The organism is Nocardia cyriacigeorgica (genome assembly GCF_029868385.1).
GTDB classification, from domain to species: Bacteria; Actinomycetota; Actinomycetes; order Mycobacteriales; family Mycobacteriaceae; genus Nocardia; species Nocardia cyriacigeorgica_F.
This window is the reverse complement of the sequence record NZ_JARWNX010000058.1, coordinates 1-114,530: the sequence shown is the minus strand read 5'-3', so window position 1 is coordinate 114,530 and position 114,530 is coordinate 1. Positions and strand designations below refer to the sequence as shown.

At 67.6% G+C, this 114,530-nt stretch carries 113 protein-coding genes, 1 tRNA gene, 2 pseudogenes and 1 riboswitch (1 of these 117 running past the window's edge); of the genes and pseudogenes, 73 read left to right on the top strand and 43 right to left on the bottom strand.

The genetic code is table 11. The annotated features are described in order from the left end of the window. Both treY and glgX read right to left on the bottom strand, forming a co-directional pair. Positions 1-1,400 carry the 5' portion of a malto-oligosyltrehalose synthase gene (gene treY, locus QH168_RS19755; protein WP_280236255.1) on the bottom strand. 997 nt of this gene lie to the left of the window's left edge, so 1,400 of the gene's 2,397 nt are visible here — the first part of the coding sequence; the start codon lies at positions 1,398-1,400; its stop codon lies beyond the left edge, outside the window. A gap of 59 nt (positions 1,401-1,459) precedes the next feature. Continuing rightward, complete coding sequence (gene glgX / locus QH168_RS19750) at positions 1,460-3,577, bottom strand: glycogen debranching protein GlgX (RefSeq protein ID WP_280236213.1); 2,118 nt, start codon at positions 3,575-3,577, stop codon at positions 1,460-1,462. 489 nt (positions 3,578-4,066) lie between these two features. Here glgX and QH168_RS19745 point away from each other — a divergent pair, with 489 nt between their 5' ends. Continuing rightward, positions 4,067-5,335: an adenosylmethionine--8-amino-7-oxononanoate transaminase gene (locus QH168_RS19745; RefSeq protein WP_280236212.1), complete on the top strand. Its 1,269-nt coding sequence runs from the start codon at positions 4,067-4,069 to the stop codon at positions 5,333-5,335. Between the two features lie 137 nt (positions 5,336-5,472). Here the strand turns inward: QH168_RS19745 and QH168_RS19740 are convergent, their stop codons facing one another. Beyond that, positions 5,473-5,847, bottom strand: a complete 375-nt coding sequence (locus QH168_RS19740) for a cupin domain-containing protein (protein WP_280236211.1) — start codon at positions 5,845-5,847, stop codon at positions 5,473-5,475. A gap of 60 nt (positions 5,848-5,907) precedes the next feature. On the opposite strand from QH168_RS19740, the gene QH168_RS19735 reads away from it, so the two are divergent. The 5 genes from QH168_RS19735 to QH168_RS19715 all read left to right on the top strand — a co-directional run bounded on the left by QH168_RS19735 (position 5,908) and on the right by QH168_RS19715 (position 11,886). After that, positions 5,908-6,378 carry a MarR family winged helix-turn-helix transcriptional regulator gene (locus QH168_RS19735; RefSeq protein WP_280236210.1) on the top strand — a complete coding sequence of 157 codons (471 nt, stop codon included), beginning with the start codon at positions 5,908-5,910 and terminating at the stop codon, positions 6,376-6,378. A gap of 290 nt (positions 6,379-6,668) precedes the next feature. Next, complete coding sequence (locus QH168_RS19730; RefSeq protein WP_280236209.1) at positions 6,669-7,817, top strand: 8-amino-7-oxononanoate synthase; 1,149 nt, start codon at positions 6,669-6,671, stop codon at positions 7,815-7,817. Positions 7,818-7,896: 79 nt separating this feature from the next. After that, complete coding sequence (gene bioD / locus QH168_RS19725) at positions 7,897-8,577, top strand: dethiobiotin synthase (RefSeq protein WP_280236208.1); 681 nt, start codon at positions 7,897-7,899, stop codon at positions 8,575-8,577. A 470-nt stretch (positions 8,578-9,047) separates the two neighbouring features. Beyond that, positions 9,048-10,643, top strand: a complete 1,596-nt coding sequence (locus QH168_RS19720; protein WP_280236207.1) for a GMC oxidoreductase — start codon at positions 9,048-9,050, stop codon at positions 10,641-10,643. Positions 10,644-10,749: 106 nt separating this feature from the next. After that, entirely contained in the window at positions 10,750-11,886 is a 1,137-nt protein-coding gene (locus QH168_RS19715; RefSeq protein ID WP_280236206.1) for a phage tail tip lysozyme, read from the top strand. Between the two features lie 79 nt (positions 11,887-11,965). Here the strand turns inward: QH168_RS19715 and QH168_RS19710 are convergent, their stop codons facing one another. The 5 genes from QH168_RS19710 to QH168_RS19690 all read right to left on the bottom strand — a co-directional run bounded on the left by QH168_RS19710 (position 11,966) and on the right by QH168_RS19690 (position 17,219). Beyond that, positions 11,966-13,537, bottom strand: coding sequence for a DHA2 family efflux MFS transporter permease subunit (locus tag QH168_RS19710; protein WP_280236205.1), 1,572 nt, complete (start codon positions 13,535-13,537; stop codon positions 11,966-11,968). After that, positions 13,534-14,136 carry a MarR family winged helix-turn-helix transcriptional regulator gene (locus tag QH168_RS19705; RefSeq protein ID WP_280236204.1) on the bottom strand — a complete coding sequence of 201 codons (603 nt, stop codon included), beginning with the start codon at positions 14,134-14,136 and terminating at the stop codon, positions 13,534-13,536. The genes QH168_RS19710 and QH168_RS19705 overlap by 4 nt, the downstream gene beginning before the upstream one ends. 170 nt (positions 14,137-14,306) lie before the next feature. Further along, positions 14,307-15,317 carry an ABC transporter substrate-binding protein gene (locus QH168_RS19700; protein ID WP_280236254.1) on the bottom strand — a complete coding sequence of 337 codons (1,011 nt, stop codon included), beginning with the start codon at positions 15,315-15,317 and terminating at the stop codon, positions 14,307-14,309. A gap of 14 nt (positions 15,318-15,331) precedes the next feature. Further along, positions 15,332-16,135, bottom strand: coding sequence for an ABC transporter ATP-binding protein (locus QH168_RS19695; RefSeq protein ID WP_280236203.1), 804 nt, complete (start codon positions 16,133-16,135; stop codon positions 15,332-15,334). Positions 16,136-16,187: 52 nt separating this feature from the next. Next, positions 16,188-17,219 carry a FecCD family ABC transporter permease gene (locus QH168_RS19690; protein ID WP_280236202.1) on the bottom strand — a complete coding sequence of 344 codons (1,032 nt, stop codon included), beginning with the start codon at positions 17,217-17,219 and terminating at the stop codon, positions 16,188-16,190. Between the two features lie 49 nt (positions 17,220-17,268). After that, positions 17,269-17,380: riboswitch (cobalamin riboswitch) on the bottom strand. Positions 17,381-17,459: 79 nt separating this feature from the next. On the opposite strand from QH168_RS19690, the gene QH168_RS19685 reads away from it, so the two are divergent. From QH168_RS19685 to QH168_RS19660, 6 genes are all read left to right on the top strand, one after another. After that, positions 17,460-18,614 (top strand): alpha/beta fold hydrolase, encoded by a 1,155-nt coding sequence (locus QH168_RS19685; protein ID WP_280236201.1) that lies wholly within the window; start codon positions 17,460-17,462, stop codon positions 18,612-18,614. Positions 18,615-18,682: 68 nt separating this feature from the next. Beyond that, positions 18,683-19,774, top strand: coding sequence for an ABC transporter substrate-binding protein (locus QH168_RS19680; protein WP_280236200.1), 1,092 nt, complete (start codon positions 18,683-18,685; stop codon positions 19,772-19,774). Further along, complete coding sequence (locus tag QH168_RS19675) at positions 19,774-20,637, top strand: ABC transporter permease (RefSeq protein WP_280236199.1); 864 nt, start codon at positions 19,774-19,776, stop codon at positions 20,635-20,637. The genes QH168_RS19680 and QH168_RS19675 overlap by 1 nt, the downstream gene beginning before the upstream one ends. Beyond that, positions 20,613-21,359, top strand: coding sequence for an ABC transporter ATP-binding protein (locus tag QH168_RS19670; protein ID WP_280236198.1), 747 nt, complete (start codon positions 20,613-20,615; stop codon positions 21,357-21,359). The genes QH168_RS19675 and QH168_RS19670 overlap by 25 nt, the downstream gene beginning before the upstream one ends. Further along, positions 21,356-22,705 carry an LLM class flavin-dependent oxidoreductase gene (locus tag QH168_RS19665; protein WP_432421139.1) on the top strand — a complete coding sequence of 450 codons (1,350 nt, stop codon included), beginning with the start codon at positions 21,356-21,358 and terminating at the stop codon, positions 22,703-22,705. Before QH168_RS19670 ends, QH168_RS19665 begins: the two co-directional genes overlap by 4 nt. A 162-nt stretch (positions 22,706-22,867) precedes the next feature. Continuing rightward, a complete protein-coding gene (locus QH168_RS19660) occupies positions 22,868-24,085 on the top strand; it encodes an MFS transporter (protein WP_280236197.1) in 1,218 nt (405 codons plus the stop codon). Between the two features lie 13 nt (positions 24,086-24,098). Here QH168_RS19660 and QH168_RS19655 read toward each other — a convergent pair whose 3' ends face one another. Beyond that, complete coding sequence (locus QH168_RS19655; protein WP_280236196.1) at positions 24,099-24,689, bottom strand: TetR/AcrR family transcriptional regulator C-terminal domain-containing protein; 591 nt, start codon at positions 24,687-24,689, stop codon at positions 24,099-24,101. Positions 24,690-24,834: 145 nt separating this feature from the next. Between QH168_RS19655 and bioB the strand changes: the two genes are divergently transcribed. The 5 genes from bioB to QH168_RS19630 all read left to right on the top strand — a co-directional run bounded on the left by bioB (position 24,835) and on the right by QH168_RS19630 (position 27,900). Further along, the gene (bioB, locus tag QH168_RS19650; RefSeq protein ID WP_280236195.1) at positions 24,835-25,848 is read left to right on the top strand and encodes a biotin synthase BioB; all 1,014 of its coding nucleotides are present in this window, start codon (positions 24,835-24,837) and stop codon (positions 25,846-25,848) included. A gap of 22 nt (positions 25,849-25,870) precedes the next feature. Beyond that, positions 25,871-26,080: a hypothetical protein gene (locus QH168_RS19645; RefSeq protein ID WP_280236252.1), complete on the top strand. Its 210-nt coding sequence runs from the start codon at positions 25,871-25,873 to the stop codon at positions 26,078-26,080. Positions 26,081-26,115: 35 nt separating this feature from the next. Next, entirely contained in the window at positions 26,116-26,826 is a 711-nt protein-coding gene (locus tag QH168_RS19640; RefSeq protein ID WP_280236194.1) for a DUF2567 domain-containing protein, read from the top strand. A gap of 187 nt (positions 26,827-27,013) precedes the next feature. Then, positions 27,014-27,547, top strand: coding sequence for a DUF1353 domain-containing protein (locus QH168_RS19635; RefSeq protein ID WP_280236193.1), 534 nt, complete (start codon positions 27,014-27,016; stop codon positions 27,545-27,547). 146 nt (positions 27,548-27,693) lie between these two features. Then, entirely contained in the window at positions 27,694-27,900 is a 207-nt protein-coding gene (locus tag QH168_RS19630; RefSeq protein ID WP_280236192.1) for a hypothetical protein, read from the top strand. Between the two features lie 118 nt (positions 27,901-28,018). Here the strand turns inward: QH168_RS19630 and QH168_RS19625 are convergent, their stop codons facing one another. Further along, complete coding sequence (locus QH168_RS19625; protein ID WP_280236191.1) at positions 28,019-28,777, bottom strand: NUDIX hydrolase; 759 nt, start codon at positions 28,775-28,777, stop codon at positions 28,019-28,021. Positions 28,778-28,854: 77 nt separating this feature from the next. Here QH168_RS19625 and nadA point away from each other — a divergent pair, with 77 nt between their 5' ends. The 3 genes from nadA (at position 28,855) to nadC (ending at position 32,439) form a co-directional block, all read left to right on the top strand. After that, a complete protein-coding gene (gene nadA / locus QH168_RS19620; protein ID WP_280236190.1) occupies positions 28,855-29,898 on the top strand; it encodes a quinolinate synthase NadA in 1,044 nt (347 codons plus the stop codon). Then, on the top strand, positions 29,895-31,496 hold the full coding sequence (locus QH168_RS19615; protein WP_280236189.1) for an L-aspartate oxidase: 1,602 nt from the start codon (positions 29,895-29,897) through the stop codon (positions 31,494-31,496). The genes nadA and QH168_RS19615 overlap by 4 nt, the downstream gene beginning before the upstream one ends. Positions 31,497-31,590: 94 nt before the next feature. Further along, the gene (gene nadC / locus QH168_RS19610) at positions 31,591-32,439 is read left to right on the top strand and encodes a carboxylating nicotinate-nucleotide diphosphorylase (RefSeq protein WP_280236188.1); all 849 of its coding nucleotides are present in this window, start codon (positions 31,591-31,593) and stop codon (positions 32,437-32,439) included. A 69-nt stretch (positions 32,440-32,508) separates the two neighbouring features. On the opposite strand, the gene QH168_RS19605 is transcribed toward nadC, so the two are convergent. Beyond that, a complete protein-coding gene (locus QH168_RS19605) occupies positions 32,509-33,147 on the bottom strand; it encodes a GNAT family N-acetyltransferase (RefSeq protein ID WP_280236187.1) in 639 nt (212 codons plus the stop codon). Between the two features lie 168 nt (positions 33,148-33,315). On the opposite strand from QH168_RS19605, the gene QH168_RS19600 reads away from it, so the two are divergent. Further along, complete coding sequence (locus tag QH168_RS19600) at positions 33,316-34,164, top strand: hypothetical protein (protein ID WP_280236186.1); 849 nt, start codon at positions 33,316-33,318, stop codon at positions 34,162-34,164. Beyond that, positions 34,161-35,336 carry a S8 family peptidase gene (locus QH168_RS19595; RefSeq protein ID WP_280236185.1) on the top strand — a complete coding sequence of 392 codons (1,176 nt, stop codon included), beginning with the start codon at positions 34,161-34,163 and terminating at the stop codon, positions 35,334-35,336. The genes QH168_RS19600 and QH168_RS19595 overlap by 4 nt, the downstream gene beginning before the upstream one ends. 29 nt (positions 35,337-35,365) lie before the next feature. Here the strand turns inward: QH168_RS19595 and QH168_RS19590 are convergent, their stop codons facing one another. Next, entirely contained in the window at positions 35,366-36,544 is a 1,179-nt protein-coding gene (locus tag QH168_RS19590; RefSeq protein ID WP_280236184.1) for a winged helix DNA-binding domain-containing protein, read from the bottom strand. Positions 36,545-36,839: 295 nt separating this feature from the next. Here QH168_RS19590 and QH168_RS19585 point away from each other — a divergent pair, with 295 nt between their 5' ends. After that, entirely contained in the window at positions 36,840-37,238 is a 399-nt protein-coding gene (locus QH168_RS19585; RefSeq protein ID WP_280236183.1) for a PPOX class F420-dependent oxidoreductase, read from the top strand. A 58-nt stretch (positions 37,239-37,296) separates the two neighbouring features. Here the strand turns inward: QH168_RS19585 and QH168_RS19580 are convergent, their stop codons facing one another. After that, entirely contained in the window at positions 37,297-37,827 is a 531-nt protein-coding gene (locus QH168_RS19580) for a CAP family protein (RefSeq protein WP_280236182.1), read from the bottom strand. A 248-nt stretch (positions 37,828-38,075) separates the two neighbouring features. Between QH168_RS19580 and QH168_RS19575 the strand changes: the two genes are divergently transcribed. Then, the gene (locus tag QH168_RS19575; RefSeq protein ID WP_280236181.1) at positions 38,076-38,951 is read left to right on the top strand and encodes an LLM class F420-dependent oxidoreductase; all 876 of its coding nucleotides are present in this window, start codon (positions 38,076-38,078) and stop codon (positions 38,949-38,951) included. A gap of 53 nt (positions 38,952-39,004) precedes the next feature. Further along, on the top strand, positions 39,005-39,265 hold the full coding sequence (locus QH168_RS19570; protein WP_280236180.1) for a hypothetical protein: 261 nt from the start codon (positions 39,005-39,007) through the stop codon (positions 39,263-39,265). Here the strand turns inward: QH168_RS19570 and QH168_RS19565 are convergent. Together QH168_RS19565 and QH168_RS19560 are read right to left on the bottom strand one after the other, a co-directional pair. Then, complete coding sequence (locus tag QH168_RS19565) at positions 39,262-39,804, bottom strand: YaeQ family protein (protein ID WP_280236179.1); 543 nt, start codon at positions 39,802-39,804, stop codon at positions 39,262-39,264. The two genes, QH168_RS19570 and QH168_RS19565, sit on opposite strands and share 4 nt — an antisense overlap. Before the next feature lie 35 nt (positions 39,805-39,839). Beyond that, positions 39,840-40,193: a DoxX family protein gene (locus tag QH168_RS19560; RefSeq protein ID WP_280236178.1), complete on the bottom strand. Its 354-nt coding sequence runs from the start codon at positions 40,191-40,193 to the stop codon at positions 39,840-39,842. A gap of 91 nt (positions 40,194-40,284) precedes the next feature. Here QH168_RS19560 and QH168_RS19555 point away from each other — a divergent pair, with 91 nt between their 5' ends. The 4 genes from QH168_RS19555 (at position 40,285) to QH168_RS19540 (ending at position 43,962) form a co-directional block, all read left to right on the top strand. Further along, a complete protein-coding gene (locus QH168_RS19555) occupies positions 40,285-41,178 on the top strand; it encodes a LysR family transcriptional regulator (protein ID WP_280236177.1) in 894 nt (297 codons plus the stop codon). Positions 41,179-41,401: 223 nt separating this feature from the next. Next, the gene (locus tag QH168_RS19550) at positions 41,402-42,265 is read left to right on the top strand and encodes an SGNH/GDSL hydrolase family protein (RefSeq protein WP_280236176.1); all 864 of its coding nucleotides are present in this window, start codon (positions 41,402-41,404) and stop codon (positions 42,263-42,265) included. A gap of 32 nt (positions 42,266-42,297) precedes the next feature. After that, positions 42,298-43,260, top strand: a complete 963-nt coding sequence (locus QH168_RS19545) for an esterase/lipase family protein (RefSeq protein WP_280236175.1) — start codon at positions 42,298-42,300, stop codon at positions 43,258-43,260. A 294-nt stretch (positions 43,261-43,554) separates the two neighbouring features. Further along, positions 43,555-43,962: a DUF3224 domain-containing protein gene (locus QH168_RS19540; RefSeq protein ID WP_280236174.1), complete on the top strand. Its 408-nt coding sequence runs from the start codon at positions 43,555-43,557 to the stop codon at positions 43,960-43,962. A gap of 132 nt (positions 43,963-44,094) precedes the next feature. Here QH168_RS19540 and QH168_RS19535 read toward each other — a convergent pair whose 3' ends face one another. From QH168_RS19535 to QH168_RS19525, 3 genes are read right to left on the bottom strand one after another with little or no spacing between them, the layout of a single operon-like run. Further along, positions 44,095-44,406, bottom strand: a complete 312-nt coding sequence (locus tag QH168_RS19535; RefSeq protein ID WP_280236172.1) for a helix-turn-helix domain-containing protein — start codon at positions 44,404-44,406, stop codon at positions 44,095-44,097. Then, the gene (locus QH168_RS19530; RefSeq protein WP_280236170.1) at positions 44,406-44,747 is read right to left on the bottom strand and encodes a type II toxin-antitoxin system RelE/ParE family toxin; all 342 of its coding nucleotides are present in this window, start codon (positions 44,745-44,747) and stop codon (positions 44,406-44,408) included. The genes QH168_RS19535 and QH168_RS19530 overlap by 1 nt, the downstream gene beginning before the upstream one ends. 58 nt (positions 44,748-44,805) lie before the next feature. After that, positions 44,806-45,579: an NAD(P)-dependent oxidoreductase gene (locus QH168_RS19525; protein WP_280236169.1), complete on the bottom strand. Its 774-nt coding sequence runs from the start codon at positions 45,577-45,579 to the stop codon at positions 44,806-44,808. Between the two features lie 91 nt (positions 45,580-45,670). Between QH168_RS19525 and QH168_RS19520 the strand changes: the two genes are divergently transcribed. Next, positions 45,671-46,354 carry a TetR/AcrR family transcriptional regulator gene (locus QH168_RS19520; RefSeq protein WP_280236168.1) on the top strand — a complete coding sequence of 228 codons (684 nt, stop codon included), beginning with the start codon at positions 45,671-45,673 and terminating at the stop codon, positions 46,352-46,354. A gap of 317 nt (positions 46,355-46,671) precedes the next feature. Further along, the gene (locus QH168_RS19515) at positions 46,672-47,655 is read left to right on the top strand and encodes an alpha/beta hydrolase family protein (RefSeq protein WP_280236167.1); all 984 of its coding nucleotides are present in this window, start codon (positions 46,672-46,674) and stop codon (positions 47,653-47,655) included. 254 nt (positions 47,656-47,909) lie between these two features. On the opposite strand, the gene QH168_RS19510 is transcribed toward QH168_RS19515, so the two are convergent. After that, entirely contained in the window at positions 47,910-48,200 is a 291-nt protein-coding gene (locus QH168_RS19510; RefSeq protein WP_280236166.1) for a hypothetical protein, read from the bottom strand. Positions 48,201-48,425: 225 nt separating this feature from the next. On the opposite strand from QH168_RS19510, the pseudogene QH168_RS27740 reads away from it, so the two are divergent. The 14 genes and pseudogenes from QH168_RS27740 to hisI all read left to right on the top strand — a co-directional run. Beyond that, positions 48,426-48,500 (top strand): annotated as a pseudogene (locus QH168_RS27740) (VOC family protein); the annotation flags it as partial. Between the two features lie 10 nt (positions 48,501-48,510). Next, positions 48,511-48,873, top strand: a complete 363-nt coding sequence (locus QH168_RS19500; protein WP_280236257.1) for a VOC family protein — start codon at positions 48,511-48,513, stop codon at positions 48,871-48,873. Positions 48,874-48,984: 111 nt separating this feature from the next. Continuing rightward, positions 48,985-50,754: a penicillin-binding transpeptidase domain-containing protein gene (locus QH168_RS19495; RefSeq protein WP_280236164.1), complete on the top strand. Its 1,770-nt coding sequence runs from the start codon at positions 48,985-48,987 to the stop codon at positions 50,752-50,754. Positions 50,755-51,322: 568 nt separating this feature from the next. Beyond that, a complete protein-coding gene (locus QH168_RS19490; RefSeq protein ID WP_432421138.1) occupies positions 51,323-52,855 on the top strand; it encodes a serine/threonine-protein kinase in 1,533 nt (510 codons plus the stop codon). Positions 52,856-53,242: 387 nt separating this feature from the next. After that, on the top strand, positions 53,243-53,842 hold the full coding sequence (locus QH168_RS19485; protein ID WP_280236162.1) for a maleylpyruvate isomerase family mycothiol-dependent enzyme: 600 nt from the start codon (positions 53,243-53,245) through the stop codon (positions 53,840-53,842). 199 nt (positions 53,843-54,041) lie between these two features. Further along, positions 54,042-55,379: a histidinol dehydrogenase gene (hisD, locus tag QH168_RS19480; RefSeq protein WP_280236161.1), complete on the top strand. Its 1,338-nt coding sequence runs from the start codon at positions 54,042-54,044 to the stop codon at positions 55,377-55,379. Continuing rightward, positions 55,376-56,518, top strand: a complete 1,143-nt coding sequence (locus QH168_RS19475) for a histidinol-phosphate transaminase (RefSeq protein ID WP_280236160.1) — start codon at positions 55,376-55,378, stop codon at positions 56,516-56,518. Before hisD ends, QH168_RS19475 begins: the two co-directional genes overlap by 4 nt. 88 nt (positions 56,519-56,606) lie before the next feature. After that, positions 56,607-57,239, top strand: a complete 633-nt coding sequence (gene hisB / locus QH168_RS19470; protein WP_280236159.1) for an imidazoleglycerol-phosphate dehydratase HisB — start codon at positions 56,607-56,609, stop codon at positions 57,237-57,239. Next, complete coding sequence (hisH, locus tag QH168_RS19465) at positions 57,236-57,868, top strand: imidazole glycerol phosphate synthase subunit HisH (RefSeq protein WP_280236158.1); 633 nt, start codon at positions 57,236-57,238, stop codon at positions 57,866-57,868. Before hisB ends, hisH begins: the two co-directional genes overlap by 4 nt. A 251-nt stretch (positions 57,869-58,119) precedes the next feature. After that, positions 58,120-58,851 carry a bifunctional 1-(5-phosphoribosyl)-5-((5-phosphoribosylamino)methylideneamino)imidazole-4-carboxamide isomerase/phosphoribosylanthranilate isomerase PriA gene (gene priA / locus QH168_RS19460; protein ID WP_280236157.1) on the top strand — a complete coding sequence of 244 codons (732 nt, stop codon included), beginning with the start codon at positions 58,120-58,122 and terminating at the stop codon, positions 58,849-58,851. A 10-nt stretch (positions 58,852-58,861) separates the two neighbouring features. Further along, entirely contained in the window at positions 58,862-59,704 is an 843-nt protein-coding gene (locus QH168_RS19455; protein ID WP_280236156.1) for an inositol monophosphatase family protein, read from the top strand. Between the two features lie 4 nt (positions 59,705-59,708). Beyond that, positions 59,709-60,482, top strand: coding sequence for an imidazole glycerol phosphate synthase subunit HisF (hisF, locus tag QH168_RS19450; RefSeq protein ID WP_280236155.1), 774 nt, complete (start codon positions 59,709-59,711; stop codon positions 60,480-60,482). Positions 60,483-60,587: 105 nt separating this feature from the next. Continuing rightward, the gene (locus QH168_RS19445) at positions 60,588-61,523 is read left to right on the top strand and encodes a TIGR03564 family F420-dependent LLM class oxidoreductase (RefSeq protein WP_432421137.1); all 936 of its coding nucleotides are present in this window, start codon (positions 60,588-60,590) and stop codon (positions 61,521-61,523) included. 42 nt (positions 61,524-61,565) lie between these two features. Continuing rightward, the gene (hisI, locus tag QH168_RS19440) at positions 61,566-61,913 is read left to right on the top strand and encodes a phosphoribosyl-AMP cyclohydrolase (RefSeq protein WP_280236153.1); all 348 of its coding nucleotides are present in this window, start codon (positions 61,566-61,568) and stop codon (positions 61,911-61,913) included. On the opposite strand, the gene QH168_RS19435 is transcribed toward hisI, so the two are convergent. The 3 genes from QH168_RS19435 to QH168_RS19425 all read right to left on the bottom strand — a co-directional run bounded on the left by QH168_RS19435 (position 61,914) and on the right by QH168_RS19425 (position 63,782). Continuing rightward, positions 61,914-62,348, bottom strand: coding sequence for a MarR family winged helix-turn-helix transcriptional regulator (locus QH168_RS19435; RefSeq protein WP_280236152.1), 435 nt, complete (start codon positions 62,346-62,348; stop codon positions 61,914-61,916). It abuts the gene before it with no gap. Between the two features lie 172 nt (positions 62,349-62,520). Next, positions 62,521-63,144, bottom strand: a complete 624-nt coding sequence (locus tag QH168_RS19430) for a permease (RefSeq protein ID WP_280236151.1) — start codon at positions 63,142-63,144, stop codon at positions 62,521-62,523. Between the two features lie 176 nt (positions 63,145-63,320). Further along, positions 63,321-63,782: a peroxiredoxin gene (locus tag QH168_RS19425; RefSeq protein ID WP_280236150.1), complete on the bottom strand. Its 462-nt coding sequence runs from the start codon at positions 63,780-63,782 to the stop codon at positions 63,321-63,323. A 62-nt stretch (positions 63,783-63,844) separates the two neighbouring features. Here QH168_RS19425 and QH168_RS19420 point away from each other — a divergent pair, with 62 nt between their 5' ends. From QH168_RS19420 to QH168_RS19380, 9 genes are all read left to right on the top strand, one after another. Further along, on the top strand, positions 63,845-65,413 hold the full coding sequence (locus QH168_RS19420) for an anthranilate synthase component I (RefSeq protein ID WP_280236149.1): 1,569 nt from the start codon (positions 63,845-63,847) through the stop codon (positions 65,411-65,413). Continuing rightward, positions 65,410-66,159: a TIGR02234 family membrane protein gene (locus tag QH168_RS19415; RefSeq protein ID WP_280236148.1), complete on the top strand. Its 750-nt coding sequence runs from the start codon at positions 65,410-65,412 to the stop codon at positions 66,157-66,159. Before QH168_RS19420 ends, QH168_RS19415 begins: the two co-directional genes overlap by 4 nt. Before the next feature lie 174 nt (positions 66,160-66,333). Beyond that, entirely contained in the window at positions 66,334-67,152 is an 819-nt protein-coding gene (trpC, locus tag QH168_RS19410) for an indole-3-glycerol phosphate synthase TrpC (protein WP_280236147.1), read from the top strand. Continuing rightward, the gene (gene trpB / locus QH168_RS19405; RefSeq protein ID WP_280236146.1) at positions 67,152-68,426 is read left to right on the top strand and encodes a tryptophan synthase subunit beta; all 1,275 of its coding nucleotides are present in this window, start codon (positions 67,152-67,154) and stop codon (positions 68,424-68,426) included. The genes trpC and trpB overlap by 1 nt, the downstream gene beginning before the upstream one ends. Further along, positions 68,423-69,223, top strand: a complete 801-nt coding sequence (gene trpA / locus QH168_RS19400; RefSeq protein ID WP_280236145.1) for a tryptophan synthase subunit alpha — start codon at positions 68,423-68,425, stop codon at positions 69,221-69,223. Before trpB ends, trpA begins: the two co-directional genes overlap by 4 nt. A gap of 310 nt (positions 69,224-69,533) precedes the next feature. Continuing rightward, on the top strand, positions 69,534-70,730 hold the full coding sequence (lgt, locus tag QH168_RS19395) for a prolipoprotein diacylglyceryl transferase (protein ID WP_280236251.1): 1,197 nt from the start codon (positions 69,534-69,536) through the stop codon (positions 70,728-70,730). Positions 70,731-70,975: 245 nt separating this feature from the next. After that, entirely contained in the window at positions 70,976-71,590 is a 615-nt protein-coding gene (locus QH168_RS19390) for a hypothetical protein (protein ID WP_280236144.1), read from the top strand. Positions 71,591-71,666: 76 nt separating this feature from the next. Continuing rightward, on the top strand, positions 71,667-73,085 hold the full coding sequence (pyk, locus tag QH168_RS19385) for a pyruvate kinase (protein ID WP_280236143.1): 1,419 nt from the start codon (positions 71,667-71,669) through the stop codon (positions 73,083-73,085). Between the two features lie 40 nt (positions 73,086-73,125). After that, positions 73,126-73,995 carry an acyl-CoA thioesterase gene (locus tag QH168_RS19380; RefSeq protein ID WP_280236250.1) on the top strand — a complete coding sequence of 290 codons (870 nt, stop codon included), beginning with the start codon at positions 73,126-73,128 and terminating at the stop codon, positions 73,993-73,995. 184 nt (positions 73,996-74,179) lie between these two features. Here QH168_RS19380 and QH168_RS19375 read toward each other — a convergent pair whose 3' ends face one another. The 4 genes from QH168_RS19375 to QH168_RS19360 all read right to left on the bottom strand — a co-directional run bounded on the left by QH168_RS19375 (position 74,180) and on the right by QH168_RS19360 (position 76,938). Continuing rightward, positions 74,180-74,587, bottom strand: coding sequence for a hypothetical protein (locus QH168_RS19375; protein ID WP_280236142.1), 408 nt, complete (start codon positions 74,585-74,587; stop codon positions 74,180-74,182). 96 nt (positions 74,588-74,683) lie between these two features. Then, positions 74,684-75,307, bottom strand: coding sequence for a low molecular weight phosphatase family protein (locus QH168_RS19370; RefSeq protein ID WP_280236141.1), 624 nt, complete (start codon positions 75,305-75,307; stop codon positions 74,684-74,686). A gap of 158 nt (positions 75,308-75,465) precedes the next feature. Further along, complete coding sequence (locus QH168_RS19365) at positions 75,466-75,981, bottom strand: phenylacetaldoxime dehydratase family protein (RefSeq protein ID WP_280236140.1); 516 nt, start codon at positions 75,979-75,981, stop codon at positions 75,466-75,468. 210 nt (positions 75,982-76,191) lie between these two features. Continuing rightward, a complete protein-coding gene (locus tag QH168_RS19360) occupies positions 76,192-76,938 on the bottom strand; it encodes an SDR family NAD(P)-dependent oxidoreductase (RefSeq protein WP_280236139.1) in 747 nt (248 codons plus the stop codon). A gap of 135 nt (positions 76,939-77,073) precedes the next feature. On the opposite strand from QH168_RS19360, the gene QH168_RS19355 reads away from it, so the two are divergent. From QH168_RS19355 to QH168_RS19330, 6 genes are all read left to right on the top strand, one after another. Further along, on the top strand, positions 77,074-77,577 hold the full coding sequence (locus QH168_RS19355) for a MarR family winged helix-turn-helix transcriptional regulator (protein ID WP_280236138.1): 504 nt from the start codon (positions 77,074-77,076) through the stop codon (positions 77,575-77,577). A 152-nt stretch (positions 77,578-77,729) separates the two neighbouring features. Further along, positions 77,730-78,413, top strand: a complete 684-nt coding sequence (locus QH168_RS19350) for a hypothetical protein (protein WP_280236137.1) — start codon at positions 77,730-77,732, stop codon at positions 78,411-78,413. Between the two features lie 8 nt (positions 78,414-78,421). Beyond that, positions 78,422-79,180, top strand: a complete 759-nt coding sequence (locus QH168_RS19345) for a hypothetical protein (RefSeq protein ID WP_280236136.1) — start codon at positions 78,422-78,424, stop codon at positions 79,178-79,180. 51 nt (positions 79,181-79,231) lie between these two features. Continuing rightward, complete coding sequence (locus tag QH168_RS19340; RefSeq protein WP_280236135.1) at positions 79,232-80,299, top strand: Lrp/AsnC family transcriptional regulator; 1,068 nt, start codon at positions 79,232-79,234, stop codon at positions 80,297-80,299. Positions 80,300-80,590: 291 nt separating this feature from the next. Next, positions 80,591-82,222, top strand: a complete 1,632-nt coding sequence (locus QH168_RS19335; RefSeq protein WP_280236134.1) for an amidohydrolase — start codon at positions 80,591-80,593, stop codon at positions 82,220-82,222. Positions 82,223-82,283: 61 nt separating this feature from the next. Then, positions 82,284-82,877, top strand: coding sequence for a TetR/AcrR family transcriptional regulator (locus tag QH168_RS19330; protein ID WP_280236133.1), 594 nt, complete (start codon positions 82,284-82,286; stop codon positions 82,875-82,877). Positions 82,878-83,135: 258 nt separating this feature from the next. Here QH168_RS19330 and QH168_RS19320 read toward each other — a convergent pair whose 3' ends face one another. Further along, a complete protein-coding gene (locus QH168_RS19320; RefSeq protein WP_280236132.1) occupies positions 83,136-83,960 on the bottom strand; it encodes an NmrA family NAD(P)-binding protein in 825 nt (274 codons plus the stop codon). A gap of 230 nt (positions 83,961-84,190) precedes the next feature. Here QH168_RS19320 and QH168_RS19315 point away from each other — a divergent pair, with 230 nt between their 5' ends. Continuing rightward, on the top strand, positions 84,191-85,072 hold the full coding sequence (locus QH168_RS19315) for a LysR family transcriptional regulator (protein ID WP_280236131.1): 882 nt from the start codon (positions 84,191-84,193) through the stop codon (positions 85,070-85,072). A gap of 293 nt (positions 85,073-85,365) precedes the next feature. Here QH168_RS19315 and QH168_RS19310 read toward each other — a convergent pair whose 3' ends face one another. Further along, complete coding sequence (locus tag QH168_RS19310; RefSeq protein WP_280236130.1) at positions 85,366-85,569, bottom strand: hypothetical protein; 204 nt, start codon at positions 85,567-85,569, stop codon at positions 85,366-85,368. 898 nt (positions 85,570-86,467) lie between these two features. Here QH168_RS19310 and QH168_RS19305 point away from each other — a divergent pair. Together QH168_RS19305 and QH168_RS19300 are read left to right on the top strand one after the other, a co-directional pair. Further along, positions 86,468-86,881: a hypothetical protein gene (locus QH168_RS19305; RefSeq protein WP_280236129.1), complete on the top strand. Its 414-nt coding sequence runs from the start codon at positions 86,468-86,470 to the stop codon at positions 86,879-86,881. Then, positions 86,878-88,434: an AMP-dependent synthetase/ligase gene (locus tag QH168_RS19300; protein WP_280236128.1), complete on the top strand. Its 1,557-nt coding sequence runs from the start codon at positions 86,878-86,880 to the stop codon at positions 88,432-88,434. Before QH168_RS19305 ends, QH168_RS19300 begins: the two co-directional genes overlap by 4 nt. Before the next feature lie 29 nt (positions 88,435-88,463). Here QH168_RS19300 and QH168_RS19295 read toward each other — a convergent pair whose 3' ends face one another. The 13 genes from QH168_RS19295 to QH168_RS19235 form a co-directional block, all read right to left on the bottom strand. Then, positions 88,464-89,117: a CoA transferase subunit B gene (locus tag QH168_RS19295; protein ID WP_280236127.1), complete on the bottom strand. Its 654-nt coding sequence runs from the start codon at positions 89,115-89,117 to the stop codon at positions 88,464-88,466. Positions 89,118-89,172: 55 nt separating this feature from the next. Beyond that, entirely contained in the window at positions 89,173-89,919 is a 747-nt protein-coding gene (locus tag QH168_RS19290; RefSeq protein ID WP_280236249.1) for a CoA transferase subunit A, read from the bottom strand. Positions 89,920-90,010: 91 nt separating this feature from the next. After that, positions 90,011-91,468, bottom strand: coding sequence for an aldehyde dehydrogenase family protein (locus QH168_RS19285; RefSeq protein ID WP_280236126.1), 1,458 nt, complete (start codon positions 91,466-91,468; stop codon positions 90,011-90,013). After that, entirely contained in the window at positions 91,465-92,664 is a 1,200-nt protein-coding gene (gene fahA, locus QH168_RS19280) for a fumarylacetoacetase (protein ID WP_280236124.1), read from the bottom strand. Before fahA ends, QH168_RS19285 begins: the two co-directional genes overlap by 4 nt. Further along, positions 92,661-93,533, bottom strand: coding sequence for a hypothetical protein (locus QH168_RS19275; protein WP_280236123.1), 873 nt, complete (start codon positions 93,531-93,533; stop codon positions 92,661-92,663). Before QH168_RS19275 ends, fahA begins: the two co-directional genes overlap by 4 nt. Continuing rightward, positions 93,530-94,726, bottom strand: a complete 1,197-nt coding sequence (locus QH168_RS19270; protein ID WP_280236122.1) for a homogentisate 1,2-dioxygenase — start codon at positions 94,724-94,726, stop codon at positions 93,530-93,532. Before QH168_RS19270 ends, QH168_RS19275 begins: the two co-directional genes overlap by 4 nt. A 92-nt stretch (positions 94,727-94,818) precedes the next feature. Next, entirely contained in the window at positions 94,819-95,325 is a 507-nt protein-coding gene (locus QH168_RS19265) for a MarR family winged helix-turn-helix transcriptional regulator (RefSeq protein WP_280236248.1), read from the bottom strand. A 142-nt stretch (positions 95,326-95,467) separates the two neighbouring features. Next, the gene (locus QH168_RS19260) at positions 95,468-96,628 is read right to left on the bottom strand and encodes an FAD-dependent monooxygenase (RefSeq protein ID WP_280236121.1); all 1,161 of its coding nucleotides are present in this window, start codon (positions 96,626-96,628) and stop codon (positions 95,468-95,470) included. A 72-nt stretch (positions 96,629-96,700) separates the two neighbouring features. Then, positions 96,701-97,525: an SDR family NAD(P)-dependent oxidoreductase gene (locus QH168_RS19255; RefSeq protein WP_280236120.1), complete on the bottom strand. Its 825-nt coding sequence runs from the start codon at positions 97,523-97,525 to the stop codon at positions 96,701-96,703. A 90-nt stretch (positions 97,526-97,615) separates the two neighbouring features. Further along, on the bottom strand, positions 97,616-98,350 hold the full coding sequence (locus tag QH168_RS19250) for a hypothetical protein (protein WP_280236119.1): 735 nt from the start codon (positions 98,348-98,350) through the stop codon (positions 97,616-97,618). A gap of 308 nt (positions 98,351-98,658) precedes the next feature. Then, positions 98,659-99,189, bottom strand: a complete 531-nt coding sequence (locus QH168_RS19245; RefSeq protein ID WP_280236118.1) for an ester cyclase — start codon at positions 99,187-99,189, stop codon at positions 98,659-98,661. 100 nt (positions 99,190-99,289) lie between these two features. Next, positions 99,290-99,664, bottom strand: coding sequence for a DoxX family protein (locus QH168_RS19240; protein ID WP_280236117.1), 375 nt, complete (start codon positions 99,662-99,664; stop codon positions 99,290-99,292). 190 nt (positions 99,665-99,854) lie between these two features. Then, the gene (locus QH168_RS19235) at positions 99,855-100,517 is read right to left on the bottom strand and encodes a TetR/AcrR family transcriptional regulator (protein WP_280236116.1); all 663 of its coding nucleotides are present in this window, start codon (positions 100,515-100,517) and stop codon (positions 99,855-99,857) included. 141 nt (positions 100,518-100,658) lie between these two features. On the opposite strand from QH168_RS19235, the gene QH168_RS19230 reads away from it, so the two are divergent. Next, the gene (locus tag QH168_RS19230) at positions 100,659-101,906 is read left to right on the top strand and encodes an oxygenase MpaB family protein (RefSeq protein ID WP_280236115.1); all 1,248 of its coding nucleotides are present in this window, start codon (positions 100,659-100,661) and stop codon (positions 101,904-101,906) included. 254 nt (positions 101,907-102,160) lie between these two features. After that, positions 102,161-102,361, top strand: a complete 201-nt coding sequence (locus QH168_RS19225; protein ID WP_280236114.1) for a hypothetical protein — start codon at positions 102,161-102,163, stop codon at positions 102,359-102,361. Positions 102,362-102,589: 228 nt separating this feature from the next. Here the strand turns inward: QH168_RS19225 and QH168_RS19220 are convergent, their stop codons facing one another. Next, on the bottom strand, positions 102,590-103,699 hold the full coding sequence (locus QH168_RS19220) for a lipocalin-like domain-containing protein (RefSeq protein WP_280236113.1): 1,110 nt from the start codon (positions 103,697-103,699) through the stop codon (positions 102,590-102,592). 758 nt (positions 103,700-104,457) lie between these two features. Here QH168_RS19220 and QH168_RS27735 point away from each other — a divergent pair. Next, a pseudogene (locus QH168_RS27735) lies at positions 104,458-104,844 on the top strand (tyrosine-type recombinase/integrase); the annotation flags it as partial. A 133-nt stretch (positions 104,845-104,977) separates the two neighbouring features. On the opposite strand, the gene QH168_RS19215 reads toward QH168_RS27735, so the two are convergent. Next, positions 104,978-105,064, bottom strand: a tRNA-Leu gene (locus tag QH168_RS19215). Between the two features lie 155 nt (positions 105,065-105,219). Between QH168_RS19215 and QH168_RS19210 the strand changes: the two genes are divergently transcribed. The 7 genes from QH168_RS19210 to polA all read left to right on the top strand — a co-directional run bounded on the left by QH168_RS19210 (position 105,220) and on the right by polA (position 114,340). Continuing rightward, positions 105,220-105,834 carry an ANTAR domain-containing response regulator gene (locus tag QH168_RS19210; protein ID WP_280236112.1) on the top strand — a complete coding sequence of 205 codons (615 nt, stop codon included), beginning with the start codon at positions 105,220-105,222 and terminating at the stop codon, positions 105,832-105,834. Positions 105,835-106,061: 227 nt separating this feature from the next. After that, positions 106,062-107,261, top strand: coding sequence for a branched-chain amino acid ABC transporter substrate-binding protein (locus tag QH168_RS19205; protein WP_280236111.1), 1,200 nt, complete (start codon positions 106,062-106,064; stop codon positions 107,259-107,261). Between the two features lie 93 nt (positions 107,262-107,354). Beyond that, positions 107,355-108,392: a branched-chain amino acid ABC transporter permease gene (locus QH168_RS19200; protein ID WP_280236109.1), complete on the top strand. Its 1,038-nt coding sequence runs from the start codon at positions 107,355-107,357 to the stop codon at positions 108,390-108,392. Then, positions 108,389-109,816 carry a branched-chain amino acid ABC transporter permease gene (locus tag QH168_RS19195; RefSeq protein WP_280236108.1) on the top strand — a complete coding sequence of 476 codons (1,428 nt, stop codon included), beginning with the start codon at positions 108,389-108,391 and terminating at the stop codon, positions 109,814-109,816. The genes QH168_RS19200 and QH168_RS19195 overlap by 4 nt, the downstream gene beginning before the upstream one ends. Then, positions 109,813-110,793, top strand: a complete 981-nt coding sequence (locus QH168_RS19190; RefSeq protein WP_280236107.1) for an ABC transporter ATP-binding protein — start codon at positions 109,813-109,815, stop codon at positions 110,791-110,793. The genes QH168_RS19195 and QH168_RS19190 overlap by 4 nt, the downstream gene beginning before the upstream one ends. Continuing rightward, the gene (locus QH168_RS19185; protein WP_280236106.1) at positions 110,780-111,511 is read left to right on the top strand and encodes an ABC transporter ATP-binding protein; all 732 of its coding nucleotides are present in this window, start codon (positions 110,780-110,782) and stop codon (positions 111,509-111,511) included. The genes QH168_RS19190 and QH168_RS19185 overlap by 14 nt, the downstream gene beginning before the upstream one ends. Before the next feature lie 60 nt (positions 111,512-111,571). Next, positions 111,572-114,340, top strand: coding sequence for a DNA polymerase I (gene polA / locus QH168_RS19180; RefSeq protein ID WP_432421136.1), 2,769 nt, complete (start codon positions 111,572-111,574; stop codon positions 114,338-114,340). Positions 114,341-114,530: the final 190 nt, after the last annotated feature.

Below are 114,530 nucleotides of genomic sequence, written 5' to 3'. Positions count from 1 at the left end.
ACCTCCTGGAGCGACACCAGCCGCGCCGCCCGATAGAACATGGTGTCCTCGACGGCCTTCGCGGTGATCGCACCACCCACCTGGCTGAACCGCACCGCCGCCTCACCACCGGTGGCCAGCGCCGCCACCAGCACCGACAGCGGTGCGGTGAGTTCACTGTTGCGTTTTTCCACATCGGCGACCACGGCACCGGTCATCCCGGCCAGCGGGGCGTAATCCACCCGGTACACCGGCATGAACGCCAGCACCTCGATGGTCGCGTTGGTCAACGCCATATCGCTGATCCCGGAGGCGTCGAATCCGTTCACACCCGCATCGCGTTTGATCGCCGCCACCAACCGCCGGATCTCCGGGGCCAGAATGCTCTCGGCGACAGCGCGTTTGATGCGATGCTGCTTCTCGCCGATCCAGGCGCGGTCGCTGCCGTGTCCGGCGAAATGCTGGGACAGCTCGGTCAGCGTCTGCTCACCCTCCGGATCGATCAGCACCCCGCCCACATCGGCGAGCGCGTCGTAGCCGGTGGTGCCGTCGATGGGCAGCGTCGCGTCCAGCGGTTCCCGGTTGGCCAGGATCTTCTCCACCAGCAGCAGCCGATGCGGCCCGATCAGACTGCGCAGCCGCGACAGATACGCCGCGGGATAGGACAGGCCGTCGGGATGATCCACCCGCACACCGTCGATCAACTCGTGCTCACACCACGCCGCCAGCTCACGATGGGTGGCCTCGAAAACCTCCCGATCCTCCTGCCGCAGCGCCGCCAACCCACTCACCGCGAAGAACCGGCGATAGCTGCACAGCCCGGACTTCCAGCTGACCAGCCGATAATGCTGTTTGTCGTGGATGCGCAGCGCATTGTCGCCATCGGTGTCCGGGGCGATGGGGAAACGCAGATCGTGCAGGGCCAGCATCGGCTCCGGGCCGGACCGGTCGACGGTCAGCGCCGCCGGATCGTTCTCGCTCTGCAATACCGGCAGCGCCAGCCGCCCGCCCGTGCCGTTGACCGGGCTCCAATCGATATCGAAATAGTGCGCGTACTGCGATTCCGGACCGTATCGCAGCACATCCCACCACCACGCGTTCTGCCGCGGATCGCCCACACCCACATGGTTGGGGACCAGATCGATGATCAACCCCATCCCGCGGCTGCGCACCTCGTCCGAGAGCGCCTTGAGTCCGCCGGGCCCACCGAGCGCGGCCGACACCGTGGTCGGGTCGGTGACGTCGTAGCCGTGGGTCGACCCGTGCGCGGCGGTCATCACCGGCGACAGATACAGATGTGAGATGCCCAGTTGCTGTAGGTATTCGGCGATGACGGCGGCGTCGGCGAAGGTCAGCGCGTCCGGACGGAGTTGCAGCCGGTAGGTGCTGCGGATCGGCGTCGCCCGAGCCGGGCGGCGCATGGACTGTGGATCGGTGAGATGCGTGGCGGTCAGGTTCTTCTCGGTCATGTTCGTATCGGTCAGGCGGTGCGGCGGAGGACGAGCAGACAACGGGCGGTGACGGTGACGGTGCTCGCCGCGGCATAGCTGGCCTCGGTGCGTCCGTCGGGTGCTGAACAATCCAGGGCGACCGACCATTCGGCGCCGAAATCGTGGGCGGGGAGGGTGAAATCGAGTGCGCTGTCGTGGGCGTTGAAACACAGCAGGAACGAATCGTCGGTGATGCGTTCGCCGCGCGGGCCCGGCTCCTGGATGCCCGCACCGTCGAGGAACACCGCCAGCGACCGGCCGAAACCGCTGTCCCAGTCGGCGTCGGTCATCTCCGCGCCCGTGGGCGTGAGCCAGGCGATATCGCGCGGATGGCCGGTGTCGCGGCTCGGGCCGCCCGCCAGGAACCGGCGTCGGCGGAACACCGGATGTGTGGTACGCAACGCGATCGCGGTGCGGGTGAAGTCGAGCAGATCGGCGTTCTTGTGCGCCAGCGACCAATCCATCCACGCCAGTTCCGAATCCTGGCAGTAGACATTGTTATTGCCGGACTGGGTGCGGCCCATCTCGTCACCGTGTGCGAGCATCGGTGTGCCCTGGCTCAGGATCAGGGTGGCGAGCAGATTGCGTGACTGGCGTGCCCGCAGGGCGAGCACCTCAGGATCGTCGGTTGGGCCTTCCACACCGCAGTTCCAGGACCGGTTGTGGCTTTCGCCGTCGCGGTTGCCTTCGCCATTGGCCTCGTTGTGCTTGTCGTTGTAGGACACCAGATCGCGCAGGGTGAACCCGTCGTGCGCGGTGATGAAATTGATCGAGGCGCTCGGTCGGCGCCCGGTCGCCTCGTACAGATCCGAGGAGCCGGTGAACCGGGACGCGAACTCGCCGAGCGTCGCATGTTCACCGCGCCAATAGTCGCGGACGGTATCGCGGTATTTGCCGTTCCATTCGGTCCACAGACTCGGGAAATTGCCGACCTGATAGCCGCCCTCACCCACATCCCACGGTTCGGCGATGAGTTTGACCTGGCTGACCACCGGGTCCTGCTGCACCAGATCGAAGAACGTGGACAACCGGTCCACATCGTGCAGTTCGCGCGCCAGGGTGGCGGCCAGATCGAAGCGGAAACCGTCCACATGCATCTCCAGCACCCAGTAGCGCAGCGAATCCATGATCAGCTGCAAGGTGTGCGGATGGCGCACATTGAGGCTGTTGCCGGTGCCGGTGTAATCCATGTAGTGCGCGGGCTCGTCGTCCATCAGGCGGTAGTAGGCGGCATTGTCGATGCCACGGAAACCGATGGTCGGCCCGAAATGGTTCCCCTCCGCGGTGTGGTTGTACACCACGTCCAGGATCACCTCGATGCCCTCGGCGTGCAATGCGCGCACCATCGCCTTGAATTCGGTCACCGCCGCACCGGCCCGGCCGCCCGCCGCGTACTCGTGATGCGGGGCCAGATAGCCGACACTGTTGTAGCCCCAATAATTGCGCAGGCCCTGGTCGAGCAGGATACGGTCGTGCAGGAACTGGTGCACCGGCATCAGTTCGATCGCGGTGACGCCGAGTCCGCGCAGATGCTCGATGATCGCCGGATGCGCCAGGCCCGCGTAGGTGCCGCGCAGTTCCTCGGGGACGTCAGGGTGAGTGATGGTCATGCCCTTGACGTGCGCCTCGTAGATCACCGTCTCGTGATACGGCCGTTTCGGCGGACGATCGGAACCCCAGTCGAAGAACGGGTTGATCACCACACCGGTCATCGTGTGGCCCAGCGAATCCTGACCGAAGGTGTACAGCGACGGATGGTCGGCGAACGTGCCATCGAATGCCTTGCCGTACGGATCGAGTAGCAGTTTGCTCGGATCGCAGCGCAGGCCCCGCTGCGGATCGTAGGGCCCGTGCACCCGGAACCCGTACCGCTGACCCGGCCCGACACCCGGCAGATAGGCGTGCCAGACATGCCCGTCGACCTCGTCCAACCCGATGCGCGTCTCGTCGCCGTGTTTGTCGACCAGGCACAACTGCACCGCGTCGGCGACCTCGGTGAACACCGAGAAATTCGTCCCCGCCCCGTCGTAGGTCGCGCCCAGCGGATACGCGCTACCCGGCCAGACACCGAGCGGTGCCGCGGCGGAAGCGGAGTCGGGCGAAACCATGGCAACGACCCTAACCGGCGTTACTGTGCCGCCGCTGCGGCCCTGCGCGTTGAGTGGGCGGGCGGTGTGCGGTAGAGGCCCGCACTCGGCGGCGATACGCGAGGCGCTCGGTGCGCCTACCGGTAGGGGTGCGTGTTCGCGGTGGCGCCGGATGTGGCGTCGTCGTCGGTACGTCCAATGCAGGGGCTCGCGGACGGCGTGGGCTGGTGCGTGCAGCATGAAGGGCTGTGGTGGTGCGATCGTCGGCCGGGGTGCCGTAGTGCAGGACGACCTCCGGGGTCGTCGGCCGGGTGTTGTGGCGCGGCGCAGGGTGGGCGCGCACCGGGTCATCGGCATCGGTGTCGATCCCATTCGTGCAGACCCTGCGGGAGCCGGTCGCGGCGACGGCTCGTCCCGGCGTGGTGGCGTCCGCAGGTCCGATGCTAACTTGAACGGTGTTCAAGGCCGCCTGATCGGGGCGGTTCGTCCGCTGGGTGAAGGGTTGCTGTGATGTTGACGCCCGACGAGATCACCGCCATCGACGCGAAACATGTCTGGCACCCGTACGGGGGGTTTCCGGCGACGACCGAGCCGCTGGTGGTGGCGTCGGCGTCGGGGACCAGGCTGACATTGGCCGATGGGCGGGAGCTGGTCGACGGGATGAGTTCCTGGTGGGCGGCGGTGCACGGGTATCGGCATCCGGTGTTGGATTCGGCGCTGCTGATGCAGTCGCAGCGGATGAGTCATGTCATGTTCGGCGGGCTCACCCACGAACCGGCGGCACGGCTGACCGAACTGCTGGTGCGGCTCACTCCCACCGGGTTGGACAAGGTCTTCCTCTGTGACTCCGGGTCGGTGTCGGTGGAGGTCGCGGTGAAGATGTGCCTGCAATATCAGCGCGCGCTCGGGCGGCCCGGTAAACGGCGTCTGCTCACCTGGCGCGGCGGCTACCACGGCGACACCTTCACCCCCATGAGCGTGTGCGACCCCGAGGGTGGCATGCACGCGCTGTGGACCGACATCCTGGCCGAGCAGGTCTTCGTACCCGCCCCGCCGCGCGAATTCGACCCCGGCTACGTCGCCGAACTCGAGCGCGCGCTCACCGAGCACGCCGATGAACTCGCCGCCGTCATCGTGGAACCGGTCGTGCAGGGCGCCGGTGGTATGCGCTGGCATGATCCCCGCTACCTCACCGAGCTACGCCGACTGTGCGACGCCAACGGAGTACTGCTCGTCTTCGATGAGATCGCCACCGGATTCGGCCGCACCGGAACGTTTTTCGCTGCCGAACAGGCCGGTGTCGCGCCCGATGTGATGTGCGTCGGCAAGGCCCTCACCGGCGGCTACCTCACCCTCGCCGCCGCCCTGTGTACCGAGCGGATCGCCGAAACCCTCAGCGCCGCACACGGTGGCCTCATGCACGGCCCCACCTTCATGGGCAATCCGCTGGCTTGCGCGGTCGCCATCGCCTCGACCGAACTGCTGCTCTCGCGCGACTGGCGCGGTGAGGTGCCTCGCATCGAGGGCGAACTCGAAGCGGGCCTCGCCCCGGCGCGAGAGCTGCCTGGCGTCACCGAGGTTCGTGTGCTCGGCGCGATCGGCGTCATCGAACTCGACCACCCCGTCGATATGCGCGCCGCCACCGACGCCGCCGTCTCCGTTGGCGCCTGGCTGCGCCCCTTCCGCAACCTCATCTACACCATGCCGCCGTTCATCAGCACCAGCGCCGACGTCGCCACCATCACCTCGGGGATGCTCGCCGCGGCGAGGGTGGCGTGATCGCTGTGGGTTGCAGTGGTGGGCAATAGGTTTCGAGTCGATCCGACGCCGAAGCCGGTCTGGGATCGGGTGACGCGATCGACCCGACGGCGAGCCCTCGGCGGCTCGGGTCCGCGGACCCGAAGCGCACCACGGTCTCAGGCGATCCAGGGCGGGACGATCGCGGTGTCGCTGTCGGGAGTGCTGGCGCGCGCACCGGCCGGTGCGGTCACAATGGCGGTGAAACCTTCGGGGCCGCAGGTGATCTGGCGGAGGATATCGGCGGCGAGGATCGCGGTGTCTCCGGCTTCGGCGACGAGTGCGGTGCCGTCGAGGTCGATGTCGGCGCGTCCGGTGATGATGGTCCACACCTGCTCGGTGTCGATGTAATGGCGCGGGCCTGATTTGCCCGGCGCCATCTCGACTCGCCACAGCGCCAGTGATGAGCCGCCCTGGGTGGGGGAGGCGAGGGTGGTCATGATGCCGCCGGGGGTTTCGGTGCGGCGGGTGTCGGAGTGTCGGATGACGGTCATGGATGCTCGTCCTTAAGATAGACAATGATGTTGTCCAAATAGTCAACGAGGTTGTCCAATATGTCAAGCGATGGTTTCGAGCTGCCGCTGCGGATGCTGGTCGCTTTCCGTGCGGCCATCGACGAAGTGCACGCCGACCTGGCCGAACGCGGCCACCCCGGCCTGCGGCCGATGCACGGGTTCGTCTTCCAGGCCATCGGGCGCGCGGGCCCGGATGGCTGCACCGCCGCCGACCTCGGGCGCGCACTCGGCATCTCCAAACAGGCGGCGGGCAAACACATCGACGCGCTCGAACGCCTCGGCTATCTACGGCGCGGCCACGACCCCGCCGACGCGCGCCGCAAGGTCTACACGCTCACCGAACAGGCGATCGACTTCCTCGACAAGTCCGCCCAGACCTTCGACCGCATCCACGCCCGCTGGTCCGGGATTCTCGGCGCGGATCGGATGGCCGCGCTCGAAGCCGATCTGCGGACAATCGCGCCGGGTGATCTGTTCCAGATGGATACGCCCAGCTGGTTCAGCACTTGAACCCGATACCCGCCCTGGTCGCTACCGAGTGGAATTCGCTGACGGGCCCGGCGGACGTGGGGTCGGCCCATAGTCCGGTCGGGTGTAGGTGCGAGGTGGATCAACGCGCGGCCGGTTCGGCCGTTGCCCCTGGTCCGGTCGGGTGTGGTGCGAGACGAACCGAGCCGACGACGTCGGCCCCGGTGGCGTTCGTGCTGCCGTATCGGCGGCAGCATTTGCTGCGGCCGCATCCGCGGCGGCCGGTGGCCCCCATCACCCTCCTGAACGCCGTTCAAGTATGGTGTTCAGCTGTGAGTACCGATCCATTGAGCTGGCTGGACGAACGTGCTGCCGAGCGGGTGGGGGCGGGGCTGCGACGGGAGTTGCGGGCGCGGGAACCGCAGTCGCCGTCGATCGATCTGGCATCCAACGACTATCTGGGGCTGGCGCGCCACCCGGAGGTCATCGACGGCGCGGTAGCGGCCGTGCGGCGGTGGGGCGCGGGGTCGACCGGGTCGCGACTGGTCACCGGGACGACCGCCGAACACGAACAACTCGAAGCCGAACTCGCCGAATTCGTGGGCGCCGAAGCCGGGCTGGTCTTCGCTTCCGGATACGCCGCCAACCTCGGCGCGGTGACGGCGCTGGCCGGGCGCGGCTCGTTGATCGTCTCCGATGCGGGCAGTCACGCGTCGCTGGTGGACGCCTGCCGGTTGTCGCGGGCGCGGGTGGAGATCGCACCGCATCGCGATGTCGCGGCCGTGGATCGGCTGCTGGCCGGACGCGCGGAGGAACGGGCGCTCGTGCTCACCGATTCGGTCTTCAGCGCCGACGGTGATCTGGCATCGCTGACCGAACTGCACCGGGTCACCCGGGCCAACGGCGCGGTGCTCATCGTCGACGAGGCGCATGGCCTGGGTGTGCGCGGTACCGGCGGGCGCGGACTGGTGCAGGAAGCCGGTCTGGCAGGGGAACCCGACCTGGTGATCACCGCGACGCTGTCGAAAGCCCTTGCCGCCCAAGGTGGCGCCGTGCTGGCGAGCGAGCGGGTACGCGCCCATCTCATCGACGCCGCGCGCACCTTCATCTTCGACACCGGGCTGGCACCCGCCGCTGTCGGCGCGGCCCGCGCCGCGCTGGGAATCCTGCGCCGCGACCCCGGTATCGCGCAGCGAGTGCTGGACCGCGCCGCCGATATCGCGCGCATCGCCGGTGTGTCACAGCCGGATTCGGCCGTGGTCTCGGTAGTGCTCGGCGAAGCGCAGGTTGCGTTCGACGCCGCCCAGCAGTGCCGGGCCCGCGGACTCGACGTCGGCTGCTTCCGCCCGCCCTCGGTACCGGAGGGCACCTCCCGGCTGCGACTCACCGCCCGAGCGAACCTGACTCCCGACGAGATCGACACCATCGCCATGGTCCTCGGCGAGGTGTTGACCCACGCGCGTGCGGCGGTTCCGGTATGAGGCGTGTGCCGCTCGCGCTCGACGGTCACTCGGTCCCGGCGGGACGCCGCGCCGCCGATCGTGCTGTGCGGGGGGATCGATGACTCCGCTGTTGGTCACCGGGACATCCACCGATATCGGTAAGACCATCGTCACGGCCGCGCTTGCTGCGGTCGCGCGTGAGGCCGGGCGCACCGTCGCGGTGTGCAAACCGGCGCAGACCGGTGTCGCACCGGGTGAACCCGGTGATCTCGCCACGATCGCCGCTCTCGCCGGTGTCACCCGCACGGTCGAACTGGCCCGTTACCCCGAACCGCTGGCCCCCGACACCGCCGCCCGGCGATGCGGGGCGCCCCTGCTCACCCTCGGCGAAACCGTCTCGGCCATCAGCGATCTCAGCGCCGATACCGTCCTCGTCGAAGGTGCGGGTGGGCTGCTGGTCCGCATGGGCGAGTTCACGCTGCTGGATCTGGCCGTCGCACTGTCCGCCCCGGTCGTGCTCGTCACCGCGCCCGGCCTCGGCACCCTCAACCACACCGAACTGACCACCCGCGCACTGGATGCGGCCGGAGTGGAATGCGCGGGCCTGATCATCGGCTCCTGGCCCGCAACCCCCGACCTGGCCATGGAAACCAACCGCACCGACCTGCCCCGCGTCACCGGCGTCGACCTGGTCGGGGCCATCCCGGCCGGTGCGGGCTCATGGGCACCCACCGACTTCCGCGCCGCAGCCGCGAGCTGGCTCGACCCCACCTGGGCGCACCGCCACCTCCTCGCCTGAGTACCGGGCGGGCACCCTGCTGGTATCCGGCGAGGTGGCCCCATGTCGCCGCGCGGGATGGATTCCACTTCGCCCGACGGCGGCCGACGCGGCGCCGCTGCGCAGAGTTGTCGTGCACGCGCACATCCCGTGCCGACAACCGGCGAGCAGCTCGGTCGCCCCGGCCTCCGTCGGCCCCGACACAGCCGCCCGCGTCAACTCCGATTCGCCCGCGTCCACGTACGACAGTCGGGCATTCGGCCAGACCCCAGCCGCCGCTCACCCCGCCATACGATCCGCGAGTGGCACCTCATGGAGGTAAACGTCGAGAAGGCCGCGCAATGAGGTAGCACTGGGCGGACGGATTCTGGCGGATTGTGCCCGGGGGACGCGGAGGTGCAGTAACTTCGCTACTCAGTAACTGGGTTACTGGCGCCTGGCTCGTCGTTGCGAGGTGTGACCAGCACCCGTGGCTCGTCGTGAGGACTTCCATGTCAGTGATCTCCCGCCGCTCCCTGCTGGCCGGGGCGGTGGCCGCAGGTGCCGCGCTCACCGCTGTGCGGACCTTCGACCCGAGGCCGGGGATCGCCGCCCGGGTCAATGGCGTTCGGCTCACTCGGGAGGAGCATCGGGTGGTGGTGGTCGGGTCCGGGTTCGGCGGTGGGGTGACGGCGTTGCGGCTGGCGCAGGCCGGTGTGCCGGTGGTGCTGCTCGAACGTGGCATGCGCTGGCCGACAGGACCGAACGCGGAAACCTTCCCGAGAGCGTCCGCACCGGACAAGCGCATCCTGTGGCATCGCTCCAGCCCGAATCTGTTCGGGCGGCCGCTGGCCTTCGAGCCCTACACCGGTCTGGTCGAGGCGGTGCCGGGAGAGAACATGACGGCGTTGTGCGCGGCGGGGCTCGGGGGCGGTTCGCTGATCTACCAGGGCATGTCGCTGCAACCGGACGAGGCGGTGTTCGCCGGGCACTTCCCGGCCGAACTCGACTGGGCGAGGATGGACCGCGTCCACTATCCGCGGGTCGCGCGGATGCTCGGCCTTGCCGTCGCCCCGGACGACCTGGTCGCGAGCCCGAACTACGCGGCGGCGCGCGTCTTCGCCGACCATGTGCGTCGCGCCGGGCTGCCGCTGTCGAAGATCCCGATGCCCATCGACTGGAACTTCGCCCTGGCCGAACTGCGCGGGGAGATGAAGCCGTCCTACACCAACGGTGACGGTGCGATGGGCGTCAACAACGGCGGCAAGCACTCCGTCGACGTCACCTATATCGCGGCGGCCGAGGCGACCGGGCGGGTGCAGGTGCGGACCCAGCACGAGGTCACCGATATCGAACGCGGCCCCGACGGACGCTGGATCGTCCACGTCGATCGGATCGACACCGCGGGCGTCGTCCAGGAGAACATCATCCTCACCACCGGCGCCCTCGTGCTGGCCGCTGGCAGCCTCAACACCACCGCACTGCTGGTGCGGGCGGCGGCGAGGGGTCTGATTCCCGACCTGCCCGACGGTCTCGGGCAGAACTGGGGCACCAACGCCGACCGGATCTACGTATGGCACAACCCGGTCGCGGATTTCGGTCCCGCGCAAGGCGGTCCGGTGGTGTACGGCAGTCTGAACTGGTCGGATCCACGGGCCGCGCATACGCTCATCCAGGCATCGATACCGCCGATGCCGATCGATCCGACGAGCACCATGATGGTCGGCTACGGCGTCAGCGACGGGCGCGGCGCGTTCACCTACGATTCCGCGACCGAGCAGGCGGTGCTGCACTGGCCGGCCGACGGCGATTCCCACATCCAGGACAACCACATCGGGCCGACGGCCCACCGCATCGCGGGCCCGGGCACCGCGCTGCTCGACACCAATGCCGCCTTCCCGTCCACCTGGCATCCGCTGGGCGGCGCGAGTATGGGCAGCGTCTGCGATCCGGCGGGCCGGGTGCTCGGCCAGCGCGGGCTCTACGTGCTCGACGGCGCGCTGATGCCGGGCAATACCGCCGCGTGCAATCCGTCGATGACGATCGCGGCGGTGGCCGAACGCGCGCTCGATCATCTCGTCGCCAGTGATGTCGGCACCGTGATCTGACCGGTGGCGGGTCTGCGGTACGTCGACCTCGATGTCCGCAGCCCGGAAATCCCTTCCCATTCGCGGGAGTACCAGCGACAGTGGTGGCCTGTGGATTCTGCTATGTATGCAGGTGCTCGACCGGCATGGCGGGACAGAGTCGCCGCCGTGCGGTGTGTGTGGGAGGTGGACGGTGGCCCCGGATCCAGTGAGCTTTCGGCGTTTTTCCGACGCGCCCATCCTGAACCCGTATATCGCCCGAACCGAAGCGACGCTGGAGGCCCTGAAGAAGGGGCTCGGTGATAAGACCGCGACCCGGATCACGGCCAAGTACCTGGATGGACTCGGTGATGCGAAGATGCCGGGGGACGGCGAGCTGAAGAAGGAATACAACCTTCGCGCCGGGGACGTCAAAGACTACAAGGACCAATGGAACTCGCTCGACGATCAGATCGCCGAGATGGCTGCCGCGTCCGCTGATGTGGCCAATGAGGTGACTGCCCAGGTCGATGCTCTCGAGAAGGCAGTCGACGAAATTCTGGCCGACGTTGTCGACGACCCGCCGGACCGCCCGACCCCGGCTGAGCAGGTCGGTGCTGTCGAGGCGATCGACAAGGTCATCGGCAAAGCGGTCGATGCGGTCTGGGACGCCTTCAACGAACTGGACCGGCAGGCGTGGAATTCACCTCCAGGAGGAGGGAATCCGCAGAACGGCGGTGCCCCGTCGGGTGGCGGGGCACCACCGTGGACACCGAATTTCGGCAGCAACCTGCCCGCCGATATCTACGAGGGCGGGTCCCCGGCCACGAACGCGACCGCGACACCGCTGGATGGTGGTGAGCGAGCCACGGCCGAAAACATCTACAAGCGACTCCTCGAGCACGGTCTCACCCCTGCACAGGCAGCCGGAGTGCTCGGCAATATGCAGGTCGAAGCGCCCGGATTGAATACCGGGGCCTACAACCCGAAAGAAGGTGCGTACGGGTTGTGTCAGTGGCTCGGCGGACGGCGCCAGAATCTCGAAGCCTTCGCCGCAGCACAGGGCAAGCCGGTCGGTGATTGGAAGACTCAGGTCGACTTCATGATGCATGAGCTGCGCGGCGAGGAATCCGCGGCATATCGCAGGCTATTGGCCACAGATACGCCAGGGGCAGCGGCGGCGGTGTTCGATGAGTACTACGAACGAAGCGACGGCACGTTTCGTGACCAGCGGGTCGCCAACGCGGACGGCATCGCGGCCAGTATGGCCAACGTCTCCGTATAGACATTCCCGGTCGATGAACGCCACGGTCCCCGCGTGAAAGATTCACGCAGGGACCGTGGACGTTCGCCGATTGCTCGACTCAGTGCATCATGACCGGAGCCTTCGACTGCTCACCCTCGATCTGTGCCGCATCCTTCTTGCGGGGCAGGAAGAACGAGGCGATCAGGGTGACCAGGCACAGGAACGCCGCGACCAGGTAGCTGGTGGAGAACGCCGAAGCCATATCGTCGAGGACGATCGACTGGAACTTCTCACCCATCGACTGGATGTACTCCAGGATCGACGGATCCGGCGCGGTGCCGGTGCGTTCGGCTTCACCGACGGCTTGGGCCGCCGATACCGGTTCCGAGGCCTTGAACTGGTTGGTCAGCACCACCGAGATGATGGCGACACCGACCGAACTCGCGATCTGCTGCGCGATATTGAGCAGCGTGGAACCACGGGCCACCTCATGCTCGCTGAGCGTCCGCAGCGCGGCCGTCATCAGCGGCATCATGGTGCCACCCATGCCGAGACCGAGCACGAACAGCAGGCCGAGCAATATCGGGTAGGAGGTGTGCGCATCGGTCTGCGACAGCCCGAACATCGCGACGGTGATGGTGGCCATGCCGATCGGCACGATCCGCCCGACCGGCAGCTTATCGGCCAGCGCACCCGCCAGCGGCATGGTGAGCATGGTGCCGAGACCCTGCGGCGCCACCAGCAGACCCGCCATCAGCGGGCTCTCACCGCGCACCTGCTGGAAGTAGGTGGGCACCAGCAGCAGACCACCGAAGAACGAGGCCGCGAACAGGAACATGGTGATCGTCGAGATCGACAGGTTGAAGTTCTTGAACAGCCGCAGATCCAGCAGCGGATGCTTGGGCTTGAACGAGTAGAACACGAACGCGATCACCAGCAGACCGCCGATGAGCATGGTTGCCCACACCTTCGGCGCGGCGAGGGTGCCCTCCTCCGGGATGGTGGAGACACCGAACAGGAACAGCGCCAGACCCGGCGACAGCATCAGCATGCCGATCACGTCGAAGCTCTCGCTCGGCTGCGGATCGTCCTTGGGCAGCACAATGTAGGCGTACACCAGCGAGATGGCGCCGATGGGCAGGTTGATCAGGAAGATCCAGTGCCAGGAGGCGTTGTCGATCAGCCAGCCGCCGAGGATCGGGCCGAGGATCGGGCCCAGCAGCATCGGGATACCGAGGATCGCCATGAGGCGGCCGATCCGCTCGGGCCCCGCGGCCTTGGTCATGATTGTCATGCCGAGCGGCATCAGCATGCCGCCGCCGAGACCCTGGATCACACGGAACGCGATCAGCGCCTCGATGCTCCAGGCCAGTGCGCACAGCACCGAACCGCCGGTGAACAGCACCAGCGCGCTCAGATAGAGGCGTTTGGTGCCGAATCGGTCGGCGGCCCAGCCGGTCAGCGGGATCACCGTCGCCAGGGCGAGGGTGTAGGCGGTGACCGTCCAGGCCACCGTGGAGTAGTTGGCGACATCGAACTCGGTCTGGAATGTCGGCAGTGCGACATTGACCACGGTGATGTCGAGAATCGACATGATGGCGCCGAGGACGACGACACCGGCGACCTTCAGTACGGCGCCGTCGATCTTGTCGGGTACCGCTGCGGCGGTATTGCCGGCGGACTTGCTCACGAGGGGTCTCCCGTCGATACGGCTGGGATGGTTTGCACCGAGGCGAGTGCCCCGGAGTCGAGCACGCCGAGGACGGCGGCGTGCAGATCGTCGCGAACGTCATCCGGCAGACGTTCGACGAGACGGTCGAGAGTTTCGCGATGGCACATCATCTGATCGCGAATGACCGCTCGCCCGTGTGCACTGAGGCCGACCAGCTTCACTCGCCGGTCCTCTGGGCTCTCGTCCCTGGTCAGCAAACCGAGACGAACGAGTCGATCCACATTGCGCCCCGCCGCGGTCACCGATAGCGAGAGTCGTTCGGCGATGGTGTGGATGGGCAGCTGCTGACGATCGTCGTGGCCGAGGACGAACATGGTACGTGCTTGGGACAGCGACAGATCCAAGGCGACGAGCTGGTCGACGCCCTCGGTTCGGCTCGCGCTGAACAGGCCCGTCAGGAAACGCTCGAGCGCATCTCCGAATCCCATGTCACTCGCCACCGCGCGATCATATTGGCAAGGCAATAGTCGCGCACAAGCGAATATCGCGCGTTTGTGTCCAATGTCACGCCCGTCGGCGGGCGAGAAATTATAGGGGTGGAGCGCCGCGCGCGTCACCTGAACGACGGTAGTCCCGTATTCGCCGGTGTGCCTGCGAAAATTTTCTGACTCGCCGACGTGAGGCGGAGCTCTTGTGGCGAGTCTCATGCGGTCGGATCATCGTGCGCCGCCGGGTGGAATCGGCGGTGTGCTGGACCGTCCGATAGCGCCCGGACCGCCTGACAGGCTCAGCGGATCACGTCGTCCGAACGTGGCTCGATGGTCGACGGCGGCACCAGTCCCCACTGCTCGAGCTGTTTGCGGATCTGTTCGGCCGCATCGATATTGAGCGGTCCGCTCGTCCACATGGCGTAGGGCAGGTTCAGGAAACGCCCCTCGGTCACGGCGCGCAGCTGGTTGATACCAGGTTTGGCGCGCAGCATCTCCACCTTTTCGGCATGGCTCTGCATCGGATAGTCGACGAACATGATCGCGTCCGGGTCGGCGCCCGCCAGCCGCTCCCAGGACACCGCGGTCCAGGTGTCGGGTACATCGGAGAGCACATTGCGTCCGCCCGCCGCGTCCAGGATCGCCTGTGGCGCACCGAAACTTCCACTGGAGAAGATGGTGTCGCTACCGCTGTCGAACAGGAAGATCTGCGGGGTCCGCTCCGGTCGCGGGGCGGCCGCCAACGCGGCGAGCCTGCGATCGAGATCGTCGACGAGTTCGGTGGCGCGGTCGGTGCGGCCGGTGATGGCGCCGAGATTGGTGAGGTCCTCGCGCAGCGCCGTCCACGGTTCGACCACACCGCGCGGGCGTTGTCCGGCTTGCTGGCGGCAGCTCTCGGTGAGTGTGTAGGCGGCGATGCCCGCGGCGCGCAACGAATCGGGGGTGAGGTTCTTGGATTCGTCGTAGCCGTAGTTCCAGCCCGCCACCATCACGTCCGGGCCCTTGGCCAGCACCGTCTCGCGGGAAGCTTGCTGGGGCGCTGCCGATTTCAGGCCGTCGACGGCAGCGGCGCCATAATGGCGGCGCAGCACCTCGGCATCGCGCTGCATACTCGACACCGCCACCACCTGGTTCTCGGCGCCGAGCGCGAGCACCATCGAGATCATATTGCCGTCGTTGACGAACATGCGCTGCGCGGGTGCGGGGAAGCTCACCTCGACGCCGCAGTTGCGGACGGTGAGATCGCCGGTGGCCGCCTCGGGGTTACCGCAGGCGGCGAGCGTTATGGCCAGCGTGGCCACCGACAGCATTCGGATCGGTTGTTTCACAGGGCCGCCTCTCGCGGGGTGATGAGCAGATGGTTCTCGCCGGTCTCCGGATGCGGGACGCGGGTGACGCGCACACCGAATACGGTGTCGACGATGTCGGCGCGCAGGGCGATCTCGGGTGGTTCGAGCGGATGAGCACGGCCCTCGTGCACCACCAGCACTCGATCGCAGTAGCGGTCGGCCAGCGCCAGATCGTGCAGTGCGGCGATCACGGTGCGATCCAGACTCCTGATCCTGGCGAGCAGTTCGAGCCGGTGGGTGATGTCGAGATGGTTGGTCGGCTCGTCCAGTAGCAGCACCGGTGTGTCCTGGACGAGTGCGCGCGCCAGCAGCACCCGCTGACGTTCGCCGCCGGAGAGCCGATGCACCGGGCGGTCGCCGAAACCGGCGAGATCCACCGCGGCGAGCGCCTCGTCGACGATCGCGCGTTCCCGCGACGACCCCGCGCCCCACGGCGGCAGATACGGCGTGAGCCCGAGCGCGACCACCTCGCAGGCCCGCAGATCATCGGGTGGACGTTCGTCCTGCGCCACCAGCGCCACCGTCCGCGCCCGCCGCCGCGCCGAGAGCGCATGCAGGTCGTCGGTGCCCACTGTGACGCGCCCACGCTGCGGCTTCGTCAGACCCGCGAGCGTGCGCAGCAACGTCGTCTTACCCGCGCCGTTCGGCCCGACGATACCGATCATCTCCCCGGACCGGATCTCGACATCGATCCCGGAGACGACCACGCGCCGACCGGCGGTACAGGCCAATCCGTGCGCAGCGACGATCGCGCCGCCGGTGCCGTGCTCGGAAGTCATGACGCCGCACCGCGAGCCGGGCGGCTCCCCGTGAACGCCGCGACTGTCGCGCTCATGAGGCACCGAACCGGTAGTGCCGACGACCCATCAGGACCAGGAACGCCGGTGCGCCGATCAATCCGGTGAGCACGCCGACCGGGATTTCGGTGGGACGGACCAGTACGCGGGTGGCGGCGTCGGCGATCACCAGGAACAGCGCGCCGAGCAGGGCGCAGGCGGGTAGCAGGGCGCGGTGGCGTGGGCCGACGATGAGGCGGGTGGCATGCGGCACCACCAGGCCGACGAATCCGATGCCGCCCGATACCGCCACCAGGACCCCGACCAGTACGGCCAGCAGCACGAACAGCGCGATCCGCAGTTCACGTACCGGAACACCGACCGACGCGGCGGTGTCCGCGCCCAGATGCAGCGCGTCCAGCCAGCCCGCCGCCGCGATCAGGCTCACGGCGCCGAGAACGACCACGGTGAGCGGCACCCCGATCCGGGTCCAGTCGGCCCCGGCCAGACTGCCGAGCAGCCAGAACAGCACCGATTGCGCGGCCGCGGGATCGGTGCTGCGGAAGATCAGGTAGCTGGTCATCGCCGAGAACGCCGAGGCGAGCACCGTGCCGGTCAGCACGAGCCGCAGCGGTGTCAACCCGCCCTGGCTCACCGCGATCACGAATACCAGTGCGGCGGCGGCGAACGCACCGGCCAGCGCGCCGCCGGACAACGCCCAGATCCCGGCACCGGCGAAGACGCCCGAGGTGAGCACCGTCGCGGCCCCGACCCCGGCACCGGACGACACGCCGAGCAGGAACGGATCGGCCAATGGGTTGCGCACCAACGTCTGCATCGCGGCGCCCGCCAGGGCCAGCCCGGCGCCGACGATCGCGGCGAGCATCGTGCGCGGCACCCGCAGCTGCCACACGATGGTGTCCATCCCCGGATCCGGTGGAACGCGTCCGGTGAGGCGGTGCGAGAGCACCTCGAGCACGCCGGGCACCGGTAGTGATTCGGCGCCGAATCCGGTGGCCAGGACCATCACCACGGCGAGCGCGGCCAGCAGCACGGGTAGCACGATCCGGATGTCGACACGGGTCATCGTGCGCGCACCATGGCTGAACAGCGCCCCACAGGCAAGTCGCGGCCTCTCCAGAGTTCGTCCGGTGGGGGAGGTCTGACTCGCGCCCGCGGGGCGCTCACAGTGGCGCGACCGTCCCGGAATTGCACCGGATTCCCGCACCCACCGAGGGTGCGACGAACTCTACCGAGCGGTCGGGTTCACCGCGGCGCCGGGGCGCGGCGATGGCAGGGCAGCGCGCGGCGTGCCTACAGTGAAAAGATGTCGCCCCTGGACGATCGGCACCCGTCCACAGTCACCGACTGGGACGACGCGCGACGGCGGGCCCGGCTGGCCGAGACCCGGTTCGGCCATACCTGGACGACGTTGCGCCGCACCCGGTTGGCGTTGTCGCGGGTTGCGGTGCTGGTACTGACCGTATTGATCGTCTTCATCCAGTACTTGGCGCATGATGTCGCGCCGGAACGGGCGCGGTTGGCGGGCACCGAACCGGCGCTGCTGCCGATCTCGGAGCCCGCCGACCCCGGCGATTGGGACACCGCCGTCGTGGATATGGTCGGTCTCGGCGGACTCAATGCCTCCGATACCGCCGAAGCCCTGCCCGCCCTCGCCGATATGGGGGTGGTGTGGGCGATCCGCTACGACAATCGCGGTATCGACACCAAGGTGATCGCCGATCTGATCATCCGGGCCGCGATCATGTCCGGTATCCGCAATATCGTGCTGACCGGGCACAGCATGGGCGGTGTGATCGCGCTCGAGGTGGGCCAGCACATCCACACCGACAGTGAGCTGCGGCTGGTCGGGGTGCTGCTCGATTGCACGCCGCTGGATCTGAACGCCGTGCGCCCCGAGGAACGCGGTCGCGGACAGGACATGGTGCGCTGGATGGGCTGGCTGCCCGGCGCCAGGGAGAGCCGCGCCTTGCGGCTGGTCGTCGAAACCTATGCCCGGCGCGAACGTTTCGTCGACCGTACCGGTGTGCCCGGTATCCGGCCGGGGGAGTTGCGTGCGGTGGTGGGTGAGGTGCTGCGTGACAAGATCTTCTCCAGCGACGCCGCGAGCAACGGCCTGATCGAAGCCCAGTTCCTGGCCATCGTCGCGGGCGGTTCGATCGACAATCTGCGGGCCCTGGCGCAACCGTCCGACGGTAAACCGCGTCCGGCGATCGTGTTCATCCGCCCGCACAACCCGTACCGCGACACGGTGGTCGATGTCGAACGCACCCATCAGGTGCTCATCGACGAGGTCGGCGGCATCGACGGCGCCCTGCTCGTGGTGCTGGCGCGCCGCACCGGACACGCGAATCCGCGCCAGCGTCCGGACGAATACAACACCGTCATCGCCCAGCAGGTGGTGCCGTTCGTGCAGCGGTTGGCACGGCAGACCGGCGTGCTGTTCGACGCGGGACGCTGAGGTCGGAGTTCGGATCACGCTGTTGTTAACGGTGTTCGGGGCGCGACCCGGATTGTTGAATTCCCCGCATGGCTCGACCTCGTTTCTTCCGCACCGGCCCACGTGCCCGGACCGCCGCCGCCCTGCTCGCCGCACTGTCGTTCGCGACGTTCGCGCTGACCGGATGCGCCGCCGACGACACCGAGGCGGGGTCGGTCGTCGACGGGCCGCTGCCCACCGAGGTGCCGCCCGGCACCACCCTCGTCATTGCCGACCAGTCCGAACTGCTGCGCCATCAGCTGCTGCTCTCGGGTGAACTGGACAAGCTGCCGTTCGAGGTCGAATTCGCCAACTTCGTAGGCGGCCCGGCCATCCTGGAATCCTTCCGCGCGGGTGCCGCCGATGTGGCGTGGGTCGGTGATGTCCCGCCCATCCACGCACTCGCCGCCGAACAGGACGTGCCGATCATCGCGGCCTCACAGATCGACCCGGCCTCACTGAAATTCGGGGTGGCGCCGGGCGTTTCGGTGCAGGACATCGCCGATATCAAGGGCAAGAAGATCGCCTACGCCGAGGGCACCTCACAGCAGGCGGCGGTGCTGCGTCTGCTCGACAAGGCGGGCCTGGCCACCTCGGATGTGGAGTTGGTGCGGATTCAACTGGCCGAGTTCCTCGACGCGGTGCGCACCGGTCAGGTCGATATCGCTCCGCTCGGCGAACCGAACATCACTCGCTTCCTGCGCACCTCCGGCACCTCGTTGATCCCCGACGCCGCCACCGAAGGCACCTATCCGGGGCTCACCTACCTGTACGCGCGCCGCGAGGTGGTGCGTGATCCGGCCAAGGCCGCCGCCACCCGCGCGCTGGTCGCCGCGTATGTGCGGTCCTGGCAGTGGGTGAACGACAACCGTGCCGAATGGGCGCAGAAGTATTACGTGGACAACCAGAACGTGAGTCTCGAGGACGCCACCCGCATCGTGGAATCCCGTGGTGTCGTCACTTTTCCGCATCTGGACCAGCGGCTCATCGATCGTCAGCAGGCCACCGTCGACGCCATCGACGCCGCCGGTGAACTGCCACGCAAGGTCACGGCCGCCGATGGTTTCGATCTGCGTTTCGATGCCGTCATCACCGAAACCGTCGGCCAGGTCGGCGCGAGCTTCGAACCGGGGAGCAACTGATGGCCGTACACACCGTCCCCGCGGGCTTTCTCGGACGCGCGTCCCGCACCAGCTCCACTCCCGCGCTCGCCACCCGTCGACGGACCCGCCGCAAATTGGGGCCGGGCCGGGCGATCCCGTTCGGCGCGGCCCTCGGTCCCGCCCTGCTGGTCGGCGCCTGGGTGATCGGCTCGGCCTCCGGCGCGCTCGACCCGGAGACGCTGCCGGCGCCGTGGACGGTCGCGCAGACCGCCGGCGACCTCATCGCCGACGGCCGCCTGCAATCGAACCTGCTCACCTCGTTGCAGCGGGCCGGGATCAGCTTGGTGCTCGGTGTCGCCATCGGTGTGGTGCTCGCGCTGATCGCCGGGCTGAGCAGGCTCGGTGAAGCGGTGGTCGACGGGCCGATCCAGATCAAACGCTCGATTCCGACGCTGGCACTGATCCCACTGTTCATCGTGTGGTTCGGCATCGGTGAGCAGATGAAGCTCATCGTCATCACCACCAGCGTGCTGATCCCCGTCTATATCAACACCCACGCGCATCTGCGCAGTGTCGATGCCCGCTATGTCGAACTCGCCGAGACGGTGGGCCTGTCGCGGTCGGCGTTCATCCGCAAGATCGCGCTGCCGGGTTCGCTACCCGGATTCTTCACCGGCCTGCGGCTCGCGGTCACCATCTCCTGGCTGGCGCTGGTCGTGGTGGAACAGGTCAACGCCACCAGCGGGATCGGCTACCTCATGACCCAGGCCCGCACCTACGGTCAGATCGACGTCATCGTGGTCGGCCTGGTGATCTACGGGCTGCTCGGGTTGCTCGGCGATCTCGCGGTGCGCACCGTGGAAAGGAAGACACTGTCATGGCGTCAGACACTGGGCGACTGAACGTCGTTCGCGCCCGCGACCTCACCCGCGGCTTCGGTGATCGGGTGGTGCTCGACGGCGTCGATCTCGATATCGCGCGCGGGGAGTTCGTCGCTCTGCTCGGTCGCAGCGGTTCCGGTAAGAGCACTCTGCTGCGGGCACTGGCCGAACTGGACGATGAGGTACCCGGCTCCGGTGAGCTGGCGGTTCCCGCGGAAAAGGCGGTGGTATTCCAGGATTCGCGGTTGCTGCCGTGGACCAGGGTGCTCGATAACGTCACTCTCGGGTTGACCGGTTCCGGCGCCGCCGAGCGGGGGCGCGCGGCGCTCGCCGAGGTCGGCCTGGAGGGGCGGGAGAAGGCGTGGCCGCGCGAACTGTCCGGTGGTGAGCAGCAGCGTGTCGCGCTGGCGCGTTCACTGGTGCGGGAACCGGCGCTGCTGCTGGCCGACGAACCCTTCGGCGCACTGGATGCGCTGACCCGGATCAAGATGCACGCCCTGCTGCGGGAGCTGTGCGCCAAACATCGGCCCGCCGTCCTGCTGGTCACCCACGATGTCGACGAGGCGGTATCGCTGGCCGATCGTGTGCTGGTGCTCGACGGCGGCCGCATCGCCCTCGACCGGCAGATCGAACTGGAACGTCCACGCCGGCACAGTGATCCGGCGTTCAATCGGTACAGAGAGGAGCTGCTCGGCGGGCTCGGAGTGGAGTCGCAGGCAGCGCAGGTGAAGCAGGCATCATGACCGAGCCACGACAGTTGAGTCTCAACGCGTTCATCTACCCCGCCGGACATCATGAGGCGGCGTGGCGGCACCCCGACAGCGGGGCCGACCGCATCTACGACGCGTCCTACTACCAGCAGATCGGCCGCACCGCCGAGGCCGCGACCTTCGACGCGGTGTTCTTCGCCGACGGCCCCGCGCTGCGCACCAATGTCGAATACAACGCCGCACCGGGCCTCGAACCGATCACCCTGCTCACCGCGATCGCTTCGGCGACAACCCATCTCGGCCTGATCGCGACGGCATCGACCACCTATTACGAGCCCTACAACCTGGCGCGGCTGTTCTCCTCGCTCGACCACATCTCCGGCGGCCGGGCGGGCTGGAACATCGTCACCACCGGAACCGAGGCGGCGGCAGCCAATTTCGGTCTCGATCGGCATCCCGAGCATCGGGAACGGTATGCGCGAGCGAAGGAATTCGTCGACGCCGTGGTCGCGCTGTGGGACAGCTGGGAGGACGACGCGATCCTGTTCGACCGGGCCGGCGGGCGCTACGCCGATCCGGACCGGATCCACCGGATCGATTTCGCGGGCGAACATCTGCGTGTGCGCGGACCGTTCAGCTCCGCGCGGACCCCGCAGGGTTATCCGGTGCTGGTGCAGGCCGGTGCCTCCAACGAGGGCCGGGAATTCGCCGGGCGCTACGCCGAAGCCATCTTCACCGCACATCAGCGGTTGGAGGACGGTCAGCGGTTCTACCGCGATATCAAAGAACGGGCGCGAAGCTTCGGCCGCAACCCCGAGCATGTCAAGATCCTGCCCGGCATCAGCCCGTTCATCGCCGACACCGAGGCCGGGGCACTGCGGCTGGAACGCGAGTTCAACGAACTCACCGTGCCGGAATACGGTCTGGCGCAATTGGAAAGCATCGCGGGTAAGAGCCTGCGGCATCTGAAGCTCGACGAACCGGTGCCCTACGAACTGTTCGCCGATGCGGGCGATGTCACCGACAACACGCAGAGCCGTCTGCAAGTGGTGGCGGGCATCGTCGAGCGTGAGCGCCCGACCGTGCGCGGACTGCTGCACCGCCTGGCCGGTGCACGCGGACATCGCGTATTCGCCGGAACACCGGAGCAGGTCGCCGGCACCATCGAGGAATGGTTCCGCAACGGTGCCGCCGACGGGTTCAACGTCATGCCGCCGTACTACCCGGGTGGGCTCGAGGTCTTCACCGAGACGGTGGTGCCGATTCTGCGTGAACGCGGGTTGTTCCGCACCGAATACACCGGCACCACCTTGCGTGATCACTTCGGGCTGCCGCGTCCGCAGAGCCAGTTCGCGCGCCGCCCAGCGCTGGCCAGGTGAGCGCGGGCGCAGTACTCGATATCTGCCTCGTAGCCGCGACGCTCACCGGCTCGGTCCGGGCGATGACCACCGCCTCGCGATCGTCCGGGGCATGGGGGCCCACCGATCCGACCTCGCCGCGTGCTCACGGCGACAGGTTCGGCGGCGGTCCCGAGCGCAGCGATGACCGTGGATAGCGGCGACCGGCTCGACCACCCGGCAGCGGTCGGTGTGGTGGAGAAGCCGCCACCGGCCCGACTGCGATCCATGGCCTGGGCGGTATTCGTGCCGTCGGCCGTCTACGGCGTCGGGGCGGGGGCCGCGGCGCCCATGTTCCCGTTGCGGGCGCTGGAGTTGGGCGCCTCGATCGGGCTGGCGGGTGTGCTCGTCGCGTTGTCCGGGTTCGGCATGATCCTGGCGGATCTGCCTGCGGGACGGGTGGTTTCCCGGTTGGGGGAGCGGGCCGCCATCGCGCTCGGATCGACCGCGGGCGCGGCGGGCATGCTGGCCGCGATCGTCGCACCGAATGTGTGGGTGTTCGCGATCGGCATGGTGCTCAACGGCGCCGCGAGCGCGGTGTGGGGCCTGGCCCGGCAGTCGTATGTGGTGGCGGTGGTGCCGCCCGCCGACCGCGGCCGGGCCTTCTCCGCGCTGGCGGGATGGATGCGCTTCGGCTTCTTCGCCGGGCCGTTCCTCGGCGCCGGGGTGGTGGCGGCCTGCGGTCCCTCCGGTGGGCTCTGGGTGCAGCTGGTGGCCATGCTGATCGGCGGGGCCATGGTGATGGCGATGCCCGAACCGGCGAGCGCGGTCGCAGCGAGCGCGCATCTCACGATGCGGTCGGTGGTGGGTGAACATCGGCGGCTGCTCGGCACACTCGGCACCGGCGCCCTGCTGATGGGCGCCGCCCGCGCTGCCCGTCAGGCGCTGCTGCCGCTGTGGGCCGCGCATATCGGCACCAGCGCCTCGACGACGGCGCTGATCTTCGGCATCGCGGGTGCGGTCGACGTACTGATGTCCTATCCGGCCGGTCTGCTGATGGACCGCCTCGGCCGCAAGGCCATCGGCGTTCCCTCGATGGGTCTGTTCGCTCTCGGCTACCTTCTGGTCCCGTTCGCTTCGACCGTCGCCGGGCTCACCGCGGTGGCGATCCTGCTCGGCCTCGCCAACGGTCTGAGCAACGGCGTCATCATGACCGTCGGCGCCGATATCGCCCCGGACACCCACCGTGCCGAATTCCTGGGCGCCTGGCGGCTCACCCATGACATCGGTATGTTCACCGGTCCGATCGTGATCGGTGTGATCGGTGCGGTGAGCGTCCTCGGCGCGTCCGCCGTCGCGCTCGGGCTCGCGTCCGGTCTCGGGGCTGCCGCGATGTATCGCTGGTTTCCCGGGCGGCCATGATGAACACAGCGCCTCAGCGCACCCGCGTGCCGAGCAGGTGCCGGATCCCGCCGACGAACAATTGCAGTCCGAAATCGAAACGGGCTGTGGGGTCGGGGGTTGCGGTGTCGTCGAGTGGGGAGTCCGCCTCGGCGAGAGCGCCCGCCGAATCCATCTGCATGCGGGATTGTTCGTCGACCGTGTGGCCGAGCACGTAATAGAGCAGCGTGAACGCGGCCAGTTCGGCTTCGGCGCGTGGCATCCCCGCGCGGATCGCGGCGCCCGCGAAACGTTCCCGGCCCTTGCTGGTGGTGAGGCGGGAGGCGTAGGTGGCCGAGACGAGTTCGGCGCCATCGCGGTAGGCGAGCAGGCAGTTGCGCAGCCGGTGGGCGAGTTCGGTGAGCTGGCCCGGCCAATCGGTGGCGGTGAGCGGGTCCTCCATGGGGGCGAGGATGCGGTCGGCCACCGCGCCCAGCAGCGCCTGCTTGTTCGGGAAATGCCAGTACAGGGCGCCGGGCTGCACCCGCAACGATCCGGCCAGACGCCGCATGGTCAGATCGGCGAGACCGTATTGGTCGAGGATGGCAATGGCGCCGTCGACCACATCGGACCGGTGCAGTTGCACGCTGGAACCCTCCCGTCGTGTTGTGACTCACTCTCGAGCTACCCTATCCTGAACACCGTTCAAGTTGCATGGTCGTACCGCGTGGATGCCACCTCGAGCGGCCACAACCGGCGGCCACCCCGGCCGGACGAAAGGGATTCGTGCAGTGACCCAGGCACCCGTCAAAACCGACATTCTGGCCACCGCCCGCGAGCAGGTGCTCGAACGCGGCGTCGGCCTCACCCAGGACCAGACCCTCGAGGTGCTGCGGCTCGGCGACGACCGGCTCGAGGAGCTGCTGGCCCTGGCCCATGACGTGCGGATGAAGTGGTGCGGACCCGAGGTCGAGGTCGAGGGCATCATCAGCCTCAAGACCGGCGGCTGCCCCGAGGACTGCCACTTCTGCTCCCAGTCCGGCCTGTTCCAGTCGCCGGTGCGTGCCGCCTGGCTCGATATCCCGAGCCTGGTCGAGGCCGCCAAGCAGACCGCGAAGACCGGCGCCACCGAGTTCTGCATCGTCGCCGCCGTGCGTGGTCCGGACGAGCGGCTGATGGCGCAGGTCGCCGCCGGTGTGGAGGCCATCCGCAACGAGGTCGACATCCAGGTCGCCTGCTCGCTGGGCATGCTGAATCAGGAGCAGGTCGATCAGCTCGCCGCCATGGGCGTGCACCGCTACAACCACAACCTGGAGACCTCGCGCTCGCATTTCCCGAATGTCGTCACCACCCACACCTGGGAGGAGCGCTGGGACACCCTGCGCATGGTGCGCGACGCCGGGATGGAGGTCTGCTGCGGCGGCATCCTCGGCATGGGTGAGAGCCTCGAGCAGCGCGCCGAGTTCGCCGCCAACCTGGCCGAACTCGAACCCGACGAGGTCCCGTTGAACTTCCTCAACCCGCGCCCCGGCACCCCGTTCGGTGATCTCGAGGTGCTCCCGGCCGCCGATGCCCTGCGCGCTGTCGCCGCGTTCCGGCTCGCCCTGCCGCGCACCATCCTGCGTTTCGCGGGCGGCCGCGAGATCACTCTCGGCGATCTCGGCGCCAAACAGGGCATCCTCGGCGGTATCAACGCCGTCATCGTCGGCAACTACCTGACCACTCTCGGCCGTCCCGCGGAGAGCGACCTCGACCTGCTCGGCGAGCTGAAGATGCCGATCAAGGCACTCAACGACACCCTCTGATCCGGCCGCGGTGACAACGAATATGGACGAGCGCTACAACCCGTTCACCGGTAAACGGATCGTGCCGGGCCTCGACGATCCGATCCCGCAGGCGGCCGCGCTCGGACTGGAACCGCCACGGTTCTGCGAATACTGCGGACGCCGGATGATCGTGCAGGTCAACCCCGACGGCTGGTGGGCCAAATGCTCCAGGCACGGCGTCACCGATTCGACCAGTCTGGAGCGCCGCTAACGCAGCGCCCGCGGCTGTCGGTCATAATCCAGCACATGGGCGGAGTGAATGTGACGGCGGACCCGGGCGCCGCCGTGCGCCGTGAGGTGGGCGCGGCGGGCGTGATCGCGGCCGCGGTGATCGCGGCCAACCTCCTCGGCGCCGTGGCGTGGGGTCTACTCGCGCCCGCCGAGCAGTTGCTCGTCGTGCAGCCGGGCCGCGGTGCCGCGCTCACCGGTGAGAGCGCGCACCAATTCGACGCGGTGGCGATCTTCGTCTGCACAGGCGCGGTGATCGGCGTGCTCTCGGCAGCCGGTGCGTGGCGGTGGCGGCGGATGCGCGGGCCCATCCCGTACGCGGGCCTGCTGTTCGGTTCGATCGCGGGCGGCTGGGCGATGGTCCGCCTCGGTGAATACCTCGCCGAGGCGAACCATCCGCGCCCGGCCGATCCGCCGGTGGGCCAGATCGTGACGCTGCCACCGGAGGTCGGGACCTGGCTGGCACTGGTGCCGCAACCGCTGATCGCCTCGCTGGTGGTGTTGTTCCTCGCGGCGCTGAGCACATCGGAAGATCTGGGAACCGGATACGCGGGCGCCATCGGCGCCTCGCGGCCGGTGCAGGAATACGTGTACGACCCGGCGTTGGTGTACGACCCGTACCGGGTGCCCACGGATCCGGGGATGTACGGTGCGCCGCCGTACGGGAATGCGGCCCAGCCGCAGGGAAATTCCGCCCAGCCGGGTGCGCCCGAACGCGATTCGAACTGAGCGCGCTGTTCACCTCCACGTCGGTCGGTAAAGGCAGCGTCCGCTCGGTCGGGTGACGGCGGGCCACCTTCGCCGGATGCGCGGGCGGGTCGCCAATGGTGGCCCAACCGTTGCCTCGCGGTCGGTCGTGTAGATATCCGGCGACCCTAGAATCGGTGCATACGCTGGACTTTCAGGGGAGAAGGCTATGCCGTTCGCTGATGGTGGGCTCGTTGTCGAGGAGATCGACGAGAAGTTCTGGCGGGTGGTGCAACCGCTGGAATATCGCGGCGCCACGGAACGATTCGTGGTGCCCGCGGGCTTCCGTACCGATTTCGCGTCGGTACCGCGTCCGGTGGTGTGGTTGATCCCGCGCTACGGCGCGTACACGAAAGCCGCGATCCTGCACGATTATCTGCTCGATTCCGGTGTGGTGAGCGTGGCCGACGCCGACGGTATCTTCCGCCGCACGCTGCGCGAACTCGGCGTCTCGGTGCCACGCCGGTGGATGATGTGGGCGGCGGTCCGTTTCGCCAACCGGCTGCGCGGCGCCACTGCGGCCGATATCGCGCTGTTGCTGCTCGTCGCGGTGCTGTCGATCCTGTTCCTCGCTGTCCCGGTCGTGGTCGTAACGGTGTATCTGATCCTGTTCTGGTTCGTCGAACTCATCGCCTGGGCTGCTCTGCGCATGACCCGGCGACGTCCCGAACCCGCACCCGCCCCGGATATGAAGTCGGCTTGAGGGCACGGCGGCGAACCTGCTCTCGGAGCGCCGGGTACCTGTGCGGAAAACAGGTGGCCGGTTGACCCTTCGCCACCTACGGTGACACGCGGCATGTCACAGACGGCGACAGCGTTGCCGAGCGAGCATCGAGAGGAGGTGACGATATGCGAAGCAGAACGCGAGCAGCCGCAGCCGGTCCCATGGCGAGCGATCCGACAGCGACCGATACGGAACGGGCACCAGCCGAACGCGCCGACCTCACCGCCTGGCGCAAACGCCACGCCCTGCGCAGTTCCAATGCCGCCCAACCCCTTCCGAACAAGCGCCGCTATCGGCGCGAGCGCAAGCACGCAAAAGCGGAGTACTGCTGAGGAGTCAGCCCTCTGCCGCTTCCGCGACCAACCGCGCTCGCCGGTACGGAGATCTGATCACCGTGGCTCGGCTGTGGGCCCCGGACGGACTCGGTATGCCGTTGGACGGCTCGCCGTTTCAGGTGGGCGGGCGTAGGGCGGCGAATTCGTCGGTGACGCGGAGTTCGGAATCGGTGAAGCGGTAGACCGCGGCGGGGCGGCCGCCGGCGCGGCCGGGGGCGGCGGTGTCACCGGTGGGGGTGATGACCTTGCGACGGCTGAGAACTCGCTGCAAGTTCGTCGTGTCTACATCGTAACCAAGTGCCACACAATAGATTTCGCGCAGAGTCGACATGGTGAAGGTGTCGGGGGCGAGGGCGAAGGCGATATTGGTGTAGGAGAGTTTGGCGGCCAGGCGGGCGCGCGCATGATCGACGACGATGCCGTGGTCGAACGACATATCCGGCAATGCCGAGACCGGATGCCATGCAGTGTCCGAGGGCAGCTGGGGATCGGCGGTCAACGGCACCAGACCCAGATACGCCGAGGCGATCCGACGCGGCGCGGGCACCCGATCGGGCGCGCTGAACACCGACAGCTGCTCGATATGGGTCAGCTCCCGGACGTCGACCTTCTCGGCCAGCTGCCGCCGCGCCGAGAAATCCAGGTCCTCGTCATCGCGCAACCGCCCGCCGGGCAGCGACCAGGTGCCCGCCTGCGGGTCGAGCGCCCGCTGCCACAGCAGCACGGCCAATTCGGTCCGTTGACCGGGTCGTCGGCGCCCATCCGGCTCATCCGGGCGCACGCCACCACTGTGACCTGCGGTGATGGTGGCAGGGAAGCGGCGAACCTGGAACACCGCGGTGAGCGATTCGTGGATGGTGTTACTATGGGGCACGTTTTCGATCATAAGTCGAAAACCTGGTGTGGTGCGAATCGGCGGTAGGGCCGGGTCGTACGAAGGAAGGAGCCATCATGACGATGATGGGAGCTGATCTCGCCCCCGCGCTGCTGGAGCGGGTTACCGACACCCCGTCGGGATTCACCGGGGTCGACCCGACACCCGAGTGGGCGAGCGAGGTCAAACGCCTCGCCAGGCTGCGCAATGCGACGATCCTCGCGCACAACTACGAGCTGCCCGAGATCCAGGACGTGGCCGACCACGTCGGCGACTCGCTGGCGCTGTCCCGAATCGCGGCCGAAGCACCCGAGGACACCATCGTGTTCTGCGGTGTGCACTTCATGGCCGAGACCGCCAAGATCCTCAGCCCGGACAAGACCGTCCTCATCCCGGATCAGCGCGCGGGTTGCTCGCTCGCCGATTCGATCACCGCCGACGAACTGCGCGAGTGGAAGGCCGAGCACCCGAACGCCGTCGTGGTGTCGTATGTCAACACCACCGCCGCGGTGAAAGCGCTCACCGACATCTGCTGCACCTCGTCGAACGCCGTCGATGTGGTGGCCTCCGTCGATCCCGACCGCGAGGTGCTGTTCCTGCCGGACCAGTTCCTCGGCGCGCACGTCAAGCGCGTCACCGGCCGCGAGAACATGCACATCTGGGCGGGCGAATGCCATGTGCACGCGGGCATCAACGGCGACGAACTCCAGGAACAGGCGCGCACCCACCCCGACGCCGAGCTGTTCGTGCACCCCGAATGTGGTTGCGCCACCTCGGCGCTGTACCTGGCGGGCGAGGGCTCGTTCCCGGCCGACCGGGTGCACATCCTGTCCACCGGCGGCATGATCGAGGCGGCCAAGGCGGCCAAATCGAGCCAGGTCCTGGTGGCCACCGAGGTCGGCATGCTGCATCAGTTGCGTAAGGCCGCGCCCGGCATCGACTTCCAGGCCGTCAACGACCGCGCGGCCTGCAAGTACATGAAGATGATCACCCCGGCCGCGCTGCTGCGCTGCCTCGCCGAGAACGCCGACGAAGTCCACGTCGACGCGGAAACCGCTGCCCTGGCCCGTGGTTCGGTCCAGCGCATGATCGAGATCGGTAACCCCGGCGGCGGGGAATGAGAGTCGACTGGACCGAGGACGCGGATTTTGTCGTCATCGGTGGTGGGGTCGCGGGCCTGACCGCGGCCCGCACCGCATCGCAGCGTGGCCTTCGGGTGCTGGTGCTGAGCAAGGGCGGCCCGACCGATACCTCGACGCAGTACGCGCAGGGCGGTATCGCGGTGGTCGCGCCGCACGGCGATTCGGTGCAGTCGCATGTGCGTGACACGGTGGACGCCGGTGGCGGCCTCTGTGATGTCGAGGCGGTCGAATCGATCGTGGCGGGCGGCCAGGACGCCGTTACCGCGCTGACCGATCTCGGCGCGGTCTTCGATCTCGGCCGCGACGGCCAGATCTCACGTACCCGCGAGGGCGGTCACAGCACCCGGCGGATCATCCACGCCGGTGGTGATGCCACCGGCGCGGAGGTCCAGCGCGCGTTGAACGAGGCCGGGCTTCCGGTGCTGTTCGGCACGGCCGCCCTGCGGATCGTCACCGGCGAGCGTGGCGTGCGCGGGGTGATCGCGGTGTCGGAGCGCGGTATCGGCGCGGTGCACGCTCCCGCGGTACTGCTCGCCACCGGCGGGCTCGGCCAGCTCTACGCGTTGAGCACCAATCCGTCCGGCGCGACCGCCGACGGGATCGCGCTCGCATTGTGGGCCGGTGCCGAAGTGGCGGATCTGGAGTTCGTCCAGTTCCATCCCACCGTTCTGCATACGCCCGGCGGGCTCGGGCGCAGGCCGTTGATCAGCGAGGCGGTGCGCGGTGAGGGCGCCGTGCTGGTCGATTCGCGCGGTGAATCGGTCACGGCCGGTGTGCATCCGCGTGGCGATCTCGCCCCGCGGGATGTGGTCTCGCGCGCCATCGCCGACCGGATGCGTCTGCTCGGCGAGGATCACGTCTATCTGGATGCCCGCTCCGTCGACGACTTCACCGACCGTTTCCCGACCATCACCGCCTCCTGCCGTATCGCGGGCCTCGATCCGCGCACCGATCTGATCCCGGTCGCGCCCGCCGCCCACTATCAGTGCGGCGGGGTCGTCACCGATGTCTGCGGACGCACCTCGGTGCCCGGTCTGTACGCCGCGGGCGAGGTCGCGCGCACCGGGCTGCACGGTGCCAACCGCCTCGCCTCCAACAGCCTGCTCGAGGGCCTCGTGGTGGGCGAACGCGCGGGCGTCGCCGCCGTGACACGGCTCGGCGAACCGACCGACTTCGCACCGGATACGGACTTCACCGCCCCCTCCGCACCGCGCGAGCTGGTGCAACAGCTGATGACGACGCATGCCTCGGTGGTCCGCGATGCCGCCGGTCTCGCCGCCGCGACCGAGGCTCTCGACAACGCGCTGACGCCCACGCACACAGCGCCGCCGCCGCGCCGCGATCTCACCGCCGCCGAACTATCGGCCCAGCGCATCACCGCCGTCGAGGACGCCGCCCTCACCGTGACCGCCCGCGCCCTACTGCTGGCCGCGACAGCCCGCCAGGAAAGCCGCGGCTGCCACACCCGCTCCGACCACCCGACCCCGTCCGCCACCCCCCTCAGCACAGCCGTCCGCCTGGCCCCGGACGCCACCCCGCACCTCATCCCGCTTGCGGTGCCCACAACCACTGGATGACCCGCCGAGCGGCACCTGGCTGCGGCACAACGCGAGAAGGCCCCGCAGCCAGGTACCACTCGCCGAACAGAGACATGAGAGTAGGGAGTTCGTGATGGATGTGGGGCGCGAGGAAGTGCTCGAGCTGATTCGTACCGCGCTGCACGAGGATCTGCGGTACGGGCCGGACGTGACGACTGTCGCGACGGTGCCGGAGGACGCGGTGGTGAAGGCGTCGGTGGTGTCGCGGCAGCCGGGGACGGTGGCCGGGATCGATATCGGGCTGCTGGTGTTGGACGAGGTCATCGGTGCTGGCGACTACGAGGTGGCCGCGCGGGTGGCCGACGGAACTCGCGTCACACCTGGGCAGTCGGTCCTCGATATCGTGGCCCCGACGCGCGGGCTGCTCACCGCCGAACGCACCATGCTGAACCTGATGTGCCACCTGTCCGGTATCGCCACCGCGACCGCCGCGTGGGTGGATGCGGTGTCCGGCACCGGATGCCACATCCGCGACAGCCGCAAGACCCTGCCCGGCCTGCGTGGTCTCCAGAAGTACGCGGTCCGGGTGGGCGGCGGCGTGAACCACCGGATGGGTCTCGGCGACGCCGCGCTCATCAAGGACAACCATGTGGTCGCCGCCGGTTCGGTGGTCGAGGCGCTGCGCGCGGTCCGCGCACTGGCCCCCGATATCGAATGCGAGGTGGAGGTCGACAGCCTCGAACAGCTCGATGCCGTCCTCGCCGAGAACGTGGAACTGGTCCTGCTGGACAACTTCCCGCTCTGGCAGACCCAGGCCGCCGTCCAACGCAGGGACGCCCGAGCGCCCGGCACCAAACTGGAATCCTCCGGCGGCCTCACCCTCGACGTCGCCGCCGAATACGCGGGCACCGGCGTCGACTACCTGGCCGTCGGCGCCCTCACCCACTCGGTCACCGTGCTTGACCTCGGCCTGGACATGTAGACCCCGCATCCGCATCCGGGCCACGTTCGCCGCGGACGACCGGGCGCCGGAAGCGGCGTGGGTCGCCGCTCAGAACTCCCGGACCATGGTGCGCTGACGCACCCTCTGCCCGTGGTAACGCACGCCAGGAACCAGCGGCTCGGATCCATACGCGCGAAATCCCATGCGCTCGAAGAACTTCACCGCCCTGGTGTTCTCCACCAGGGTCTGCAAATGGCAGCCCGGTGCATCTACCGACCGCAGGCGAGCGAACCACAGCTCCATCATGGCGTCGGCGGCGCCGGTGCCGCGCCCCTCGGGAGCGATATTGATGTGCAGGTGCGCGGGCCAGCGTGCATCGGTGAAGTCTTCCGCGGCGGGGGTGCGCCGGATCTTCCCGATCACGGTGTCGAGGGTGGCGCGGCCGAAGAACAGGGCGGAGCGGGACAGGAAGATCGAGCGGTAGCGGCGAAACGCCTGCTCCATCCGCTCGCTCTCCGATGGGAACGCCGCGGTGTCGACGCAGCCCGCGAGATATCCGACCAGGCGGCCGTCCTGTTCGGCGACGAACAGCGACTCGGGCTCCAGGTCCATGTACGGATCGAGGTACACTCCGGCCTCGGAGTCCAGGTGCCCCCATAGGCTTTCGGTGGGTGAGCCGGTACCGGCGCGCCCGAACAACTCGCGGAGCGGCGCGCGATCGGTTTCCTGGAACGGTCGAGTCTGCATGGATTCGATCGTAGTGGGGATGGGTATTGACATATCCGGTCGGCAGGTCGACACCCGATACGAGGCTGTCGCTGCTGCCCGATAACGATCCACCGGAGAAGGAAACAGATGTCGTACCCGCCGCCTGCCGGTCCGGGCAGCGCACCGCCGCATGCCCAACAGCCCCCGATGCGAGCGCCTCGGCCCGGGCCGGGCCTGCCGCCGCCCGGCCAGGCACCGTGGCCGCCGCAGCCTCCCTATCAGCAGCAGCAGCAGCCGCCGCCAGCTCCTGGCGGCGGAGCCGGGCGCAAGGTGCTCGGCGGAATATTCGCGTTCGTCGGTGCCCTGGCCATCCTGGCGGGTGGCGTACTCGCCGAGAACGCCTACAGCAACCATCAGCAGAAGCTCCCCAATGCCGCCTACGGCGAGAACCTCTGGCGAGATGAACCGGTGGACAAGGTCTTCCCCCCGACACTCGGCGGCCGCACCGGTTACGGCGGCGGGCTCTACGACCCGCAGCAGGCGATCTGGAACCGGGTGGGGATCTCGCCCGACACCGAATGCGACAAGGGCCTGACCCGGCACACGCTGGAGGCGGCACAGACCAATGGCTGCAAGGCGGTCCTGCGGGCCACCTATGTGGACACCACCGCCAACATGGTCGCGACGGTCGCGCTGGTCGTGCTGCCGAAGGGGCCCGAGGACAGCGGTCCGAAGGACAAGGTCGCCGAGGTCTACCTGGACAACCGGCTCATCGAGGGCGCCGTGGCCCCGTACCCGGTTCCCGACACGCTCGCGGCCGGGTGGAAGGACCGCAACGGTTCCTATCTGCATGAGATGTACGGCGACGAGTTCCCGTACGCCATCGGGGCCAGCATCGGCTCCGTGGACGGACATGTGGCGGGCGAACTGCCCGAGGAGTGGGGCGAACTCGGTGGTCAGGACACCGACCGCGATTCGTGGCATGCCAATGCCCAGGACTTGGTCGACCTGTTCTCCGGGCATCTGGTCGAGCTGAAGAACGGAGATCTGCGGTGACGTTGCGATCCATCCGCGTCGGCGCCAAGGCGGTGGCGGCGGGCCTGCTCGGGGTGACACTCACCTTCGGTGCGGCGCCGGTGGCATCCGCCGAGGACGCGCCGGTCAGCTGGGAGTTCGAGGCACTGGGCCTGTCTGCCGCGCACGCGCGCACACAGGGCGAGGGTGTGACGGTGGCGGTTCTGGACTCCGGTATCAATGCCGATCATCCTGCCCTCGCGGGCCGTGTGGACCAGGTCGGACCGGACTTCTACGATTCCGACGGCCTCCAGGCGGGCGACGCCGAGTACGGCATCCACGGCACCGCCATGGTTTCCGATGTGCTCAAGGTGGCACCGAAGGCGCGGATCATCACCGCGCGGGTGACCGACGACAGCACAGAGGAGGACGGCACGCTCGAACGTACCGAGGACAATGTGACGCCCTTGGCGCACGGGATCGATTGGGCGGTCGAGAACGGCGCCGATGTGATCTCGATGTCGCTGGGCGGCGGCCTGTTCGCCGAGTTCGACGGCACCGAGGTCGCGGCCGCTTCCCGAGCCGTGCACAAGGGCGTCACCCTGCTCGCGGCGGCCGGGAACAGCGGCGGCAGTGACGAGGTCAACGACGGCAACTTCCCGGCCGGGTACGCCAACGTCATCTCCGTGGCCGCGACCCAGCCCGGCGGCGGGCGCGCCGAATTCAGCACCGTGCGGACGCACAACACGATCGCGTCCCCCGGAGTCGGCATCGTCAGCGCCGACTCCGCCGGTGGCTACCGCCCCGTCGACGGCACGTCACCGGCCACGGCGCTGGCCTCAGGTGTGACCGCATTGATGCTCGCGGTGAACCCCGAACTGACCCCGGCGCAGACCCGCGCGATCCTGATGAGCACCGCCGCTCACCCGCCGGGCGGGCATGATGCTCTCGTCGGGGCCGGGCAGATCAATGCCGCCGAAGCGGTCCGCGTGGCCGCCGACCCGCCGCAGATCGACACCTCGGCCAGGGAATACACCGGCGACGTGCAGCACTTCGGCGAGCCGTCGGGTACCCCGCAGGCCATCCAGGCGCCGATGGAAACCAGCATGTTCACCGCCGGGCTCGGCGCGCTCGGTGTCGGTGTTCTCCTGGTGGCGATCGGCGGTGCGTTGATCTTCCGCAAGTCGAAAGCGGCTCGCGCACACGGCAGGTGAGCTGCGCGAACTGCGCCACCGGCACGGTCCTAGGCGGTGAGTTCGCGTTCGAGGGGGGTGCGGAAGCGGGGGATCGGGCGGACCTCGCCATACCAGGCGCCGATGCGTTCGGCTTCGGCGTCGATCAGGGCGAGGGCGTCCGATCCGACGTCCTCCAGCAGCCGCAACGCGATCTCGCCGTCCTTGCGTTGCGCCCAGCCGCCGACGATGCGGCCGTCGCACCAGATGGTCGGCCCGATATTGCCGTTGCGGTCGAACAGGGCGCTCGCGTGCTCGCCGAGGTACCAGGCGCGTGCCTGCCAGCCCATCGGGGTGGGGTCGAGGGCGGGCAGCAGAGCGGCCCACGGTTCGGGTGTGGGGACCGGGTCGAGGTCGTCGGTCAGGACGACGCCGGTGCCCTCGTCGAGTTCCACTTCGGTGATGTCGAGGCGGGCGAGGGTTTTTCGGACCTCACCCAGCGTCCATCCGGTCCACCATTTGATATCGCCGATCGGTGCGGGCCCGAACGTTCGCAGCCATTGCCGGACCAGTTCGGCGCGGGCGTCGTCGGCGGGGATCGCCGCGATCCCGTCCGGTAGCCATGATTCGATCGGCGCCCAGGAGTACTGGCTGCTCGACCAGCTGCCGTTGGGGCGTCCGCGCACGATCCGCCCCTCCGCGCCGAGCGTCACCAGCACCCAGGTGGTGATATTGATCGGCCGCGAATAGGACTTGTCCGGAGTGGGATTGACCTGGGTGCGTAGCAGGGGCACCTCCTTGCTCAACTGCGCGCCGGTCGCCGCGCCGCGCGCCAGCAGCGCCCGATGCGTATCGTCCTCGACCGCGGCCAGCCACGACCGCACATCACCGTCCCCGATGCCCGCCTGCGCGAGGAACTTGCCGTAGGTGCGTCGCTGCTTCTCGGCGAGTGCGTCCGCGCACGAGGTCTGTAAGACCGGGACCAGTTCGATCGGCGCGACGAACATCGTGCGCCGCATCGCCAGCATCCGCAGCAGCGACCGGTCCTCGTACAGCGCCCGCTCGATATCGCCCGGTGTGATCTCGGTGCCACGCGCGGCCACCGACAGGAACACCGTCGCGGGATCGGTCGCATGCAGCACCACCATCGACCGCGCGATCTCCGCGACCTCATCGCTGCGCGCCGCCGACGCCAGCCGATGCCGAATCCCGAGCCGTGCCCGCCGCTGTGCGGTATCGATCGAACGCATATGCGAATCCTAGCGAATCGTCAGTGGTGACCCCTGGTGGATCGGCGCGGCGGCGATCGGAAATCTAGCAACGCTAGACAGGCTAGCGGTCGGATGTTACCGTTGCTCCAGTTTCTAGCATCGCTAGAATTTGGAAAGGGAAACTGAAATGCTCATCGTCACCGGCTAGATCATCGCCATCGCCGGACTGTGCGCCGCGCTGATCCTGTTCTGATCCCGGACCACGACACCACACGACACCCTCCGGCGGATCGCCGGGCACCTCCGATATCGAATGCACCGAGGAGTAAGTGATATGACCTTCACCAGCAATGAGCAGCGGTTTCTCGCGGAGGCCGGCATCGGTCGGCTGGCCACCGTCTCACCCGACGGCGTCGTGCAGAACAATCCGACCAACTATCGGGTGAACGCCGACGGCACGATCGACATCGGGGGGATGCGGATGCGTACCAGCCGAAAGTACCGCAATGTGGCCGCGGGCAGTCGGGTGTCGTTCGTGATCGACGAACAGGTTTCCTTGGAGCCGTACGTGATTCGCGGCATCGAGATCCGCGGTACGGCCGAGGTACTCGACGACGAGGAGCCGCCGTTCCCACCCCAGGAACGCGCCGTCATCCGGATTCGTCCCGAACGAGTCATCTCCTGGGGTATCGACGGCGGATCCTTCGACTTCGCCGGTCGCACCGTCGAGTAGCCGGACGCCGTGGGCGATCGCCGGAGCCTGTTGCCGACTGTCGGCAACAGGCTACGGCTCAGCGCGGGCGGGGCACGTTCTGTTCGAACCGGCCGGTGACGTTGCCGTGCTCCAGGTAGAGGGCGACGACGACATGTTTCTCGCTCTTGCTGGCGAATCCGATGCCAAGCCGCGTACTGGCCTTCCATACGACCTGGGTGAAATGACCGGTGTCGTTGGCGAATACGGGCTTGTCGTAGTCGTAGAGGCTGATCTCGTCGTACCAGATCTGGGTCGCCCATTCGACATTGTGGGCGGGGTCCGGATTGCCGCGGGTGGCCATGAACAGGTTCTCCCCGGCGCCGTTCTTGTGCGGGCACGAGTGATCGATCGTGCCCTTGTCGGCGTAGTACTCGGCGCATTGCCGTGCCCTGTCGTTCAAGTCCTCGGCCAGGGTCATGGCCGGTGAGCCGTGGCGGGCCCGGTAGTTGTTGTGCGCGTCGAGACCGACCTGCGCGTACTGGTCCTGCGCTGACGCCGGTCCCGCACCGGCGATCGATACCGCGAGCAATACGGCGGCAGTGGCCGACAACAACGATCCAACACGCACAAGGGCCTCCTCGAATGGTGAACGGAACACGCGAATGAAGTGGAACACCTACGGCCCGTGGCGATCTGGGCTTCGGGGAGCATACCCGCGCGGGTCGACGCCGGAACGCTGTCCTTTCCACAGCCGGGAGGTCCCTGGCCCCCCGAGCGCGAGGCCGACTCGCCGATCGACGCATCCAGCCTTGACCTGGAGTGCACTCCAGGTCATAGCCTGTGCGGCACAGGCTGCCGATATGAGGAGATCATCGAATGGACCTCGGCTTTCATATTCCCAACTTCGACATCGACGGCGGTGTGGGCGCCATCGCCGGTGAGCTGGCCAGGGTTGGTGCGGCGGTGGAGGAATCCGGTGCCACCTGGCTGTCGTTCATGGATCACTACTTCCAGATCCCACCGACGGGTATGCCCGCCGAAGCCCACATGCTCGAGGGGTACACGACGCTCGGCTACCTGGCCGCCCACACCTCGACGGTCGAACTCGGGCTGCTCGTCACCGGCGTGACCTACCGGCATCCCGGCCTGCTGGCCAAGATCGTCACGACGCTGGACGTGCTGTCGGGCGGGCGGGCGGCGCTCGGTATCGGCGCGGCCTGGTTCGATCGCGAACACCACGGCCTCGGCGTCCCGTACCCCGCCATCTCCGAACGCTTCGAGCGCCTGGAGGAGGCATTGCAGATCTGTGCCCAGATGTGGGATCCGCAGAACAACGGCCCGTACGACGGTAAGCACTATCGGCTCGCCGAAACCCTGTGTTCCCCGCAGCCGATCGACCGCCCGAAGGTCCTGATCGGCGGGGGCGGTGAACGCAAGACCCTGCGCCTGGTCGCCCAGTACGGCGATGCCTGCAACCTGTTCGCCACCACCCCCGAGGAAGTGGCCCACAAACTCGATGTCCTCCGCACACACTGCGACACCCTCGGCCGCGACTACACCACCATCCGCAAGACGATCATGGCCGACCATGCCAAGGCCAACCCTGACCACATCGACGAATTCGTCCGTGACATGGACGATTACGCGAAACTCGGCATCGACGCCGTCATGGTCATTCCGCTGAGCGGTTCACCCGCCAAGTGGATCGATGGGATGGCACCGGCGACCGCGCGACTCGCCGACCTCGGCTGACCCGATGGCGGTCGGCCGACCGCGACGTCGGGATGCATCCCACCGACGCGAACATGGCGAAGTTCAACGAATGGCTCTCGCCGGGTGTCGGACTCGCGCCGGAGGAAATCGACTGCGCGAAGCTGTCATTGGGATATCGACGACGCGTCCCCTGGCAATCAGCCCTGAAAGATGCCGACCTCGAGGCTATCTCGGTCCCCACTCTCGCGCTCTTCGGTGCCGAGACGAAGGTCGGTGATGCCGAGAAAGCGACACAGCGCCTGCTCACTTGTCTTGTGGTGCAGCCACACTCGAGTCTCGCGACGACGGTCTAGGCGAGCCGGTGCTCCTCGATCGCGGTGCTGAACCCGCTGCCGTTCAGGTCGAGGTACAGCAGGCGTTCGGTCACCGAAACGGTGGCGGTGACGCGTCGGTCGAGGGCGGCCGACGCGGCGGCGACGAATTCGCGGTCGAAGCTGTAGAGGGGGATGGATTCGGCGTGGTGGATGCGTTTGCCGGTGAGCGGGGCCAGCACCTTGGCCGGATCGCGGTGGGTGTAGATGGCGACGCGGTCGGCGAGTTTGCTCGCGCGATGGATGCGGTCGGCGTCGGGGGCGCCGATATCGATCCAGGTGGTGAGGCGGCCGGTGAGATCACGGACGAGGACCGCGGGTTCATCGGTGGAGGAGACACCGCCATCGCTGAAGGTGATGCCGTCGGTGTATTCGAGGCAGTAGGCCAGCACCCTGGTCAGCATGAACTCCGCGGTCTCGGACGGATGGCGCGCGACCCGCAACTCCAGGTCCTGGTAGACGCCGCGATCGACATCGGCCAACTGGATGGCGAAGGTGTACAGGGTTGCGCTGAGAGCCATGAGCAGGCAGCTTACGGCGGCTCACGGTCGGCTGTTCAGCCGAGCTGATAGGCCAGGGTGACGGCGAGGTTCACGGTCATGAGCGCGAGCGCGCCGCCCGCCTTACCGAGATCGAAGTCGCGCACCCGCAGATGGGTGATGATCGCGGCGACGAAATGCAGCACCAACCCGGCCGCGGCGGCGATACCGACGGCGGGCAGCGCGAACCCGGCGAGCAGCCCGAGCCCGCCGGCCAGGAAGACCAGGCCGATCGGGCGGGTCCACGACAGCGGAATCCGTACCTGTTCGGCCGCGGCGACGGTGATCGGATGGCGGGTGAAGTTCATCCACGCGCCACCGGCGCACAGGAGCGCGGTGACGCAGGTGATGCTCACGTACAGGGCGAACACTACGAACCTTTCTTCCGTCGAACCAGATGTGTTTCCAGCCTCGCGTCCGGGCCGGTTGCCCGTCCAATACCTGCATCCATAACCTGACGGCATGGATGTCGACCTCCGGCTGCTGCGATATTTCGCGGCGGTCGCCGACGAGGGCAACCTCAGCCGCGCGGCCCAACGGCTCTACATATCGCAGCCGTCGCTCACCAAACAGATCCGCCGCCTCGAGGAAATGCTCAGGGTGGCGCTGTTCGTTCGTTCCCGCGCCGGAATGGCGCTCACCGAGCCGGGACAGGCCTTGGCTCGTGCGGTGCCGCCACTACTGACCGACTGGCAGCGCGCGGTGACCGACGTGAAAACCGCTGCGGCCGAACAGGGCCGGTTGCTGCGGGTCGGTTTCCTGGCCAGTGCGGCGAATGAAGCGACCCAGGACATCATCGGTGCGTTCGGTGAACTCCGGCCCGGCTGGCGGGTGGAGCTGCGGCAGAGTTCCTGGTGGGACCCCACCGCCGGCCTGGCCGACGGCGAGGTCGATGTGGCGCTGCTGCGAGTGCCGTTTCCCGGGCAAGAATCCTGGGGTGTCGAGGTCCTGCTGACCGAACCGCGCGGGGTGATGTTGCCCAGTACTCATCCGCTCGCCGAGGCCGAGGTCATCGCGTTCGAGCAGCTGTGGGACGAGCCGTTCATCGCCGCGCCGGACGCGACCGGCGAATGGCGTGACTATTGGCTCGCCGTCGATGAACGTCAGGGGCATCCGGTGCGGATCGGAGCGGTCACCGAGCACACCGATGAATGGCTCGGTGCGATCGCCAATGGGTACGGTGTGGCGCTCGCACCGGAATCGGCCGGGCGCTATTTCCTGCGTCCGGGGGTCGTGTATCGCCCGGTGACGGGTATCGCGCCGACTCGGGTAGCGGTCGCGTGGAACCCGACGGTGGGTGAGGCGTCCGCGGTCCACGATTTCGTCGCGAGCTGTCGGCGATTCCGTCAGGAGTGACGGGGTCGTTCGGAGCGCCGAATTCGGGCACCCACGGCTTCGCTACATCCACTCGGCTATCGAGACTTGCGCGCGCTGGGCTCCTCGGCCTGCGCGGAATCGGCTATCCGGTCGAAAACGGCCCGGTCGAGTCTCCTTCGTCGTTATGATGCGGACGTTGAGACGACACCGTCTCAACTATGGGGCGGCGCGGCCGCCACGGCTCGACCTCCGAGGACATCCGATGCCAAGCACCCGCCATCGATTCGCCACCGTGCTCGCGCTGTCTGCGCTAGCTCTGTCTCCGGCGGCCGCTGTGCACGCGGCTCCGCAGACCTCCGGCGGGGCGGAGTATGTGGCGCTCGGCGATTCGGGTGCCGCGACGGCCGGGGTGGTGGATATCGATCCGACGGCGCCACTGCCCTGTGTCCGCTCGAACTCGAATGCGCCGACTCTGGTGGCGCGGCAACTGGGGCTCGAACTGGATGATCGGACATGCAGTTCGGCCAAGATCCCCGACCTGACCCGCTCGCAGTCGCCGGGCGCCGGGCCGCAAGCGGAGGCACTGGGGCCGGACACCAGGATCGTCACACTGCATATCGGCGCCAATGACGCGAACATGACGAAATACATTCTCGGCGGATGTCACGCCGGGCTCGCCACCGGCGGTTGCGCGGCGGCAGCGGACCCGCAATGGGATGCCGATATCGACGCGATCGCCCCGGCGTACGCCGCCGCCCTCGACGAGATATCCCGGCGCGCACCACAGGCGACGATCTTCGTCGACGGTTGGCCCACCTATCTCGGTGCTTCCAGTTGCGCGGCGATGCTCGGTCTGCGTGACGCCGACGCGCCCTACATCCAGTCCAAGTTCGCCCGCCTCAACACCGTCGTCGCCCGCGAAGCCGCCGCCCACGGCGCGATCTACCTCGACACCATCGCCGCCTCGCCGCCCGCCGGGATGTGCGCCGATCCGGCGGTGCGCTGGTTCGATCCGATCATCGCCGATCAGACGCTGCTGCCGTACCACCCGACCGTGGCGGGCCACCGCGGCGTCGCCGACCTCATCGCCGCCGCCATCCGCACCTCCGGCGTCCTCGACCGCTGACCGATCCCGCACGACTCGAAGGACCCTCGACGATGAGGCTGATCACCGCCCTGCTCGCCGTCACCATCTGCATGCTCACTTCTGGCACTGGTGTCGCCATGGCCGACCCGTCCGACATCGCCGATCCGCGACCATCGGTGCAGACCGTCGACGAGGCTTTGACCTGTACCGGCGACCCGCGCACCGGCCCGACACCGCTGTTGCTGCTGCACGGCACCACCTCGACCGCCGTGGCCAACTGGTCCTGGAACTGGGACCGCTACCTCGACGCCAAGGGCTGGGCGCATTGCGATCTGCAATCGCCCGCCAACGCCACCGGCGATATCCAGGTCAACGGCGAATACGTCGCGCGCGCCATCGAGCTGCTGTACGAACGCGCGGGTCGCCCGATCTCGATCCTCGGGCACAGTCAGGGCGGAATGGTTGCCCGATGGGCATTCGCGTTCTGGCCCGAAACCCGGGAGATGGTCGACGATTACGTCGGCCTGGCCTCATCGAATCACGGCTCACAGAGTCCCGTACAGGACTGCCGCCGGACTCGGGAATGCTCGGCGGCGCGCTGGCAGCAGACCGCGGGCTCGAACTTCCTCACCGCCCTGAACCGGCAGCCCGAGACCTTCCCCCAGCTCGACTACACCGTGATCGCCACCCGATTTGACGAAATCGTGCTGCCCTACACCTCCTCCTATCTGCCCTCGGCCCCGAACGTGACCAATACGGCCGTCCAGGACCTGTGCCCCGGCAGGCTGGTCGAACATTTCGGCATGGCTTACGACAACACCGCATTCCAGCTGGCCATCGACGCATTCACCCACGACGGACCCGCCGACCCGGCCCGCGTCGGAGGCCCGAGCTGTGCCGACCTGCTCATGCCGGGCGTCGATCCGGCGGCCTTCGTACAGAATTCGGCGCTGGCCCTGAACGAATCGATCACCTGGACCTTCTCGGCGCCCACACTCACCGAAGAGCCGCCGGTGCAGTCGTACGCCCGCTGACCACCGACTTGTGCGCCCACGGTCGGCGACGACAACTCGGCCCCGAGGTGGGCTTCGGCAGTCGGCTCTGGCGCTGCCACCCTGACCCGGCCGGATCGACGGGCAGTTCGGTGACGACGCGCGTTCTGGTAGACGCGAAAAATCTGTATTCGCGCACACTTTCGTGACAGGTATGTTTTCTCCATCTGCGCGGCGGCGATCGGATGTTCAGCCTGTTCCGGACCGACGACATCATGGCCGAGCCCCCTTATCACCTTCGAAGAGGATGTCGGTGGGTGTGGATACGATTGCGCGATGCGAGCCAGTGGAACCTTCAGCGTCCTATCGTTCACCGCTACCGAGGTCGTGCCCGAACCCGCGATCGCGGCCGGGGTTCCGGTGGGTGTGGCGCGGATGGAGAAGCGGTTCGAGGGTGCGGTGTCCGGGCGGGCGGCGACGCTGTTCACCTCGGCGTTCGATCAGGAGCGTGAGGTCGGCACCTATGTGGCGATGGAGTCGTTCGAAGGGACGCTGAACGGGGTCGCGGGCGCCTTCTGCTTCACCCATTCCGCGACCACCACCGGCGCCGATCGCTTGTCGCCGTTCTTCGTCATCGTCCCGGGCAGTGGCACCGCCGACCTCGACGGCATCACCGGCTCCGGCGGCATCGTCATCGACCCCGACGGCACCCACCGCATCTGGTTCGACTACGAACTCGGCTGACCAGACCCGCTTCCGGGCCCCCACCCAGCAGAACTCGCGTACAACTAGACGTAAAGCATTGGGGTCTCGCCATGTCGCGAACCCGGTTCCCTTATCGGACGGACGACCGTCGACCTGTGGTCGAGCTTCGGTTCACGCGATCCGATACGACTGATCGCCGAATCGCGCTACCACTTCGAACGTGCCGCCCAACCCTTCCACGTACTTGCGGATCGTCTCGATCTTGGAGTGCTCGATGCCGCCGTTCTCGATTTTCGACACGGTCCGCTGACCGACGCCGATCTGCTTGCCGAGGTCGGTTTGGTTCAGGTGCTGAGCCTCTCGCAGTTCTGCGAGCCGATACGCGCGCTCGACGGCGCGCATATCGTGGCGGGCAGCGTCGACGCGGGACTGATCGTAGCCACCGCGCGGATGCCGCGTCTGGTCGCTCGTGTACAACTCCATCAGTCCAACCCTTCTAGATGTTCGTCGTAGATCCGATCCGCGATCGGTATGGTCTTTTCGTACCACTCTTTCCGCTTGTCGGTCTTGTCTCCGGCTATGAGGAATATCGCCGACCTCGTCGGATCGAAGGCGAAGATGATTCTGGCGTGGGATCCCGGGATCCGGAGTTCTTTCATGTTCGAGTGTCGTGACGCTCTGAGCGTGTCCACCCAGGGTCGCCCGACTCCTGGCCCTCGTTCCTCCAGCTCCAGGCGCGCGGCCTCATAGTGGTCGAATGTCGCTTCGTCCAGGGTTTCGACCCAGTCGAAGACCTGCTTGGTAAGGCGGATGGTCCAAGCCACCCGCCCTACAATACCACTTGTAGGATCTAGCCCTTCTGGGGTCTGACGCTGAGATTGATCATGCCCGCTTGTGGTCCTGGCGTGCGGTTCCTGCTGGCAGAGTGGCCTTTTCGTTCGATCCGGGCGACTCGTCATGGCTTCGATAAGTCAGGGCGCTGGGGGTGAGGCGGCCGACGATGGCTGGGGCTTCGTGAATGAGAGCGTCGTCGGTGAGGGCTTCGATCATGAAGAGGGCGAAGTCGGTGCGGCGGGTCTTGTTGCTGGCGAGGATGGGGTCGCCGATGTGGCGGCTCCAGGCAGGTAGGCCTTGGCTTTCGCCCTCTTCCAGATCGCTGCCGCGGACGAGGGTCCAATGGCGGTCGCTGGCGAATATTCGGCGGGCTGCCTCCACTTGGTCGTCGATTTCCACGGCGCGGACCAGGCGGGCCAGCCAGGTGATGAAGCGGACGGTCGCCTTGAAGCGCCAGGTGTAGCGGTCCTTGTCGTCGCGTGCGACATGCCAGCCGCACGAGAAGATCAGGCGCGCATCGGGTTCGGCGTGATCGAGAACTGCCTGCGCCGTGCCCGACGAGTACTGCTGGATGCCCCACGGCGCGAGTACGGTGAGCACGCCGTCGCACCCAGCGACCGCCGCGCGGATGATCTCCGGATCGTTCGTCGGGCCGGGGACGATGGTGATCCGATCGGCGACAGCGGCCAGTTTGGGCACGCTACGTTCACGGCATACGCCGACGACCTCGTAGCCGCGATCCAGCGCGTGCCGGACCATGTACTGCCCGAGCTTGCCCGAAGCGCCGACGATGCACACCTTGCGTTGCTGATTCGTGGTCATGTCCTGCGCTCCTGACTCGTGCCACCGATCGTACTTACGTTGTAAGTAACGCTATGCTTACACCGTAAGTCCGTCAAGGGTGAGGAGTCGTATGGGAGTGCGGAGACGGGCCGAACGGGAGCCGCTCAACCGGGACCGGGTGATCGCCGCCGCGATGGCGTTGGCCGACGAGAAGGGCGAGGCCGGAGTCACCATGCGGGCGATCGCCGCCGGGCTCGGCGTGGAGGCGATGTCGCTGTACAACCACGTCGCGGGCCGCGACGACATCCTCGATGGCATGGTCGACGCGGTATTCGGCGAAATAGACCTCCCGGCACCGACTTCGGACTGGCAACACGCCATGCGCGAACGCGCCGCGTCGACACGCACCGCACTCGGTCGGCACCGCTGGGCCGTCGGCCTGATGGATTCCCGCAGCCATCCCGGCCCGGCCACCCTGCGCCACCACGACGCTGTGCTCGGCGTCCTGCGCGCGGGCGGTTTCTCCGTCGCCATGGCCGCGCACGCCTTCTCGGTGATCGACAGCTATATCTACGGATTCGTGCTCCAGGAGCTGAGCCTGCCGTTCACCAACCGCGCCGAACTCGACGAGGTCGCCACCGACATCCTCTCCGACGCGACCCCCGAGACTTACCCGCACCTCACCGAACTCATCGCCGACCACGCTCTGCGACCGGACTACTCCTACGCCGACGAATTCGAGTTCGGTCTCACTTTGATCCTCGAAGCGCTGCACTCTGATGAGGGGCCGCTGCCTCGTGTCGCGTCATCGTGATTGCCCGCAGGCTGCTGGCGCCGTGACATCGTGGTCGCCTGATGGGTACAGGTTCTTGGCGTCATCGTGATTGCTCGATGGGGGCAGGCGCCCGCGCCGCGTCATCGTGATCGCGCACCGCGTCGTAGCGGCTGCTCGCCGGTCGACCGAGCCGCCTCGAATCGGGCTTCACCGTCGGTGATCGTCCCCATGAGGTGAGTTGTCGGCGGCGGCCTCCGCGACTCCTGGAGGAAAAGCCTCGCGCGCAGCGGGATCCGCGCCCGACACCCCGCCGCGGGTGCCGGGTGCTTGGGCCCGCTCATGACACGATTCCTCGAATGAGGCGCGGGATAAGGGTTTCCGGGTGGGTGTTGTCGGTCGTGGTCGGGGTGTGCGTGACCGTGCTCGGGGTTCCGGGGGCGGGGGCGGCGCCCGGATGTGTCGTGCAGGTGCGGTCGGTGGCGGTCGCGGTGGATGGCGAGACGGCGACCGGGCGGGTCTATGAGCCGAGCGGATGCGCGGGGCCCAGCGGTGGGCTGGTGGTCGCGGCGCACGGGCACGATGGATCGTCGGCCGACTTCGCCGGATACCTGACCTCGATCGCCCAGCGGACCGCGTCGCCGGTGCTGGTGATGGATCTGCGCAGCGGCGCCAGCGTGTGGCGCACCGGCGATTGGAATCTGTGGGCCGGATGGCGCGATCTGGTGGCGGCCACCCAGTGGTACAAGAGCGAGCGTCCGGGGATCGTGCGCACCGTGCTGTGGGGGTGGAGCCAGGGCGGGACCACCAGCGGACTCGCCGCCGCGCACGGGCCGCGCGGACTGTTCGACTACTGGGTGGACAACTACGGCCCCGCCGACGTGTTCACCCGATGGATGGCCGCCGCCGGTGACCCGGCGATGCGCGCCGAGATCGAACGCGATGCGGGTGGATGTCCGCCGGTCGCCTGCCCACAGGCCTATATCGAGCGCTCGCCCGCGCTGGTGGCGGGACGAATGGGCGTGCGGCGCGCGTTCCTGATCCACGGCACCGCCGATCCGGTGGTCCCGTACACGGCGAGCGTGCAGATGCGGGCCGCGCTGGCGGCGGCGGGCAGACCGACGTCGATGTACACCATCGTCACCGGCCGCGACCTCAACGGCGCCGTCGTCCCCGGCGATCACAGCATCGGCCCGGCGTTCTTCGAGGGCGGCTGCGTGGTCGAACGCCTACTCCTCGGCACCGAACCCGTCGAGGGCGGCGACCGCGACTACCTCGTCGACGTCGCCACCAACGCCGTCACCGCCCCACCCGCCCCGCCCAACGCCAAATGCGCCGCCTGAGTTCGCCGAGTGGCACCTCACTGCGGCATACGTCGAGAAGACCCGCAGCCAGGTGCTACTCGGCGGGTGAAATACGCGGCGGGGTGGTGGGGTTGGGAGGTGGTGGGTCGTTTGGGTTTACCCTCGGCGCCAGGTCATGCGAAATCTGTCAAAGGAGTCGGCGGGTGGCGGTCGGCCCGAGTTGTGCCGAAGATCTGTCGATCGGATGACCCGGACCCGCCGAGCTGTGGCTGCTCGGCGGGCGGGCGTCGACCTCAGCGGTCGGCGGGCGGCTGCGGTGGCTCGCCATCCGGTCCGGTCGGCGGCGGGCACGGCCTGCCATCGGCGCCGACCGGCGGCGGCAGCGGCCTACCGTCCGGGCCGATCGGGGGTGGCAGCGGTCGGCCATCGGGGCCGAGCGGTGGGGGCGGGCAGCCGTCACCCGGAACGCCCGCGAGCGTCACCGACGCGCCGTCGACGGGCGCGGCCATGGCGGATCCGGTGCCGATCACGCCGAAACCGGCGATCCCGGCCGCGACGAGGACACTTGCGGTCCGAAGCTTCATTTCGAAATCCTCACTCGAATGTCGTTGTCTTACAACGACTTGGACGCAGAGGCGGGTGTCCGGTTCCCGGCGGGGCTCCAATGTGACGGCAATCACTATCCGCTGCTTCACGCCTGGCCCGGTGCTGCGTCGAGAACGTCGGATTTCTCGCGGCGGCGCTCGAACGGTGCGGGTCGGGCGTCGCCGGGGTGGCGGATGTTCCCGAATCGGTAGCCTCGGGTGACCATGCCGGATCTGCGCGGAATCAACCATCTGACACTGTCCACCACCGACCTCGACCGCCTCGTGCGGTTCTACACCGAGTTGCTCGGTGCGAGGCTCGCTTTCGAACGCGACCGACACCGATCCACGGATCGCGGTGCTCGACGTGGGCGCGGACGACCATCTGATGATCATCGAAACCGCCGGTGGCGCACAGACCGGTCTCGACCCGCTCGGTCGAGCCGGATGGGGGTTACGTGTCGGCACCCACGCGCAGCTGCTGGAGACGCGTGAGCGATTGCTCGCCGCCGGACGGCCGACCGGAGCCATCGAGATCCTGCCCACGCAATGGACGATGACGTGCAGCGATCCCGACGACCGGCCGGTCGACATCCGCGCCCACCGACCGCGCACCCACTCGGTGACAGGTGATTCGGAGACAGAAGCAGCGGGGGATTCGCCGAGCGAGTGACCCTGCGCCCGGTGTGGTTCGGCCGACGGCTGCACTCGGCGTGGTTCGCCCCCGACTCGGCCCGAACGCGGCGCGCCGGGACCGGCGGCTGGGTCGTGGGATCTGGCGCGCATGGTTACCCTCGGGCGGGTGCGCACCGATCGGAAAGTCTTCGTGCTGCTGGCCGCCGTCGCATTGTTCTCGGCGGGATGCTCGTCGGGGCCGGAACAGCCCGACACGGTGGCGGGGGAGTTCGTGGACGCGCTCAATCGGGACGATCTGCCTGCGGCGGCCGCGCTCACCGACAATCCGGCGCAGGCGGGGGATGCGTTGCGCGGGTTGTACGAGGGGCTGGGATCGGAGGTCGTCTTCGAGGTCGACAGCGTCGATGACGACGGATTCACTCTCGCCGCGACCTGGAAGCTGGGCAAGGACGGCACACACGAGTGGACCTACACCACCACCGGTACGGCCGCCGAATCCGGTGACGACTGGAAGGTGCGCTGGAATCCGGCGACCGTCGCGCCCGGTCTGGAGAAAGGGCCGCTCAGCTACGCACCCGTGTACCCGGAACCCGCACGGGTGCTCGACTCCAGCGGCGGCGCCCTCATGACCGAGGAGGTGGTGAGCCTCGTCAACGTGGCGCCCGGTGCGGACACCGGCGCCGTCGCCGCTCTGCTCGCACCACTGGCGCCGACCATCACCGCCGACTCGCTGAACGCCGATCTCGCGGGTGCCGAAGGCAAACCGATCACGCCGATCAGCTTGCGCGCCACCGATATCGCCCCCATCCAGGAGTCGCTGGCCGCGATACCCGGCGTCACCCTCGCACCGCAGAATCGCTTGCTCACCGCCGATAAATCCCTATCCGGCCCGACCCTGTCGGGGCTGAACGAACTATGGCAGCAACGCGCCGACGAGGCCGCAGGTTGGGCGGTACGCGTACGAACGCCCGAGGGCACCGAACGCCTCGCCGGGCAGGACCCACAGCCGACCGCCGACATCACCACCACCCTCGACATCGACCGGCAACACGCCGCCGAAGCCGCACTCACCTCGGTGGCGCAGCCTGCCGCGATCGTCGCACTGCGACCGTCGACGGGCGAGGTGGTGGCCGTCGCCCAGAACGACGCCGCCGACGCGCAGGGCCCGATCGCGCTGACCGGGCTGTATCCACCCGGTTCGACCTTCAAGACGGTGACCGCCTCGGCGGCGCTGGCCGCCGGGACCGCCACCCCCGACACCGTGCTGCCCTGCCCGGGGGAGGCGAACGTGGAGGGCCGCCGCATCCCCAACGACGACAGCTTCGATCTGGGCGAGGTGCCGTTGCACACCGCCTTCGCCCGCTCCTGCAACACCACCATGGCCCGGCTGGCGGTGAATCTGCCACCGAACGCACTGACCGACACCGCCGAACAGCTCGGCCTCGGCATCGACTACGTCACGCCCGGCCTCACCACGGTCACCGGATCGGTCCCGCCCGCGAACACACCCGCCGAACGCGTCGAATCGAGCATCGGCCAGGGCACCGTCACCGCATCGCCGTTCGGTATGGCGCTGGTCGCGGCCGCACTCGCCCACGGCAGCCCGCCCGCGCCGATGCTGGTCACCGGTGAGCCAGGAGTCGCGGATCGGACACCGCAACTGCTGCCGCCCGCCGTAGCCGAGCAGGTGCGCACCATGATGCGCGAGACCATCACCGCGGGCACCGCCACCCAGCTCGCCGATATCCCGGGCCTGCTCGGCAAAACCGGCACCGCCGAATACGGTGACAACTCCAACGCCCACGGCTGGTTCGTCGGCATCGACGGCGACCTGGCCTTCGCCGTCTTCGTCGCCGATGCGGGCAGCTCGGCCCCGGCGGTCGAGGCCGCGGGACGGATGCTGCGCGCGGGGCGCTGACGAGCGATATGTCGGCCGGGGAGGTAGTGGTCGGCGTGTGCCGCCGTGGAGTGTACGGACGTTGGCGCTGGCCCGGACGCAGCGGTGCTGAACCGGACATAGCGTGGCCCACCGGACATGGAAGAGGAGTGAGAGGGCCATCGGGGGCGGCCGCGGGGATGTGGTCGCGGTTCGTCGGAGAGGGCCGAGGAGGGGGATGTGGCCGTGGCCGGTGGCGGAGGGGTGGGGCGCCGGGATTCGGTCGGCGTCGCGGGCTTGTCGGGCCGGGAGGGAGTCGGCAACGCGTCGGCGTGTCGTTCGGCGTGTCGGGGCGGGGGACCGTCTATCGGACACCGTGTCCGCGCAGTGCTCGCAGGTGGCGGGGTAGCGGCGGGGGTCGGAGGCGGTCGAGGGGTGTATCAGTGGCCGGTGCGGCCCGCGCGCCAGCTACACTCGTGCCGAACGCGCGAGCGGTCAGTACGCGATTTGTCACATTTCGAGAAGGTTCGGAGTAGGCGCCATCGATACCGGTCAGTTGATCGCGGAGCATTACCGCCTGGTCGAGCGGATTGGTAGCGGCGGCACAGGCGTGGTTTGGCGTGCCATCGACGAGCGCTTGCAGCGGTCGGTCGCGGTCAAACAGATTCACATCAAACCGAGCTTGCCCGAGGCCGAACGCGACGTACTGCGTCAGCGGGCCATCCGGGAAGCACGCAACGCGGCCAGATTTCAGCATCCCAACGCGATCGTCGTCTTCGATATCACCGAACACAACGGCGATCCCTGCCTGGTGATGGAGTACCTGAAGTCCCGCAGCCTCGCGCAGGTGCTGTCGGCGCAGGGCGCGGTGCCGTTGAACCAGGTCGCCCGGATCGGTGAACAGGTCGCCTCGGCGCTGATCGCCGCGCATCAGGCCGGAATCGTGCACCGTGACGTGAAACCCGGCAATATCCTGCTCGACGACCACGGCACCGTGAAGATCACCGACTTCGGTATCTCGCGCGCCGCGGGTGATGTCACGCTCACCGAAACCGGTCTGATCTGCGGCACCGCCGCCTATCTCGCGCCGGAAGTGGCACGCGGCGCCGATCCGACACCCGCCGCCGACGTTTTCGCCTTGGGCGCCACCCTGTTCCACGCGCTCGAGGGTGAACCTCCTTACGGCGCAAGCTCGAATCCGCTCGCGGTGCTGTACGCGGCGGCCAACGGTCAGGTCAGCGAGCCGCACAATGCCGGTCCCGCAACCGATTTCCTGTTGCAGCTGCTGAGCCCGCAGCCCGAGGATCGCCCGACCATGCGGATGGCGCGCGATCAGCTGGCCGCCCTGGCCGACGCCGACGAGGATGCGGTGCCCGCCGGATTCGTCCCGGCCAGTGAGGCTTACGGCCGCCGCAACGGCAACGGCGCCACCGAGGTCGTCGCCACCCAGGCGCTGCGCACCCGTACCGCCGCCGCGGGTCCGGCCACCGAACGTCAGCGCCCCCCGATGCGCAGCTCCGCCGCGCTGGACACCGCCGCCCATCGGCCGGTGCCCGCGCGCGAGCAGCCCGACACCGATGACCACCCACGCACCTCCACGCAGCCACGCCCCGCCTCGGCGGCCGCGGGCAAGCGACGCGCGGTGCTCATCGGTGCGTTGGTCGGTGCGGTCGTCGCGGTATCGGCACTGCTGATCAGCGCGTTCAACAGCGCCGACGACGGGGACGCACCACAGTCGTCGGCCTCCTCGTCGGCCGTCGCGCCTTCGGGTGACGCGAGCACCTCGGCCGCGGTGCCGGTGCTCGGCCAGACCCCGAGCGTCGGCGGCAAGGTCACCGATATCGGCGCCGCCGGACAACTGGTCGAGCGGTTCTACAGCGATCCGCAGAGTTCCTGGTCGCTGCTGACACCCGCCGCGCAGAAGGTCTACACCGACCAGCAGGGCTTCCAGCAGTACTGGGGCGCCGACGGCCGCACCATCCAGAGCTTCGGTCGCATCTACGCCCCCGGCGGCGTCAACGGCGACGGGTCGGTCGATATGAGCGTCACCGGCCTCACCTACGGCGGCCAGAGCAAGAACCCCAGCCTGCGCATCATCGACGCGGGCGGCGGGCGCCTGCTCATCGACAGCGACACCCGCTGACCCAGTTCACGGGCGACCGCTGTTCGAGCAACCGCAGGATTCGCGGCGGAACGTCTGAGCTACTGGCCGCACCGCCGACGGCTCCGCGCTGTGACAGCCGATCGGTGCCGTGCGTGACGGCTGGCGGTGTCGTGTCGTGACCGCCGGTGGTGTCGCCGTGACCGCTGCGTTCGGCGGTGATCTTCGCGCTCCGCCATGACCACGTTCCACCATGTGCGCGCAGTGGCCGAACAGGTGGCGGCTGAGCCGATGACGACGATCCATCGGTTGGTCGTGGCCTGAGCCCCGCCGGCGGGCGCGCGGGTCGAGGGCAAGGCCCGGCCCGGCGACCCGTTCCATCGCCCAGAACTCTCGCGCGTGGCGGCACGACAGATTACGCTCGGGCGCATGAGTATTCGGGGGATGCTGGCCGCGGAGCGGGCGCAGCTGATCGAGGTGTTGCGGGAGCTGTCGGACGCGGAGTGGGAATCGCCCTCGCTGTGTGCGGGCTGGCGGGTGCGGGATGTGGTGGGGCATCTGTTGCAGGACACGTACTCACCGCTCGGGTATGCGGCGGTGGTGTTGAAGAGTCTCGGTTCGGTGGACAAGACCAACAAGGCGATCGTCACCGCATCCGCCGAACTGTCCACCGCGCAGCTGATCGAAGCGCTGGCGGGCGCGGGCCGACTGTCGAAGTTCGCACCCAAGCTGATGCTGGCCGACCTGCTGGTGCACCAGCAGGACATCCGCCGGCCCCTCGGCCGCGGCCGCGAGATCCCCGAAGACCGGCTGATCACCGTCCTCGACCACCCCGATCCGTTCGCCCTGCCGGGGCGGCGCATGAAGGGGCTGCGCTTCGTCGCTACCGACGTCTCATGGACGAAGGGTGACGGGCCCGAGGTGCGCGGTCCGGGGGAGGCGATCGCGCTCGCGGTGGTCGGGCGCACCGTCGCCCTGGACGATCTCACCGGCGACGGAGTCGCGGAACTACGCCGACGCTGCGGCTGACCGAACGACGCTCCGGGACGAGACGGGCACCACAGCGGAAGGCTTGGTCCGCCCCGGCGACCTGCGCACGCGTCGCTCACCACACACGCGCCCGCCCGCGCGGGGCCGACCACGCGTATAACCGCTGGCGTACGACCATTAGGCTGGTAGACGCAACTTTCCTGTTGTGAACCAGCCGGAGACAAGGATCGCCACCGATATGACATCCCGCATCGAGCTCGCCCGCGTCGACTTGCGCGGTCGCACTCCGTCTGCCGCCGAGCTGCGCACCGCGCTGCCGCGTGGCGGCGTCGACGTGGACTCGGTGCTGCATCAGGTGCGTCCGGTGGTCGAGGCGATCCGCGATCGTGGCGTCTCCGCGGCGCAGGAGTTCAGCGAGAAGTTCGACGGTGTGGTTCCGCCCGCCGTCCGAGTTCCGGAGGCGGAACTGCGCGGCGCGCTGGAGCGGCTCGACCCGGCCGTGCGGGCGGCGCTCGAGGTCGCGATCGAACGCACCAGGACCGTGCACGCCGATCAGCGGCGCACCGACACCGTCACCGAGGTGGTACCCGGCGGCACCGTCACCGAGCGGTGGGTTCCGGTCGAGCGGGTCGGGCTGTATGTGCCCGGCGGCAATGCCGTCTACCCGTCCAGCGTCGTGATGAACGTCGTCCCGGCGCAGGCCGCGGGCGTGGAATCGCTGGTGGTGGCCTCGCCGCCGCAGGCGCAGTTCGGCGGGCTGCCGCATCCCACCATCTTGGCCGCGGCCCGGCTGCTCGGCGTCGAGGAGGTGTGGGCGGTCGGCGGCGCGCAGGCCGTTGCGCTGCTCACCTACGGCGGCACCGACACCGACGGCGCCCAGCTCGCCCCCGTCGACATGATCACCGGCCCCGGCAACATCTACGTGACCGCCGCCAAACGTCTGTGCCGCGGCCTGGTCGGGATCGACGCCGAAGCGGGCCCCACCGAGATCGCCATCCTCGCCGACGCCACCGCCGATCCGGTGCACGTCGCCGCCGACCTGATCAGCCAGGCCGAACACGATGTGCTCGCGGCCAGCGTCCTGGTCACCGACAGCGTGGCGCTGGCCGATGCCGTGGACGCCGCGCTCACCGCGCAGCTGACCGTGGTCAAACACGCGCACCGGGTCACCGAGGCGTTGACCGGCGCCCAGTCCGGGACGGTGCTGGTCGACGACATCACCCAGGGGCTGCGCGTGGTCAACGCCTACGCCGCCGAACACCTCGAGATCCAGACCGCCGACGCCGCCGCTGTCGCCGCCCGCGTCCGCAGTGCGGGCGCGGTGTTCGTCGGCGCGTACGCCCCGGTGAGCCTGGGCGACTACTGCGCGGGCTCCAACCACGTACTGCCGACGGCGGGCTGCGCGCGGCATTCGTCCGGGTTGAGTGTGCAGACATTCCTGCGCGGCATCCACGTCGTCGAATACACCGAGGCGGCGTTGAAGGACGTCGCCGGTCATGTGGTGGCACTGGCCAACGCCGAAGACCTGCCCGCGCACGGCCAGGCCGTGCAGGCGCGATTCGAGGCGCTGTCATGACCGCCGCCGTGCCCGGTGCGCGTATCGGCCTCGCGGATCTGCCGTTGCGGGAGAACCTGCGCGGTATGAGTCCCTACGGCGCACCGCAGTTGACGGTACCGGTGCAGCTCAACACCAACGAGAACCCGCATCCACCCAGCCGCGCCCTCGTCGACGACGTCGCCGAGGCCATTCGCGCCGCCGCCGCCGATCTGCACCGCTACCCGGATCGCGATGCGGTGGCCCTGCGCGCCGATCTGGCCGCCTACCTGACCCGCCAGACCGGTGTGGCCGTCGACACCAGCAATGTGTGGGCCGCCAACGGCTCCAACGAGATCCTGCAACAGCTGTTGCAGGCGTTCGGCGGACCGGGTCGGCGCGCCCTCGGCTTCGTGCCCTCGTATTCGATGCACCCGATCATCTCCGAGGGCATCGACACCGAATGGATCGAAGCGAAACGCCGCGCCGACTTCGCCCTCGATATCGACGCCGCCCTGGCCGCCATTGCCGAACGCCACCCCGATGTGGTGTTCGTGACCAGCCCGAACAACCCGACCGGGCACAGTGTGCCCGCCGCGGACCTGGCGCGGATCCTGGACGCGGCGCCCGGCATCGTCATCGTGGACGAGGCCTACGGTGAGTTCTCCGCCGAACCGAGCGCCATCGGCCTCATCGACGAATACCCCACCACACTGGTGGTGAGCCGCACCATGAGCAAGGCCTTCGCCTTCGCCGGTGGCCGTCTCGGCTATCTGGTGGCCGCGCCCGCGGTGATCGACGCGCTGCTGCTGGTGCGGTTGCCGTACCACCTGTCGGTGGTCACCCAGGCCGCTGCCCGTGCGGCGCTGCGCCATGCCGACGAAACCCTCGGCAGCGTCGCGGAATTGGCGGCCCAGCGCGATCGGGTGGCGGCGGAACTGACCGCGCTCGGTTTCGAGGTGGTGCCCAGCGACGCCAATTTCGTGCTGTTCGGGCGGTTCGCCGATGCGCCGCGCGCCTGGCAGCACTATCTGGACGAAGGCGTGCTCATCCGGGACGTCGGTATCCCCGGCTTCCTGCGCACCACCATCGGCCTCGCCGCCGAGAACGACGAATTCCTGCGGGTCAGTGCGAAACTGGCCGGTACCGAACTGACGGCTGCCGACGGTTCCGCCCGATGAACCGCACCGCCGCCGCTCGAGCCCTCGACAACCGGCCCGGCGCCGCCGGTCGCCGAGCCGATACCGCCGCAACAACCCGGAAGCGAGCATGAACCGAACCGCGCGGGTGGAACGCACCACCAAAGAGTCGAGCATCGTCGTCGAGCTGAACCTCGACGGCACCGGCCGCACCGATATCTCCACCGGTGTGCCGTTCTACGACCACATGCTCACCGCGCTCGGTGCGCACGCGAGCTTCGATCTGACCGTGCGCGCCGACGGCGATATCGAGATCGAGGCGCATCACACGGTGGAGGACACCGCGATCGTGTTCGGTCAGGCGCTGGGGCAGGCCCTCGGCGACAAGAAGGGCATCCGCCGCTTCGGCGACGCCTACATCCCGATGGACGAGACTCTCGCCCATGCCGCCGTCGACGTCTCCGGGCGGCCGTACTGCGTGCACGTCGGTGAGCCGGAACATCTGCTGCACGCGGTGATTCCGGGATCGCCGGTGCGTGGGCGCAATGAGCCGGGCGCGCCGTATTCGACGGTGCTCAACCGGCATGTCTTCGAATCGATCGCGCTCAACGCGCGCATCGCATTGCATGTGCGGGTGCTGTACGGGCGCGATCAGCATCATGTGACCGAGGCCGAATTCAAGGCCGTGGCACGGGCATTGCGCGCGGCCGTCGAACCCGATCCGCGGGTCAGCGGTGTGCCGTCGACGAAGGGGGCGCTGTGAGTGCGTCGGTGGTGTTGCTGGATTACGGCTCCGGCAACCTGCATTCGGCCGAACGCGCCCTCGTGCGGGCCGGTGCCCAGGTGGAGGTGACCGCCGATCCGAAGGCCGCCCTGGCCGCGGATGGGCTGGTTGTGCCCGGTGTCGGTGCGTTCGCCGCGTGTATGGCCGGACTGCGCGCGGTGCGCGGGGAACGGATCATCGGACAGCGGCTGGCCGGTGGCCGCCCCGTGCTCGGCATCTGCGTCGGTATGCAGATCATGTTCGACCGCGGTGTGGAATTCGACGTGGAGACCGAAGGCTGCGGCGAATGGCCCGGCACCGTCGCCCGCCTCGACGCCCCCGTGCTCCCGCATATGGGCTGGAACACCGTCGAAGCCCCCACCGACAGCGTGCTGTTCGCGGGTATGGACGCCGACACCCGCTTCTACTTCGTACACTCCTACGCCGCCCAGCAGTGGGACCTGCCACCCAGCGACCACCTGGCCGCACCCAAGCTCACCTGGGCCGAACACGGCACCAAGTTCCTGGCGGCTGTAGAGAACGGCGCCCTCGCGGCCACCCAGTTCCACCCGGAGAAGTCCGGGGACGCCGGGGCGCATCTGCTGCGCAACTGGGTTCAGTCGCTGTAGGTCAGGGCCGCGGGATCAGACCATCGCGCCCGCTCGCCTCGGCCGGTTCTGCGGTCGCATCAGCGACGCGGCGGAACTGTTGGAATCACCTTCGTTGAGCGCCGGCGAGCTGGTCGACCAGTGCGGTCGGTCCGGTGCGGCCGGTGGGCGTCAGTCGTCCGCCGGGTTCCGCGGCAGGCTTCATCGGCCAGCAGCTCGTATCCCCAGGCCCGGGGCCGGGTTGCCAGGGGTGAGCTATTAGGCTGTTCGGAGTGAGTCTTGTGCTGCTGCCCGCCGTCGATGTCGCCAATGGAGAGGCCGTGCGCCTCGTGCAGGGGGAGGCGGGTAGCGAGACCAGCTACGGCTCGCCCCGTGAGGCAGCGCTCGCCTGGCAGGAAGCCGGTGCGGAGTGGGTGCATCTGGTGGATCTGGACGCGGCGTTCGGGCGCGGATCCAACCGCGAGCTGCTCGCCGGCGTGGTCGGCGAACTCGATGTGAAAGTGGAACTCTCCGGCGGAATCCGGGACGACGAATCGCTGAAGGCCGCCATGGCCACCGGATGCGCGCGGGTCAATCTCGGCACCGCCGCCCTGGAAGATCCGGTGTGGTGCGCCCGCGCGATCGCCGAATACGGCGAACGCGTCGCCGTCGGCCTGGATGTGCGCATCATCGACGGCGAATACCGGCTGCGTGGGCGCGGCTGGGTCAGCGATGGCGGCGATCTGTGGGAGGTGCTCGAACGCCTCGAAGGTGACGGCTGCTCGCGCTACGTCGTCACCGACGTCACCAAGGACGGCACCCTGACCGGCCCCAACCTCGACCTGCTGCGCGAGGTCTGCGCCGCCACCGACGCGCCGGTCATCGCCTCCGGTGGCGTGTCCACCATCGACGATCTGATCGCCATCGCCGAACTGGTGCCCGACGGCGTCGAGGGCTCGATCGTCGGCAAGGCGCTCTACGCGGGCCGGTTCACGCTGCCCGAGGCGCTCGCCGCGGTGCGCTGAGCCCGCCGATATGACCGTCCCGAATCCCGATCCCGCAGCACTGCTGCCCATTGCCGCCGAAGTGCTCGATGCGGCGGCCGTGCGGTTCGTCGACGGCCTCGGCGCGCCGAGCGCGGTCGACAAGGGCCACAACGATTTCGCCACCGAACTCGATCTGGAACTGGAACGCACCATCTCCGCGCGGCTGCACCAGCTCACCGGTATCGAGGTGCACGGCGAGGAATTCGGCGGCCCGCAGCTCACCAGCGGCACCGCCTGGGTGCTCGACCCGATCGACGGCACGTTCAACTATTCGTCCGGACATCCGTTGTCGGGCATGTTGCTGGCCCTGGTCCGCGACGGTGAACCGGTACTCGGCCTGACCTGGCTGCCGGTGCTCGGCCGCCGCTACGCCGCCGTGGCCGGTGGTCCGGTACTGCTCGACGGTGTGCCGCTCCCGCCGCTGCCGACGGGGACCTTGGCCGAGGCGATGATCGGTTTCGGCGCGTTCAACGTCGATTCGGCGGGCCGCATCCCCGGCCGCTTCCGGTTCGATCTGCTCGGCGCGCTGAGCAGGCTGTCCTCGCGGGTGCGGATGCACGGCTCCACCGGCATCGACCTGGCCTTCACCGCCTCCGGCGCATTGGGCGGTGCGATCGTGTTCGGGCATCATCCGTGGGACAACGCGGCCGGGGTGGCGCTGGTGCGTGCCGCCGGTGGTGTGGTGACCGATCTGACCGGCGCGCCGTGGCATATCGAATCGGGATCGGTGCTGGCCGCCGCACCGGGCGTGCACGCCGAACTGCTGGAGATGATCGGTGCGGTCTCGGCGGAAACAGAACCCACCGCCGCGCGCGGTGGCAGGGAAGGATGAGGCGATGACGGTCGCGGTACGCGTGATCCCCTGCCTGGACGTGGATGCCGGGCGGGTGGTCAAGGGCGTCAACTTCGAGAACCTGCGCGATGCGGGCGATCCGGTGGAACTGGCCGCCCTCTACGACGCACAGGGCGCCGACGAACTGACGTTCCTGGATGTCAGCGCATCCTCCGGCGATCGCGGCACCATGATCGACGTGGTCACCCGTACCGCCGAACAGATCTTCATCCCGCTCACCGTCGGCGGCGGCGTACGCACCGTCGACGATGTGGACCGGCTGCTGCGCGCGGGCGCCGACAAGGTGTCGGTCAATACCGCCGCCATCGCCCGCCCCGAGGTGCTGCGGGAGATGTCGCAGCGGTTCGGCTCGCAGTGCATCGTGCTCTCGGTCGATGCCCGCACCGTCCCGGACGGTCAGCCCGACACCCCCTCCGGCTGGGAGGTCACCACGCACGGCGGCAAACGCGGCACCGGCATCGACGCCGTCGAATGGGCGGTGCGCGGCGCCGAACTCGGCGTCGGTGAGATCCTGCTGAACTCGATGGACGCCGACGGCACCAAAGCGGGTTTCGATCTGCCGATGATCCGGGCCGTACGCGCGGCGGTATCGATCCCGGTGATCGCCAGCGGTGGTGCGGGGGCGGTCGAGCATTTCGTGCCCGCCGTGGAAGCCGGTGCGGACGCGGTGCTGGCGGCCAGTGTGTTCCACTTCCGGGATCTGAGCATCCCCGAGGTCAAGGGCGCGATGCGTGCGGCGGACATCATCGTCCGGTGACCCAGGCGGTCGGCGGCGACCAGGCACTATTTCGGATCGGCGCGAGCGAATCGCGAGTATCGGACCCGGCGGAATCCGCGCTCACCGCGCGCTGTTCGTCCGCACATGGGAATCGGTGTGGCAATCGGGCCTCGGGCCTTGGATACCTCGGACAACGCGATCGACGCTGCGGTGGCCCTCGGCCGGGAAGCGGCGGCGGCCGGGTTGGACTCGCTGTGGTTCGGGCAGACGTTCAGCCATGACAGTATCGCGGTGGCCGCGCACGTCGGGCGTGAGGTGCCCGGCCTGGAGGTCGGCCCGTCCGTAGTGCCGATCTCGGCGCGGCATCCGCTGCTCGTGGCCAGTCATGCGCAGACCGCGCAGGCCGCTGCGCGTGGGCGGTTCACGCTCGGGGTGGGACTCGGCGCACCGGCATTCGCCGAACCCGTGTACGGGGTGAGCTTCGACCGGCCGATCACCCGGCTGCGTGAGTTCCTCACCGTGCTCGGGCAGGTGTTCGAGGACGGGGACGCGGATTTCCACGGCGCGACCGTGACCGCGGCGCCGCCGTTGACCGCGCGCGTCGCCGGAGCCGACCGTGTGCCGGTGCTGGTGGCGGCGATGGGGCCGCAGGCATTGCGCGTCACCGGTGAACTGGCCGACGGCACACTGCCGTTTCTGGTCGGGCCGGGTGCGTTGGGCGACCATATCGTCGAGCCGATCACCGCGGCCGCCGCACAGGCGGGACGTCCGCGGCCCCGTATCGCAGTCCTGGTGCCCGCGGTCGTCACCGCCGATATCGAAGGGGCGCGTGAGGCCGCCGCCGCGCAGACCGCTTTCTACGACGGTATTCCGTCCTACCGGCGCGTCGTCGAACTGTCCGGCGCCGATCGGGCCGCCGATCTGGTGGTGATCGGCGACGAAGCGGTGCTCGCTGCCCGCGTGGCCGAATACTTCGACGCGGGCGCGACCGATGTGATCCTCACGCAGACCGATCTGACGACGGCGGCCGACCGTGAGCGCACCTGGGCGGCATTCGGCGCACTCGATCATCCACGCTGACGGGCGGTCCGGGGCGCATCGACGGCCTGCTATAACGGTGGCATGACACTCGACCCCGCGATCGCCGCTCGGCTCAAGCGCAACGAGGCCGGTCTGTTCTCGGCTGTCGCGCAGGAGCGCGGCACCGGTGACGTGCTGATGGTCGCGTGGATGGACGACGAGGCACTGGCCCGGACGCTGGCCACCCGCAAAGGCACCTACTACTCGCGTTCACGTCAGCAGTACTGGGTGAAGGGGGAGACCTCCGGGCACACGCAGTACGTGCACGAAGTGCGGCTGGACTGCGACGGCGACACCGTACTGCTCGTGGTCGATCAGGAGGGCGCCGCCTGCCACACCGGCACGCACACCTGTTTCGACACCGATGTGCTGCTCGCCGCGCAATCCTGATCAGTAGCCGGTGGTCTCGTCCCTGGTTCTGATCGGGCTGCCGAGACCGTCGGAGAGTTGGGCCGTCATCGCCTCACCGAGATCGGCGAGGGTGGCGGTCTGAGCGGGATCCAGTCCGTCGAGCACCAGTCTGCGGACCGCGTCCAGATAGCCGGGCGCGGCCTCGACCACCTTCTTGTAGCCCTCATCGGTGAGCACGGCCTGCACACCGCGGCGTCCTGCGGTGACGGTGCGTTCGGCCCAGCCCATGCGCTCGAGCTTCGACACCACATGAGACAGTCGCGATAGCGATGCATTTGCCCTGTGGGCAAGCTCACTCATCTGAAGTCGATGGCCCGGCTCCTCCGACAGCAGCGACAGCACCCAGAATTCGAAGTGCGTGACGCCGGACTCGCGTTGCAGCTGGGTGTCCAAAGCGCCCGGCAGGCGTGTCATCAACGCGACAATCGCCCGCCAAGCTCGTTGTTCTACTGGATTTAGCCACTTCGTCACTGTGCGCCTTCTCTCGAGCCAAGTGACGTGGTTTCACACTGACAGTCACCCGCGCACACGAGTTTGCCACGACTTCGCTCGGTCGTCTGCGAGACGCGAAACGACGTGAGGTCACTCACAGATTTTCGGGGCGGTGAGCCTCGGTTCCCGCAGTGTCTCCGGTCGTGCGGACAGCCGCCGTCGAGTCGATGGATGTCGTAGCGCCTGCGGACACGGCAGCCTTGGCTTCCGCTCGCCGCCGCCATTGCCGCCGGACCACGACGAACACCACAGCGAGGAAGATCAGCAGGGCGATGAGCGCCCCGACCACCGAGGCCCCGCGGAAGGCGGGCGCGTCGACGTCCATGATGCGTTCACCGGCGTGCGCGGCATTGTTGCCGCCGAGCACCACTGTCAGTGTCATCAGATTCGGGATCGCGAACAGCACGGCGAGGACCACCGCGCCGCCCGCGATCACCTTGCCACCACGCCGCCGCCACACCAGCACCGCGATCAGCAACAAGAACAACGGGACGGCGGCACACAGGCCGCCGTAGACCAGACCCCAGCCGATGCCCTTGGAGAAACTGCCGCCCACCATCTCGCCGACCCGTTGGGCCCACCAGCGCGGGATGAACGCCGCGAGGATGAGGTAGGCGACGATGAGCACCACGACCAGGACGGCGCCCGCGATGATCCGGGTGCGCCAGGAGATCGAGGTGGATGTCCGCGTGTCCGGCGTGCGCTCGGGCGTGGTCATGAATCCAGCGTAGGCCCGACTGGTACCGGCGTGCCGTTGATCGGCCCGGTGTTTCGGAAGGAACGACCCGGTCCGGGACTATCGGCCTGGTACGCGGCAGAAGACGCCGGTGCGGGATCTCGGGTCGCGGTCCGACAGGAGACGCCGGTCCGGGAGACACCCGGACCGGCGGTGGATCAGTTGGTGCGTTCGCGCAGGAAACGCAGCGCCTCATCGGCGTGCACAGTGGCGCGCAGCTCACCGGTGATCACGGTGAGCACCGTCCGATCCCGATCGATGACGAAGGTCTGCCGCTTGACCGGCGCCAGTTTGCCCAGCAGTCCGCGCTTGACGCCGAACTGCGCGGCCACCGCGCCGTCGGTGTCCGACAGCAGCGGGTAGTCGAGCCGCTGCTTGCCCGCGAAGCCGGCCTGGGTGTCGACCCCGTCGGCGCTGATACCGGCGCAGCTCGCGCCGATCGCGGCGAATTCCTCGGCCAGATCACGGAAATGGCAGGCCTCGGCGGTGCAGACCGGGGTGTTGGCCGCGGGATAGAAGAAGAGTACGAGGGGGCCGTCGGCGAGGAGATCGTCGAGGGAACGCACGGTACCGGATTGATCGGGGAGCTCGAACTGCGGAGCGAGCTGGCCAGTCTTCATGGATCGACCGTACCGGCGGGTGCGCCGATCGGCCTGATCCAGCGGCCTGGGATGATGGTGCGATGCAGGGCGCATCCCACCGCCAGGACACCACGGCCACCACGACCCGCGAACAGTTCCACCAACTGGCCGCCGAACACCGGGTGGTGCCGGTGACCCGAAAAGTCCTGGCGGACTCCGAAACTCCACTGTCGGCCTATCGCAAACTGGCCGGTGACCGGGCAGGCACCTTCCTGTTCGAATCCGCGGAGAACGGACGGTCCTGGTCGCGCTGGTCGTTCATCGGCGCGGGCAGCCCATCGGCGCTGACGGTGGTCGACGGCGAGGCCGCCTGGCTCGGCACCACCCCCGCCGACGCTCCGTCCGGTGGTGACCCGCTCGACGCGCTGCACGAAACCCTCGAACTGCTGCGCACCGAGCGCATGCCCGGACTACCGCCGCTGACCAGCGGCATGGTCGGCTACCTCGCCTATGACGCGGTGCGGCGGATGGAACGGTTGCCGTCGGTGGCCGCCGACGATCTGCAACTGCCCGATCTGGTGCTGCTGCTGGCCACCGACCTCGCCGCCTTCGACCACCACGAGGGCGCCATCACCCTCATCGCCAATGCCGTCAACTGGAACGGCACCGCCGAACGGGTCGACGAGGCCTACGACGACGCCGTGGCCCGGCTGGACCGGATGACCGCAGCCCTCGCCGCGCCCGCACCGTCGACGGTATCGGTGTTCGACCAGCCCGAACCGCAGTATCGGCGCGGCCGCACCACCGAGGAATTCGGCGCGGGGGTGCGCAGACTGGTCAAGGAGATCGAGGCGGGCGAGGCCTTCCAGGTGGTGCTGTCGCAGCGCTTCGAAATGGATTACGACGGCGCGCCGATCGACCTGTACCGGATGCTGCGCGCGTCCAACCCGAGCCCGTACATGTACATGCTGCACGTGCCCGACGGCTCGGGTGGCACCGCGTTCTCCATCGTCGGTTCCAGCCCGGAATCGCTGGTGACGGTGAAGGAAGGCGTGGCGACCACCCATCCCATCGCCGGTACCCGGTGGCGCGGTGTCACCGAAGCCGACGATCTGCTGCTGGAGAAGGGCCTGCTCGCCGACGAGAAGGAGAACGCCGAGCATCTGATGCTCGTCGATCTCGGCCGCAACGATCTGGGGCGGGTGTGTCAGCCGGGCACGGTGCGCGTCACCGATTACCGGCACGTCGAGCGCTACAGCCACGTCATGCATCTGGTGTCCACGGTGTCCGGTCGGCTGGCGCCGGGCAAGATCGCCCTGGACGCGGTACGCGCCTGCTTCCCGGCGGGCACGCTGTCCGGTGCGCCGAAGGTGCGGGCCATGGAGCTGATCGAGGAGCTGGAGCCCACCCGGCGCGGGGTGTACGGCGGCGTGGTCGGCTATCTCGATTTCGCCGGTGACGCCGATACCGCGATCGCCATCCGCACCGCGCTGCTCAAGGACGGCACCGCCTACGTCCAGGCCGGTGCTGGTGTGGTCGCCGATTCCGAACCCGAATACGAGGACACCGAATCGCGTAACAAGGCCATGGCGGTGCTGCGCGCGGTGGCCGCCGCGAAGACGGTGCGCGCCTATCGCGCGGATCAGGACAGCGACGAGGCGCCTGCATGAGCGTTGAACGCGACCCGGACACCGGTCCACCCGCGCACGACCGGGACGACACGCCCGCCGCCGGTTCGGTGCAGGTCTCGAACCAGCGGCGCTATCCCGTCATCCCGGTGGTGCTGCTCGCCCTTGCCGCGGCGGCCCTGTGGGGCGCGTCGCGGATGACGTGGGTGAGCCTCACCTCCTCCGACGGACTCACCGAACCACGCACCGACGATCTCGACGGCGGCACCTGGTTCGGTGCGCTCACCCCGCTGGCGCTGGTGTTGCTGGCCGCCATCGCGGCGGTGCTCGCCACCAAGGGCTGGCTGCGACGGGTGGTCGGTGTGCTGGTGGCGCTGGTCGGCGCCGTTGTCGCGGTACCCGCACTGGCGCTGCTCACCGGTTCCGGCGCCACCTCCCAGCGCGCCGCCACCCTCGCCGAACTCCCCGGCCGCGCGCAGGTCGACGAGGTGAGCACCTCCGCCCTACCCGCCGTTCTGACCATGGCGGGCGCACTGGCCGCATTCGCCGCTGGTGTGTTGCTGGCCAGGATGCCGAAGGAGAGCGCACCGTTGTCGGGCAAGTACGACAATCCGGTCGCCCGTCGCGCCGCCGCCACCGACCTCGTCACCGGTCGCGATGACGACACCACCGCCCCTCCGGTCACCGAACGGGTGCTCTGGGACGCGCTCGACGCGGGCACCGACCCCACCGAAGATCGTCCGCGCAGCGCCCGTGACGAGGATCGCTGCGCACCCGACGACAGATGACCCGATGACCGGGCGACCCGCCGCAGCACACGTGGCAGGCACCCCAACCCTGGTGCCAACCCCGGCGCACGCGCGCCGCACCCGCCCCTTTACTCTTGATCAGCACCGGTGAGACAGCGCCTGGGGGGATTTCTCAGGCAGTGAGTCCGTCTCCCCAGAAAGGATTCGAGCCAGATGACGGTACTCGACTCGATTCTCGACGGGGTCCGCGCGGATGTGGCCGCACGGGAATCCCTGCTGGATTTCCAGGCCATCAAGGCCGCCGCGGCCGCCGCGCCCCCGCCCCGGGACGCGCTTGCGGCCTTGCACGAGGACGGCATCGGCGTGATTGCCGAGGTCAAGCGAGCCAGCCCGTCCAAGGGCGCGCTCGCCGAGATCGCCGATCCGGCCAGCCTCGCCAAGGCGTATGAGGAGGGCGGCGCCCGCATCATCAGCGTGCTCACCGAGGGTCGCCGCTTCCACGGCTCGCTCGACGATCTGGACGCTGTCCGCGCCGCCGTGAACATCCCGGTGCTGCGCAAGGATTTCGTCGTCGGCCCGTACCAGATCCACGAGGCCCGCGCCCACGGCGCCGATGTCATCCTGCTGATCGTCGCCGCGCTGGAGCAGGACACGCTCAGCTCGCTCATCGACCGCACCGAATCGCTCGGGATGACCGCGCTGGTCGAGGTGCACACCGAGGAAGAAGCCGATCGTGCGCTCAACGCGGGCGCCTCGGTCGTCGGTATCAACGCGCGCAACCTCAAGACCCTGGAAGTGGACCGCGACTGCTTCGCGCGGATCGCGCCGGGACTGCCCACCGAGGTGATCCGCATCGCCGAGTCCGGTGTGCGCGGTACCGCCGATCTGATGGCCTACGCCGGGGCGGGCGCGGACGCCGTGCTCGTCGGCGAAGGTCTGGTGACCAGCGGTGATCCGCGTGCCGCGGTCTCTCAGCTGGTGACCGCCGGCACTCACCCGTCCTGCCCGAAGCCCGCCCGGCGGGCCCGGTGATGGCGGGTCGCGAACTGCCAGCGGCCAGCGCGGGCGTGGCCCACCGCAGCGGGCACGAGCCCGATGGCGGCGGCCATTTCGGCGTCTACGGCGGCAGGCATGTGCCGGAGGCGCTGATGGCGGTGATCGAGGAGGTCACCGCCGAATACGACAAGGCCCGCCTCGACCCCGGATTCCTGAACGAACTCGACCGGTTGCAGCGTGACTACACCGGCCGTCCGTCGCCGGTGTTCGAATGCACCCGACTGGCCGAGCACGCCGGTGGCGCGCGCATCCTGCTCAAGCGTGAGGATCTGAACCACACCGGATCGCACAAGATCAACAATGTGCTCGGGCAGGCGCTGCTGGCCAAGCGCATGGGCAAGACCCGCGTCATCGCCGAGACCGGCGCCGGACAGCACGGTGTGGCCACCGCGACGGCCTGTGCACTGCTCGGGCTCGACTGCATCATCTACATGGGTGCGGTCGACACCGCCAGGCAGGCGCTCAACGTCGCCCGGATGCGGCTGCTCGGCTCCGAGGTCGTCTCGGTGACCACCGGATCGCAGACGCTCAAGGACGCCATCAACGAGGCGCTGCGCGACTGGGTGTCCAACGCCGACGACACCTACTACTGCTTCGGCACCGCCGCCGGACCGCATCCGTTCCCGCTCATGGTGCGCGATTTCCAGCGCGTCGTCGGCCTCGAGGCCCGCGAACAGGTGCAGGCGCTGACCGGTCGGCTCCCCGACGCCGTCGCCGCCTGCGTGGGTGGTGGCTCCAACGCCATCGGCATCTTCCACGCCTTCATCGACGATCCCGGCGTACGCCTGATCGGCTACGAGGCCGCCGGTGACGGTGTGGAGACCGGCCGTCACGCCGCCACCTTCACCGGTGGTTCGCCCGGCGCGTTCCAGGGCGCCTACTCGTACCTGCTCCAGGACGAGGACGGGCAGACCATCGAATCGCATTCCATCTCCGCCGGTTTGGACTATCCGGGTGTCGGCCCCGAGCACGCCCACCTCAAGGACACCGGTCGCGCCGAATACCTGCCGGTCACCGATTCCGCCGCGATGGACGCGCTACTGCTGCTCAGCCGCGCCGAGGGCATCATTCCGGCGATCGAATCCGCGCACGCGGTGGCCGGTGCGCTCGAACTCGGCAAACAGCTCGGACCGGGCGCGATCATCCTGGTGAACCTGTCCGGGCGCGGGGACAAGGATATGGACACCGCCGCCCGCTGGTTCGGACTGTTCGACGACGACGCCGCAGAGGGCAAGGGGAACGCGCAGTGAGCCAGCAGTCCAGACTCGCCAACACCTTCGCGGCCTGCCGCGCCGAACACCGCGCCGCCCTGATCGGCTACCTGCCCGCCGGTTACCCGGACCTGGACGGTTCGATCGCCACCGTGCGGGCCATGGTGGAGGCCGGATGCGACATCGTCGAGGTCGGCGTGGCGTACTCCGATCCGGTGATGGACGGACCGACCATCCAGCAGGCCGCCGAGCAGGCACTGCGCGGCGGTGTGCGGGTGCGCGATGTGTTCTCCGTGGTCGAGGCCGTCACCGCGGCCGGTGCGCAGGCCGTGGTCATGAGCTACTGGAATCCCGTGCTCAAGTACGGGGTGGATCGTTTCTCGCGTGATCTGGCCGCCGCCGGTGGCGCGGGCATCATCACCCCGAATCTGATCCCGGAGGAAGCCGACGACTGGTTCGTCGCCTCGGCCGCACACGATCTGGACCGGATCTTCCTCGTCGCACCGTCCTCCACCGAGGAGCGGCTGGTCAAGACCCTGGAAGCCTCGCGTGGTTTCGTCTACGCCGCGTCCACGATGGGTGTGACGGGCGCGCGTGACGCGGTGTCCTCGGCCGCGCCCGCGCTGTGCGCACGGGTCCGCGCCCACTCCGATATCCCGATCGGTGTCGGGCTGGGCGTGCGTTCCGGTGCGCAGGCCGCCGAGATCGCCGCCTACGCCGATGGTGTGATCGTCGGATCGGCATTGGTCAGCGCCGCTGCCGAAGGGCTGGACGCGGTGCGGACCTTGACCGCCGAACTCGCACAGGGCGTCCGGTCGGCGACGGTGGCCTCCTGATCTTCACCGGCACGACGGTTCGGATGTGGGGACCGTCGCGTCCTGAGCGCTGCGGTAGACGGGCGCTGTCCGAGCGACGAACTCGCTGATCGGTAGCCGCGACGGCCGTACGATGTCACCTCCGGCCCTTGTCGGTAGCACCTGATCGTGCGTCACCGAACCGAGCGGGGTCGCATCCGGTCGGATCCGTGCCGCGGCCTCGGCGACCCGCGCAACTTGCCTCGCCATACCGCTCGACTACGGTGGCCCCGTGACCCTACGAGTCCTGGCAGACAGTGTTTCCAGCATCGGCACGCGCGGTGACGGCGTTCTGAGCGCAGGCGCCGCCGATGTGCTCGCCTATCTTCCCAGCCCGCCGCAGGGCGTCTGGCAGATCGGGCCGTTCCCGCTGCGCGCCTATGCGCTGTGCATCATCATCGGCATCATCGTCGCCATCTGGTGGGGTGAGCGGCGCTGGCGCGAGCGCGGCGGGCAGCAGGGCGCGGTGCTGGATGTCGCGATGTTCGCCGTCCCGTTCGGTCTCATCGGCGGCAGGCTCTACCACGTCGCCACCGACTGGCAGAAATACTTCGGCGCCGACGGCAACCCGATGGACGCGCTCAAGATCTATCAGGGCGGCCTCGGTATCTGGGGCGCGGTATTCCTCGGCGGTATCGGCGCCTGGATCGGCTGCCGCGTCTACAAGATCCCGCTGCCAGCCCTCGGTGACGCGATCGCCCCGCCGATCCTGCTGGCCCAGGCGATCGGACGACTCGGCAACTACTTCAACCAGGAGCTGTACGGCCGCGAGACCGAGCTGCCCTGGGGTCTCGAGATCTACCAGCGTTTCGACGATCAGGGTCGGCTGGACATGATGAACGGCGTCTCCACCGGTGTGGTGGAGAAGGTCGTGCACCCGACCTTCCTGTACGAACTGGTGTGGAACGTCGCGGTGGTGCTGCTGCTGGTCTACGTCGACAAACGCTTCCGCATCGGCCACGGCCGTCTGTTCGCCCTCTACGTCGCCGGATACAGCTTCGGCCGGTTCTTCGTGGAACTCATGCGCGATGACGAGGCCACCCAGATCGCCGGTATCCGCATCAACTCCTTCACCTCCGCCCTGGTCTTCCTCGCTGCCATCGCCTACTTCGTGTTCGCGACCAAGGGCCGCGAAACCCCGGAACAACTCCAGCCCGGCGCGGAAAAGCGCCCATGGCCCTGGCAGCTCGGCGCACTGCGTCGCGCCGGTGCGGCTTCGGCAGCGGCCGAGCAGAGCGCGGTCGACAGCGACAAGGCCGACACGGCGACCGAGGACGCGGAGTCAGGCACGGCGGAGGACACCGAGTCGGGCGGCGACGCGGAGTCCGGCACGACCGCCGAATCGGGCAAGGACGCGAAATCTGACGACAGCCCCTCGTCGGGGGAGGACGTCGAGTCCGACAATGCTGCGGAGTCCAGCGAGAGCGCCGAGCCCGGTAAGAGCGCGAAATCGGACAAGGCCACGGAGTCGAGCAAGGTCGCAGAGTAGCGGGCGCTGCGGAGTCCGGCATGGCTGCGGGGTAGCCGGGACGCATCGAATCTGGTTGTGTGGCAACGGTCGGCCCGCACCGCGATAGTCGAGCAGTGCCTCTGCACGAATCGTGCGGCCGGAGCACGTTCGGGCGACAGCGAGGCCACTGCCCGACAGAATGGGTGGCGGGCCCGCACGGCCGTGGATGGTCGAGGATGGGTATCGGGGGGCGGTGCGCGCGCCCGGAGGACAGGAGGACGCGAGTGGCCGAGTCGGATCGGAATGTATCGGGAACAGGTGGTCCGCAGTACGGCCCACCCGGTACCGGGCCGAGTCTGCGCAAGGCCACCGATCCGCCGGTGTCATCGCATCCGGGGGATCAGGCCTACCCCGCCGACGGTGGTCCGGCCCAGCCGGGAACGGGCTATCCGCAGCAGCCCCCGGGGCCGCGACCCACCACCGCCTTCCCGTCCATGGCAAGTGTGATGTATCCCGCGATGCCGCCCGGTTCGATGCCCATGGGGGTGCCGGGCGGGTTCCTGATGTCGATCGGCGATATCGGTATCTCCGAGGATTCGGTCACCACTCCGGCGGGCACGATGCCGCTGCGCGGCGCGGTGTGGACGATCACCGATATGTCGCAGACCGCTGAAAAGATCCCGACCTACGCGGTGGTCCTCGCGATCGTGCTGTTCCCGCTGTGCTTCCTCGGCCTGCTGTTTCTGCTGATCAAGGAGACATCCACGGTCGGCTACGTGCAGGTGACGGTCACCAGCGCGGGCCGCTACCACTCCACGATGATCCCGGCGCAGAACCGGCAGACCTTCCCGATGCTGATGCATCAGGTGAATGTCGCGCGTTCGCTCAGCGCCCGGTGACGCGGGCGAGCGCGACCACGGCGACTCGGCATGGCCGCGGCGCGCCCCGTTCCCGCGTCAGGACTAGGCTCTACTCGTGATGCGACGGACGAAGATTGTGTGCACCCTCGGCCCGGCCACTGCCACCGAGGACCGTATTCGAGAACTCGTCGAGAGCGGTATGGACGTGGCGCGGCTGAATTTCAGCCACGGTGAGCACTCCGACCATGCCGACAACTATAAAAAGGTGCGCCAGGCCTCCGACCATGTCGGTCGCGCCGTCGGCATTCTCGCCGATCTGCAAGGCCCGAAGATCCGCCTCGGCCGTTTCATCGAAGGCCGTACCGTCTGGGCGACGGGCGAAGAGGTGCGCATCACCGTCGAGGACTGTGAGGGCACCCACGACCGCGTCTCGACCACCTACAAGGAGCTCGCCGCCGACGCCAAGCCCGGCGACCGGCTGCTCGTCGACGACGGCAAGGTCGGTCTGACCGTCACCGCCGTGGACGGCGACGACGTGGTGTGCCGGGTCACCGAGGGCGGCCCGGTCAGCAACAACAAGGGCGTATCGCTGCCAGGCATGGATGTGTCGGTGCCCGCGCTGTCGGACAAGGACATCGAGGATCTGGAGTTCGCCCTGAAACTGGGCGTCGACTTCATCGCGCTGTCGTTCGTGCGTTCGCCCTCGGATGTCGAGCTGGTGCACGACGTGATGGACCGGGTCGGTCGGCGGGTTCCGGTGATCGGCAAACTGGAGAAGCCCGAGGCCATCGACAACCTCGAAGCGGTCGTGCTCGCCTTCGACGCGGTCATGGTGGCGCGCGGTGATCTGGGCGTGGAGTTGCCGCTCGAGCAGGTGCCGATCGTGCAGAAGCGCGCCATCCAGATGGCGCGGGAGAACGCCAAACCGGTCATCGTGGCGACGCAGATGCTGGAGTCGATGATCGAGAACTCGCGTCCCACCCGGGCCGAGGCCTCCGATGTGGCCAATGCGGTGCTCGACGGCGCCGATGCGGTGATGCTGTCCGGTGAGACCTCGGTCGGCGCCTATCCGATCGAGACGGTGCGCACCATGGCGCGCATCGTGCACGCGGTGGAGACCGAATCCACCCGAGTGCCGCCGCTGACGCATGTGCCGCGCACCAAGCGTGGTGTCATCTCCTACGCCGCCCGCGATATCGGCGAGCGGCTCAATGCCAAGGCGCTGGTGGCCTTCACCCAGTCCGGTGACACCGTGCGCCGCCTGGCCCGGCTGCACACCCCGCTGCCGTTGCTGGCGTTCACCCCGCTGCCCGCGGTGCGCAGCCAGCTCGCGCTGACCTGGGGCACCGAAACCTTCATCGTCCCGACGGTGGACAGCACCGATGCCATGATCAAGCAGGTCGATCAGGCGTTGCTGAGCATGAATCGCTATCAGAAGGGCGACCTGGTGGTTATCGTCGCGGGCTCCCCGCCCGGTACCGTCGGTTCCACCAACCTGATCCACGTGCACCGTATCGGTGAGGAGGACCATTAGAGTGAGCACCTCGCTCGGCGACCCCATCGACGTCGATTCGATGTCGGCACGCCATTCCGACCTGGACGTACTGCTGGATCTGCTGGATCTGGATCAGACCGGCGAGGACGTCTTCGTCGGCCAGCATCCGGAGAAGGTGTGGAGTCGGACGTTCGGCGGGCAGCTGGTGTCGCAGGCGATCATCGCGGCGGGCCGCACGGTCGGTGACCGGCCGGTGCATGCCGTCAACGCGCATTTCGTGCGCGGCGGCGATGTGAAGAAGCCGATCGAGTATCGGGTCGACCGGCACCGCGACGGCCGTTCCTTCGCCAACCGCACCGTCACCGCCAGCCAGGACGGCCAGGAACTGTTCGTCATGCTCGCCGCCTTCCAGGACTGGGGCAAGGGTCTCGAGCATGCCCATGAGCAGCCCGAGGTCCCGGACCCGGAGACGCTGCCGCGGGTGGAGGAGAGCTTCGAAGGCTTGGAGGACAAGCTGGAGATGTTCGTCAAGGCGCCGCATCCGATCGATATGCGCTACACCAACGATCCGTCCTGGATCCTCAAGGGCACCGGTGAGCGGCTCAACCACAACCGGGTGTGGATGCGCGCCGACGGCACCCTGCCCGATGATCCGCTGATCCATGTGGCGACCCTCGGCTACTCCTCCGATACGACGGTGCTCGATTCGATCATCACCACGCACGGTCTGTCCTGGGGCCTGGACCGGATCGTGGCGGCGACGGTGAATCATTCCATCTGGTTCCACCGTCCGTTCCGGTTCGACGAATGGGCGTTGTACGCCACCGAATCCCCGGTCGCGGCGGGTTCACGCGGCCTGGCCACCGGCCGCTTCTATTCGCGCAGCGGTGAACTGCTGGCGACGACGGTGCAGGAAGGGCTCATCCGCCACTTCCCGTCCCGCCGCTGATTTCGTTTCGACCTGCGCCCGGGTATTCCGGGCGCAGGTCCGAAGAATCGGCGAGCGCGGGGTACCGGGTGATCGCAGTGCCCCGTTCTCTCGGTCGTCGCGACGGCCGCAACGGTACCCATGCCGATCGCCGCGGAAAGGCCATGGGTGCAACAATATTCGTTCCGCGCAAGGTCGGCTCGACTCAGATACGTTCGATGGTGGGGTAGAGGTCGACGTCGGCGCGTTGATGAGCGTGGATACGGAAGGCGATCTCATGCGTGGTGGCCGCGGTGATGCCGGTGCGCAGCCGATCCTGTAGAGCGGCCATATCGGTATCGGTGAGTTCGGTGGGGTCGCCGACCAGGCTCAGCGCGATCTCGTAGGTGCCGTGACCGACGGGCAGCACATCGGAATTTGCCGCACGACACTGGTTTTCGAACTCGCGGTGCAGTGGATCGTCGGGGGCCGCGGGTAGCGTGAACCGCCAGGCGAAGACGTCGCGGTCGGCTAGATGGTCGTCGAGTGCCGTTCGCACGGCCTCGACGATGCGCTCGAGGTTGTCCGGTGTCACATAAACATGGAGCGAAACATCCGAAATGCGTTTCGGCATGTCTGATTCCTGTCGTGTGTTCGGAGGGCGCCACCGGGTCGAAACGTCGACGGCGGAGGTCTTTTCGCGGGAGTGTAGTCCCTTCCCGCGCGGGAGTCAGGCATACCAGCCGGTGCGCTGGGCGGCGAGAAATGTCGCCAGGGGCGCGGAGCCGCTTCCCGGCTGCAACACCAGCCCCCGACGCTCGTCGGACCGGTGTGGTTCGCCGGTGTCGAGGGCAAGCAGCAGCGGCAGCAGGGCCTCGGCGATGCGGTCACCGACCGCGCAGTAGGCCGGTTCGGACAGCCCCACCGGGTCGGCGATGTTCTCCCGACCCACCAGCGACAGATCATTACGGGCCCGGTGCAGTTCGGCCACGGTCCGTGCGCCGGTGACCTTGGCGATGCGGTGGGCCTCGAGCAGAGTGAAGGTGCGCGCGGCGGCGCCGAAAGCCATGCTCGCGGCCTGATCACGGAGGGGTTCGGTCATCGCGAGGACGAGGTCGGCGCGGTCGATGTGCTCGGGTTTCAGCTTGCGCGCACGGAAGTTGTCCGGATCAGCACCCAGCCCGGCGATGGTCTGCGCGGCCAACGGTTCGACCGGGAATCCGACCAGCGCCCGCGTCCCCGCGCTCTCCGCGGTGAGCCCCGTGAGCCCGTGTTCGACCGCGATGGCGCGTGCGAGCCGTTCGGCGATCACCGAACGGCACACATTGCCATTGCAGACGAACAGGATGTGCATGCGGATACGGTAAAGCGCGCGATTACCGACCAGAAGTACGAAAAGTGCAATATCACACTCGCTCGCCCACATATTCATCTGCGCTTAGCGCGCTGTACACCATCGCCCAGCGGTGTTCGATTCGGGTACGGGCGCGTCGCGAATTGCCACGCCGATGGCTATCCTACGGAATCGCCGGGGTAGTAATCATTTTCGGTTACCACCGGTGGGTAGGCCGGAGGTTCGTCGTGCACCCGGCCGCGGGTGGAGAACATCCGGCCTCGGCTGGCGTTGACAGGTGCGAACCGGGCCAGCCCCGTCGGGGTGGTCATATCGTCGTACACAGCGTCGATACCGCCGCGCAGGAAGTACGCCTCATGCCAGAACCCGGTGCCGCCGGAATCGCGCAGGAACTGCTGCCACCAGTCCCGGTGCGGCGCGGACCGGGTCCAACGCTCCAGACTGTCGAGATCGCGCCAGTACTGCCGAGCCCCCCAATGCGGCGGAAACAGCGACCAGACGACATCCTCGTGCAACAGCAACCCATCGGGCTGATCCCGATGCGATTGATACAGCTTCGGCCCGACTCCGAGCAGCCGTAGCATCCCCCGCAACTTGTTCACCCGCATACCGAGATAGATCACGACGAGGTCCGGATACCCCGACAGATCTACCGTCGACCTGGTCACCCGCATGCGTTACCTCCACGACGTCATAGAAGGGATACGCGCCGAGGCGCAGCCTGGTTCAACGTGCCGGTCATCGGACGGCCCTACCTTGACCGACCTGTTGAACGTTGATCGGATGGGAGCCGTGTCGGAGCGAGCCGAACCCATCACGCGATGCCCGGCCTTCGCGAGACAGTGAGCGAAAGTGCCGCTGACGATGACCTTCCCGGCACGTCCTCACGCGGGAAGGGTGCTGAGTTCTCCGCCGTCGGCGGCGAGGATGGCGCCGTTGACGTAGCTGCTGGCGGGACCGGCCAGGAACGATACGATTTCGGCGATCTCGTTCGGGTCACCTGCTCGGCCGCGGGCGTTGGTTTTGTCCAATGCTGTGATCTGCTCGCCGAGCATCGCAGCGGTGCCCTCGGTGCGGACCGGGCCAGGGGATACGGCGTTCACGCGTACGCCCGCGGGACCGAATTCGGTGGCCCAGTAGCGGGTGAGGGTTTCCGTCGCGGCCTTCGAGGCGCCGTAGGCGGCGCCGATCGGTGCGGGCATACGGCTCGCGCTGGACCCGACCAGCACGATCGATCCGCGGCCGCGCCGCACCATGCCGGTTGCCAGCGCGCCGACGAGCAGGAACGGCGCGCGGGTGTTGACCGCGATATGGCGGTCGAAGCTCGCCGCATCGGTCGCCGCGGTGGGCGCGAACTCGTAGAGCCCGGCGTTGTTCACCAGGATGTCCACCGCGCCGGCCGCGGCGGCCAGTCGCAGTGTGTCATCGGCATCGGTGAGGTCCGCGGCGAGGAAGCGGGCGGTACCGCCCTCGTCCGCGATCTCCTGCACCAGAGCCGCGCCGCGTGCTCGGTCCCGCCCGTGCAGGACGACCTCGGCTCCCTGTCGTGCCAGGTTCCGCGCGATCGCCTTGCCGATGCCCGCGGTCGCGCCTGTCACCAGGGCCGAGCTTCCTTGCAGAGCAGTGCTCATGGGTCGTCTTCCTCGCTGTTGTCGTGACGGCTCTTGCGCGGATCGCAGAGGAGCCCTTCCGCATCAACTATGCATGACAGATGTTCTGTCGACAAGAATATCTGCCATATAATGCATCCGTGCTAGCATGCGGGCATGAACGGTTCGAGGTCCGAGGTCGCGAGGTCGCGCGCAGACGCCGAGGAACTGGCATTGGCGACCGATCTCGGTTGGTCGATCCGCATGGTGTCGGCCGCGTTCCGCCGCGTCGCCGGGGATTCGGTGGCCGATATTCCCGGCGGGGCGCGCGGCTATCTCGTGCTGATCGCTCTCGCGGGAGGTGAGCCGCCCACCCAGCTCGCTCTGGCCAGGGACGTCGGCCTCGATCGCACGGTGATGACCTACCTGCTCGACGATCTCGAATCCCATGAACTGATCACCCGCAGACCCGACCCGCGCGACCGGCGCGCCCGCCAGGTCCTGCTCACCGACACCGGCCGCGACCTCCTCGGCCACGTGCGCCGCAGCCTCGCCGCCGCCGAAGCGCGCCTGCTCGCCGATCTCGACGACGCCGACACCGAGCAGTTGCGCACCCTGCTCTCCCGCGTCGCCCGAACCGCTCAGCGCGACACGATCGCTCCCGACGAACTCGACTGCTGATACGCGGTCGCGGCCGACGGCAATGCGGCGGTCGCGGTGCTGACGGATTCCGGCGAAGTCCGCTGAACATTGATGGCATCCGGCGATTCGGTATTGCCATGTGCAAACCATGTGACAGTGGCAGCGGTCACCATCCCGGATGAGGAGTATCCATGAGTTCTCGCGTTGTCGCCGTCGCCGCGATGTGCGCCGCCATCACCTGTGCGACCGGGAGCGCGACTGCCGCCGCGAACCCCGGAACCGCCGTCGCACCGGTGTCCTACCGGACCGGGCAGGTGGGTGACGCTGTGGCGGTCACCTTGGACGGCGGCGTTTTCGCGCTATCGGCGGATCAGCGGTCGGTGGCGGTGCGGGACGCGGCCGGAACGGTACTCGACACCGTGCCGTTGACGGCCGAACTCGACGGTGCGCCGGTGCCGATCAGGCAGCAGATCTCCGCCGACGCGCGCACCCTGACGCTGACCCCCGATCTCACCGACATCTCCCGCGCGTCGGTGCGGCCGGTGGCTTCACCGGTGGAGAACCAGCTGGCCATGAACGATCTCATCAACGCGGTCAGCCTCAGCATGTCCGTCGGCAGTCTCATCGGCACCGCGATCGGTGCGGTCGCCGGGGTCGGGATCGGTGTCGCCGTCGCGGGAGCATCGTGCCTGGTGTTGAGCCTCGGATGCGTGGTGGCTGTGCTGCCGATCGTCACACTTGCCGGTGCGGCGGGCGGAATCGCCGGATTGGTGGTGGCCGGTGGTCCAACGGCTGCGGTGGCCGCCTACAACTACCTCACCACCCTCCACGCGGCACCGGGCACCAGCGTCTACGCCGAGCAGACGGGTAACTGAGGGCGGAAATGCGTTATCACACAGCAATTCTGGCCGCTGCGCTCGCCTCGTCCGCGATCGTCGGCGCTACGGTGACCGCGAGCCCCGCCGGGGCCGATGCCGGAACGGATCCGCGGTGGCGGGCGACGGTGACACACGATTCGGTGGTCACCACGATGGAGGCCGGTGCTTTCACCCTCGCCGCCGATCATCGATCGGTATCGGTGCGCGATGCTCATGGCCGCGAGCTGGCGAGCCTGCCGTTGTCTCTGGACATCGACGGGCACCGATACCCGATCACCCAGCAGATCTCGCCTGATGGTCGTCGACTCACGCTGACTCCGGACCCGGCGGTCGCGTTCGCCGCGCGGCCGATCGCCTCTCCCGTGGAGAACCAGCTGGCGCTCACCGAACTTGCGGGCAAAATGACCACGGCCACCATGGCGGGCACCGTCGGTGGCACCGTCATCGGGTTGCTGATCGGCGCGGTCGTCGGCCTCGGGTCCTGTCTGGTCGTCGGCCCGGCGTGTGTGGCGACAGCGCCCGCCGCGCTCGCGGCCTTCGCCGGTGCGGGCGGTCTGGCCGGAATGCTGCTCGTCGGCGGCGGCACGCTGGTCGGCGGACTGTGGAAGTACCTGACCACGGTGCAGGCGGCTCCCGGTACGAGCGAGTACGCCGGGCGCGGTGGGTTGGGCGACCCCGACGGCACCGGTGTTCCCGACGCGACTCCGCGACTGCCGAGGATCGTGCTGCCCAGTGGTTCGGCCTCGGGGTCGGCGGGCAGATGATGCGGTCGGGCTGCGCGGATGCGGTCGCGCGAGGACCATACGATGCAGAACATGACAGACGGTTCAGGGGCCCGGCAGGAACGCGGCGTAGTGCACGACGCGGCGTCGGATCCGGTCATCTCCGAGCAGGATCTGTCGATCATCGACGCGCTCCAGACCGCGCCGCGGGCGCCGTGGTCGCGGGTGGCGTCGGCGCTGGACGTCGACGCCACCACCGCCGCGCGGCGCTGGGAGCGGATGCGCGCCGACCACGCGGCCTGGCTCACGGCCTACCCGTCGGCTCGGGTCGTCACGGTCGCCTATATCGAGGTGCGATGCCGTCCGCGCTCGGTCGAGGCGGTGAGCGCGGCGACAGCGCAACTGCCCTGGGTGTTCTGTGTGGACGAGACGGCCGGCGAATTCGATCTGCTGATCTCTGCCGGAGCAGCGGATCTGACAACTCTGGGGCGTTGGGTCCGCGAGGGGCTCGGTGGGCTGCGTGGAGTCAGATCCTTCCGGATGCGGGTGGGTATCACGCTCTTCGGCGAGGGCCGGGACTGGCGGATGCGGGTCCTACCGCCCGCCCAGCGTGCCCGACTGGTCACGCCGCGACCATCGAGCCGGACCGCATTCGTGGCGAGCGGGCTCCATCGGTTGTCCGCGGCGGACCAGGCCTTGCTGACGGCGCTGCACGCCGACGCCCGGACGAGCTTCGCCGCGCTCGGATCGGCGATCGGGGCCAGCGAACATACCGCGCGTCGGCGCCTGGAACGGATGCAGCGCAACGGCGATATCGTGCTCCGCTGCGATTTCGCATACACCCTCGCCGGGTTGTCCACGCTGGTGATCTACAGCATGGCCGCCCCGCAAGGTCGGCTCTCCGATATCGGGGCGGCGTTGGCCGCGGTCGAACAGGTGCGGCTGTGTGTGGCGGTGACCGGGCGACACGGGCTCATGGTGCACGCGCTGCTACCGGGGCTCACCGGCATCGAACCGTTCGAAGCGATGCTGGCCGACCGATTTCCCGCCCTGGAGATTCGCGATCGAGCAGTGGTTCTGCATTCGCCGAAGCGGATGGGTTGGCTGCTCGACGACCGTGGTCGCGCGACCGGCCGCATTCCGCTGAGCCCTCCCACCTGAGGGCGGATATCCACGGCGCACCGCCTTCTCCATGACTAGGGAAGCCGGACCCTCCCGTCCACCCAGCAGCGCTGCCCTCGCCTCGAATATCGAGCCGGTCGATCCCCGCGGTTCCCGCTCGACGCCGATCAGATAAGGAGCACCATCGTGTGTCTCGAATGCAAATCGATTCCGTGGATGCACGGAAAGCAACTCTCGCGACGGGACGCGCTGCGGTTCACGACCGCTCTCGCGGGCGCGCTCGGACTGGGTTCGGCCGCCGGAGGTGGTGTCGCGCAAGCAGTCCCGGCGATGAACGCCCCTGCGCGCCAGGCACTGATCAACACCACCGTGGTGACCATGGATCCGCAGCGACCGACCGCCGCCGCGGTACTCGTCGAAGGCGATCGGATCGTCCAGGTGGGTACGGTGGAGGAAATCCGGACGGCCCTAGGCCTGCGCGGCGGCGGCCAGGAAGTCGATCTCGGTGGGCGCACGCTCACCCCCGGCTTCCTCGATCCGCACGGGCATTTCCTGCTGACCGGCATCAGCACCCTCGCCGCCGACCTGTCGGCACCACCGCTGGGCGCCGTGGACTCCATCGATCAGGTGCTCGCCCGGCTGCGTGAGCAGGCCGCGAAACCGGCGGTCGGCGGGAACCTGGCCTGGGTGGTCGGAATGAAGTTCGACGACACCGCGATTCGCGAACAGCGTTTCCCGACCCTGGCCGAACTGGATTCGGTGGCGCCGGAACGCCCACTGCTCGTGCTGCATATCTCGGGACACCTCGCCATGGTCAATTCGGCGGGCCTGGCCACGCTCGGCATCGCCCGCGACACACCTGATCCCGCCGGTGGTGAGTACGGTCGGGCCGCCGACGGCGCACCGAACGGCATGTTGCTCGAATCCGCCGCCTCCACCACCCTGAACAAGGCGATGCCCACCTACGATCCGTCCGCGGTGCTACGGGTGGTCGACGCCGCCACCGACGGCTGCCTGTCGGCCGGTGTCACCACGGCGTGGGACGCCGCGGTGAGCCCGCTGTTGCTGACGGCGTATTCCGTCCTCGCTCAGGTGCCGTATCTGCGTGTGCGACTCGGTCTTTGGCTCGACGGCGAGAACGTCGCCGGTATCCGAGACGCGGTGGCGAAGGCGCCGAATCGAGCGCCATGGCTACAGACACGGGGAGTCAAGGGTTTCGCGGACGGCTCCATCCAAGGGTGGACCGCCGCGCTGACCGAGCCGTACCACAGCTTCCCCGCCGCGGGCGCGCCCGCCGGACCCGCCGGGAAGCTGCGCACCTCGGTCGACGATCTGACCGAACTCATCGCCACTGCCTTCGACTGCGGTCTACCCGCGGCCCTGCACGCCAACGGTGACGCTGCCGCCGACGCGGTCATCGCCGCCACCCGCGCGGTACGTGCGCGCAGGGGCGCGCCCATCCCGGTGCTCATGCAGCATTGCCAGGTGTTGCGCGCGGATCAGATCGAGGACATGGCCGGTCTCGGGATTCACGCCTCGGTGTTCAGCCGCCACATCTACGTGTGGGGCGACCGGCACCGCGACATCTTCCTCGGCCCCGACCGTGCCGCTCGCCTCGATCCCGCACGCAGTCTGATCGATGCCGGTGTCTCGGTGACGCTGCACAACGACTCGCCGGTCACTCCATTGGATCCGCTGGCCACCATGCGCGATGCGGTCCAGCGCCGCACCGCCGCGGGCGATGTGCTCGGCCCGGCCGAACGCCTCACCGCGGCGGAAGCTCTGGCCGCCTACACCAGCGAGGCCGCTCGCCAATTGGGCTTCGCCGATCGTGGGGTGATCACACCCGGCCGCCTCGCGGATTTCGCTGTGCTGAACCGAGACCCACGGGGCACCGATCTCGCCGACGTCCGGGTGGAACAGACGTGGGTGGGCGGCACATGCAGCTGGACCAGACCCTGAGCAAGGCCGCCGCGCCACCGATCAATAATATTAGCGCCGTTAACAATTGTTAGATGGTGCCATGGCACCGTCGAACACTTCGTATCATCACGGCGATCTACCCGCCGCGCTGGTTCGCGCGGCTGTGGAACTTCTCGAAGAGAACGGCACCGCCGAGCTGTCACTGCGCGCGGCCGCGCGGCGCGCGGGGGTATCCACCGCCGCGCCGTACCGGCATTTCGCCGACCGGGATGCACTGGTGTCGGCCGTGGCCGCGGTGGGTTATCGCGAGCTGGCCGCCGACCTGGTCGCCGCGAGCGCCGCGCCGAAGACGGCCGAGGACTTCACCGATATCGCCGTCGCCTACGTCCGGTTCGCCCTGGCGCGCCCCGGCCTCTTCCGTGCGATGTTCGCCGAACCGTGCGATCCGACCAGCCCCGAGCGGCTCGCGGCGACCACCGCGATCCACGAGTACGTCCGGACGATCGTGCGGCAGGCGTTTCCGGACGCGGACGAGGAGGGGATGTCCACGGCATTGTGGTCGATGGTGCACGGCTTGGCGTTTCTCTTCCTGCACGGCAAATTCGATGCCACCGCGCCGGGCGCTCCCGGTGACACGGTGCGCGCGGCCGTCCACGCGGTTCTCGAGGTGTCGCCGCACACCGGACCGGAGTGAATCCGGGCGGCCGCCGTGCCGGAGACCCCGAGACCGAGGATGTCGCTGGCTCCCGGCGGCGGCGGATACATACCCCGCAGCTGCATGATGTGGGCCCGGTGGCAGATGGCGAAATGCCTATCCCTCGAGAGCTGGACGAGCCTGCTCATGGTGGTCGCCCCCCGCCTCTCACATCTGGGCAATCCCTGATTCCGAACATGCCTTGCCCCGGATACGGTTGCGGGGCAAGGCATGTGCAGATTGCCGTGGCGCTACGCGTCAGTTGTTCCAGACGCCGCGCGCCGCCGCCTCGCGGGCGAAATCGGCGAAATCCTTCGGTGCGCGGCCCAGGGCCTCTTCGACTCCGTGCACCAGATGCGCATTGCGGCCGTCGAGCACGTTCTCGAACAATTCGGCGAAATCCTCGGGCAGTCCGTGCTGCACGAGGGCGGCGCGGTATTCGTCCTTGGTGATGGGCACGTACCGGATATCGCGGCCCGTGGCCTTGCTGAGTTCGTCGGCGACATCACCGAAGGTGAGCAGCCGGGGCCCGGACAGCTCGTAGGTCCGGCCGATGTGCTTCGGGTCGGTGAGCGCGGCCACCGCGACATCGGCGATATCGTCGGCATCGACGAAGGCCTCCGCGGCCTGTCCGGTCGGCAGGGCGATCTCACCGGCCAGGACCGGCTCCAGGAAGAACGCCTCGTCGAAATTCTGGTTGAAGAAGCTGGAGCGCACGACGGTCCAGTCGGCGCCCGAGGCCTTCATCTTGTTCTCGCTGACCACAGCGCCTTCCTCACCGCGCCCGGAGAGCAGGACCAGGCGCCGGGCGCCCTTGGCGACGGCCAGCGCGGCGAACTCCTCGATGTCCTCGGCGGCGCCGGGGAAGGCGAGGTCGGGGTAGTAGGTGAGGTAGACGGCGCCCACGCCGTCGAGGGCGGGCTCCCAGGTGCGCGCGTCCTCCCATACGAAAGGCGGCTCGCCGGAGCGTGATCCGATACGGACCGCGTCGCCTCGCGCGGTGAGTCGCTGCGCGACCCGACGGCCGGTCTTGCCGGTGCCCCCGATGACGAGGGTCGTTGTGGCCTCGGTGTGCGTGACCATGTTTCTCTCCTGACTGGACGTGCGATGGGTGGATTCCCGTGTGATCAACTGCGTCCAGTCGTTCGTTCGGGGCGGTGAGCCTGCCTGGCCCGAGTGCTGTCCGCAGACGGCAGGCCTGGCCGAATGCGGGCGAGCGAAGCGCTCACCTCAACCTTGTCTGCGCGGTGGTCGTGGATCAACGACAATGTCGGCAACTGATTGTTAAGCCAGAGATTCACAGTGGGGCATGTATGGAGTTGCGCGATATCGAGATCTTCCTGACGCTGGCCGAGGAATTGCACTTCGGCCGCACCGCGCAACGGCTACATGTCACCCCGGCCCGGGTCAGTCAGGTGATCAAGAAGCAGGAGCGGCGGATCGGCGCCGCACTGTTCGATCGCACCACCCGCACGGTCCGCCTCACTTCCGCCGGTGAACAGCTGCATCGGGAACTCGCCGCGGGCTATCGGCAGATCATGGACGGCATCGCGAACGTCTCGGCCGCTGCGCGCAGTGTTTCCGGGACACTGCTTCTCGGCACGATGGGTCCACAGGCATGGATGTTGAACGCGGCCGTCGAGGCGTTCCGCGAGAATTATCCGGCGGTCGATGTCGGTCACCGGGAGATCAATCCCGTCGACCCGCTGACCCCCTTGCGCACGGGCGAGGTCGATATCGCCCATGTCTGGCTACCGGTGTGTGAACCCGATCTGACCGTCGGTCCCGTCACCCACACCTCGCCGATCATGGTGATGCTCTCGGCCAACCATCCTCTCGCCCAGCGCGAATCGTTGTCCCTGGAGGATTACGGCGACCTGACCTTCGTGGCCCACAACTCGCCGGTCCCGCCGTATATGGAGCAGGTGTTCCAGCCCTTCCACACTCCGTCCGGCCGGGCAGTACCCCGTGGCCCCGTGGTGGCGAATTGGGAGGAGCAGCTCAAAGCCGTCGGCTACGGGCAGGCCGTCATGGCGACCGTGGCGGAGGCGGCCGATTTCTACCCGTGGCCCGATCTCACCTACGTGCCCGTGCGCGACGCGCCGCCGTGTCGATGGGCGCTCGTCTGGCGCACCAGCTCCGAAACCGCCCTGGTGCGCGCCTTCGCCGAGACCGTGGCGGACGGCGGCGAATAACCGCGGGAGCGGTGGCCGCGCCCGGCGCCGCGGCTGTGCCGCCGAAGTATGGGCGCCCGTGTTCGGACTACTTCCGCACCGTCACCGTTCCGTAAGCATGCGACGGCGCGAGCCGGGCGTTCCGTGTGGAGCGCCCGGCTACGCGAGACTCACCAGCCGGAGCCCGAACCGCCTGATCCGGTGTTGGCAAGGATGGTGCCGATGATCATCTGCAAGATCCCGGCGACAGAGCCTACATATTCCACGGTGTTCCTCCGACTTCTCATCGCCGACTGTCCGGCGTAGCAGGGAATCTAGCCAGGAAGGATGCGAAATGTTGACGTTTCATAGAAATTGCTGGTGGTGTGGCAATTGCGCAGCATCAGTTGGTGGGCGACACGGGTGGGACATCCAGGGGTGAGCAGCGGGGCGGACTCCGGGCTCAGGGTGACCGGGAGGATGTAGGGCATCTGTGACGTCAGCGTGGTGCTGGTGTCCGTCCCGGATTCCTCGATCATGAGCGCGATCCGCCACGGGCCGGAGGAGCGCAACCGCGTGCGCGGAAGGATGAGCCAGCGCGACGGGGAGGTGGGGTGTACACGCGGCCGGAGTTCGTCGAAGCGTCCTGAAGTGACGATCTGAATATCGTCCGACCTTGGTGCCGAGTGTGGGACTCGAACCCATACGCCCTTTCGGACAACGGTTTTTGAGACCGTCGCTTTCGACGTTTGCAGTGATCGGGAAGTGTTGGCTTCAATGGTGATATCGCGCTGACCAGCGAATTTGTTAATTGGTGTCGTTGGTCGATATCGGCACGCTCAGATGCTGCTGCGGACTGGCTGCGGACTGAACCGCGGACAGAGCGGTTTTTGCCACGGTTGGATGTCTCGACGAGTCGCCTCGGGAGTTCCATCCAGAGCGGGGTTGAGGGGCCACGGCCATCGCGGAATCAAGCCTCGGAAGCGTGTGCACGCTGTTGCAGTGTGCACACGCTTCGCTCTGTGATCGCGACGTTCGAGCCATTTATTGGCTATCTTCTCAAGCGGCGCTGTCGGGTTGGACGCATCGGCGGTAGGGGATTGGTACTGGCCGCCGCTACTAGCCGCAGGTGCCCGTTACAACCGTGCGGGCTGGGGCCCCCGGCTCCACCGCGGACACGGTCAGTGGCCAATGGGCAGGCCCCAGGGCATCGTCGCCGTGCGACCGAATAGCTGGAACTCTAACGCCGGTAGGCCGCCGTGAATATGGGCCAGAGGGCGAACCTGAGCTGCACCGGGCAATAGGTGGCCCTAGCCGGACCGCGGCAGCAAACGGTATGTCGATCCTGACGGAAAGATGTGCCAGCAGATGGGCTTTCACTCGCTGCGCCACCTGTACGGGTCGCTACTTGCTGACGGCGCTTACAGTCTTGCGGACGTGACTCGACGCATGCGGCACAAGAACAATACGACCACACTCGACATCTACACCCACCTGGTGGACGGACAGCGAGACGCGGCCCAGACCATTGGACAGGCGCTACAGCGTGGGCTGCGTGAATATCGTAAGGACTCGCGTGCCCGCTGTGTAGCCGACAACACTCTCCTGGCCCTGCTCACCGACGATCTGCGCGCAGTGCATCGGCTGGCTGACCCGTCGCGGACGTTTAGGCGCGTGGTGCCGCCGCTGGCGGGCACCTACCTGCGGTTCCAGGCGGCGCGGCCGCATCGACCACATCGGTCCTGGTCGGATCACTTCGGGACTCGGCATCCGCGGCCCCTCGATGTCGAGACACTGGGCCACCGCCCTCGCGGCGCACGCGTGGCGACCACGAAGGCAGGACTGCAGTGAGCGCGCGCATTGAAAGCCTTGGCCAGTACAACACCTCGTCCGCAGAGCAACTCGCCTACGTGCTCGACCACTCCGGCGCGCGGATCATCTTCTGCGACCAGACCATGCTCGACACGGCCGCAGGCGGCTGTGGGCGGCTCGAACATGTCGTATCGATCGACGGCCCCGACTCCAGGGCAGACCTCACCCTCGCCACGCTCGAGTCGACCGCGTCACCGGGCTTCGACTTCGAAACAGCCTGGCGCGCGGTACGTCCCGAGGACACCGCCACTCTCATCTACACCTCGGGTACCACCGGGGACCCGAAAGGCGTGCCGATCTCGCACTCCAACATCGTGTCCGCCGCACACGCCGTCAACGAAGTCGTACCGATGTACTTCGGCGACCGGATCACTTCTTTCCTACCGGCCGCTCACATCGCGGATCGGATGTCGACGATCTACTGGATGGCGATCCACGGCCTACAAGTCACCTATGTCGAGGACTCGAAGACCATCCTCGCGGCCCTCGTCGATACCCGCCCGACCCTCTGGTTCGCGGTTCCCCGGATCTGGGAGAAGTTCCGCGCAGCCCTCGAGTCGAAGGTCGACTCCGAACCCGACGCCCAAGAGCAGGACGCCCTGCGACGGGCGATCGAATTCGGGCGGCAGCGAGCCAGGGCTCAGCAAGCGGGAATCGAGCCGCCAGCAGTCTCGTCAGCGCAGCGAAACCTCTTCGAGACCATCCTGGGGCGGCTGCGGGCAACGCTCGGGCTCGACCACAACCGGGTGTCGATTTGCGGCTCGGCGCCCATCGCCCCCGACACCCTGGAATTCTTCGCCGCCATCGGTATCACTGTCATCGAAGTCTGGGGAATGACCGAGACGACGGGGATCGGTACGATCAATCCGCCTCGGGCGGCCCGCCTCGGCACCGTCGGTACGGTGCTGCCCGGCAACGAAATACGCCTCGGCGACGACGGCGAACTCTTGATTCGCGGACCGGTGTGCTGCACGGGCTATCGCGATGCTGCGGAACTCACCACAGAAAGCATCGACTCCGACGGCTGGGTGCATACCGGTGATATCGCCAGGATCGACCCCGACGGGTATGTCTGGATTGTCGACCGCAAGAAGGAGATCATGATCAACGCCGGCGGGAAGAACATGTCTCCGGCCAACATCGAGAACACGATCAAGTCCGCCTGCCCACTGATCGCATCGATAGCGGTCATCGGGGACGCGAAGCCCTACAATACGGCACTGGTAACACTCGATCCGGAGGTCGCCACCGCGACCGCTCGGCGGCTCGGTGTCCCCACTCGGTCGATCGAAGCTCTTGCGCAGGACCCGCGGATCAGCGAAATCGTCGCCGCAGGTATCGACAAGGGCAATTCCGCGCTGTCCCGGGTCGAACAGATCAAGCGGCATCGGATTCTGGACGTGGTGTGGGAACCGGGCGGTGACGAACTCACGCCGACCATGAAACTGCGCCGCAAGCAGATCGCGAACAAGTACGCCGACCTCATCGCCGGCCTCTACGGTCAGTCCGACGACCATCCGGGGACCGGCTGAACTGTCGAGCGAGGACACGGGTATGTGTGTCAAGCAGGCGTCGAACTCTTCAGATCGATGATCAGTTCAGAATCGGTCGCCGAGACAACTTGCGCCGCAGTGACGTCGGGGGCCAACTCCCGCAACACCAAGGTGCCGTCCCGGACATCGATCACCGCCAGATCGGTGATGATCATGTGCACCACCGCCTTTCCGGTCAGTGGAAGTGTGCACTGCTCGACGATCTTGGGGCCGCCGTTGCGGTCGGTGTGTTCCATGACCACGATGACGCGGCGGGCGCCGTGCACCAGATCCATGGCGCCGCCCATCCCTTTGACCATCTTGCCCGGCACCATCCAGTTGGCCAGATCCCCGTTTCGGGAGACCTGCATGCCGCCCAGGACCGCAGTGTCGATGTGTCCGCCACGAATCATGCCGAACGACAACGCCGAATCGAAGAACGCTGCGCCCGGGGTCACTGTTACGGTCTCTTTGCCGGCGTTGATCAGATCGGGATCGATGTCGGTCTCGGCGGGATACGAGCCGGTTCCGAGGATTCCGTTCTCCGAATGGAGCAGCACCTTGACGCCTTCGGGTAGGTGGTTGGGGATCAGGGTCGGCAGCCCGATTCCCAGATTCACGTACTCGCCGTCGACCATCTCGGCCGCTGCGCGGGCGGCCATTTGCTCACGTGTCCAGCTCATGCCGCTCTCCTGTCGATAGGGGCCCTGCGCTCTGTGATCATGCTTGCCTGAGTACTCACGCTGACACCGTCCGTTTCTCGATCCGCTTGTCCTGCGGTCCGGTGTGCACGATGCGTTGAACAAATACGCCCGGCAGGTGGATATGCGAAGGGTCCAGCTCGCCCGGCTGGACGAGCTTCTCGACTTGGGCGATGGTGATACGCCCAGCCATCGCGGCGAGTGGATTGAAGTTCATCGCGGTCTTGTTGAACACGAGATTGCCTTCGGTGTCGCCTATCGCGGCGTGTACCAGGGCGAAGTCGGCCTGGATCGACTGCTCGAGCACATAGGTCCCGCCACCGAACTCGCGAGTCTCCTTGCGCGGTGAGGCGACCGCGACCGACCCGTCGGCGTCGTAGCGCCACGGTAGACCGCCCTCGGAAACCGGTGTTCCGACCCCTGCCGGAGTGTAGAACGCGGCGATTCCGGCGCCTCCGGCGCGCATCCGCTCGGCGAGCGTTCCCTGGGGAGTCAGCTCCACTTCGAGTTCACCCGACAGGTATTGGCGGGCGAACTCCTTGTTCTCGCCGACATACGATGCGGTGACCCGGCGAATCCGGCCGGCCGACAACAGGACCCCCAGCCCCCAGTCGTCGACACCGCAATTGTTGGAGAACACCTCGAGTTCGGACACACCTCGCGCGGACAAGGCGCCGATCAACTCGTCCGGGATACCGCACAGCCCGAAGCCGCCGACCACCAGGGACGCCCCGTCCGGGACGTCCTCGACGGCCTCCGCTGTAGAGCTACAAACCTTCACCACCACTGGTGCACCGAACCTCTCTTCAACACAACGAATGTCACCTTGCTCAACTGTGTCCCCAGCCCGCCTCGAACCTCGGCGCGATGACGCTTCAGTAGGTGAGGTTCACGACGCGTTCTTCGGTGTTGGCGTGCAGGCCGGTGAGGCCGAGCTCGCGTCCGATCCCGCTGGTCTTGGTGCCGCCCCACGGAAACCGTGGGTCGGGAACACCCCAGTCGTTGACCCACACTGTGCCGACCCGCAAGGAGCGGGCCACCGTCATCCCTGCCGCGAGATCGCTGGACCATACGACCGCGGCGAGACCGTAGGGTGTCTCGTTGGCCAGCTGCACGGCTTGATCGATGGTGTCGAAGCCGATGAGGGTTCCGACCGGTCCGAAGATCTCCTCGCGGGCGATCGACTGCGCGTTGGTGCCGAGGAAGAGTGTCGGCTCGACGAAGTAGCCCGGTTGTTCGCACGGAGTGCCACCGGTGAGCAGGGTGGCCCCTTCGATGGTTCCGGTCTCGATATATCCGGTGACGCGGTCGCGTTGGCGGGCGTTGATCAACGGGCCCATGGTGGTCGCTGGGTCGAACGGGTCGCCCAGGCGTTGCCGGCGCGCCTGTTGGACCAGTGCCTCGGCGACGTCATCGAGCATGTCGCGATGCACGAGGATGCGTGTACCGGCTGCGCAGGTCTGGCCGCTGTTGGCGAACAGGGAGGTCGCCGCGACAGGTGCCAGGGCGGCGACATCCGCGCCGGGCATGACGATCTGGGGCGACTTGCCACCGAGCTCGAGTGTCAGACCTTTGAATTGCGCGGCGGCGATCTGGGCGATCGCGCGGCCGGTTTCCGGGCTGCCGGTGAACGAGATCTTGTCGACTCCAGGGTGCGACACCAATGCCGCGCCGGCCCGATTACCGGTGCCTGCCACCACATTGACCACGCCGTCGGGGAATCCGGCTTCGGCGATCAGCCGAGCCAGCAACAGAGCGGTGAGTGGAGCGTCCTCGGCGGGTTTCAACACGACCGTGCACCCGGCTGCGAGCGCGGAGGCCAGTTTCCATGCCGTGATCATGGTCGGCGCGTTCCACGGCGTGATCGCCCCGACGACACCTACCGGGATCCGCTCGGTGAACGAAAAGCGTTGGCGGCCCGCGATATCGGAGCCTGCCTGGGCGTCGCCGGTGATCTTGTCGGCCCAGCCGGCGAAATGGCGGAACGTATCCACGGCCGCGGGGATGTCGACGGCGAGCGCGGCCGCGTACGGTTTGCCGACCTCCCAGGCCTCGAGCGCGGCGAACTGCTCGGCGTGCGCCTCGACCAGATCGGCGAGCTGGTGCAGCAGCCGGGCTCGGCCGGTGCCGGTGGTGCGCGACCACGCGCCGGAGTCGAACTGGTGACGGGCCGCGGCGACGGCGAGGTCGATATCGCCGGGGCCCGCGGCGCTGATCGAGCAGATCTCGGTGCCGGTGGCCGGATCGATCACGCTCAACTGGGCATCGTCGATGGCATCGACCCAGCCGCCGCCGATGAACAGCTGGGTGGGCGGGAGTGCGGGGCGGTTCATCGCGGGGTTTCCTCTGTGATCGGAGTGCGGGCCGAGGCCGGGCACGGCTGGATACGGCCGCGGACTTCACCGAAGCCGATGGTTTCCCCGCCGGGTCCGGGTGCGGTGGCGCGGATGACGACCTCGTCGCCGTCTTCGAGCCATGTCCTGGTTTGTGCGCCCAGGATGAGTGGGTTCGCGCCCCCGTGGGTCAGTTCGATCAGCGCACCGCGCTGGCCGGGGTCGGGTCCGGACACTGTGCCGGAGGCGAACAGGTCGCCGGTGCGGGCTCCGGCGCCGTTGACGGTCATGTGCGCCAGCATCTGCGCCGGGGACCAGTACATCTGCGCGTAGGGCGGACGGGAGATCACGTGGTCTTCGAGGACGACCTCCATCCGGATGTCGTAGCCCGATGGCCCGGTTTCCCACAGGTACGGCAGCGGCTCGGGTTGTTGTACCGGAGTCGGGACCCTAGCGTGCTCGAGCGCCGCGAGCGGCACCACCCAGGGCGAGATCGATGTCGCGAAACTCTTGCCGAGGAACGGGCCGAGCGGCGTGTACTCCCATGCCTGGATGTCACGCGCGGACCAGTCGTTGACCAGGACCGCGCCGAAGACGTAATCGGCGAGATCGGCGGTGCCCACCTTGCCGTGCGGCGCGGGCACGCCGACCACGAAGCCCACCTCGGCCTCGATATCCAGCCGCCGCGACGGCCCGAACCGCGGTGGTTCGCCAGGAGCAGGCAGCCATTGTCCGGCCGGGCGGGAGATGCCGGTGCCGGAGACGACGACGGTGCCCGCCCGACCGTGGTAGCCGATCGGCAGATGCCGCCAGTTCGGTGGCAGCGGAGCAGATCCCGGCCGGAACAGTGTTCCGAGTGTCGTGGCGTGGTGTTCCGAGGCGTAGAAGTCGACGTAGTCGGCGACCTCGATGGGCAGGTGCAGTGTCACTTGCGTCAGCGGGTGCCGCGCCGATGCCGGAATCGCGTCGCGGGTGACGAGGTCGGTCAGGCGGGCCCGCACCTCGGCCCACCGGCCGGGGCCCTGGGCCATGAACGGATTCAGGCTGGGACGCGCGAAGATCGAATCATCGAGCGCGGCAGCGAGGTCGATGACGGTGTCGCCCAAACGAGCTCCGACTCGTGCCGCCCGCCCCGCGCTGGAGAACACCCCGTAGGGCAGATTCGCTACGCCGAAGCCGGTGTCGCCGTCGATCATCGGATCTCACCTTTCATCGAAGGGGCCTGCTCCAGCAGGCCGAGCTCGCGGAAGTCGGCGACCGGCTCGCTGATGCTGCACGATCCCACCGATAGCATGTGGGAGCGGACCCGTGGGTCCAGGCCGGCGACGTGCTCGGCCACCGCAGCGGGATCGCGCAGTGCCAGCCAGCGCGCGACGGCATCCACCGGTGCAGCCTCGATGGCCGCGGCGGTCGCGCACAGTACGTTCAAGGCGCCGTGTTGCTCGAATCCGTGCTGCTGGTCGGTGTTTCGGACCGCGTGATGGAGGCCCGCGGTGCACTTGAACGGCACTCCCGAGCTGACAGCCGCGATGATCCCAGCGGCGAGCTCGTTCTCGTCGGGGTGCGCGGACGCGCTCAGCCCGCCGGTACGGAACTTGCCGAAGCGACCGCGGGCGGCTGTCTCGGTGATGACCGAGTCACCGCGCTCGTCGCGGGGTATCTCCACGAACACCGCCACCGGCCCGGGTATCGGCGCCTCGTCGAGTGCGGCGAAGAACGTCTCGCAGCTCATGGCGTCAGGAACACGGATCTCGAGTGCCCGCACCACCACGTTCTCGAGGGTCGACGCGATGTCGAGGGCGCCCGCAACGGCCGCCGGGCCGGCGGTGACGGTGATCGCCAGGTCCAGATGCGGCGTGACGGCGGCGGTGAGGTCGGCCAATGCGGGCAACCGCGCGTCATCGATGACGAATGTCGCGACGATATCCCCCAGTTCGGTCGAGCGGCGGTCCACGTGGGCGGCCACCGCCCGGCTCAGGTCGGTTCGAGCGGGCGGGAAGATCGCGGCGTCGTCGAAGAACCGATGCAGCAGGGCGGGGATCGTTCCAGCGTTCGCGGCGCTCACCGGCGTGCTCCGGACTCCGACCAGCTCCAGGCGTACGTGTCATCCGTGCAGGCTAGGGCGGCTTCGCCGAGCTCGAGTGGCCGGAAGGTGTCGACCATGACCGCCGTCTCGTCGACGAATTCGGTGCCGATACTGTTCTCGTAGGAACCCGGGTGGGGCCCGTGCGCGTGGCCCCCAGGATGCAACGACACCGACCCTCGATCGATTCTCGTGCCTGCTCGCGCGGCGTAGTCACCGTCGACGTAGAACATGACCTCGTCGGAGTCGACGTTGGAGTGGTAGTACGGCACCGGTATCGCCGCGGGATGGTAGTCGACCTTACGTGGCACAAAATTGCAGACCACGAAACCGTCGCCCTCGAACACCTGATGGGCGGGTGGCGGTTGATGCAGCCGACCGGTGATCGGCTCGAAATCGGCGATATTGAACACGAAGGGATACAGGCACCCATCCCAGCCGACGACATCGAAGGGATGATGCGCGTATGTCATCCGGGTTCCGGCCGCCCCGCCGGCGCCGCGATGTTTGACCAGCACATCGACGTCGCGGCCGGCGGCCAGCAGAATATCCGCGGGTGCGCGTAGGTCACGCTCGCAGTACGGGGCGTGCTCGAGGAACTGCCCGAATCGCGACAGATACCTTTTCGGTGGAACGATATGACCGGTGGCCTCGATGACGAACGCCCGCAACGGCTCCGGCCCGGACAGCCAGCGATGGGTGGTCCCGCGGGGAATGAGCACATAGTCACCGGCGGCGATATCCATGGCGCCGAACACCGTCTCCAGTCGCGTCGATCCTGCCTGGACGAACACCAGCTCATCACCCAGGGCGCTCCGGTACAGCGGTGAATCCTGCTGTGCGACAACATAGGACATCCGAACGTCGGAATTTCCCAACAGCAGACGCCGCCCGGTCACGACATCGATGTGTCCGGGATCGGCATCGGCGAACAGTGTCGGCAGCACGAAATGACGAGGCTCGAGCGGCGAGTTCGGAACCGTTACTTGGCTGGGCAGGTCCCACACGGCTGAATCGACAATGGCCGAGGGGATCTCACGGTGATACAGCAGCGACGAATCCGAGGAGAATCCTTCCTCGCCCATGAGTTCCTCGTAGTACAGCGACCCGGCACGGCCGCGAAACTGCGTGTGACGCTTTGGCGGGATAGCGCCGACCTGGCGGTAGTGGGCCATGCTGCTCCTAACGTGGTTTCTCAGATAGTACATACATTAACTAAATTGCTGGGACGGCTCAAGAGGGAGCCGACTGTCGCCGGGTGGATCGGTCAGCGTCGTTCGTGGTATTCGAACCCGTCGCGGTCGCCGATCAACTTGTTCAGTAGCAGCACCAGGATCCGCTGCTCGGCTTCGCTCAGCGCACTCGTCCACGCGCGTTCGCGCTCGGCCTGCTCGCTGAACACGTCGCGCATGCGTGCCGTGCCCGCCTCGGTCAGCGACAGCTGTACCGCCCGTCGGTCGTTCTCGTCGGCGGTCTTGCGCAGGAGGCCCTGAGTCTCGAGTGGTGTGCTCAGATTGGACACTGCGGCCCTGGTCATTCCCGCGAGTTCGGCCACGCGCTTGGATTCCAGAGGTCCGGCGAGCCAGATGACGAACATCAGCCGGAACGATGCCCACGACCACCCTCGGGGCCGATGCACGCCGGCCTCCAGGTCGTAGGTGATCATCGCCGATGCGCGATTGAGCGACAGCAGCAGCTCCGTCGACAACACGCTCTCGGGCCCGTATTCCGCGCCGAGTCGATGCTTGGCGAGCTCGATGAAGGACCAGAACATCGGATCGGTGCGGGACGTGCCCGTGTGTTCGGTCGGAGGTTCCGGTGTCGAGGCTGATGAGGTCGGCATCCGATAATAATACATGCATGTACTAGTGATCGGTGCGAAAGATGGGGCCTTCGACGGGGCTCCGCCTCGAGTATCAGGCCGTGACATCGTGGCCGTAAAGCCAGTCGAATCGCCTGACGAACGACTGGGGCCGTATTCGGGCTGCCAGCTGGATCGGTGCGTAAGCGAGTTCCGAGTGGTGGAAGCGGCTTGCGTTTTCTCGTGATTCCGATTGCACCCTGGTGGTGCGAGGCCGTCGGGTGTCCGCGTATTCGGTCAGGGCTCGGCGGTGATTCGGTTCGCGGTCCAGGTGATCGGCGAGGACCCAGGCGTCTTCGATCGCCATCGAAGCTCCTTGTGCCAGGAAGGGCAGCATCGGGTGGCAGGCGTCGCCGAGCAGGGCCACCCGCCCGTCGGTCCAGATCGGTAACGGCTCGCGGTCATAGAGCGCCCAGCGATAGTGGGCATCGGCTTGTTCGAAGATCGTGGTGATGGTGGGGTGCCAACCGCGGAAATCGTTGAGCGCCTCAGCCGCCGTGCCCTGTTCGGTCCAGGACTCGCTGCGCCAGGAGCTGTGCTCGACCACGGCGACCAGATTGGTGAGCAGACCGCCGTGTACTCGATAAGTGACCGCGTGACGGCCCTGTCCCACCCAGACGCAGGCGGTCGGGGGCGGCGCCAGCTCACCGAGTCGTGCGCTGGGAATCAGGATGCGCCAAGCGACGTTTCCGGTGAATCGTGGCCGATCCTCGCCGAGTATCTGCCGCCGAATCCGTGAGCGGATGCCGTCTGCGCCGATGAGGATGTCGCCGGTGAGCTCCTCACCATCGGCCAGACGCACCCGCACTTTGTCGGTGTCCTGCTGATAGGCGACGACCTTCGCCTGGGTCCTGATTCGCATCTCACCGCATCGCCGAACCAGCGCGTCGATCAGATCGAATCGGGCGATGTGCAGATAGGGCGCACCCCAACGCTGTTCGGCAATATTGTCGATGGCGATACGAAATACCTGTCGCCCGGATCTGCCGCGGCGCATCTCGAGGGCTTCCGGCCGAAACGCCGCGGGGGCGATGTCGACACCCAGTCGCCGCAGCACCGTGACAGCGTTGGGTCCGAGCTGAATACCCGCGCCGACCTCGGCGATGTCGGATGCTCGCTCGAGCACCGTGACCCGCCAACCACGGTGCATCAGAGCGATACCGGCAGTCAGGCCGCCGATGCCGCCGCCTGCCACGATTGCGGTGCGTTCAGCCATCAGGATCGTCTTTCTCGGTGTGCGGTCGGTCGGCCCGCCGGCGACCCGGTGGCCGGGCCCGCGCCGGCTCCATCAATTCCCGGTGCCACCGGGTCGGGTGCTCGTCTGCCCGGGCGCAGTCCGGCGCGCGAGCGTGCGCAACAGTGCGCGGGGCATCAGCTGTGCTGCCCCGGCCATGGCCTGGTATTTGCGTCCGGGTAGGTGCAGGACGTCCCCGCGAGCGGCGGCACCCAACGCACTCGCCGCGACGGTGTCAGCGTCCATCCAGGCGCGCTCGGGCACGTGGTCGAAGGCGTGTTCGCCGACCCGCTGCTGAAACTCGGTGCGGACGGCACCGGGCATCACCGCGGTGACAGTCACACCGGTATCACGGAGTTCGGTGTGCAGCGATTCCGAAAAGCTGGTGACGAAGGCTTTGGTCGCTCCATAGACCGCATTGCGCGGGGAAGGCAGCCGTGCCGACAGCGACGACATATTCATGATCGTGCCGTGCCCCGCGGCGACCATCTGCGGGATGGCGGCGTGCGTGAGGTGGACCAGCGCCAGCACGTTGAGCTCGATCTGGGCGGTTTCGGCTGCCATCGACTGTTGGTGGAAGAGCCCCACGGAGCCGATGCCGGCATTGTTGACCAGCAGATCCAGGGTCCATTGATCGCCGATCTTCCGCGTGACCTCGACGATATCGTCCGGGTTGCTCAGATCGGCCGCGGCGATGTCGACCTCCACGTCGTGTTCACGTCGGAGGCGTGCGGCTTGCTCTCGCAGTCGTTCACGGTCGCGAGCCACCAAGATCAAATGTGTTCCGTCGCCGGCGAGTTGATCCGAGATGGCAGCGCCGATCCCGGCCGACGCGCCGGTAACCAACGCGCGCCGCCATCGCGGTTCACGGATTTCCATGGGTATCCCTTCGTGGACCATCTGGTGACAGGGGGTATCCGCTGCGGCACACGGCTCCGGCCGTGCCACCGCATCGGGGAGGACAATGGGTCACGAGGACGCCGGGTAGAAGTACCATTCGCCGACGTGCGGATCGACTCCGGCGATGGGAGTGGGGGCCAGGATCGAGACTCCCGGTTCGCCAGGCGCGGTTCCGTCGCGCCACACGTGGACGTCCCACAGCCGCATATGCGGTTCCCCGGCCTGTGCGCTCGCGAACGGTTCGAGGCCGCGCGACTGCCCGTGGAATTCCTCGGTCGGCGGGTAGGGCGTGAATCCCCAGGTGTCGGCGGGGTGGAGGCCACGTTCGTGGACGAACCAGTCGGCGCGGTCGATGCACGGCAGTGAAGTCGGCGTCACGTTGTAGTCGTAGCTGTTCAGGTACGCCCAGCCGGCCAACTCGTAGGGAAAGTCGGGACCGTACGGGTCGGTGACATCGCCGGCACCTTCAGCGGGCCGGTAGAACAGGAGATCCGGTACGCCGGCCACCGGGTCGACCGTGGGATCGATGATGTTCGGGACGAAGGACGGAGACTTTTCTGTTCGGGCGATGGTCACCCCGGTGCCACCGATACTGACGAATTGATGTGCCAGAACTCCCCAGCCCTTCCCTGCCAGGGCTGCGACGTCCCCGGCATCACGCAGGGTTGTCAACGGCCCCAATGCTTTCAGAATCGTGGCTTGATCGGCGCGTAGTGCCGCGGACCGGTCCTCGGGTGTGCACGACGGGTCACCTGCCGCGATCGGGGCTGCGGCAGGCACGTAGTGGTCGTCGCCGTTCGGCACGGCGTGATGATGGGAATGCGCAGAGCCCGTGGATGATTCGGCGACAGAGACAGGTGCGGGGCCGGGCTGGGTACTCGGCTCCGGGGCGGCGATCGCCGTCGCGCTCCCCAGTATCATGGCCGCCGCTGCCGCACCACCCCACGTCCATCGGCGTCGGCGCAGGCCAGCTCTGGAGATATGCATCATGGGTTCCGTTCTCTTGACGATGGGATAGCCCGGTTCAACCGGGTGGGGATTCCTGGGAGTAGGCATCCAGGCGAGTGTCGATGCCGGGTAGGGAGGCCGGCAGGTCTGAAGGTGAGCGGCACTCAGGAGTGTTCGAGAGCTCGTCGCCGACGGCGACGGCCGTAGGCGGTGCGCAGCCGTAGCAGCGCCATGGCGAAGCGCTCGGATTTCGAGCCTTCCGGAGGCAACGCTCCGATGGCGCGAGCGAAGACCGCCGTATCGTAGTAGCCGTTGATGCGGGTGATCAGGCCATCGGCGACGTCGATGAACGCGCCTCCCTTGAACTGGAAGGGCCGTCCGGTCGCGGGCGTGCCGTGAAAGTCGGCGCCCGTGAACGTACCGTGACGTTGCCACTCGACGCATGCCGAGTTCTTGTCGATCACCACCCGCGTCACTTCGGTGTGGAGGTCGGGGAACGCGGCGAAAAGTGAACGGAGAAAGCGTTCTTCGGCGAGGCGGCCGGTGACGAGACCGACCCCGGACAAGTCCTCGACGATGGCGTCGGACACGTAGGTCATCATCGTGTCGACATCGCGCCGGGCGTAGGCCGCATAGAAACCGTCGATGACAGCGCGAGTTGTTCGTTGTTCGGATTCGTGCGTGGATGCGGTCACGAATAGTCCCCATCACGTTCGTCGATTTGACCGGCGTGGTTCGGTGATCCGGCGGCAGACCGGTCCGGGGCCGAACGCTCAGCTCGGCAGGCCGAGCCGGTCATGCCCGCTGCGCCAGCCGACCGACCGCGACGAACGCGGCAAGTCCGATCAGGACGGTGTTGACCGGCGCCATCATGTACTCGGCGCGGCGGATGTGGGTGATGCCTGCCGCGACACCCACAACAGCCAGTCCCGCGGCGGCCAGCGGCGTCAGCGGGGTGGCGATGCCGGTGGCCTGCGGCAGAATCACCCCCGCGGCGCCGATGACTTCCACGGCGCCGATCGCCTTCACGGCAGCTGGATCCATCGGCTGGGCCCATGACATGTTCGGCAGAGCCGATAGTTTTTCGTGGGGGACAGCAAGTTTCATCGCGCCCGCACCTGCGGAGCCCGCCGCGAGCAGCCCCGAGGCGATCCAGAGTGCGACATCCATCGTTGTGCCTTTCGCATCGGTCGGCAGCATCGAGCGTTGCCACCATTAATTTGACACCGGTCAAATTAATCCATGCGAAGCGTGCCGTCAACGAGCCGGTCCGCGTTCCGGGGGTGGAGCTGATCACATCGGGTGGGGAATCTGTCCCAGCTCACCCCGCGGCGCCTACGCGATGATCGAGCGGGCTCCCTCAGGAGTCGGTCGACGGCGACAAGCCGGCGGTGAGGACGTCGGCGATCGCCTCGGCGTGTTGCTGGATCGCGGTCGAGGTCAGGGCGCTGTCGCCGAACAATGTGCGAGTGAGGGCGCGGCTGGTGAAGGGTGCGCCCCCGCCGGAGGTGATGAGGAAGTACGCCGTGTGAACCGGCAGCCTCGGTGCGTGCGCGTCGGTGGCGAAGTGCGCGAACAGCGGCATCATCCGCGCCTGGACCGGCTCGATGAAGGTATCGATGAGGTAGCGCAGGCGGTCGGACTCCCGGCCGGCTTCGATGTCGACGATCCGCAAGAGGTCGGGATGTTCGGCCGAATGCATCACGAACGCGACGATGAATCGTCGGAGTCGGGCCAGTGGCGACAGGGAAGCGTCGTCCGCGGTGTCGAGTGCGGCGACGAGATTGCCGAAGCCCCAGTCGACAGCCGCCCGCCACATCGCTGCCTTGGACCCGAATCGGGCGTGCAGGAGATTGTGACTCACGCCCAATTCCTGGTTGAGCGTACGGACAGAGACGCCGTCGTAGCCGTGTGCCGCGAATGCGTGCAGAACCGCCGCGAAGACGTCGTCGGCCGGCGCTGCTGGTGCGTGCTTGGGGGGTCGACCCCGGCGGCGGGGTTGCTGCTCGAGCTCTTCGGTCATCGGATCCTCATCAATTAATTTGACAGGTGACAAATTATATTGCTAGTGTTCGGCTTCATCGAGTTCGATCCGCACCAGCCTCGGAACCGGCTGCTGGTCCGAGGCCACAGCGGATGGCCCCAACGGCGGAGGTGTTTGACAGTGACGAACCCAGCGGTGGTGAAGATTCCCACCTCATACCGGTACTTCGACAACCGCAGCAGCGCGGAGGGTCAGGCGGCGGCCCGAATGGCCGGCCTGTTCGTGAAAGGCCCGCTGGCTTTGCCGGACGAAGTCGCGCGCGAGCTCGGGCGCGACCGCGGCCGAGCGGACCCCCTGTCGGACGATTTTGTCGAAGCGGCATTCAGCGGACACTACTCGCGCGAAGTGCGCAAGCTTGTCGACCAGGCGCTGGGCGAGGGCATCGACGCAGTGACCGACGCCCCGCCCGAGCTGAAGGCCCTGTTCGACCACCTCGACACCGAGCCCGAATGGCTGGATTGGGACCGGGTCGAGCGTGGAGCGAAGGTGTTTCGCCGATACGGCGTCGACGCGTTCTACTACTTCGGGCTCATCTCCCTCGACGGCTACCGGCGCGAGGTGATTCACAAGCCACTGGTGCTGACCGGCGCATACACAGGAGGCAGCGCCTTCGGCCGCTACCTAGAGACGTGCCGGTTCTGGCTGGACATCTCCGAACCCGGGGCGCTGCGTCAGGGTGAGGTGGGCCGCCGGGCAGCGGTGCTGGTACGGGTGATGCACTCGATGATCCGGCACAGGATCGGCCCACACCCCGAATGGGACAGCGAACGTCTCGGCGCGCCGCTGAGTCAGAATGCCCAGTTCGGGCCCATCATTCTCTCGTTCGCCCTCAGCCAGCACGGCAAGATGATCGGCTACTTCTCCACCGACGAAGAAGTTCTCGACCACATGCACTTCTGGCGCTATGTCGCCTATCTGCTGGGAGTGGAACCCGCGTTCTTCCCCGAGACGATCGATGACTGGTGGCGGGTGGTGTACCTGTCCCAAGTGATGGACGACCCGTCCGACGGACCGGACTCGCGAAGTCTGTCGCAGTCCTTCATCACCGCGTTCGGGCCGGCCGATACCGATTCGCGAGAAGTGCGAAAGTGGAAGCGGTCCGAGCAGGCCCGGGTCCTGGGGTGGACACGATTCTTCCTCAACGATGCCGTCTTCACGGCCAATCAGCTTCCCTTGCCCGGATGGAGGCGCTGGCTACCGCTGACCCGGCTCGTGCCCAATCTCGTCGACGAACTCTGCCGCCGTGCGCTGCCTGGCTACAGCACCTGGCTCGATGCCCGTCGTCGACGGCAGCGCGCATCCTGGCTGAACCGGCACACCGAAGGTCGCGCCGCCCGTTTCAGCCCGGTCGAAACACTGGCTCGGTAGCCGGTCGTGCGCACGGGTGTACGGCTCTGATCGAACTCCGGCTACCGGGCGGCGCATGTTCACCGGGCATACCGAGATGGTCGTCGCGGCCGAACAATGAAGGGCCCCAGTCGAACGACCGGGGCCCTTCACATTTCTGGACAACCGAGTTTGGCTCCCAGAGCTTCGCGGCGAACCAGGTCAGCGGGCGTGCGGCAAACTGATCAGGCGGGGTAGGGCCCGGTTGAGCCACCCCGGTCGGCGGAAACTCAGCAGTGCTATTCCCGGAACGGCGAAACGCTGGGTGGAAGCCGGAGGAGCGGATCGCGCACGGCTTCGCGCTCACGGTGACCTTGCTGCGCACGAACCCCGTGCGCACCAAGACCCTCGCTGTGGACGCCAACGAGGCACTCGCGCCGCTGACCTCCGGCGCGGGCGCGGTGATGGACACGGCCGTCGAGTTCACCGAGGACTGACTCCGCCAGGCGGCCCCGACCTGGGCGAGACCGAGGAGCCAGCCGGGCTGATCGCGCGTCTCATGCACTCACTCGCGCTCACCCCCCACGCGGTCCCCCGCCTCGAAACCCACACCGAACTCCACGATTTCGCCACCCGGTGGCTGTGCCCGATGGCGCTGCGAGACCGATCCGGCCCGTCCTAAGTAGTGCGGCCGACGGCGAGGTACGCGTCGGCCGGGTCGCGCGCTATTCCGGACGCGGGTGACCGAAGTACATCAGCTCCCAGATCGCCTGATCGCGGTAGGAGTCGATCAACTCCTCCCCGCGGTGAGGGCTGATCTCGAGATTGCCGATGAAACGCAAGTAGGCCCCGTCGAACCGGGTGGCCTTGGCGGCGATCCGTTTGAATCCGGTCAAGCTGTCGGCCATCTTGCTCCGCGTCAGGTCTCGACTACGGGTGAAGGTGACGGAGTACCGGTCTTCGCCGTCGCGGTAGATGTAGCGAGTGATGCTGGCGACGGGTTTCTTGGTGCTGATGTCGGTGTAGATGCCATCGGTCTCGAAGGTGACCTTGTCAGGGTCATCGAGGAGAACAGTGTTGTCGCGGGCGAGCATGAAGATGATGATCGGCTCGTAGCCGTACTTGGCGGCAGCGGTGATGTGCGAGGCGATTACGGTGTAGGGGCCGGCTTGTCCGCGCGCCCAGTACCAGTGGTGCACAACCTGCATCAGGCCGACATTTCCCCAATTGTGGTCGTGGTAACCCACGCCGCGGGCTGGGTGAGTGGTCCCGTCGACGGTGTAACTGCCTGTGACCGTGCCTTGTGGGACGGCGGGCAGCCACCCGAAGTCCTGCTGACCGTCGGTGCCGAAGAGGATGTGGCCGGTACCGGGACGCCACGAAGGTACGTCGGCGGTCAGGGTGATATCGACGCTGACTTCGTCGTCGGCAGCGGTGATGTGGTAGGTGTGCAGGTCCCCGCTGAATCGGTTGTCACCGATACGGACGTCGGCGTGGTCGGTGGCGGCTGCCCATTCGTCGGGGGAGTAATGAACCATTTTCTGAAGGTGTCGCCCGTCGGGTAATTCCAGTTCCAGTCTCAGCAACGGCGAGAGGGATTTACCCGGCTCGGACAGGTCCTTGTTCATGAACACCACGATGAGGTTGGCGCCGTCGTCGAGGTGCGCGTCGAAATACCACCACTCGTAGGTGCCCGCGGAATTGTCGGTGCGAGCCCCGTCCTCCCATGGCTCGATGGTGGTAGCGCGCCACGATACAACGGTCGAAGCTTGCACTCCGACGCCCTGGACGGTGATGCAGCGAGCCGATACGAGTGCGGCGACCGTTCTGGCCACCGTGGCTGCTCGGAGAATCCGCCGCGCCGCCGTGTCAAGATTTTCTGCCGACGGCTGGCAAAATTTTCCCAGGCGCCAGATGCGAAAGTGGTCTCGTGGAGTCAGCTACCGTGTGCCATGGTGTCGAGCTGCTGCTGAACTCGTGCACGCAACGTCCGACAACGAATCAAACCGGGGTACGCCGGTCCGTGGTTCATGGTCGGATGACGGCGCGGCAGGCGCCCACGCGCCCGTGGTCCCACCTGGGGCGATCCGCCGCGGCTGACTGGTCCCGACTTCTGCCTGTGAGGAGCGCACGCCAACATCTACGTCGGGCGGCTCGACTGCCATTTGACTGGGCATGTCACGTGAATCCCGCACCTCCGAGGCAGTCGGGGCTGCCTGAACGTTGACAGCGTGGCCCTCACAGGCATGTCCCCTCGATCCCGACTCGACCATCTCGTCGTCCCTCCGGCGCGGATCCGGGAATGCGAGTAGGTGATACAGGTGTTGAGAATCCTGGGCAAGTCGTGGAAAGCAGGGGTGGACCCCGAAGATGCCCAGGTCAGCGGCGGTGTAGGCTTTGTCGGTCATGAAGTCGGCACAGCGTTTCCGCAGGTCGCCGCAGGTTCCCAACAGTTCCCGGCAGATCCCTGTTTCAGCAGGTAGGCGGCGGTTTTGGTGTCCTGATGTGCCGAGTTCATTCCCCTTGGTTCCGTCCTGACCCGCCGGGGATTCGTAAAATTTTCGTATGCGACTAGCGGGCGGCCGGGCTCAGGGTGATGGATGTCGATCTCGACGCCCGTCGCGTCCGGGTGATGCGGTCGGCGACCTATGTCCGGGGTGCGGGCACGGTAGTGACCGACACTAAGAACCACACGGCCCGTGCTGTCCCGGTCCCGGAGACGTTGGCGAAGGAGCTCGCCAACCTCATGAATGGTCGTCGACCCGACGCACTCGTCTTTCCGAGCTGGAAGGGTGGCTACCTCGAGTCGACGGAGTTCCGGTGGGTGTTCGACCAGGCCGCCAAGGCGGCGGGGCTGAGCAAGATCGCTCCGCATGGTCTGCGCCACACGGCGGCGTCGCTGGCGATCAGTGCGGGGGCGAATATCAAGGTGGTTCAGCGGATGCTGGGGCACAAGACGGCCACGCTGACTCTGGACCTGTATGGGCACCTGTTTGCGGACGATCTCGACGCTGTGGCGGTCGGGATGGACGCGGGGCCAGGACTGCTGCGGACCGATTGCGGACTGCGTGAGATGACGACGTGGAAAGCGACGGCAAAAATACCGCCTGACCTGGTGCCGAGTGTGGGACTCGAACCCACACGCCCTTTCGGACAACGGTTTTTGAGACCGTCGCGTCTGCCAGTTCCGCCAACTCGGCGCACCGGAGGGAAATGATAGCGGGTCGAGGGCGATATCGGCGAACCGGTCGGCCCTCGGTGTGAGCTGGGGGAGGTTTGCGCTGGGTAGATGCGTTCTATGCCGAAGTGAAAGGTAGTCTTTACAAGCTCGAGCACCGAACCAGAGGGGTCTTCTATGAGCACTACTGCGGGCGCGGACGCCAAGGCCGCCGCCGTGGCGAAGCGTGTCGTCGTCGCCGAGGACGAGGCCTTGATCCGCATGGATCTGGTGGAGATGCTCACCGAAGAGGGCTATCAGGTGGTCGGCGAGGCGGGCGACGGCCAGCAGGCGGTGGATCTCGCGGTGGAGCACCGCCCGGATCTGGTGATCATGGACGTGAAGATGCCGCGTCGCGACGGTATCGACGCCGCTGCTGAGATCGCCTCGAAACGTGTTGCCCCGGTGGTGATCCTGACGGCGTTCAGTCAGCGCGATCTGGTCGAGCGGGCCCGCGACGCGGGGGCGATGGCCTATTTGGTGAAGCCGTTCACCAAATCGGATCTGGTGCCCGCCATCGAATTGGCCGCGAGCCGGTTCCATGAGATCACCGCGCTGGAGGGCGAGGTGGCGAGTCTGTCGGAGCGGCTGGAGACGCGGAAACTGGTCGAGCGGGCCAAGGGCGTGCTGATGCAGACCCAGGGGTTGTCGGAGCCGCAGGCCTTCAAATGGATTCAGCGCACCGCGATGGATCGCCGGACCACCATGAAGGCGGTCGCGGAAGTGGTGCTGGAAAATCTGACGCCGCAGTGACGCCGTGCCCCTCGACGGGCACTAGGCGATTTACCTCATGGAAACATGATGGTGAAAAAGAATTCGACACGATGTCATCGGCATGATCCGAATGTGATGCGGATCTAACGTGCCGACGCTATGTTTCTGCGCAGGCTGAGTGGTCGGCCTCCTCGGTGGGCCGGGGAAGCACAGGAACGTAGAGGTGAATCGTGCTCGGTGCGACATGGCGAAACCGTACGATACGAGTGCTGGGGGCCGGTGCGGCCGCGGCTCTGGTGCTGACCGGATGTAGTGATAAATCGACGGGGGATTCGGACGCCACCGGTACCGGCGGCGCCGGGGGCCTGTCCATTCAGCCGGTGATGCAGATCGACGCCGAGGGCAGACAGGTGCCCGCCGCCGATACCGGGGTGGCCGCCGATCCCGCCGGTGACGGTTCGGCGACCTGCCCGGACAACACCTCGATCGCCATGGCGGGCGCGCTCACCGGGCCGAACGCCGCGCTCGGCACCAATATTCTCTACGGGGCGAAGCTCGCGATCGACCAGCACAACCGGGCGAATCCGGGCTGCCAGATCCAACTGAAACCGTTCGACACCGAAGGCAATCCGCAGAAGGCGACGCAGGTCATCCCACAGATCGTCAACGATCCGACGATCGTCGGCCTGATCGGCCCTGCCTTCTCCGGCGAAACCAAGGCCACCGGCCAGATTCTCAGCGATGCGGGCCTGGTGGCGGTGTCGTCCTCGGCCACCAATGCCTCGCTCACCCAGAACGGCTGGCAGACGTTCTTCCGCGGCCTGGCCAACGATGATGTGCAGGGCCCGTCGGTGGCCAATTACATGATCAACACGGCCGGATACGAGAAGGTGTGCGTCGTCCAGGACAACACCGATTACGGTGCGGGCCTGGCCGCCAGCATCACCGCCGCGCTCGGCCCGGTGGCCGATCCGGCGTGCGCCGCGAGCATCAAAGAAGGTGACAAGGACTTCTCCGCCACCGTCACCAAGATCTCGAGCGTGAACCCGGATGCGATCTTCTACTCCGGCTACTACTCCGAGGCCGCACCGCTGGCCCAGCAGTTGAAGGCCGGTGGTGTGGAGGCGACCTTCGTCTCCGCCGATGGCAGCAATGATCCGCAGTTCGTCTCCCAGGCCGGAAGCGCGGCCACGGGTGCGGTGCTGTCGTGCCCGTGTGGTCCGGCGCCGGAGGAATTCACCACCGAGTACGAGGCGCTCAACAATCAGGCTCCCGGCGTCTACTCGGTCGAGGCCTACGACCTGGCCACCATCCTGGCCACGGGTATCGACGACGGGAAGCTGACCCGCCCGGATCTGCTCGAGTTCGTGCGCGGCTATGACGCGGCCGGGCTGGCCCGGCAGTACAAGTGGGACCCCAACGGTGAGCTGTCCAATGCGCTGATCTGGGTGTACGAGGTCAAGTAGCGGGAGCGGGCGACGGCGCGTACTCCGACCCATGCCGGTGGTCGGGGTACGCGCCGATCCATCAGGGGCGACAGCGATGAGGGCTTGGCACGGATGACTCCTACCGTTTATGTCGGCGCGTTACCGCTCGCCGACGGTTCGATCGACTTCGACTACGAAGCGTTGATCGATCAGTTCTGGCGGCTCACCGTCGACGGATTGTCCTACGGCGCGATCTATGCGCTGGTCGCCGTCGGCTACACGCTGGTCTACGGCGTGCTGCGGCTGATCAATTTCGCGCATTCGGAAGTGTTCATGCTCGGTATGTTCGGGCAGTACATCGGATTGATGTTGCTCGGATTCTCGCCGAGCGGTGACGCGTATTCTCAGGGCGTCATCCTGACCGTCACTTATCTGGGGTTGGCCATGCTGTTCGGTATGGCGGTCTCCGGTGCGGCGGCGGTGGGATTGGAGCGGGTCGCGTATCGCCCGCTGCGCCGCCGCGGCGCCAAACCTTTGATATTCCTGATCACCGCGATCGGTATGTCGTTCGTGCTACAGGAATTCGTGCATTTCATCCTGCCGAAGTTGTGGCCGGATCTGGGCGGCACCAATGCGCAGCAGCCGATCATCCTGGTCGAGCCGACGGTGCAATTCAGTGTCGGCGGCGCCGACGTGACCAATGTGACGATCGTGATCGTGGTGGCGGCAGTGGTATTGGCGGCCGCGGCCGAACTGCTGATCAACCGGACCACCTTCGGGCGCGGTATCCGCGCGGTCGCCCAGGACCCCGATACCGCGACGCTGATGGGCGTTTCGCGCGAGCGGGTCATCATGCTGACCTTCCTCATCGGCGGTGTGCTCGCCGGTGCGGCGGCATTGTTGTACGCGCTGAAAATCCCCAACGGCATCATCTACTCCGGCGGGTTCATCCTCGGTATCAAGGCATTCAGTGCCGCGGTGCTCGGCGGTATCGGCAATCTGCGCGGTGCGCTGCTGGGCGGATTGCTGCTCGGGTTGGCCGAGAACTACGGGCAGATCCTGTTCGGCACCGAATGGCGCGATGTGGTGGCGTTCGTGGTGTTGGTGCTGGTGCTGATGTTCCGGCCGACGGGCATCCTCGGTGAGAGTCTCGGGAGGGCCCGCGCATGAGTGATCGGATGGCGAAGATCGAGGCTCCGCAGCCGCCGCCGCGGCCCATGCACGGCGCGGGCGATGCGGTGCGCGGCTGGTGGGACGGCCTGAGCAGGCCCGAGCAATGGGCGTACGGGGTACCCGCGATCATCGCGCTCGCGCTGCTGCCGTTGTTCCCGCCACCGCTGATCGACACCCCCGGCACCAGCTTCGGCGGGGTGATGGCACAGTTCGCGATGTACGCGCTGATCGCGATCGGCCTCAATGTGGTGGTCGGGCAGGCCGGGCTGCTCGACCTCGGATATGTCGGTTTCTACGCGGTCGGCGCCTATACCGTCGGCCTGCTGACCAGCCCGAACAGCCCGTGGAATCAGACCGACGGCGGCTGGCTCGACTCCGATTGGGCCTGGTTGGCGTGTGTACCGCTGGCGATCGCGGTGACTGCGGTGTCCGGTCTGATCCTGGGTTCGCCGACGCTGCGGTTGCGCGGTGACTATCTGGCGATCGTGACCCTCGGTTTCGGTGAGATCGTGCGACTGCTCGCCGACAACCTGGTCGAGCTGACCAATGGCAGCCGCGGTCTATCCGGTATCGCCTACCCGCATATCGGCGAATCCGCGGACCACCCGAGCGGCGTGTTCTCGGCGGGCAATGTCGGTGACGCCGACGCCACGAATCTGCTCGACCGCGCCAACTCCGGCACCTGGTGGTACTGGCTCGGCATGTTCTGCGTCATCGTGGTGCTGCTGATCGTCGGCAATCTGGAACGCAGCCGGGTGGGCCGCGCGTGGGTTGCCATCCGGGAGGACGAGGACGCCGCCGAGATCATGGGTGTGCCCGCGTTCAAGTTCAAACTGTGGGCCTTCATGATCGGTGCGGCGGTGGGCGGTCTGTCGGGCGCGCTGTACGCGGGGCAGGTGCAGTACATCAACCCGGCAGGCTTCAACATCATCAACTCCATGCTGTTCCTGTGCGCCGTGGTGATCGGTGGACAGGGCAATAAACTCGGTGTCATCGTCGGGGCGTTCCTCGTCGTGTATCTGCCCAACCGGTTGATGTCGGTGCAGCTGGTGACCGACGAGACCACGGGCTACATCCAGCTCGCGGTGCTCGCGGCGGTCTTGGCCGGGATGGCGGTGGCCTGGAAGCTGTGGTCGCGTGGTTTCGACACCTGGGTGCGCCGGGTGTTCGTCACGGTCATCGTGGTGCTCGGCGTGTACTGGGTGGTCCTGCTCGGCAGTGTGCTGCTGTTCCGCCCGCAGGGCGCGCAGACCCTCGGCGACCTCAAATACCTGTACTTCGGCATCGCACTGGTGGTGATGATGATCCTGCGGCCACAGGGTCTGTTCCCGGTCCGGCAGAAACTGCTGGCCTACGGCAGGCAGATCTACCTGGCGGTGCGCCGACCGCTGCGCGGCGAGCCGGTGGGAGCGAACCGATGACCGGGCCGGGCGCGGGCGATGCGCTGTTCGACAACGAGGATATGGCCGCCGGATATGCGCCGGAACCGGAGGTGGAATCGGCGGGCACGGTCGACGTGGCCGCGGTCGATCCGGCCCTGGCCGATGCGGCCGCGGTCGCCGAGGTCGTCGCACCACGCCGGGAGACCGAGACCGCCGTCGGCGAGCCGCTGCTGCGCACCGACAGGCTCACAGTGCGGTTCGGCGGTCTCACCGCCCTCGACGCCGTGAGCTTCGAGATCCGCCGCGGCGAGATCCTCGGCCTGATCGGCCCCAACGGTGCGGGCAAGACCACCTGCTTCAACGCCATCACCGGCGTGTACCGGCCGTCGGCGGGCACGGTGCTTTTCGATGGCAAACCGCTCACCAAGACCAAACGTAACGCGATCACCCGCCTCGGCATCGCCCGCACGTTCCAGAATGTGCGGCTGTTCGGTGAGATGACGGCGTTGGAGAACGTGGTGGTCGGCACCGACGCCAGGCACAAGACCTCGGTGCCCGGCGCGATATTGCGCACCGCACGGCATCGGCGGGAGGAACGTGACGCCATCGAACGTGGGATGGCGTTGCTGGAGTTCGTCGGTATCGCGCCGCGGGCGGTGGAGAAGGCCCGCAATCTGTCCTACGGCGATCAACGCAGGCTCGAGATCGCTCGCGCGCTGGCGACAGAACCGAAACTACTGTGCCTGGACGAACCGGCGGCGGGGTTCAATCCGAGCGAGAAATCGGCGCTGATGGATCTGATCCGCAAGATCCGCGACGACGGTTTCACGGTGCTGCTCATCGAGCACGATATGCGGCTGGTGATGGGCGTGACCGACCGCATCGTCGTACTCGAATTCGGCCGCAAGATCGCGGACGGTCTACCCGCCGACATCCGCGCCGATCCGGCGGTGATCGCCGCCTACCTCGGGGTGCCCGACGACGAGGACGGACAGGACGGTCATGAGCACAGCTGAACCGCTACTCGAAGTCGACGATATCTCGGTCAACTACGGCAGAATCCGTGCGCTGCACGGTATTTCACTGCGCGTGGCCGAGGGCGAACTGGTCACCCTGCTCGGCGCCAACGGCGCGGGCAAGACCACCACCATGCGCGCGCTGTCGGGCCTGCTGCCGCTGACCAAGGGCCGCATCGTCTTCGAGGGCCGCGATATCAGCCGGATGAAAGCACACGAACGGGTCGTGGCCGGATTGATCCAGGCGCCGGAAGGGCGGGGCATCTTTCCCGGCATGACCGTGCAGGAAAACCTCGACATGGGTTGTTACGCACGGCCGTTCAAGCAAAAGGCCGACTATGCCGCGACCCTGGACCGGGTGTTCGAGCTGTTTCCACGGCTGCGGGAGCGGCGCAAACAGGTCGGCGGCACACTGTCCGGTGGCGAACAACAGATGCTGGCCATCGGCCGCTCGCTCATGGCGCGGCCGCGGCTGCTGCTCCTCGACGAACCGTCGATGGGGTTGGCGCCCATGGTGATCCAGCAGATCTTCCGCATCGTCAGTGAGATCAACGAACAGGGCACCACGGTCCTGCTGGTCGAACAGAATGCCAGGCAGGCGCTCAAACGCAGCGACCGCGGCTACATCCTGGAGACCGGTGCGGTGACCAAGACCGGCACCGGTACGCAACTGCTGGTCGACCCGGCGGTGAAGTCGGCGTATCTGGGCGTGGGCTGAGCGGCGACGCCAGGGTGTCGCCCGTTCGACTTGTCGGTGGCTGTCCCTAGACTCTGGGGGGTGAGTTCACCGACGACAGCCCCGCGTTCTGCCTCTTCCGGATCAGGCACGGCACCGAGCACCACGTCGAGTGCCGCGACGGCCGCGGGGGAGCGGCCGACGCTATTGCTGATCGACGGCCATTCGGTGGCCTACCGCGCCTTCTACGCGCTACCGGCGGAGAACTTCAAAACCGTCACCGGCCAGACCACCAACGCGGTGTACGGCTTCACCGCCATGCTGATCAATCTGCTGCGCGATGAGAAGCCCAGCCATATCGCCGCCGCGTTCGACGTCTCCCGCCAGACCTTCCGCACCGAGGCCTATCCGGAATACAAGGCCAACCGCATCGCCACGCCCGACGAGTTCCGCGGCCAGGTCGAACTCACCAAGGATGTGCTCGGTGCGCTGGGTATCCCGGTGATGGCGATCGAGGGCTACGAGGCCGACGATGTCATCGCCACCCTCACCACGCAGGCGGTGCCGCAGGGCTACCGGGTGCTCATCGTCACCGGCGACCGCGATTCCATCCAACTGGTCAACGACGACGTCACCGTCCTCTACCCGCGCAAGGGCGTCTCCGATCTCACCCGCTTCACCCCCGAGGAGGTGCAGGCCAAATACGGTCTCACCCCGGCGCAGTACCCCGACTACGCGGCACTGCGCGGCGACCCGAGCGACAATCTGCCCGGCATCCCCGGTGTGGGGGAGAAGACCGCTGCCAAATGGATCCGCGAGTACGGCGATCTGGCCACCCTGGTCGACAAGGTCGACGAGGTGCGCGGCAAGGTCGGCGACGCGCTGCGCGCCAACCTGAGCAGCGTCGTGCTCAACCGGCAGCTCACCGAAATGGTGCGTGATGTGCCGCTGCCCTACACCCCCGATCAGCTCGCCCAGGCGCCGTGGGACCGCGAACGCATCCACCGGCTGTTCGACGATCTGGAATTCCGGGTGCTGCGCGATCGGCTGTTCGAGACCCTGGCCCCGCCGAGCCCGGAGGCCGATTCCGGTTTCGAGATCAGCGGTTCGGCGCTGGCGCCGGGCAGCGTGGGCGATTGGCTGACCGATCACGCGCCGGTCGGTGTGCGTCATGGTGTCTCGGTGGTCGGCTCGGGTGCGCCCGCGCACGGCGACGTCACGGCGATCGCCATCGCCGCCGCCGACGGTGAAGGCGCCTATATCGACGTCACCGGGATGACGCCCGACGACGAGGCCGCCCTCGGCGCCTGGCTGGCCGATCCGGCGTGCGCCAAGGCACTGCACGAGGCCAAATCCGCGATTCACGCCCTGCGCGGGCGTGGCTGGTCGCTCGCCGGGCTCACCAGCGATACCGCGCTCGCCGCCTACCTGGTCCGGCCCGGTCAGCGCAGCTTCAATCTCGACGATCTGTCGCTGCGTTATCTGCACCGTGAGCTGCGCGCCGAAACCGACGAGAACCCGCAGCTGTCACTGCTCGACGATGAGGACACCGTCGACGCCGAGGTCGCGCAGACCGAGATGCTGCGCGCCCGCGCCGTGGCCGACCTCGCCGAAGCCCTCGACGGTGAGCTGGCCGGTATCGAATCCACCGCGCTGCTCGGCGAGATGGAGCTGCCGCTGCTCGAGGTCCTCGCCACCCTCGAGGACGCGGGTATCGCCGTCGATACCGACCAGCTGGAATCGCTGCAACGTCAGTTCGCCGACAAGGTGACCGAGGCGGCCAACGCCGCCTACGAGGTGATCGGTAAGCAGATCAACCTCGGCTCGCCGAAGCAGTTGCAGGTGGTGCTGTTCGACGAACTCGACATGCCGAAGACCAAACGCACCAAGACCGGCTACACCACCGACGCCGATGCGCTCGAATCGCTCTACGAGAAGACCGAGCATCCGTTCCTCGCGCATCTGCTGGCCCACCGCGACGCCACCCGGCTCAAGGTCACCGTGGACGGTCTGCTCAAATCCGTCGCCGACGACGGCCGCATCCACACCACCTTCAACCAGACCATCGCCGCCACCGGCCGGTTGTCCTCCACCGAGCCGAACCTCCAGAACATCCCGATCCGCACCGACACCGGCAGGCAGATCCGCGACACCTTCGTCGTCGGGGCGGGCTACGAATCGCTGATGACCGCCGACTACAGCCAGATCGAGATGCGCATCATGGCCCATCTGTCCGGCGACGCCGGCCTGATCGAGGCGTTCAACTCCGGCGAGGATCTGCACAGCTTCGTCGCATCCAAGGCCTTCGATATCCCGATTTCCGAAGTGAACCCGGAGATGCGGCGCCGGATCAAGGCCATGTCCTACGGTCTGGCCTACGGTCTGAGTTCCTACGGCCTGTCCGCGCAGCTGAAGATCAGCACGCAGGAGGCCAAGGACCAGATGGAGGTCTATTTCGCCCGCTTCGGCGGTATCCGCGACTATCTGCACGAGGTGGTGGAGCAGGCGCGCAAGGTCGGCTACACCCAAACCCTGTTCGGCCGCCGCCGGTATCTGCCCGACCTGGATTCCAGCAACCGGCAGCGCCGTGAAGCCGCCGAACGGATGGCGTTGAACGCCCCTATCCAGGGCACGGCCGCCGACATCATCAAGGTCGCGATGATCAACGTGAACAAGGCGATTCAGCAAGCCGGCCTGCGCTCGCGGATGCTGTTGCAGATCCACGACGAACTCCTCTTCGAGGTCGCCGCCGGTGAACGGGAAACCCTGGAGACCTTGGCCCGCAACGAAATGGCCGCCGCCATCGACCTGTCGGTCCCGCTCGACGTCTCCGTCGGCACCGGACACAGCTGGGACTCGGCCGCGCACTGAGCGACTGCACGAAAGATGATGCGGGGCACCACCGATACGCCCCGCATCATCCTTGCCGTGAGCCGTGAGCCGTGAGCCGTGAGCCGTGAGCCGTGAGCCGTGAGCCGTGAGCCGTGAGCCGTGAGCCGTGAGCCGTGAGCCGTGAGCCGTGAGCCGTGAGCCGTGAGCCGTGAGCCGTGAGCCGTGAGCC

Coding starts and splice junctions, on each gene's coding strand:
- QH168_RS19185 (WP_280236106.1), top strand. CDS start 110,780: ATGAGCACAGCTGAACCGCTACTCGAAGTCGACGATATCTCGGTCAAC.
- QH168_RS19485 (WP_280236162.1), top strand. CDS start 53,243: ATGAGTATTCGGGGGATGCTGGCCGCGGAGCGGGCGCAGCTGATCGAG.
- QH168_RS19630 (WP_280236192.1), top strand. CDS start 27,694: ATGCGAAGCAGAACGCGAGCAGCCGCAGCCGGTCCCATGGCGAGCGAT.
- bioD (WP_280236208.1), top strand. CDS start 7,897: ATGACTCCGCTGTTGGTCACCGGGACATCCACCGATATCGGTAAGACC.
- QH168_RS19265 (WP_280236248.1), bottom strand. CDS start 95,325: ATGTTCTGGTCCTTCATCGAGCTCGCCAAGCATCGACTCGGCGCGGAA.
- QH168_RS19370 (WP_280236141.1), bottom strand. CDS start 75,307: ATGCACATCCTGTTCGTCTGCAATGGCAATGTGTGCCGTTCGGTGATC.
- glgX (WP_280236213.1), bottom strand. CDS start 3,577: ATGGTTTCGCCCGACTCCGCTTCCGCCGCGGCACCGCTCGGTGTCTGG.
- QH168_RS19495 (WP_280236164.1), top strand. CDS start 48,985: ATGGTTACCCTCGGGCGGGTGCGCACCGATCGGAAAGTCTTCGTGCTG.
- QH168_RS19430 (WP_280236151.1), bottom strand. CDS start 63,144: ATGACCACGCCCGAGCGCACGCCGGACACGCGGACATCCACCTCGATC.
- nadC (WP_280236188.1), top strand. CDS start 31,591: ATGGATGTGGGGCGCGAGGAAGTGCTCGAGCTGATTCGTACCGCGCTG.
- QH168_RS19345 (WP_280236136.1), top strand. CDS start 78,422: ATGCGTTATCACACAGCAATTCTGGCCGCTGCGCTCGCCTCGTCCGCG.
- hisF (WP_280236155.1), top strand. CDS start 59,709: ATGACGGTCGCGGTACGCGTGATCCCCTGCCTGGACGTGGATGCCGGG.
- QH168_RS19355 (WP_280236138.1), top strand. CDS start 77,074: ATGAACGGTTCGAGGTCCGAGGTCGCGAGGTCGCGCGCAGACGCCGAG.
- QH168_RS19520 (WP_280236168.1), top strand. CDS start 45,671: ATGGGAGTGCGGAGACGGGCCGAACGGGAGCCGCTCAACCGGGACCGG.
- QH168_RS19360 (WP_280236139.1), bottom strand. CDS start 76,938: ATGAGCACTGCTCTGCAAGGAAGCTCGGCCCTGGTGACAGGCGCGACC.
- QH168_RS19675 (WP_280236199.1), top strand. CDS start 19,774: ATGGCCGTACACACCGTCCCCGCGGGCTTTCTCGGACGCGCGTCCCGC.
- QH168_RS19555 (WP_280236177.1), top strand. CDS start 40,285: ATGGATGTCGACCTCCGGCTGCTGCGATATTTCGCGGCGGTCGCCGAC.
- QH168_RS19640 (WP_280236194.1), top strand. CDS start 26,116: ATGGGCGGAGTGAATGTGACGGCGGACCCGGGCGCCGCCGTGCGCCGT.
- QH168_RS19685 (WP_280236201.1), top strand. CDS start 17,460: ATGTCGCCCCTGGACGATCGGCACCCGTCCACAGTCACCGACTGGGAC.
- QH168_RS19335 (WP_280236134.1), top strand. CDS start 80,591: ATGAACGCCCCTGCGCGCCAGGCACTGATCAACACCACCGTGGTGACC.
- QH168_RS19380 (WP_280236250.1), top strand. CDS start 73,126: ATGTCGGCACGCCATTCCGACCTGGACGTACTGCTGGATCTGCTGGAT.
- QH168_RS19415 (WP_280236148.1), top strand. CDS start 65,410: ATGAGCGTTGAACGCGACCCGGACACCGGTCCACCCGCGCACGACCGG.
- QH168_RS19260 (WP_280236121.1), bottom strand. CDS start 96,628: ATGGCTGAACGCACCGCAATCGTGGCAGGCGGCGGCATCGGCGGCCTG.
- hisI (WP_280236153.1), top strand. CDS start 61,566: ATGACACTCGACCCCGCGATCGCCGCTCGGCTCAAGCGCAACGAGGCC.
- QH168_RS19235 (WP_280236116.1), bottom strand. CDS start 100,517: ATGACCGAAGAGCTCGAGCAGCAACCCCGCCGCCGGGGTCGACCCCCC.
- QH168_RS19190 (WP_280236107.1), top strand. CDS start 109,813: ATGACCGGGCCGGGCGCGGGCGATGCGCTGTTCGACAACGAGGATATG.
- QH168_RS19615 (WP_280236189.1), top strand. CDS start 29,895: ATGAGAGTCGACTGGACCGAGGACGCGGATTTTGTCGTCATCGGTGGT.
- QH168_RS19455 (WP_280236156.1), top strand. CDS start 58,862: ATGACCGTCCCGAATCCCGATCCCGCAGCACTGCTGCCCATTGCCGCC.
- QH168_RS19660 (WP_280236197.1), top strand. CDS start 22,868: ATGACCGTGGATAGCGGCGACCGGCTCGACCACCCGGCAGCGGTCGGT.
- QH168_RS19590 (WP_280236184.1), bottom strand. CDS start 36,544: ATGCGTTCGATCGATACCGCACAGCGGCGGGCACGGCTCGGGATTCGG.
- QH168_RS19575 (WP_280236181.1), top strand. CDS start 38,076: ATGGACCTCGGCTTTCATATTCCCAACTTCGACATCGACGGCGGTGTG.
- QH168_RS19585 (WP_280236183.1), top strand. CDS start 36,840: ATGACCTTCACCAGCAATGAGCAGCGGTTTCTCGCGGAGGCCGGCATC.
- QH168_RS19330 (WP_280236133.1), top strand. CDS start 82,284: ATGGCACCGTCGAACACTTCGTATCATCACGGCGATCTACCCGCCGCG.
- QH168_RS19210 (WP_280236112.1), top strand. CDS start 105,220: ATGAGCACTACTGCGGGCGCGGACGCCAAGGCCGCCGCCGTGGCGAAG.
- QH168_RS19435 (WP_280236152.1), bottom strand. CDS start 62,348: ATGACACGCCTGCCGGGCGCTTTGGACACCCAGCTGCAACGCGAGTCC.
- QH168_RS19540 (WP_280236174.1), top strand. CDS start 43,555: ATGCGAGCCAGTGGAACCTTCAGCGTCCTATCGTTCACCGCTACCGAG.
- QH168_RS19535 (WP_280236172.1), bottom strand. CDS start 44,406: ATGGAGTTGTACACGAGCGACCAGACGCGGCATCCGCGCGGTGGCTAC.
- QH168_RS19255 (WP_280236120.1), bottom strand. CDS start 97,525: ATGGAAATCCGTGAACCGCGATGGCGGCGCGCGTTGGTTACCGGCGCG.
- QH168_RS19565 (WP_280236179.1), bottom strand. CDS start 39,804: ATGGCTCTCAGCGCAACCCTGTACACCTTCGCCATCCAGTTGGCCGAT.
- QH168_RS19270 (WP_280236122.1), bottom strand. CDS start 94,726: ATGGCCCACTACCGCCAGGTCGGCGCTATCCCGCCAAAGCGTCACACG.
- QH168_RS19310 (WP_280236130.1), bottom strand. CDS start 85,569: ATGATCGAGGAATCCGGGACGGACACCAGCACCACGCTGACGTCACAG.
- QH168_RS19635 (WP_280236193.1), top strand. CDS start 27,014: ATGCCGTTCGCTGATGGTGGGCTCGTTGTCGAGGAGATCGACGAGAAG.
- nadA (WP_280236190.1), top strand. CDS start 28,855: ATGACGATGATGGGAGCTGATCTCGCCCCCGCGCTGCTGGAGCGGGTT.
- QH168_RS19420 (WP_280236149.1), top strand. CDS start 63,845: ATGCAGGGCGCATCCCACCGCCAGGACACCACGGCCACCACGACCCGC.
- QH168_RS19680 (WP_280236200.1), top strand. CDS start 18,683: ATGGCTCGACCTCGTTTCTTCCGCACCGGCCCACGTGCCCGGACCGCC.
- trpC (WP_280236147.1), top strand. CDS start 66,334: ATGACGGTACTCGACTCGATTCTCGACGGGGTCCGCGCGGATGTGGCC.
- QH168_RS19340 (WP_280236135.1), top strand. CDS start 79,232: ATGACAGACGGTTCAGGGGCCCGGCAGGAACGCGGCGTAGTGCACGAC.
- hisB (WP_280236159.1), top strand. CDS start 56,607: ATGAACCGAACCGCGCGGGTGGAACGCACCACCAAAGAGTCGAGCATC.
- QH168_RS19720 (WP_280236207.1), top strand. CDS start 9,048: ATGTCAGTGATCTCCCGCCGCTCCCTGCTGGCCGGGGCGGTGGCCGCA.
- QH168_RS19195 (WP_280236108.1), top strand. CDS start 108,389: ATGAGTGATCGGATGGCGAAGATCGAGGCTCCGCAGCCGCCGCCGCGG.
- QH168_RS19665 (WP_432421139.1), top strand. CDS start 21,356: ATGACCGAGCCACGACAGTTGAGTCTCAACGCGTTCATCTACCCCGCC.
- QH168_RS19550 (WP_280236176.1), top strand. CDS start 41,402: ATGCCAAGCACCCGCCATCGATTCGCCACCGTGCTCGCGCTGTCTGCG.
- QH168_RS19525 (WP_280236169.1), bottom strand. CDS start 45,579: ATGACCACGAATCAGCAACGCAAGGTGTGCATCGTCGGCGCTTCGGGC.
- QH168_RS19645 (WP_280236252.1), top strand. CDS start 25,871: ATGGACGAGCGCTACAACCCGTTCACCGGTAAACGGATCGTGCCGGGC.
- QH168_RS19570 (WP_280236180.1), top strand. CDS start 39,005: ATGGCGAAGTTCAACGAATGGCTCTCGCCGGGTGTCGGACTCGCGCCG.
- QH168_RS19740 (WP_280236211.1), bottom strand. CDS start 5,847: ATGACCGTCATCCGACACTCCGACACCCGCCGCACCGAAACCCCCGGC.
- QH168_RS19510 (WP_280236166.1), bottom strand. CDS start 48,200: ATGAAGCTTCGGACCGCAAGTGTCCTCGTCGCGGCCGGGATCGCCGGT.
- QH168_RS19365 (WP_280236140.1), bottom strand. CDS start 75,981: ATGCGGGTGACCAGGTCGACGGTAGATCTGTCGGGGTATCCGGACCTC.
- QH168_RS19295 (WP_280236127.1), bottom strand. CDS start 89,117: ATGAGCTGGACACGTGAGCAAATGGCCGCCCGCGCAGCGGCCGAGATG.
- QH168_RS19600 (WP_280236186.1), top strand. CDS start 33,316: ATGCGAGCGCCTCGGCCCGGGCCGGGCCTGCCGCCGCCCGGCCAGGCA.
- QH168_RS19350 (WP_280236137.1), top strand. CDS start 77,730: ATGAGTTCTCGCGTTGTCGCCGTCGCCGCGATGTGCGCCGCCATCACC.
- QH168_RS19445 (WP_432421137.1), top strand. CDS start 60,588: ATGGGAATCGGTGTGGCAATCGGGCCTCGGGCCTTGGATACCTCGGAC.
- QH168_RS19735 (WP_280236210.1), top strand. CDS start 5,908: ATGTCAAGCGATGGTTTCGAGCTGCCGCTGCGGATGCTGGTCGCTTTC.
- QH168_RS19695 (WP_280236203.1), bottom strand. CDS start 16,135: ATGACTTCCGAGCACGGCACCGGCGGCGCGATCGTCGCTGCGCACGGA.
- QH168_RS19320 (WP_280236132.1), bottom strand. CDS start 83,960: ATGGTCACGCACACCGAGGCCACAACGACCCTCGTCATCGGGGGCACC.
- QH168_RS19545 (WP_280236175.1), top strand. CDS start 42,298: ATGAGGCTGATCACCGCCCTGCTCGCCGTCACCATCTGCATGCTCACT.
- hisD (WP_280236161.1), top strand. CDS start 54,042: ATGACATCCCGCATCGAGCTCGCCCGCGTCGACTTGCGCGGTCGCACT.
- QH168_RS19475 (WP_280236160.1), top strand. CDS start 55,376: ATGACCGCCGCCGTGCCCGGTGCGCGTATCGGCCTCGCGGATCTGCCG.
- QH168_RS19515 (WP_280236167.1), top strand. CDS start 46,672: ATGAGGCGCGGGATAAGGGTTTCCGGGTGGGTGTTGTCGGTCGTGGTC.
- QH168_RS19605 (WP_280236187.1), bottom strand. CDS start 33,147: ATGCAGACTCGACCGTTCCAGGAAACCGATCGCGCGCCGCTCCGCGAG.
- QH168_RS19375 (WP_280236142.1), bottom strand. CDS start 74,587: ATGCCGAAACGCATTTCGGATGTTTCGCTCCATGTTTATGTGACACCG.
- QH168_RS19715 (WP_280236206.1), top strand. CDS start 10,750: ATGCAGGTGCTCGACCGGCATGGCGGGACAGAGTCGCCGCCGTGCGGT.
- QH168_RS19315 (WP_280236131.1), top strand. CDS start 84,191: ATGGAGTTGCGCGATATCGAGATCTTCCTGACGCTGGCCGAGGAATTG.
- QH168_RS19200 (WP_280236109.1), top strand. CDS start 107,355: ATGACTCCTACCGTTTATGTCGGCGCGTTACCGCTCGCCGACGGTTCG.
- fahA (WP_280236124.1), bottom strand. CDS start 92,664: ATGATCGACGGCGACACCGGCTTCGGCGTAGCGAATCTGCCCTACGGG.
- trpB (WP_280236146.1), top strand. CDS start 67,152: ATGGCGGGTCGCGAACTGCCAGCGGCCAGCGCGGGCGTGGCCCACCGC.
- QH168_RS19670 (WP_280236198.1), top strand. CDS start 20,613: ATGGCGTCAGACACTGGGCGACTGAACGTCGTTCGCGCCCGCGACCTC.
- QH168_RS19285 (WP_280236126.1), bottom strand. CDS start 91,468: ATGAACCGCCCCGCACTCCCGCCCACCCAGCTGTTCATCGGCGGCGGC.
- QH168_RS19240 (WP_280236117.1), bottom strand. CDS start 99,664: ATGGATGTCGCACTCTGGATCGCCTCGGGGCTGCTCGCGGCGGGCTCC.
- QH168_RS19745 (WP_280236212.1), top strand. CDS start 4,067: ATGTTGACGCCCGACGAGATCACCGCCATCGACGCGAAACATGTCTGG.
- QH168_RS19425 (WP_280236150.1), bottom strand. CDS start 63,782: ATGAAGACTGGCCAGCTCGCTCCGCAGTTCGAGCTCCCCGATCAATCC.
- QH168_RS19700 (WP_280236254.1), bottom strand. CDS start 15,317: ATGCTGTCGGTGGCCACGCTGGCCATAACGCTCGCCGCCTGCGGTAAC.
- QH168_RS19690 (WP_280236202.1), bottom strand. CDS start 17,219: ATGACCCGTGTCGACATCCGGATCGTGCTACCCGTGCTGCTGGCCGCG.